The 113,008-nt window shown below is 63.7% G+C and carries 110 protein-coding genes and 4 tRNA genes (1 of these 114 cut by a window edge); 66 read left to right on the plus strand and 48 right to left on the minus strand.

All coding sequences use genetic code 11. The features are described 5' to 3' along the window. Positions 1-305 precede the first annotated feature (305 nt). From arsB to PVW27_RS01645, 8 genes are all read right to left on the minus strand, one after another. Complete coding sequence (arsB, locus tag PVW27_RS01610) at positions 306-1,334, minus strand: ACR3 family arsenite efflux transporter (protein WP_274554794.1); 1,029 nt, start codon at positions 1,332-1,334, stop codon at positions 306-308. A 225-nt stretch (positions 1,335-1,559) separates the two neighbouring features. Next, entirely contained in the window at positions 1,560-2,957 is a 1,398-nt protein-coding gene (locus PVW27_RS01615; RefSeq protein ID WP_274555075.1) for a M20 family metallopeptidase, read from the minus strand. 4 nt (positions 2,958-2,961) lie between these two features. Continuing rightward, positions 2,962-4,542 (minus strand): gamma-glutamyltransferase, encoded by a 1,581-nt coding sequence (locus tag PVW27_RS01620; RefSeq protein WP_274554795.1) that lies wholly within the window; start codon positions 4,540-4,542, stop codon positions 2,962-2,964. A 4-nt stretch (positions 4,543-4,546) separates the two neighbouring features. Further along, on the minus strand, positions 4,547-5,542 hold the full coding sequence (locus PVW27_RS01625) for an ABC transporter ATP-binding protein (protein ID WP_274554796.1): 996 nt from the start codon (positions 5,540-5,542) through the stop codon (positions 4,547-4,549). Then, positions 5,539-6,537, minus strand: a complete 999-nt coding sequence (locus PVW27_RS01630; RefSeq protein WP_274554797.1) for an ABC transporter ATP-binding protein — start codon at positions 6,535-6,537, stop codon at positions 5,539-5,541. Before PVW27_RS01630 ends, PVW27_RS01625 begins: the two co-directional genes overlap by 4 nt. Before the next feature lie 3 nt (positions 6,538-6,540). Further along, a complete protein-coding gene (locus tag PVW27_RS01635) occupies positions 6,541-7,443 on the minus strand; it encodes an ABC transporter permease (RefSeq protein ID WP_274554798.1) in 903 nt (300 codons plus the stop codon). 1 nt (position 7,444) lies between these two features. Next, positions 7,445-8,362 (minus strand): ABC transporter permease, encoded by a 918-nt coding sequence (locus PVW27_RS01640; protein ID WP_274554799.1) that lies wholly within the window; start codon positions 8,360-8,362, stop codon positions 7,445-7,447. A 114-nt stretch (positions 8,363-8,476) separates the two neighbouring features. Further along, positions 8,477-9,973 carry an ABC transporter substrate-binding protein gene (locus tag PVW27_RS01645; protein WP_274555076.1) on the minus strand — a complete coding sequence of 499 codons (1,497 nt, stop codon included), beginning with the start codon at positions 9,971-9,973 and terminating at the stop codon, positions 8,477-8,479. Positions 9,974-10,156: 183 nt separating this feature from the next. On the opposite strand from PVW27_RS01645, the gene PVW27_RS01650 reads away from it, so the two are divergent. The 3 genes from PVW27_RS01650 (at position 10,157) to PVW27_RS01660 (ending at position 13,194) form a co-directional block, all read left to right on the plus strand. Then, positions 10,157-10,939 carry an IclR family transcriptional regulator gene (locus PVW27_RS01650; RefSeq protein WP_274554800.1) on the plus strand — a complete coding sequence of 261 codons (783 nt, stop codon included), beginning with the start codon at positions 10,157-10,159 and terminating at the stop codon, positions 10,937-10,939. A gap of 145 nt (positions 10,940-11,084) precedes the next feature. Then, entirely contained in the window at positions 11,085-12,401 is a 1,317-nt protein-coding gene (locus tag PVW27_RS01655; protein ID WP_432762046.1) for a hypothetical protein, read from the plus strand. 4 nt (positions 12,402-12,405) lie between these two features. After that, a complete protein-coding gene (locus PVW27_RS01660) occupies positions 12,406-13,194 on the plus strand; it encodes an ATP-dependent Clp protease proteolytic subunit (RefSeq protein WP_274554802.1) in 789 nt (262 codons plus the stop codon). Positions 13,195-13,224: 30 nt separating this feature from the next. Here PVW27_RS01660 and PVW27_RS01665 read toward each other — a convergent pair. From PVW27_RS01665 to PVW27_RS01675, 3 genes are all read right to left on the minus strand, one after another. Continuing rightward, positions 13,225-13,300, minus strand: a tRNA-Gly gene (locus PVW27_RS01665). 3 nt (positions 13,301-13,303) lie between these two features. Continuing rightward, positions 13,304-13,379 (minus strand) — tRNA-Gln (locus PVW27_RS01670). A 153-nt stretch (positions 13,380-13,532) separates the two neighbouring features. Beyond that, positions 13,533-15,107 (minus strand): ABC transporter substrate-binding protein, encoded by a 1,575-nt coding sequence (locus tag PVW27_RS01675; RefSeq protein WP_274554803.1) that lies wholly within the window; start codon positions 15,105-15,107, stop codon positions 13,533-13,535. A gap of 204 nt (positions 15,108-15,311) precedes the next feature. Between PVW27_RS01675 and PVW27_RS01680 the strand changes: the two genes are divergently transcribed. Continuing rightward, positions 15,312-15,956, plus strand: coding sequence for a TetR/AcrR family transcriptional regulator (locus tag PVW27_RS01680; protein WP_274554804.1), 645 nt, complete (start codon positions 15,312-15,314; stop codon positions 15,954-15,956). 222 nt (positions 15,957-16,178) lie between these two features. Continuing rightward, on the plus strand, positions 16,179-16,631 hold the full coding sequence (locus PVW27_RS01685; protein ID WP_274554805.1) for a GNAT family N-acetyltransferase: 453 nt from the start codon (positions 16,179-16,181) through the stop codon (positions 16,629-16,631). Between the two features lie 33 nt (positions 16,632-16,664). On the opposite strand, the gene PVW27_RS01690 is transcribed toward PVW27_RS01685, so the two are convergent. Both PVW27_RS01690 and PVW27_RS01695 read right to left on the minus strand, forming a co-directional pair. Next, positions 16,665-17,840, minus strand: coding sequence for a sialidase family protein (locus tag PVW27_RS01690; protein WP_274554806.1), 1,176 nt, complete (start codon positions 17,838-17,840; stop codon positions 16,665-16,667). Between the two features lie 105 nt (positions 17,841-17,945). After that, positions 17,946-18,248 (minus strand): c-type cytochrome, encoded by a 303-nt coding sequence (locus tag PVW27_RS01695; RefSeq protein ID WP_274554807.1) that lies wholly within the window; start codon positions 18,246-18,248, stop codon positions 17,946-17,948. 156 nt (positions 18,249-18,404) lie between these two features. Here PVW27_RS01695 and PVW27_RS01700 point away from each other — a divergent pair, with 156 nt between their 5' ends. The 4 genes from PVW27_RS01700 (at position 18,405) to PVW27_RS01715 (ending at position 21,469) form a co-directional block, all read left to right on the plus strand. Next, the gene (locus PVW27_RS01700; RefSeq protein ID WP_274554808.1) at positions 18,405-19,205 is read left to right on the plus strand and encodes a DUF4394 domain-containing protein; all 801 of its coding nucleotides are present in this window, start codon (positions 18,405-18,407) and stop codon (positions 19,203-19,205) included. A 264-nt stretch (positions 19,206-19,469) separates the two neighbouring features. Next, positions 19,470-19,934 (plus strand): sigma-70 family RNA polymerase sigma factor, encoded by a 465-nt coding sequence (locus PVW27_RS01705; protein ID WP_432762049.1) that lies wholly within the window; start codon positions 19,470-19,472, stop codon positions 19,932-19,934. Then, entirely contained in the window at positions 19,931-20,659 is a 729-nt protein-coding gene (locus PVW27_RS01710) for an anti-sigma factor (RefSeq protein ID WP_274554810.1), read from the plus strand. Before PVW27_RS01705 ends, PVW27_RS01710 begins: the two co-directional genes overlap by 4 nt. Before the next feature lie 135 nt (positions 20,660-20,794). Continuing rightward, positions 20,795-21,469 carry a hypothetical protein gene (locus PVW27_RS01715; protein WP_274554811.1) on the plus strand — a complete coding sequence of 225 codons (675 nt, stop codon included), beginning with the start codon at positions 20,795-20,797 and terminating at the stop codon, positions 21,467-21,469. Positions 21,470-21,472: 3 nt separating this feature from the next. Here the strand turns inward: PVW27_RS01715 and PVW27_RS01720 are convergent, their stop codons facing one another. Genes PVW27_RS01720 through PVW27_RS01730 form a run of 3 tightly spaced genes read right to left on the minus strand, consistent with a single transcriptional unit; the run spans position 21,473 to position 23,795 of the window. Next, complete coding sequence (locus PVW27_RS01720) at positions 21,473-22,813, minus strand: sensor histidine kinase (RefSeq protein ID WP_274554812.1); 1,341 nt, start codon at positions 22,811-22,813, stop codon at positions 21,473-21,475. Continuing rightward, positions 22,810-23,475: a response regulator transcription factor gene (locus tag PVW27_RS01725; RefSeq protein ID WP_274554813.1), complete on the minus strand. Its 666-nt coding sequence runs from the start codon at positions 23,473-23,475 to the stop codon at positions 22,810-22,812. Before PVW27_RS01725 ends, PVW27_RS01720 begins: the two co-directional genes overlap by 4 nt. Then, on the minus strand, positions 23,475-23,795 hold the full coding sequence (locus tag PVW27_RS01730) for a PepSY domain-containing protein (protein ID WP_274554814.1): 321 nt from the start codon (positions 23,793-23,795) through the stop codon (positions 23,475-23,477). The genes PVW27_RS01725 and PVW27_RS01730 overlap by 1 nt, the downstream gene beginning before the upstream one ends. A gap of 135 nt (positions 23,796-23,930) precedes the next feature. Here PVW27_RS01730 and PVW27_RS01735 point away from each other — a divergent pair, with 135 nt between their 5' ends. Next, positions 23,931-24,230, plus strand: a complete 300-nt coding sequence (locus PVW27_RS01735) for a PepSY domain-containing protein (RefSeq protein ID WP_274554815.1) — start codon at positions 23,931-23,933, stop codon at positions 24,228-24,230. A 36-nt stretch (positions 24,231-24,266) separates the two neighbouring features. On the opposite strand, the gene PVW27_RS01740 is transcribed toward PVW27_RS01735, so the two are convergent. After that, a complete protein-coding gene (locus tag PVW27_RS01740; protein WP_274554816.1) occupies positions 24,267-25,157 on the minus strand; it encodes a LysR family transcriptional regulator in 891 nt (296 codons plus the stop codon). 110 nt (positions 25,158-25,267) lie between these two features. On the opposite strand from PVW27_RS01740, the gene amaB reads away from it, so the two are divergent. The 5 genes from amaB to PVW27_RS01765 all read left to right on the plus strand — a co-directional run bounded on the left by amaB (position 25,268) and on the right by PVW27_RS01765 (position 28,218). Further along, positions 25,268-26,770 (plus strand): L-piperidine-6-carboxylate dehydrogenase, encoded by a 1,503-nt coding sequence (gene amaB, locus PVW27_RS01745; RefSeq protein WP_274554817.1) that lies wholly within the window; start codon positions 25,268-25,270, stop codon positions 26,768-26,770. Between the two features lie 40 nt (positions 26,771-26,810). Next, entirely contained in the window at positions 26,811-27,116 is a 306-nt protein-coding gene (locus PVW27_RS01750; RefSeq protein ID WP_274554818.1) for a DUF6522 family protein, read from the plus strand. 88 nt (positions 27,117-27,204) lie between these two features. Continuing rightward, positions 27,205-27,549, plus strand: a complete 345-nt coding sequence (locus tag PVW27_RS01755) for a RidA family protein (protein WP_274554819.1) — start codon at positions 27,205-27,207, stop codon at positions 27,547-27,549. Positions 27,550-27,687: 138 nt separating this feature from the next. Further along, a complete protein-coding gene (locus PVW27_RS01760; protein WP_274554820.1) occupies positions 27,688-27,813 on the plus strand; it encodes a hypothetical protein in 126 nt (41 codons plus the stop codon). Positions 27,814-27,873: 60 nt separating this feature from the next. Beyond that, positions 27,874-28,218 (plus strand): TfoX/Sxy family protein, encoded by a 345-nt coding sequence (locus PVW27_RS01765; RefSeq protein WP_274554821.1) that lies wholly within the window; start codon positions 27,874-27,876, stop codon positions 28,216-28,218. Positions 28,219-28,274: 56 nt separating this feature from the next. Here the strand turns inward: PVW27_RS01765 and ndk are convergent, their stop codons facing one another. Then, positions 28,275-28,697, minus strand: a complete 423-nt coding sequence (ndk, locus tag PVW27_RS01770; protein WP_274554822.1) for a nucleoside-diphosphate kinase — start codon at positions 28,695-28,697, stop codon at positions 28,275-28,277. A gap of 136 nt (positions 28,698-28,833) precedes the next feature. Between ndk and PVW27_RS01775 the strand changes: the two genes are divergently transcribed. From PVW27_RS01775 to PVW27_RS01790, 4 genes are all read left to right on the plus strand, one after another. Continuing rightward, positions 28,834-30,681, plus strand: a complete 1,848-nt coding sequence (locus tag PVW27_RS01775) for an ABC-F family ATP-binding cassette domain-containing protein (protein ID WP_274554823.1) — start codon at positions 28,834-28,836, stop codon at positions 30,679-30,681. A gap of 423 nt (positions 30,682-31,104) precedes the next feature. Beyond that, positions 31,105-31,674, plus strand: a complete 570-nt coding sequence (locus PVW27_RS01780) for a hypothetical protein (RefSeq protein WP_274554824.1) — start codon at positions 31,105-31,107, stop codon at positions 31,672-31,674. A gap of 147 nt (positions 31,675-31,821) precedes the next feature. Beyond that, positions 31,822-32,436, plus strand: coding sequence for a MarC family protein (locus PVW27_RS01785; RefSeq protein WP_274554825.1), 615 nt, complete (start codon positions 31,822-31,824; stop codon positions 32,434-32,436). 51 nt (positions 32,437-32,487) lie between these two features. After that, positions 32,488-33,069, plus strand: coding sequence for a retropepsin-like aspartic protease family protein (locus PVW27_RS01790; RefSeq protein ID WP_274554826.1), 582 nt, complete (start codon positions 32,488-32,490; stop codon positions 33,067-33,069). 46 nt (positions 33,070-33,115) lie between these two features. Here PVW27_RS01790 and PVW27_RS01795 read toward each other — a convergent pair whose 3' ends face one another. Continuing rightward, positions 33,116-33,580, minus strand: a complete 465-nt coding sequence (locus tag PVW27_RS01795; protein WP_274554827.1) for a DNA polymerase III subunit chi — start codon at positions 33,578-33,580, stop codon at positions 33,116-33,118. A 13-nt stretch (positions 33,581-33,593) separates the two neighbouring features. After that, positions 33,594-35,078: a leucyl aminopeptidase gene (locus PVW27_RS01800; RefSeq protein ID WP_274554828.1), complete on the minus strand. Its 1,485-nt coding sequence runs from the start codon at positions 35,076-35,078 to the stop codon at positions 33,594-33,596. Positions 35,079-35,223: 145 nt separating this feature from the next. On the opposite strand from PVW27_RS01800, the gene lptF reads away from it, so the two are divergent. The 6 genes from lptF to rsmA are packed head-to-tail and all read left to right on the plus strand — an operon-like array spanning position 35,224 to position 42,720. After that, positions 35,224-36,363, plus strand: coding sequence for an LPS export ABC transporter permease LptF (lptF, locus tag PVW27_RS01805; protein WP_274554829.1), 1,140 nt, complete (start codon positions 35,224-35,226; stop codon positions 36,361-36,363). Next, positions 36,360-37,457, plus strand: coding sequence for an LPS export ABC transporter permease LptG (gene lptG, locus PVW27_RS01810; RefSeq protein WP_274555077.1), 1,098 nt, complete (start codon positions 36,360-36,362; stop codon positions 37,455-37,457). Before lptF ends, lptG begins: the two co-directional genes overlap by 4 nt. After that, positions 37,457-39,649, plus strand: coding sequence for an LPS-assembly protein LptD (locus PVW27_RS01815; protein WP_274554830.1), 2,193 nt, complete (start codon positions 37,457-37,459; stop codon positions 39,647-39,649). The genes lptG and PVW27_RS01815 overlap by 1 nt, the downstream gene beginning before the upstream one ends. Next, positions 39,646-40,881, plus strand: a complete 1,236-nt coding sequence (locus tag PVW27_RS01820) for a peptidylprolyl isomerase (RefSeq protein WP_274554831.1) — start codon at positions 39,646-39,648, stop codon at positions 40,879-40,881. The genes PVW27_RS01815 and PVW27_RS01820 overlap by 4 nt, the downstream gene beginning before the upstream one ends. Beyond that, the gene (gene pdxA / locus PVW27_RS01825) at positions 40,878-41,852 is read left to right on the plus strand and encodes a 4-hydroxythreonine-4-phosphate dehydrogenase PdxA (protein WP_274554832.1); all 975 of its coding nucleotides are present in this window, start codon (positions 40,878-40,880) and stop codon (positions 41,850-41,852) included. Before PVW27_RS01820 ends, pdxA begins: the two co-directional genes overlap by 4 nt. Before the next feature lie 22 nt (positions 41,853-41,874). Further along, a complete protein-coding gene (gene rsmA / locus PVW27_RS01830; RefSeq protein ID WP_274554833.1) occupies positions 41,875-42,720 on the plus strand; it encodes a 16S rRNA (adenine(1518)-N(6)/adenine(1519)-N(6))-dimethyltransferase RsmA in 846 nt (281 codons plus the stop codon). Positions 42,721-42,803: 83 nt separating this feature from the next. On the opposite strand, the gene PVW27_RS01835 is transcribed toward rsmA, so the two are convergent. From PVW27_RS01835 to PVW27_RS01860, 6 genes are all read right to left on the minus strand, one after another. Continuing rightward, positions 42,804-43,631: a DUF4167 domain-containing protein gene (locus tag PVW27_RS01835; RefSeq protein ID WP_274554834.1), complete on the minus strand. Its 828-nt coding sequence runs from the start codon at positions 43,629-43,631 to the stop codon at positions 42,804-42,806. A 197-nt stretch (positions 43,632-43,828) separates the two neighbouring features. After that, positions 43,829-44,701, minus strand: coding sequence for a peptide chain release factor N(5)-glutamine methyltransferase (prmC, locus tag PVW27_RS01840; RefSeq protein ID WP_274554835.1), 873 nt, complete (start codon positions 44,699-44,701; stop codon positions 43,829-43,831). Continuing rightward, on the minus strand, positions 44,698-45,747 hold the full coding sequence (prfA, locus tag PVW27_RS01845) for a peptide chain release factor 1 (protein ID WP_274554836.1): 1,050 nt from the start codon (positions 45,745-45,747) through the stop codon (positions 44,698-44,700). The genes prmC and prfA overlap by 4 nt, the downstream gene beginning before the upstream one ends. 43 nt (positions 45,748-45,790) lie before the next feature. Further along, positions 45,791-46,201: a DUF1499 domain-containing protein gene (locus PVW27_RS01850; RefSeq protein WP_274554837.1), complete on the minus strand. Its 411-nt coding sequence runs from the start codon at positions 46,199-46,201 to the stop codon at positions 45,791-45,793. 22 nt (positions 46,202-46,223) lie between these two features. Beyond that, complete coding sequence (gene speB, locus PVW27_RS01855) at positions 46,224-47,204, minus strand: agmatinase (protein WP_274554838.1); 981 nt, start codon at positions 47,202-47,204, stop codon at positions 46,224-46,226. 54 nt (positions 47,205-47,258) lie between these two features. Continuing rightward, a complete protein-coding gene (locus PVW27_RS01860) occupies positions 47,259-48,425 on the minus strand; it encodes a M20 aminoacylase family protein (RefSeq protein ID WP_274554839.1) in 1,167 nt (388 codons plus the stop codon). Positions 48,426-48,488: 63 nt separating this feature from the next. On the opposite strand from PVW27_RS01860, the gene mazG reads away from it, so the two are divergent. Further along, complete coding sequence (gene mazG, locus PVW27_RS01865) at positions 48,489-49,313, plus strand: nucleoside triphosphate pyrophosphohydrolase (RefSeq protein ID WP_274554840.1); 825 nt, start codon at positions 48,489-48,491, stop codon at positions 49,311-49,313. A 106-nt stretch (positions 49,314-49,419) separates the two neighbouring features. Further along, positions 49,420-50,433 carry a Fe(3+) ABC transporter substrate-binding protein gene (locus tag PVW27_RS01870; RefSeq protein WP_274554841.1) on the plus strand — a complete coding sequence of 338 codons (1,014 nt, stop codon included), beginning with the start codon at positions 49,420-49,422 and terminating at the stop codon, positions 50,431-50,433. Between the two features lie 81 nt (positions 50,434-50,514). Here the strand turns inward: PVW27_RS01870 and PVW27_RS01875 are convergent, their stop codons facing one another. Continuing rightward, positions 50,515-51,189, minus strand: coding sequence for a class I SAM-dependent methyltransferase (locus PVW27_RS01875; protein WP_274554842.1), 675 nt, complete (start codon positions 51,187-51,189; stop codon positions 50,515-50,517). Between the two features lie 555 nt (positions 51,190-51,744). On the opposite strand from PVW27_RS01875, the gene PVW27_RS01880 reads away from it, so the two are divergent. From PVW27_RS01880 to PVW27_RS01900, 5 genes are all read left to right on the plus strand, one after another. Beyond that, a complete protein-coding gene (locus PVW27_RS01880) occupies positions 51,745-52,554 on the plus strand; it encodes a LicD family protein (RefSeq protein WP_274554843.1) in 810 nt (269 codons plus the stop codon). Further along, the gene (gene tagD, locus PVW27_RS01885) at positions 52,547-53,002 is read left to right on the plus strand and encodes a glycerol-3-phosphate cytidylyltransferase (RefSeq protein ID WP_274554844.1); all 456 of its coding nucleotides are present in this window, start codon (positions 52,547-52,549) and stop codon (positions 53,000-53,002) included. Before PVW27_RS01880 ends, tagD begins: the two co-directional genes overlap by 8 nt. Positions 53,003-53,155: 153 nt before the next feature. Beyond that, a complete protein-coding gene (locus tag PVW27_RS01890; RefSeq protein ID WP_274554845.1) occupies positions 53,156-54,097 on the plus strand; it encodes a nucleoside hydrolase in 942 nt (313 codons plus the stop codon). Continuing rightward, positions 54,094-54,540: a GNAT family N-acetyltransferase gene (locus PVW27_RS01895; protein WP_274554846.1), complete on the plus strand. Its 447-nt coding sequence runs from the start codon at positions 54,094-54,096 to the stop codon at positions 54,538-54,540. Before PVW27_RS01890 ends, PVW27_RS01895 begins: the two co-directional genes overlap by 4 nt. A 29-nt stretch (positions 54,541-54,569) precedes the next feature. Then, positions 54,570-55,988, plus strand: a complete 1,419-nt coding sequence (locus PVW27_RS01900) for a protein adenylyltransferase SelO (RefSeq protein ID WP_274554847.1) — start codon at positions 54,570-54,572, stop codon at positions 55,986-55,988. A 6-nt stretch (positions 55,989-55,994) separates the two neighbouring features. Here PVW27_RS01900 and PVW27_RS01905 read toward each other — a convergent pair whose 3' ends face one another. Together PVW27_RS01905 and PVW27_RS01910 are read right to left on the minus strand one after the other, a co-directional pair. Beyond that, positions 55,995-56,885 carry a DMT family transporter gene (locus PVW27_RS01905; protein ID WP_274554848.1) on the minus strand — a complete coding sequence of 297 codons (891 nt, stop codon included), beginning with the start codon at positions 56,883-56,885 and terminating at the stop codon, positions 55,995-55,997. Between the two features lie 50 nt (positions 56,886-56,935). Further along, positions 56,936-57,577 carry a hypothetical protein gene (locus tag PVW27_RS01910; RefSeq protein ID WP_274554849.1) on the minus strand — a complete coding sequence of 214 codons (642 nt, stop codon included), beginning with the start codon at positions 57,575-57,577 and terminating at the stop codon, positions 56,936-56,938. Between the two features lie 39 nt (positions 57,578-57,616). Between PVW27_RS01910 and PVW27_RS01915 the strand changes: the two genes are divergently transcribed. After that, positions 57,617-58,330, plus strand: a complete 714-nt coding sequence (locus PVW27_RS01915) for an endonuclease/exonuclease/phosphatase family protein (protein ID WP_274554850.1) — start codon at positions 57,617-57,619, stop codon at positions 58,328-58,330. A gap of 63 nt (positions 58,331-58,393) precedes the next feature. Here PVW27_RS01915 and PVW27_RS01920 read toward each other — a convergent pair whose 3' ends face one another. Continuing rightward, positions 58,394-59,713: a DEAD/DEAH box helicase gene (locus PVW27_RS01920; RefSeq protein WP_274554851.1), complete on the minus strand. Its 1,320-nt coding sequence runs from the start codon at positions 59,711-59,713 to the stop codon at positions 58,394-58,396. Positions 59,714-60,085: 372 nt separating this feature from the next. On the opposite strand from PVW27_RS01920, the gene PVW27_RS01925 reads away from it, so the two are divergent. From PVW27_RS01925 to PVW27_RS01950, 6 genes are all read left to right on the plus strand, one after another. Then, entirely contained in the window at positions 60,086-60,511 is a 426-nt protein-coding gene (locus tag PVW27_RS01925) for a Fur family transcriptional regulator (protein WP_274554852.1), read from the plus strand. Between the two features lie 31 nt (positions 60,512-60,542). Next, positions 60,543-61,814: a Coenzyme F420 hydrogenase/dehydrogenase, beta subunit C-terminal domain gene (locus tag PVW27_RS01930; protein ID WP_274554853.1), complete on the plus strand. Its 1,272-nt coding sequence runs from the start codon at positions 60,543-60,545 to the stop codon at positions 61,812-61,814. Between the two features lie 61 nt (positions 61,815-61,875). After that, a complete protein-coding gene (locus PVW27_RS01935) occupies positions 61,876-62,751 on the plus strand; it encodes a DMT family transporter (RefSeq protein WP_274555078.1) in 876 nt (291 codons plus the stop codon). A gap of 175 nt (positions 62,752-62,926) precedes the next feature. Then, positions 62,927-64,201: a phosphopyruvate hydratase gene (gene eno, locus PVW27_RS01940; RefSeq protein WP_274554854.1), complete on the plus strand. Its 1,275-nt coding sequence runs from the start codon at positions 62,927-62,929 to the stop codon at positions 64,199-64,201. A 219-nt stretch (positions 64,202-64,420) separates the two neighbouring features. Then, positions 64,421-64,972, plus strand: coding sequence for a fasciclin domain-containing protein (locus PVW27_RS01945; RefSeq protein ID WP_274554855.1), 552 nt, complete (start codon positions 64,421-64,423; stop codon positions 64,970-64,972). Between the two features lie 134 nt (positions 64,973-65,106). Continuing rightward, entirely contained in the window at positions 65,107-65,265 is a 159-nt protein-coding gene (locus tag PVW27_RS01950) for a hypothetical protein (RefSeq protein WP_274554856.1), read from the plus strand. 26 nt (positions 65,266-65,291) lie between these two features. Here PVW27_RS01950 and pgi read toward each other — a convergent pair whose 3' ends face one another. The 4 genes from pgi to PVW27_RS01970 all read right to left on the minus strand — a co-directional run bounded on the left by pgi (position 65,292) and on the right by PVW27_RS01970 (position 70,258). Then, the gene (pgi, locus tag PVW27_RS01955; RefSeq protein ID WP_432762047.1) at positions 65,292-66,893 is read right to left on the minus strand and encodes a glucose-6-phosphate isomerase; all 1,602 of its coding nucleotides are present in this window, start codon (positions 66,891-66,893) and stop codon (positions 65,292-65,294) included. Beyond that, entirely contained in the window at positions 66,890-67,561 is a 672-nt protein-coding gene (pgl, locus tag PVW27_RS01960; RefSeq protein WP_274554857.1) for a 6-phosphogluconolactonase, read from the minus strand. Before pgl ends, pgi begins: the two co-directional genes overlap by 4 nt. Further along, a complete protein-coding gene (gene zwf / locus PVW27_RS01965; RefSeq protein ID WP_274554858.1) occupies positions 67,558-69,012 on the minus strand; it encodes a glucose-6-phosphate dehydrogenase in 1,455 nt (484 codons plus the stop codon). The genes pgl and zwf overlap by 4 nt, the downstream gene beginning before the upstream one ends. Positions 69,013-69,148: 136 nt before the next feature. After that, positions 69,149-70,258 carry an anhydro-N-acetylmuramic acid kinase gene (locus PVW27_RS01970; protein WP_274554859.1) on the minus strand — a complete coding sequence of 370 codons (1,110 nt, stop codon included), beginning with the start codon at positions 70,256-70,258 and terminating at the stop codon, positions 69,149-69,151. A 107-nt stretch (positions 70,259-70,365) separates the two neighbouring features. On the opposite strand from PVW27_RS01970, the gene tyrS reads away from it, so the two are divergent. Further along, positions 70,366-71,622: a tyrosine--tRNA ligase gene (gene tyrS, locus PVW27_RS01975; RefSeq protein ID WP_274554860.1), complete on the plus strand. Its 1,257-nt coding sequence runs from the start codon at positions 70,366-70,368 to the stop codon at positions 71,620-71,622. A 79-nt stretch (positions 71,623-71,701) separates the two neighbouring features. Here tyrS and aroB read toward each other — a convergent pair whose 3' ends face one another. Both aroB and PVW27_RS01985 read right to left on the minus strand, forming a co-directional pair. Then, positions 71,702-72,817 (minus strand): 3-dehydroquinate synthase, encoded by a 1,116-nt coding sequence (gene aroB / locus PVW27_RS01980; protein WP_274554861.1) that lies wholly within the window; start codon positions 72,815-72,817, stop codon positions 71,702-71,704. After that, entirely contained in the window at positions 72,817-73,362 is a 546-nt protein-coding gene (locus PVW27_RS01985; RefSeq protein ID WP_274554862.1) for a shikimate kinase, read from the minus strand. Before PVW27_RS01985 ends, aroB begins: the two co-directional genes overlap by 1 nt. A gap of 130 nt (positions 73,363-73,492) precedes the next feature. Between PVW27_RS01985 and PVW27_RS01990 the strand changes: the two genes are divergently transcribed. The 6 genes from PVW27_RS01990 (at position 73,493) to PVW27_RS02015 (ending at position 80,742) form a co-directional block, all read left to right on the plus strand. Next, positions 73,493-73,642 carry a hypothetical protein gene (locus PVW27_RS01990; protein ID WP_274554863.1) on the plus strand — a complete coding sequence of 50 codons (150 nt, stop codon included), beginning with the start codon at positions 73,493-73,495 and terminating at the stop codon, positions 73,640-73,642. Further along, positions 73,632-75,281 carry a hypothetical protein gene (locus tag PVW27_RS01995; protein ID WP_274554864.1) on the plus strand — a complete coding sequence of 550 codons (1,650 nt, stop codon included), beginning with the start codon at positions 73,632-73,634 and terminating at the stop codon, positions 75,279-75,281. Before PVW27_RS01990 ends, PVW27_RS01995 begins: the two co-directional genes overlap by 11 nt. Before the next feature lie 10 nt (positions 75,282-75,291). Beyond that, on the plus strand, positions 75,292-76,218 hold the full coding sequence (locus tag PVW27_RS02000) for a site-specific tyrosine recombinase XerD (RefSeq protein ID WP_274554865.1): 927 nt from the start codon (positions 75,292-75,294) through the stop codon (positions 76,216-76,218). An 82-nt stretch (positions 76,219-76,300) separates the two neighbouring features. After that, positions 76,301-77,602: an HlyC/CorC family transporter gene (locus PVW27_RS02005; protein ID WP_274554866.1), complete on the plus strand. Its 1,302-nt coding sequence runs from the start codon at positions 76,301-76,303 to the stop codon at positions 77,600-77,602. Between the two features lie 106 nt (positions 77,603-77,708). Continuing rightward, a complete protein-coding gene (locus tag PVW27_RS02010; protein WP_274554867.1) occupies positions 77,709-80,117 on the plus strand; it encodes a GcvT family protein in 2,409 nt (802 codons plus the stop codon). 4 nt (positions 80,118-80,121) lie between these two features. Then, on the plus strand, positions 80,122-80,742 hold the full coding sequence (locus PVW27_RS02015) for a nucleotidyltransferase family protein (RefSeq protein ID WP_274554868.1): 621 nt from the start codon (positions 80,122-80,124) through the stop codon (positions 80,740-80,742). 102 nt (positions 80,743-80,844) lie between these two features. Here the strand turns inward: PVW27_RS02015 and PVW27_RS02020 are convergent, their stop codons facing one another. Further along, positions 80,845-81,492, minus strand: coding sequence for a Hint domain-containing protein (locus PVW27_RS02020; RefSeq protein ID WP_274554869.1), 648 nt, complete (start codon positions 81,490-81,492; stop codon positions 80,845-80,847). 723 nt (positions 81,493-82,215) lie between these two features. Beyond that, a tRNA-Leu gene (locus PVW27_RS02025) sits at positions 82,216-82,299 on the minus strand. Positions 82,300-82,454: 155 nt separating this feature from the next. Between PVW27_RS02025 and PVW27_RS02030 the strand changes: the two genes are divergently transcribed. Further along, positions 82,455-83,033: a YqaA family protein gene (locus PVW27_RS02030; RefSeq protein WP_274554870.1), complete on the plus strand. Its 579-nt coding sequence runs from the start codon at positions 82,455-82,457 to the stop codon at positions 83,031-83,033. Between the two features lie 20 nt (positions 83,034-83,053). Next, positions 83,054-83,503 carry a disulfide bond formation protein B gene (locus PVW27_RS02035; protein ID WP_274555080.1) on the plus strand — a complete coding sequence of 150 codons (450 nt, stop codon included), beginning with the start codon at positions 83,054-83,056 and terminating at the stop codon, positions 83,501-83,503. 75 nt (positions 83,504-83,578) lie between these two features. Here the strand turns inward: PVW27_RS02035 and PVW27_RS02040 are convergent, their stop codons facing one another. Next, entirely contained in the window at positions 83,579-83,815 is a 237-nt protein-coding gene (locus PVW27_RS02040) for an EF-hand domain-containing protein (RefSeq protein WP_274554871.1), read from the minus strand. A 279-nt stretch (positions 83,816-84,094) separates the two neighbouring features. On the opposite strand from PVW27_RS02040, the gene PVW27_RS02045 reads away from it, so the two are divergent. Beyond that, positions 84,095-84,607 (plus strand): RNA polymerase sigma factor, encoded by a 513-nt coding sequence (locus tag PVW27_RS02045; RefSeq protein ID WP_274554872.1) that lies wholly within the window; start codon positions 84,095-84,097, stop codon positions 84,605-84,607. A 20-nt stretch (positions 84,608-84,627) separates the two neighbouring features. Here PVW27_RS02045 and PVW27_RS02050 read toward each other — a convergent pair whose 3' ends face one another. After that, the gene (locus PVW27_RS02050) at positions 84,628-85,056 is read right to left on the minus strand and encodes an Lrp/AsnC family transcriptional regulator (protein ID WP_274554873.1); all 429 of its coding nucleotides are present in this window, start codon (positions 85,054-85,056) and stop codon (positions 84,628-84,630) included. Between the two features lie 116 nt (positions 85,057-85,172). On the opposite strand from PVW27_RS02050, the gene rocF reads away from it, so the two are divergent. After that, complete coding sequence (gene rocF / locus PVW27_RS02055) at positions 85,173-86,102, plus strand: arginase (RefSeq protein ID WP_274554874.1); 930 nt, start codon at positions 85,173-85,175, stop codon at positions 86,100-86,102. A 48-nt stretch (positions 86,103-86,150) separates the two neighbouring features. Continuing rightward, a complete protein-coding gene (locus PVW27_RS02060) occupies positions 86,151-87,209 on the plus strand; it encodes an ornithine cyclodeaminase (protein WP_274554875.1) in 1,059 nt (352 codons plus the stop codon). A 217-nt stretch (positions 87,210-87,426) separates the two neighbouring features. Here the strand turns inward: PVW27_RS02060 and PVW27_RS02065 are convergent, their stop codons facing one another. Further along, on the minus strand, positions 87,427-91,104 hold the full coding sequence (locus PVW27_RS02065) for a vitamin B12-dependent ribonucleotide reductase (protein WP_274554876.1): 3,678 nt from the start codon (positions 91,102-91,104) through the stop codon (positions 87,427-87,429). A gap of 566 nt (positions 91,105-91,670) precedes the next feature. Here PVW27_RS02065 and PVW27_RS02070 point away from each other — a divergent pair. Further along, complete coding sequence (locus tag PVW27_RS02070) at positions 91,671-92,153, plus strand: hypothetical protein (RefSeq protein WP_274554877.1); 483 nt, start codon at positions 91,671-91,673, stop codon at positions 92,151-92,153. Between the two features lie 21 nt (positions 92,154-92,174). Here PVW27_RS02070 and PVW27_RS02075 read toward each other — a convergent pair. The 4 genes from PVW27_RS02075 to pdxH all read right to left on the minus strand — a co-directional run bounded on the left by PVW27_RS02075 (position 92,175) and on the right by pdxH (position 94,108). Further along, a tRNA-Pro gene (locus PVW27_RS02075) sits at positions 92,175-92,251 on the minus strand. A gap of 83 nt (positions 92,252-92,334) precedes the next feature. Next, positions 92,335-92,850, minus strand: coding sequence for a DUF192 domain-containing protein (locus tag PVW27_RS02080; protein WP_432762048.1), 516 nt, complete (start codon positions 92,848-92,850; stop codon positions 92,335-92,337). Beyond that, positions 92,847-93,383 (minus strand): cold-shock protein, encoded by a 537-nt coding sequence (locus PVW27_RS02085; RefSeq protein ID WP_274554878.1) that lies wholly within the window; start codon positions 93,381-93,383, stop codon positions 92,847-92,849. The genes PVW27_RS02080 and PVW27_RS02085 overlap by 4 nt, the downstream gene beginning before the upstream one ends. Positions 93,384-93,502: 119 nt before the next feature. After that, the gene (pdxH, locus tag PVW27_RS02090) at positions 93,503-94,108 is read right to left on the minus strand and encodes a pyridoxamine 5'-phosphate oxidase (RefSeq protein ID WP_274554879.1); all 606 of its coding nucleotides are present in this window, start codon (positions 94,106-94,108) and stop codon (positions 93,503-93,505) included. Positions 94,109-94,331: 223 nt separating this feature from the next. Here pdxH and fabI point away from each other — a divergent pair, with 223 nt between their 5' ends. The 6 genes from fabI to PVW27_RS02120 all read left to right on the plus strand — a co-directional run bounded on the left by fabI (position 94,332) and on the right by PVW27_RS02120 (position 100,992). Further along, a complete protein-coding gene (fabI, locus tag PVW27_RS02095; RefSeq protein ID WP_274554880.1) occupies positions 94,332-95,156 on the plus strand; it encodes an enoyl-ACP reductase FabI in 825 nt (274 codons plus the stop codon). A gap of 30 nt (positions 95,157-95,186) precedes the next feature. Beyond that, entirely contained in the window at positions 95,187-95,690 is a 504-nt protein-coding gene (gpt, locus tag PVW27_RS02100) for a xanthine phosphoribosyltransferase (protein ID WP_274554881.1), read from the plus strand. Between the two features lie 90 nt (positions 95,691-95,780). Beyond that, the gene (locus tag PVW27_RS02105; protein ID WP_274554882.1) at positions 95,781-96,956 is read left to right on the plus strand and encodes an aminotransferase; all 1,176 of its coding nucleotides are present in this window, start codon (positions 95,781-95,783) and stop codon (positions 96,954-96,956) included. Between the two features lie 91 nt (positions 96,957-97,047). Further along, positions 97,048-98,904, plus strand: a complete 1,857-nt coding sequence (locus PVW27_RS02110; protein ID WP_274554883.1) for a peptidylprolyl isomerase — start codon at positions 97,048-97,050, stop codon at positions 98,902-98,904. 11 nt (positions 98,905-98,915) lie between these two features. Continuing rightward, positions 98,916-100,424 (plus strand): anthranilate synthase component I, encoded by a 1,509-nt coding sequence (gene trpE, locus PVW27_RS02115; RefSeq protein WP_274554884.1) that lies wholly within the window; start codon positions 98,916-98,918, stop codon positions 100,422-100,424. 10 nt (positions 100,425-100,434) lie between these two features. Next, the gene (locus PVW27_RS02120; RefSeq protein ID WP_274554885.1) at positions 100,435-100,992 is read left to right on the plus strand and encodes an rRNA large subunit pseudouridine synthase E; all 558 of its coding nucleotides are present in this window, start codon (positions 100,435-100,437) and stop codon (positions 100,990-100,992) included. A 4-nt stretch (positions 100,993-100,996) separates the two neighbouring features. Here the strand turns inward: PVW27_RS02120 and PVW27_RS02125 are convergent, their stop codons facing one another. Continuing rightward, positions 100,997-102,610: a polysaccharide deacteylase family 2 protein gene (locus tag PVW27_RS02125; protein ID WP_274554886.1), complete on the minus strand. Its 1,614-nt coding sequence runs from the start codon at positions 102,608-102,610 to the stop codon at positions 100,997-100,999. 206 nt (positions 102,611-102,816) lie between these two features. On the opposite strand from PVW27_RS02125, the gene PVW27_RS02130 reads away from it, so the two are divergent. The 6 genes from PVW27_RS02130 to lexA all read left to right on the plus strand — a co-directional run bounded on the left by PVW27_RS02130 (position 102,817) and on the right by lexA (position 107,752). After that, positions 102,817-103,398: an anthranilate synthase component II gene (locus PVW27_RS02130; protein ID WP_274554887.1), complete on the plus strand. Its 582-nt coding sequence runs from the start codon at positions 102,817-102,819 to the stop codon at positions 103,396-103,398. Next, entirely contained in the window at positions 103,395-104,414 is a 1,020-nt protein-coding gene (gene trpD / locus PVW27_RS02135) for an anthranilate phosphoribosyltransferase (RefSeq protein ID WP_274554888.1), read from the plus strand. The genes PVW27_RS02130 and trpD overlap by 4 nt, the downstream gene beginning before the upstream one ends. Next, positions 104,414-105,226 carry an indole-3-glycerol phosphate synthase TrpC gene (gene trpC, locus PVW27_RS02140; protein ID WP_274554889.1) on the plus strand — a complete coding sequence of 271 codons (813 nt, stop codon included), beginning with the start codon at positions 104,414-104,416 and terminating at the stop codon, positions 105,224-105,226. Before trpD ends, trpC begins: the two co-directional genes overlap by 1 nt. Next, positions 105,226-105,708 (plus strand): cyclic pyranopterin monophosphate synthase MoaC, encoded by a 483-nt coding sequence (gene moaC / locus PVW27_RS02145; protein ID WP_274554890.1) that lies wholly within the window; start codon positions 105,226-105,228, stop codon positions 105,706-105,708. Before trpC ends, moaC begins: the two co-directional genes overlap by 1 nt. Then, a complete protein-coding gene (locus PVW27_RS02150) occupies positions 105,705-106,898 on the plus strand; it encodes a molybdopterin molybdotransferase MoeA (protein ID WP_274554891.1) in 1,194 nt (397 codons plus the stop codon). The genes moaC and PVW27_RS02150 overlap by 4 nt, the downstream gene beginning before the upstream one ends. Positions 106,899-107,026: 128 nt before the next feature. Next, positions 107,027-107,752 carry a transcriptional repressor LexA gene (gene lexA, locus PVW27_RS02155; protein WP_274554892.1) on the plus strand — a complete coding sequence of 242 codons (726 nt, stop codon included), beginning with the start codon at positions 107,027-107,029 and terminating at the stop codon, positions 107,750-107,752. 56 nt (positions 107,753-107,808) lie between these two features. On the opposite strand, the gene PVW27_RS02160 is transcribed toward lexA, so the two are convergent. Continuing rightward, positions 107,809-109,956: a ComEC/Rec2 family competence protein gene (locus tag PVW27_RS02160; RefSeq protein ID WP_274554893.1), complete on the minus strand. Its 2,148-nt coding sequence runs from the start codon at positions 109,954-109,956 to the stop codon at positions 107,809-107,811. Positions 109,957-110,003: 47 nt separating this feature from the next. Between PVW27_RS02160 and gltX the strand changes: the two genes are divergently transcribed. Then, complete coding sequence (gltX, locus tag PVW27_RS02165) at positions 110,004-111,407, plus strand: glutamate--tRNA ligase (protein WP_274554894.1); 1,404 nt, start codon at positions 110,004-110,006, stop codon at positions 111,405-111,407. An 82-nt stretch (positions 111,408-111,489) separates the two neighbouring features. After that, positions 111,490-112,785 carry a citrate synthase gene (locus PVW27_RS02170; protein ID WP_274554895.1) on the plus strand — a complete coding sequence of 432 codons (1,296 nt, stop codon included), beginning with the start codon at positions 111,490-111,492 and terminating at the stop codon, positions 112,783-112,785. Between the two features lie 98 nt (positions 112,786-112,883). Here PVW27_RS02170 and PVW27_RS02175 read toward each other — a convergent pair whose 3' ends face one another. Next, a protein-coding gene (locus tag PVW27_RS02175; RefSeq protein ID WP_274554896.1) for an enoyl-CoA hydratase-related protein crosses the window boundary here: on the minus strand, positions 112,884-113,008 show its end. It continues 652 nt past the right edge of the window; only the last 125 of its 777 coding nucleotides appear in the window; the start codon falls outside the window, past its right edge; the stop codon is at positions 112,884-112,886.

Raw genomic sequence — 113,008 nt, forward strand, 5'->3', positions numbered from 1 at the left:
GCCAGTCGCCGCGCCGCCTCCGCCGCACTCAACCCCGCCGGGTCCGAGTCCAGCGCCGACAGACAGGCATCGGCAGACTGGCTGTGCGGATCGGTCAGCAGCATCGGACTCCTTTCAGCGGGCCTTTTCCGGCATCACCGCCATGCGCCACAAGTCGCATCGGCAACCTTGAGGATATCTGCCCCGCGCCGCGCAACCGCGCGTTGATGTAAATCAAACCGGGCGCGAAAGACCCCCTGCCATCGCAGCGACGCGGCGTATCGCCGTAGCATGGCGCAAATTGCGGCACGCGGGCTCGGGGTGGATCACGCCGCCTCTGACGGAAACCGGCCACGCGTGCGATTGGCAAACCAGACCAGCGACAGCATCACCGGCACCTCGACCAGCACACCTACCACAGTGACCAGCGCGGCCCCCGAGTTCAGCCCGAACAAACCGATGGCCACGGCCACCGCCAGTTCAAAGAAGTTGGACGTGCCGATCAACGCACAAGGGGCGGCCACGTTATGCGGCACGCGCCAGCGCCAGGCCCAGGCATAGGCGATGGCAAAGATCCCATAGGACTGGATCAGGATCGGAGTCGCCAGCAGCAGGATCAGGAACGGCCGGTCCAGAATGACATTCCCCTGAAACCCGAACAGCAGCACGACCGTCAGCAGCAAACCCAGCACCGAGGCGGGCTTGATCCGCGCCGTGAACCCCGCGACGGCCGCCTCACCCCCCTGCCGCATCAGCCGCGCCCGCGTGATCGCCCCCGCCGTCAGGGGCAGCACCACATAGAGCACGACCGACAGCACCAGCGTTTCCCACGGCACCGACAGTTCGGTCACACCCAGCAGAAGCGCCACAATGGGCGCGAAGGCAAAAACCATGATCACATCGTTGAGCGAAACCTGCACCAGCGTGTAGTTCGGATCCCCCTTGGTCAGTTGCGACCAGACAAAGACCATCGCGGTGCAGGGGGCCGCCCCCAACAGGATCAACCCCGCGATATACTGACCGGCATCCGCAGGGTCGATCAGGTCGGCAAAAACGTGATTGAAGAACAGCACACCCAGTGCCGCCATTGTGAAGGGCTTGATCAGCCAGTTCACGACCACGGTGATGATCAACCCCTTCGGACGCTCGCCCACCCGCCCAAGCGCGGTGAAATCTACCGCAACCATCATCGGATAGACCATCGCCCAGATCAGCACCGCCACCACAAGATTGACCGAGGCATATTCAACTGCGGCCAAAGCCGCAAAAACCCCTGGCAACAGGGTGGCCAGCACGATTCCCGCGATGATGCACAGGAAAACCCAAAGCGTCAGAAAGCGTTCAAAAAGGGACATGATCAATCGCCCTGCTCGGCAAGACACAGCACTCCGCGCCTTGCGTGACCTCACGCAACCTTAGACCGCCCCGCAGCAGGCAGGTCAACTGGTCTCGCTGATCCGCACGGGAAGCAGGGCTTCGCACGCCAGCCGAGGAGCGACGCACAGTCAATGCATCGCGACTCTGCCACCGCCGGTGTGACGGCGCCACCACGCTGCGGGCCGCGCCGCCAGCACTCCGTCTCAGGCGGCGTTGCGCGCGGGTGTGCCGCCCTCGCCCAGATCCCAGAACAGCCCCGCCATCAGGCGCAGCGCGTCACGGCACACGGGTTTGAGCACATGTTCATTCGGCGCATGCTGCGAGCAGCCGCGATAGGAATGCGGCACCCAGACCGTGGGCAGACCCAGAATGTCGGTGAAACTGTCATTGGGCAGAGATCCCGCAAGATTGGGCAGGATATGGGGCGCGCGCCCGGCGCTGCGTGTCAGGCTGTCGGCCACGAAGGCCACCCAAGGGTGATCCGGGTCCAGCCGTGTCGCGCGGAAGAACCCGCGATCATGCGGTTCGATCTGCACCGCCTCGAACCCATGCGCGTCCAGATAGCGGCGCAGCGCGGGCAGGATATCCTCGGGATCGGTCCCCACGACATAGCGCAACTGGCAGGTGGCTCGCGCATGGGCCGAAATCGCATTCACCGGGGCCTCGGGCACACCGCTTTTCATCGCAAGGATCGCAAAGCTGTTCCAGCCATAGGCCCGCTCGGCCGGAGTCAGGCTTTCCTCGCCCCAATCGGTGTCGATGGCCGGCCCGTCCTCGGCATGGATCGGCAGCCCGTCCAGAGCCTTGCGCACCGCCGGGGTCAGGCTGTCGGGGCGCCATTCCGGGATGCGGATCTGGCCGCGCGCGTCAGTGATCGTGGCCAAGGCCTGTGTCAGGATCATCGCGGGGTCCGCCAGCAATCCGCCCCAGTTGCCCGAATGATGCGCCCCCTCGCGCAGATCGACGATCAGATCAAAGGTCACCCCCCCGCGCGATCCCATGAACATCGTCGGCACATCCGGTTGCAGACGCGGCCCGTCCGAGGCGATCAGCACATCAGCGGTCAACCTGTCCTTCTGCGCGGCAAAGAACTCGGGCAGACCCGGCGATCCCGTCTCTTCGCTCATCTCGATCACGATGCGCACGTTGAAGCCAAGCCTGCCACGCGTGGCCAGAACCGCCTCTAGTGCGGCGATATTGATCAGATGCTGGCATTTGTTGTCCGCCGTGCCGCGCCCATACAGACGATCCCCCTCCTCAACCAGCGTGAACGGATGCAGCCCCTCGCGCCATTGGTCGGTCTGGGCACGGATCACATCGCCGTGGCCATAGGTCAGGATCGTGGGCAGATCGTCCCCTTCATGCCGCTCGCCGATCAGCAGCGGGCCGCCGCGCGGGTCGGGATTGGCAAAGATCGTGCAGGCAAATCCCAACGCGACCAGACGAGGCTCCATCGCCTCGGTCAGATAGCGCATCAGTTCCACGGCCTGGTTCGGGTTCTGGCTTTCCGTCTGAAAGCCGACAAGACCGGCCAGATCCGACTGGAAGCTGCCCCCGTCGAAGTAAGAGGAGATGGTCTCGATCGCGGTGTCACGGGTCATGCTGTCAGCTTTCATGGGTCATATCTTCGGAAATGGCGTCGCCCCAGGGCGACATGATCTCGGTGCAGCCGGAGTTCAGCTTTCCGCGCCGCATCACACCCGCCGGGCAGGCAAAGGCATAGGGAAAGATCGTCCGTCTGGTCGTCGTCACCTTATGCGTCTGGCGCAACCTGTCCAGCACTTCGCGCGGCAGCGCGTCATCGGCGATCAGCTGATCCCCTGACACATCCATGCGCGGCTGGTGGAAACTGTCTGCCAGATCCATGCCGAAATCGGTCACGCAAGACGAGAGCTGCGCCACAGCCCCCATGATCTTGCGCCCGCCGGATGCCCCAAAAGCGAAACGCCGCTCACCCTGTTCGCCGATCACCGGGCAGACATTCATCAGACAACGCTTACCGGGTCCCAGCGAATTGGGACGTCCCTGCACCGGATCGAACCACATGATCCCGTTGTTCATCAGAAATCCGGTGCTGGGCGACACGACGCGCGATCCAAAGATCGACAGCAGCGTCTGTGTCTGCGCCACCATATTGCCCTGCCGGTCCACGACCGAGAAATGGGTGGTGCAGCCCGGCGCCTCAGGGCTTTCACCAGTATCGCCCATTGATTCCAGCCGCGCCGCATAGGCCGATTGCAACGCCCCTGCCATCGCAGCATAGCTGTCAGCGCCCGGCCTGTCTCCCATCCGCGCCTCGGCCAGATGGGCAAAGGTATCGCGGAAGGTCGGCCCTGCCGTCAGCCCCGGCACCACATGAAACCGCGCATCGCGATAGGCAAAGCTCAGCGGATCATGAAAGCGCGCCTGATAGCCGCGCAGATCATCAACTGTCAGGCAGCCGCCCTTGGCCTGCACATCCGCCGCCATCGCCGCGCCCAGATCACCGTCATAAAGCGCACGCGCCCCATGCCGCGCGATCTGGTCCAGACTGTCGGCCATGCGGGACTGGTCCAGCCGCTTGTCCGCAAGCGCCGTCCAGCCGCTGATCGTGGGCCATTGCCCATCCTCAAGGAACAGCGCCGCCGCATCCGCATCCTTGGCCAGTTCGCGTGTGCAGGACGCGATGACCAGCGCCGCGAACCAATCCACCAGCAGGCCTTGCCGCGCATGGTCGATCGCCGGAGACACAAGCTCGGCCCAAGGCATCCGGCCATAACGCGCATGGGCTTGACCCAACCCGTCCACGACCCCCGGCACCGCAATGGCCGTGGCACCCTGCACGTTGCGGTCACCCTCCACATGCTCCCATGGAAACAGATCACCCGCCGCGCCGCGCCCGCTCAGCGGATAGTCGGCCGGATCAAGCGCCGCAGGCGCGCGCATCCCGTGGTTCAGCGCCACCGCCTGCCCTTGCTCGGCGCGCCACAGCATCATGGCCCCGCCCCCGGCAGGCCCGCTCATCCAAGGCTCCAGCACGCCGATCACGAAAGACGTGGCGACAGCCGCATCCACGGCATCGCCACCCGCCGCAAGAACCTCGGCCCCCGCCAGCGCGGCCAGCCTGTGCTGCGCGGCGACAACGCCATGTTCGGTTTCGATGACCGTCTTGCGGGTCACCATGCTGCGTGACAGGTTCAACGACATCTGATCATTCCTGCGCATACATGGCGGTTTGCGGATCATGCAGGTGACAGGCCACATGACCTTCGGGCGTATCGATGGACCGGGGGAATGTCCTGCGGCACAGATCCGTGGCGCGCGGACAGCGCGGGTGGAAGTGGCAGCCCGGCGGTGGCGCGATCGGATTGGGATAGGCCATGCCAAGCTGCGTATCGGGCACGCCCAGACCCGGCTCGGGCGTCAGAACCGATTTCAGCAGGGCCTGCGTATAGGGATGACGCGGCGCGTCGAACAGACCCGCCACGCTGTTCTCCTCGACGATCCGGCCCAGATACATCACAGCCACCCTTGTCGCCAGATGCTCGACCACGGCAAGGTTGTGGCTGATGAACAGATAGGTCAGACCGAACTCGCGCCGCAGATCGCCCAGCAGGTTCAGAATCTGGCTCTGCACCGACACATCCAAAGCCGAGGTCGGCTCGTCGCAGATCACCACCTCGGGCTTCATGATCAGCGCGCGGGCAATCGCGACCCGCTGGCGCTGACCGCCCGACATCTGGCTGGGAAAGGTGTTCATCACCCGCGCGGGCAGTCCCACCACATCCAGAATCTCGCGCACCTGCTTGGTCCGGCTCGCCTCATCCCCGATCCCATGCACCCGCAAGGGCAGCGAGATGATGTCGTAAATGCTCTTGCGCGGGTTGAGCGAGGAATAGGGGTCCTGAAAGATCGGCTGAATCCGCCGCGCCAGCGCCAGCCGTCCCTGCGCCGAGATATCCTCGCCATCCACCAGCACCTGTCCCGCCGTCGGAGCCTCCAGTCCCAGCAGGATCTTGGCCAGCGTGGACTTGCCGCAACCGGATTCCCCCACCAGTCCCAGAACCTCGCCCCGGCCCAGTTGCAACGACACGTCATTGACGGCTGTCAGCGGCTTGACGCCACCGAACAGGCCCTGCTTGACGCGATAGGTCTTGGTGACGCCCGACAGTTCCAGAACCGGGCTTTGGGTCACGGTATCTTTCATGCCGTCAGCTCCTTCTCGTCATGGCGCTTTCCATCGGGGAAAATGCAGCGGAACGCATGATCTCCGTCCACGCGTTTCGGTATGGGGCCGCGACACTCCATCGTCGCATGCGGACAGCGCGTGCGGAACACGCAGCCCTCCACCGCGCCCACCAGAGACGGCACGATGCCCGGAATGGTGCCCAACTGGCTGCCCCGCGCGGTCTTGCCGGGCAAGGGAATGCAGCGCAACAAGCCCCGCGTATAGGGATGCGTGGGCGCGTTGAAGATCTCGCCCACCGGGCCGGTCTCGACCAGCTCGCCCGCATACATGACCGCCACCTTGTCCGCGACCCGCGCCACGACACCCAGATCGTGGGTGATCAGGATCATCGCCATGTTCATCTCGCGCCCTAGATCATGCAGCAACCGCAGGATCTGCGCCTGAATGGTCACATCCAGCGCCGTCGTCGGCTCATCCGCGATGATCAGTTCCGGCTCGCACATCAGCGCCATCGCGATCATCACCCGCTGCCGCAACCCGCCCGACAACTGATGCGGATATTGCGACAGCCGGCTTTCCGCCGCCGTGATCCCCACCTTTTCCAGCAGTTCAACCGCCCGCGCCCGCGCCGCGGCCCGCGTCACATTGCGGTGCAACAGCAACGCCTCGGCCAGTTGATCCCCGATCGTATAGGCCGGGTTCAGCGAGGTCATCGGCTCCTGAAAGATCATCGCCATCCGCGCCCCGCGCAGCGACCGCATCTTGCGGCTGTCCGCCGTGGTCAGTTCCGTCCCGTCAAAGGTCATGCGATCCGCGCTGCGCTTGATGCCCTTGCCCAGCAGCCCCATCAGCGCCAGCGAGGTCAGGGATTTCCCCGATCCGCTTTCACCCACGATGCACAGAGTCTCGCCCCGGTTCAGGTCGAAATCGATGCCGCGCACCGCATGCAGCGTGCCGCTGCCCGTGGGGATGTCCAGCGTCAGGTTGCGGACACTCAGAAGAGGTTCAGACATCGGTCAGCTCCGGTTCTCAGGGGCGGTGACATCGCGCAGACCGTCACCCATCAGGTTGATCGCCAGCACCAGCACGAACAGCACCGCGCCGGGGATCAGCACCAGCCATGGCTCGAACAGCATCATGTTCTTGCCCTCGGACACCATCAGACCCCAGCTTGGCGTCGGCGGCTGCACCCCCAGACCAAGGAAGGACAGCGCCGCCTCCAGCAGGATCGCATGGGCCATTTCCAGCGTGACCACCACGATCAGGTTGTTGGCGATGTTCGGCATGATCTCGGACAAAAGGATGCGCGGGGTCGAGGCGCCAATGACCTGCGCCGCCGCCACATATTCGCGCCGCCGCACTTGCATGGTGGACGCGCGCATGACGACCGCGAAACGATCCCACAGCAGCAGGCCCAGAACCACGATCACCACCTCCAGCGATCCGCCAAGGATCGCGACCACGGCCAGCGCCACCAGCACCACGGGCATGGCCAGCCGCACATTGATCAGGAATGTCACGACAGTATCGACCTTGCCGCCGAAATAGCCCGCAGCCACGCCCATCGCCGTGCCGATCACACCGGAAATCAACGCCGCCACCGCCCCGATCAGCAGCGACACCCGCGCGCCATAGATCAGCCGCGACAGATAATCCCGCCCCAGATGGTCAGTGCCCAATGGATGGTCCCACGAGCCCCCCATGAACACAGGCGGCTCCATCCGCGTCATCAGGCTTTGGGCATAGGGATCATGCGGAGCCAGCCACGGCGCGAAGATCGCAACCAGCGTCAGCAGCAGCAGAACCACCAGACCGATCAGCAGGCCCTGATGCCCAAAGACGCGCTTGCGCAGCATCTGCCCCGGCGTGGGGCCCGTGATCTCGTTTAGCAAACGGTCATGCGATGTCACATCAGCCATGTCAGCTGCTCCTCATGCGGGGATCAAGCCAGGCGTTCAGCACATCGGCCAGAAAGGTGAACACGATGTAGAACATCGAAAAGATCAGGATCAGCGCCTGCACGGTCGGCAGGTCGTTGCGCGCGATGCTCTCCCAGGCCAGATACCCGGCCCCGTGCAGCGCAAAGATCGACTCCACCACGATGGACCCGCCCAGCATGAAGCCCATCTGCACGGCGGCCAGACTGACCACCGGGATGATCGCATTGCGCAGCGCATGGCGGAACAGAACGCGCGTCTCGTTCGCGCCCTTGGCCCGCGCCGTGCGGATGTAGTCGGAGGACAGCACATCCAGCATCCCCGCCCGCGTCAGGCGCATGATGGCGGGCATCGCGTAATAGCCCAGCACGATGGTCGGCATCACGAAATGCCGCCATGTCCCGGTGCCCGATGGTGGCAACCAGCCCAGCTGGATGGCAAAGACCACGATCAGGATCAGACCGAACCAGAAGCTTGGCATCGCCTGCCCCGCGACCGAAATGAAAAGTGCGGCACGGTCAATCAGCGAATTGGGCCGGATCGCCGCCACCACACCCAGGGGCACGGCCGTCAGCAGCGCGAAACTGATCCCGCAGACACCCAGCAGCATCGTCACGCCCAGCCTGTCCGCAATCAGCGACGCCACCGGCAGCTTGAAGTAGTAGCTTTCGCCGAAATCACCCCGCAGGGCGGACCAAAGCCATTCGCCATATTGCACCAGCATGGGCCGGTCGAAGCCATAAAGCCTGCGCAGCGCCTCGATATCCTCGCCACTCGCGGTTTCCCCCGCAAGCGCCGCCGCCGGATCACCCGACAGGAACAGCAGGCTGAAGCTGATAAAAGACACGGTGAAGGCGACAAGGACAGCCAACCCAAGCCGTTTGAGTATGAAGTGAAGCACGGGATCAATCACCTTGGATTTGCGCAGCAGACCCTTGGCCGCTGCGTATGATCTTGGCCCAACGGTCCGGGCCAGTCAGAATGCGGGGGCGCACAGGCACCCCCGCAACAGGTCTCAGTTCCAGGTCATCGTGGTGAAGCGCAGCACCTCATCCGCCGTCGGCGTATAGGCCACCTCGTTGGTATAGACATAGTTGGTGTTGTACGAGAACATCGGCGCCCAATACGCTTCTTCCGTGATACGCTCGATCGCCTTGGCATAGTTCTCCTTGCGCACCTCGGGATCGGTCGAGCTGTCCGCGATGTCCAGATACCCAAGCGTTTCGTCGTCACGTGCATCATCCAGCGATCCGTGCTTGAAGAACTGGCTGACCATGGCCGAGGCGTCATTGACCGAGTAGCTGCCCCATGTCTGGAACGAGATCGGGGTCTCGCCCTTCATGTTCAGCTCGCGCAGGGCCGAATACTGCAACATCTTGAAGTTGGTCTGGATACCGACCGCATTCAGATAGCTCGAGATCGCCTCGGCATATTCACGGTCGCGATAGGCATAGAAATCGGTGGTGAACCCGTCCGGATAACCGGCCTCGGCCAGCAGGGCCTTGGCCTTTTCGGGATCATAGTCATAGGACACCGCCGCATCCACATCACAGCCGAACTGGCTGGGGAAACAGGGGGTCGAGATGACCTGCGACTTGCCCTTGAGCAGCGCCTCAACCAGTTCCTCGCGGTTGATCGCATGGTTGACCGCCTGACGCACACGGATATCCGTGAACGGTCCCTCGCCCGACCGCCCGGCGGCATCCATCGCCAGATAGCCCACGCGCATCGTGGATTCGTTGGCCACCGTGAACTGCCCCATCTGCTCCAGTTTCTCGGACTGGTCCGAAGGCACCTGCCAGATCATGTCAAGCGTGCCGCTGAACAGCTCCGCGATCTGGGTGTTCACGTCGGGAATGGTGCGGATATCCACCTTGCCGATGGTCGGCTGACCCTTGGGGCTGTCGTGATAGCCCTCATATTTCTCAAGCACGAAATGCTGACCGGGGGTGACATCCACGACCTTGTAGGGTCCCGTGCCCACCGGCTTCAGCCCCATCCCCTCGGGACCGGCCTCGGCATAATAGTCGCTGGGATAGATCGATACCGGACCGGACAGGAATTCGATGGCCGCGGGGAACTTCTCCTTCAGCATGATGCGGACGGTATAATCGTCCACCTTCTCGGCGGATTTCATCCAGTTCACGTTGCGCTGCGTTTTCACGCCATTCGCCTCGTCCGCGACATAGTTGACGGTAAAGACCACGTCATCGGCGGTGAAATCGGACCCGTCATGGAATTTGACGCCTTCGCGCAGCTTGAACTCGATGGTCGTGTCGTCGATCCACTCCCAGGCGGTGGCCAGATTGCCCTTGTATTCATTGGTGACCGGATCGCGATAGATCAGCCCGTCCCAGACGGCACGCTGAAGGACAACGCCCTCGCGGGACGAGTTGAAGTAGCTGTCAACATTCTCCAACTCCTTGGTAAAGGCCAGACGCAGCGTGTCATTCGCCTTGTCCGCCCATGCAGCGCCCGTCGCGGCTGCCAGAGCGATGCCTGCGACCGACATTTTCAAGACCGTTAGTTTCATTGCCAGCTCCCTGATGTCGCGGAGTGCGATCCGCTTTCCATTTGACGTCAAGCAAGTATCATAATATGATATTATGAATTGCTATTTAGTTATTAAATTCCGATTAACGCCGGGGCGTCAAGGCTCCGGGTAACGGTTTTGTGACGCGGCGGGGGCAAGCGATTGGAAAAGAAACAAAATACACTTTTCGTCGGGTCACTGGCCAAGGGGCTGCGGCTCCTGCGGGCCTTCGATGAAACCCATACCGAACTGTCTCTGACCGATCTGGCGCTGCGCACGAATCTGGACAAAAGCGCCGTCCAGAGGCTGGCCAACACCCTCCATGTCGAGGGAATGCTGGACAAGGACCCGGTCACGCGCCGCTTCCGCCCCTCGCATGCCTGGCTGGAACTGGCCTATGCCTATTACTGGTCCGATCAACTGGTCGGACAGGCCATCCCCAAACTGATCGACCTGTCGCAGGATCTGGGCGAAACGGTCAATCTGGCCGAACTTTCCGGCGACCACATCATCTATGTCAGCCGCCTGCCCTGCAAACGCACCTATTTCGCCGCGACCGTGATCGGCCGCCGCCTTCCCGCGCTCTCGACCTCCGGCGGACGCGCGATGATCGCCACCTTACCGCCAGAAGAGCGCGAAGCCGCCATCCGCACCTGGCCGCTCAAGGCGTTCACCTCACAGACGACCCTCGACCGCGACTCGATCCGCGACAGCATCAACATCGCTGTCGAAAAGGGATATGCGATCTCCTCCGGGCAGATGATCCTGTCCGAAATCGGCGTGGCCTGCCCGATCACGGGACCCAGCGGCCGCGCCTTCGCCGCCGTGCAATGCTCGGTCTCGGCCCATACCTGGACCCATGCCCGCGTCGAGGCGGAAATCCTGCCAAGGCTGCAAGACACCGCCAACGCCATCTCGCCCTCCTCGCAGGCCCATCGTCGCTGATCAAAGCAGCCCGCATCTCGGGCGGAACACAGCCGCATCACGGAAAACTTGTTTGTGCAGGCCCGCGTTTCCGGCAATCCTGCCCTGTGAAGCGCGGCCGCCCGGCCGTGCCGCCGGGCGGGCCAGTGCCGCGCGCCCCCGCAGGATGAGGTGTGATGTGAGTGAACGAACGCGCAAGTTGACAGCCAGCGAGGCCAAGGGCCTGCGCACCGCCAAAGAACTGGAAGGGCATCTGGCTTGGCTCGACACCTTCACCCCCGCTGCGCTGGGCGTTCTGGCCGTCGCCTCGGGCATCTATACCTATCTCGGCGTGTCCTCTCTGCTTGAAGACACGGGGGCCATGTCCTTCTTTGCGGCGGTCGCCTATTCCATCGCCGTCTCGGTCGGCATCTTCGTATTCTGGAGCTACATGCTGCGCCTGCTGCCCGCGATGCGCAGCGCCACGGGCTTCATCGGGCTCACGATCTCGACCTTCGTCGGCTCGCTGGCCATCATCGCGATGTCCAGTTGGCTGAACGCCGCCGCCCTTGCAGGGTCGGCCGCCGTCGAACAGCATCTGGAAAACACCGTGCGCGACTATCAGGCCGCACTGGAGCAATCCCACGAGATCGCCCTGTCCGGTCAGGCGCTGGCCCGCGAGGTGCAGCGCGCCCGCGAGGCGTTCGAGGCGCTGGCCGATCAGGAACGTTCGGGCGCCTTGTCCGGCACTGGTGGCGAAGGCGCGGTATTCAGGGTGTTGACGCAGAAAACCGAAGAACTGCGCAATCTGGAAGGCCAGATCGCCGAACAGCAACCCCTGATCTCGACCGCCTTTGCCGATGGCAATGCCATTCTGGGCCGCATGCGCGCCCTGACCGTGGCACCCGGCCCGGTCGAACAGCGCTCGGTCGCCTTTTCCGAGGAAAGCGTGCGTCTGGCCGGCGTCATCGCCAGTCTGAACCAGTATTCCGTCGCCCCCCTCGTCGCCCGCGCCGCCGAGGATCTGCCCGCCTCGGTCGTGCTGCCCGAACTCGACGGGCGCAGCGCTGCCATCCGCGAGGCACAGTCCTCAACCATCGGCTCGGTCCTGAACGCGCTGGATCAACGCAGCCTGACCCTGCGCCGCGCCGCCGACGAGGTGCTGGCCATCGACCCGCCGCAAGAGACCGCCTATAACCCGATCTCCAGCGCCGATGCCGTGATACGCTATGCGGGCAATTTCGTGCCCTCCTGGGCCGGGGCGATCGCCATCGACCTGCTTCCGGGCATTCTGGTTTTCGTGCTGGCCATCACGCAGGCCGCGATCCGCAACGGGCGCGACGGGCTCAGCATCGAGGAAACCCTGACGCTCGCCGATCTCAAGGCCGCGATCAACGCGATGAAGGATGTCGAAGCCTCGATGGGCGCCGCCGATGCCGAGATCCTGCGCCGCGCCATGCCGCAAGACCCGGACAGCGACGCCAGACTGAAAGCGGCAGAGTAACCCCGTGCTGGACCGGCTCGCCACACCCCGCATGACCATCGGCAAGGGTCTGAAATGGGCGCTCATCGCGCAGGCCGTTCTGGCCGCCTGTCTGGTCGTCGCGGATATCGACGCGCGCTGGTGGCCGCGCCTTGCGGATCAGCGCGACCTGCCCACAGGCCCCGCCTCACCCGGCGATCAGGTCCGCCATTACGATCCCGCCCGCCTGCAACCCGGTTTCACCGACCGCACAAACATGCCCGATATCGACATGCCCGACGACATGCCCACGCGGCTGGAATTCAGCATGATCCCGACGGACGCCGCCGACCAGACGCTGCTGATCCTCGGCATGATCAATGCGGGCGACGCGGATCGCTTCGCCGCGCATCTGGCCAGTCTCGAGACACCGCCCGCGACCATCGCGTTGAACAGCCCGGGCGGGATGGTCAGCGAAGCCCTCGCCATCGGCCGTCACCTGCGCGGGACAGAAGCGGATACCGTGATGCTGCCCGGCATGGTATGCCTGTCCTCCTGCCCCTACATCTTCGCCGCCGGCGAAACGCGACGCGCCTCACGCGACGCGGCCTTGGGCATGCATCAGCATTTCTACGACGCGCCGGGCTACATGCCCGCCTTTCTGGCGGTGGAAAGGGTCCAGCTGGGTCAGGGCCAGACCCTCGACTACCTGATCGAAATGGGCATAGATCCGGGCCTGATGCGCTATTCCCTGAACACACCGCCCACGGATATCTACCTGTTGGTGGAACAGGAATTGCTCGACACCCGTCTTGCGACCGAAATGATCGACTGACAGGCAAACCATCATGGACCGGGCTGGAATTGGAGCGGCGAACCGGCTTCGAACCGGCGACCTTCGGACTGGAAAACCGACGCGCTTCCACCTGAGCTATCGCCGCCCATGGTGCTCCCGGCAGGACGCGCCTGCCACAAACCGGGGTCAAATCCGGAAGCTCGATCCAATCAAGCGACAGGAGCGGGTGTCAGCCCCGTCCTCGTCCGCGATGTGAAAGCGTCATGGCCATCGTGGCACCCTGCATTGGATCACGCCTCCAAATGACGCTGTCACCGCATGCCCTGCAACAGGGTCCGCCGCGAGAACCGCCGCGAACCCTGCCCCAAGGCCGTGCCTCAGTTCACCGTCACCCAGCGCAGCATGAAGAAATTGTCCGGGCGCTGCACAAGGTCGATCCCGTCGCGCGCCGCCCATGCCAGCGGCTCGGTATAAAGCGGCACATAGGCCACCTCCTCCTGCAGGATCGCTGCCACCTCGTCCAGCATGGCTTGCCGCTTGTCCGCGTCCAACTCCTGCTGGATCAGCGGCAACAGCTCATCCACGCGCGCGTTGGAATAGCCGCCGAAATTCCATGTGCCCCGCGTGCCATCGGGCGTGGCCGCCAGAAAACGGATCGGATGTTCGGCATCAAAAGTGCCCGGCGACCAGCCCAGCAGGAACATGTCGTAATTCCCCTCGCGCAGCTCGGTCCAGTAGTTGCGCACCGGCATCGTCTCCAGCCGCGCATCCAGACCGGCCCGCTGCAACATGCCGGTGATCGCCTGACAGACCGCCTCATCGTTCAGATAGCGGTCATTCGTGCAGCGCAGCCCAAACGAAAAGCCCTCCCCATACCCGGCCTCCGCCATCAGGGCCTTGGCCGCCGCCTCGTCAAAGGCAGGCCGCGCCGCGTTTGCCTCGGAATAGCCCGACAATCCTGCCGGTTGCAGCTGGCTGGCAGGTTCCGCCATGCCGGACATGAGAACCGTGTTGATCGCGTCCACGTCGATCGCCTGCGCCACGGCGCGACGCACGCGCACGTCCTGAAACGGGTTCACCCCGGTCGTTTCCACGGAATAGGTCAGACTGTCCTTGCTGTGCCCAAATCCCAGCATGATGACCCGCGCCTCGATCCCCTCATAGGTCTGGATACCGTCCGTCTCACGCAGCCGCGCCACATCGCGGATCGGGATCGGCGACAGCATATCCACCTCGCCCGACAACAGCGCCGCCAGACCCGTCGCCGCATTCTCGATCGGATTGAACACCGCCTCGGTGATGTTGTGCTCCGCCTCGTCCCACCAGTCCGGATTCGGGACCAGCCGGATCTCGACCCCCGGATCACGCGCCGTCAGGATGAACGGGCCGGTCCCGTTCGTGTTGCGGGTGGTGAATTTCTCCTCGTCCCGCGCGGGCACTTCGGCCCCGTTCGCCTCTGTCCAGCCACGATCAAGGATCATCCAGTTGGCGATACTGTCGGGAAACAGCGGATTGGGGGCCGCGGTGATGAAATCGACGGTGAAATCATCCACCACCCGCACCTCGGTCACCGGGCTGAACCAGGATCGCACATCGGACTGCTCGGATTTGGCGCGTTCATAGGAGAACAGCACGTCATCGGCGGTGAAATCCTCGCCACCATGGAATGACACCCCCTCGCGCAGCGTGAACCGCCACCCCGCCTCGGCCCCGTCCAAAGGCTCCCATGCTGTCGCCAGAGACGGCACGATCGTCATGTCCTTGTCACGGCGCACCAGCCCTTCATAGACATTGTTCAGAAAGGACGTGACCGGCGCCACATTGGCCGCATGCGGGTCCATGGTCTGCGGATCGGTGGTGCTGGCCCAGCGGAACGTCTCGGCCTGCGCGGTGGCGGCAAATCCGATCGCGCAAAGCGCGGTCGCGGTCAGAAGTCTCGAGCGTGGAGTCATCTTGGGGGGCCTTTCCTTCAGGAGCCGGTGATCCGGGCTGATTTGCAGAATGATCATTCTGAAAATCATGCGAAGAAAACCGGCCCGACACAAGCCTGAATGTCCGCAAGCCTCCGGGGCGCAAGGCACGCAAGACATTTCATCATTTGAATGGATCGTCCCCAGCAGATAGACAGGGCCGCAGGTCCTCATCACGGTGACATCATGACCAGACCCGCGCCGGACAGCCCATCCCATTCCAGACCACGCGGTCGCCCCCGTATGGTGGCACCGCAGCAGGCGCTGGATGCGGCGGTGCAGGTGTTCTGGTCCGAAGGCTATGACGGCGCCTCGATCACCCGCCTCAGCCGCCGGATGCGCCTGCCCAAGGCCAGCCTCTATCAAGCCTATGGCGACAAGGAGGGGCTGTTTCTGGCCAGCATCGCCCGCTATGCCGAAACGCGCCTCGCCCCGCTTGCACAGACGCTCGGGCCACATGGCAGCCTCGCCGCCGATCTGCGCGCCTTCTTCGACGCGGCCACCAGACTGGCCACAGCGGACCCCGCCACGCCGGGCTGTCTCATCTCCTGCGTGCTGGCTGATGCCGCGGGCACCAACCCGCGCCTGCGCGTGGAACTGGCCGCCCGCTTCACGGCCCTCGAAACCCGCCTCCATCAAAGGCTTGTGGCCGGACAGGACGAACTGACCAGCCCCACAGATCCCGCGACACTGGCAGTGCTGCTGGCCTCGGTCGCGCGGGGCCTTATGCTGCGCGCGCGGGCCGGCGCGGATCACGCCACCCTGCAGGCCGTGGGGCGGGCTGCCGTCGATCTGCTCTGCCCACCGGACAAGCCGACAACAGCACGGTGATCCCCTCGCCCGGCACGCGGCCACATGGCACACGCACATCGTCCCCTTGACCTGACAGCATAGACCACCCCCGTTGACGCCTCGGACAACGGCGCATACCATCGCACCACCCCAAAGACGGAGAGTGATGCGCAGAGGTCCCGACTGATCCCGCAGGACGCGGCATGACCCGGCCCTGACAGGTGGCCGACCTTTTCGCATGATCACATCTTCGGAGGTCTCATGACAGACCACAGCATCATCATCCGTCCCTTCGACAAGGTCACAGACACAGACACTCTTGTCGAAATCTGGCTGCGCGCCTCGTTGCAGGCGCATGCCTTCCTTGGGCCGCAGCGCCTGCGCGCCCAACAACACCTGATCCGCGCGACCTACCTGCCTATGGCCCGGACATCGGTGGCCTGCCTTGGCACCGTGCCAATCGGGTTCATCAGTTTGCTGGATGAACACATCGGCGGGCTTTTCGTGGCCCCCGACATGCACAGGCACGGCATCGGGCGACGGCTCATCGCGCAGGCCAAGCAGCAGCACAAAAGGCTGTCGCTGGATGTCTATTCCGCCAACACGCAGGCCATGCGCTTCTACCGCGCGCTCGGCTTTCAGGAATCTGCGCGCCATCCCCACGACGCGCAGGGACTGCCATTCGAGACAGCCACGCTGCACTGGCAGGCCTGACCTGTCCCGCCCGTCATCTGTCCGCCCGGCCCGTCAGCCGGCCACCGCGCCCCGGCGGTCCAGCACCTCGACGGCCAGAATGGTGGGCAGGTGGCGGGCGATCTCGGCCCATGTGTCGCCCTCATCCGTGCTGGCAAAGACCGACCCGCTGTTGGTGCCGAAATACAGCCCCGCCGGATCGCGCTGATCCCCGGCCATGGCCTGCCGCAGCACCGTGAAGTAGCAGGACTCCTGCGGCAGCCCTGTCCGCAGATCCGCCCATGTCCGTCCGCCATCGCGCGACCGCCACACGGCCGCCGCCGCATCGGGCGGATAGCGCCCCGCCATGTCGCCGTTCAGCGGCAGCGTCCAGATCGTGTCCGGATCGCGCGGATGCACCCGGATCGGAAAGCCGAAGGTCGAGGGCAGCCCCGCCGTGATATCGTCCCAGCTCCGCCCCCCGTCCGCCGAGCGCCAGACACCGTGATGGTTCTGCTGATAAAGCACATCCTCGCCCCCCGGCGCGCGCATCATGTTGTGCACGCAATGTCCGGTCTCGCCCCCCTGTGGCGCGGCAGGATGGTCGTGATGGTGATGCGCCCCGGCATTGGACAGCCGGTTGCGCCGCTCCCAATTCTGCCCGCCATCCTCGCTGGCAAAGACCCCTGCCGCCGAAATCCCCACCCAGATCTTCTGGGGCGCCGCAGGATCGGTCACGATCGTATGCAGCACCAGCCCCGCCCCGCCGGGGGTCCAGCTCTCGGCCGAAGGGTGATCGGTCAGACCCTCCACCCTCTGCCAGCTTGCCCCGTGATCGCGGCTTTCCAGCAAGGCTGCCGGTTTCATCCCCGCATAGAGCCTGCCATGCGCATGGCACAGCGACCAGACCTGTTCAAAGCTGTCCCCGAATGGCACGGGCGCATCGTTCCAGCCGATCATCGCAGCGAAATCGGGATCCTGCGCGGCCCAATCGTCCATCTGGCCCTTGCTCAGCCTGACCAGCGCCCAGCTTTGCCCGCCATCCGCCGACCGCCAGATGCCGGCCCCCTGAAACGCGCCGCCGCCCCCGGCCCAGAGCATACCGCTTTCCGCATCGCCCACCACATGATTGATCGGCCATCCATCGCAACAAGGCCCGGTCACCCGCCAGCCGCTGCGATCACCATCGTCCCGGATCAGAAACGCCCCCTTCGTTGTCCCCACAAGGATCACGATGCCATCCGACGCCATAAGCCGCCCCTCCGCACAAGGATGGGGCAAAGACTATCACGGAATCCGGCCCGCACATAGCAGCCAGAGCGGATGTGGCGGCCCGCCGCCTTGGGGCATCCTCCGCTATCTCACCTGGATCGACTCCAGATACAGGATCAGCGCCGTCACCTGCTCGGCTTCCAGCACGAATTCGGGCATCTCATGGCTGACCATGATGCCTTCGGCCAGGGCTTCTTCCAGATATTCAACCGGATAAAGCCGCCCCAGAAAGCGAAACGGAATGGCCCGGGGATTGGGGCTGGCATCGTCCTGCGTGACGGCATGACAGCGGGCGCAGTTCTCCTTGACCAGTGCCTCGCCCGTCGCGACCGGATCGGCCGCCGCAGGCAGGGGCAGCAGCAACAGCGCAGCAAGGTATGGGCGCATGACGGATCTCCCTTGAGTACTCCACTCCATAACGCAGTCCGCAGCGTCCACGTCAAAAAAAATCGCGCCCCCTGCATCCAAAGCCGCATCCCACCGAGTCCTAGGGGTATGGAGGCTGCGGATAGGCCGCAGTCGACGCTTCGAAGGACTGAACACATGATCAAGACACTTCCCGCTTTGACCGTTGCCGCGCTGATGACCACCACCGCCGCTTTTGCCGATGACCACGGCGGCCTGATGGCGATCGGCCTGTCCGGAGACAAGACCCTGCACCAGATCGACGCCGCCACCGCCACGGTCAAAGCCTCGATGGAGGTCGAGGGCGTGACCAGACTGCTGGGCATCGACCTGCGCCCGGCCACCGGCCAGTTGATCGGCGTCACCGACACTTTCGACATCGTCGAGATCGACCCGATGACCGGCGCCGCCACCAAGATCTCCACCATGAACACCCCGCTGCCCGTCATGGGCGACGCGCCGGTGATCGTGGACTTCAACCCGATGGCCGACCGCCTGCGCTTCATGTCGGGCACCACGAACCACCGCGTCAACGTGGACACCGGCGAAGTCATCGTGGACGGATCACTGGCCTATGATTCCGCCGACATGCATGCGGGCGAAGAGCCGGCCATCGCCGCCGCCGCCTATATCAACTCCTTCGGCAAGCCCGACTCCACCGCGATGTTCAACATCGACAGCACCATCGTGGCGCTGATCCAGCAGACCTCGCCCAATGACGGCGTGCTGGCGGCCATCGGCAAGCTGGGGATCGACGGTTCCGACAGCTATGCCTTCGACGTCGCCACCGATGCGGATGGCAACAACACCGCATGGCTGGCAACTGCGGACAAGCTGCACACCGTCTCGCTGGAAGACGGCACCGTGCAGGAAAGCTGGGACCTGATGGAAACGGGTGGCGCGATGCTGCGCGACATCACCTTCATGACCGCAAAGTAACCGCCCCACCAAGACAGGCTGGTGCGGCGCAGTCCGCGCCAGCCTTCCCCGCCGCTCCGCCCCATGCGCGACACCGCCCATCGCGATCCGTTCTGCAACCCCGCGCAAGGTTGCGGTTTGACACCAAAGCCCAAGGCCACTAGCTCTGACAGGACTGCGGTGGCATCCGGATGCCGCGAAACAAGAGCGGACGATGTTGTGACGGATCATGCCACCTGGATCAAGGCCTGTGCGGCAGGTGACAAATCGGCGCTGCAAGCGCTGATGACCGCCGAAGGCGGGCGCATGTTCGGCGTCGCGCAGCGGATGTTGCGGCGGATCGACCTTGCCGAGGATGCAGTGCAGGATGCCTTCGTCCTGATCTGGAAGCGGTCCCATCAATTCGATCCCAGCCGCGGCAGTGCCAGAGGATGGGTCTATACAATTCTCCGCAACCGCTGTCTGACGATGCTGCGCAACGAGGACAGGGTGCAACCGATCGGGCCCGAGGCCATGGAATCCGCCATCAACGACCAGGACCTCGACACCGCCTTCGACAGGCTGGACCAGACCGACGACCTGCGCCGCTGTCTGGAACGGCTTGACCTGCAAACGCGGCGTGCGATCCTGTCATCCTATGTGCTGGGTCACAGCCATGGTGAAATCGCAGGCCGCATGGCCGCCCCTCTGGGCTCGGTCAAATCATGGGTCCGGCGCGGCCTGACCAAGCTGAGGGAGTGTTTGTCATGACCGACCGTTCCCTCGATCTGTTGATCGACGAAGTCGCCCTTGGCCTTGCCGACGACGCCGATATCGCGCGGCTGGACCGGATGGCGCAGGCCGATCCCGCCATCGCCGCCCGTCTGGATCAGGCCCGCCAGCGCCTGCTTGCGCTGGATGATACGGCCGATGCCCTGCCCCTGCCCGAGGGCTTCTGGACACGCCTCGAAGCACGGCTGGACGCGGAGGAGACGACCACCCCCCCCGCAGCGCCACAGCCCGCTCAACAGAACGTGGTGGAGCTGTCATCCATCCGCAACGCCATGCACCGCTGGCGTGCGACCGCCGTCGCGGGCATGGCCGCCGCGCTGATGCTGGGCGTCATGCTGGCATGGGTCGCGCTGTCCCGGCCCGAACCCGCCGTGATCGCCGTCCTGCTCAACGACGCGGGCGAGGCCATCGCTCTGGTCGAAGGCCTGCCCGACAACACGACCCGGATCACCCTGCTGGAGCGGCAGAACGTGGCGGCCGATCAGGTCATGCAGGTCTGGACCAAGCCCGAAGAGGATGGTCCCCCCGTCTCGCTGGGCCTGCTGTCCACCGGTCGCTCCAGCACGCTCACCATCGACGGCCTGCCCACACCGCGCCCGCAACAGCTCTATGAAATCACCTTCGAGCCCGCCGGCGGATCGCCCACGCAACTGCCCACCGGGCCAATCCTCGGAAAAGGTCTGGCCAAGGAACCCGTGACCTGACCCCGGCCCGGTCTTTCCGGCACCGCCCCTGTCCCCGCCAGAACGCCGCGCCGCGCGTTTTCCGATGTCCTGCGCCGCGTTCTGCTGTCACAAGGGGCAGCGCAGCCACCGCTGCCAGTGCAGGACCGGACCGGGATGACAGAACCGCAGGATCAGACAGGATGGGCCACCGGGCTGGCGCGCAGCCTTCTGCGGCTGGCCGTCGTGGCGTTGCTGGCCTATGCCATCCATCTGCTCATCGGCTGGGCGCAGATCGCGACCAAGGGGCTGGATGACGCAGCGGGGATGCGCCTTGCGCTGCTTCTGGCACTGCTCGCGGTCTATGCCCTGCTGATCGCCGTTCCGTTCGTGCCGGGTGTCGAAATCGGCCTGATGCTCATGGCGATCGAGGGCGGCTGGATCGCGCCTTTCGTCTATCTCGCGACACTCGCGGGTCTGATGCTGGCCTATCTGCTGGGCCGCCACCTGCCCATCCGCCGCCTGCGCGCAGCCCTGGCCGACCTGCGTCTGCACCGCGCCTGTGCCCTGATCGACCGGATGGACGGCCTCGACCAGACGCAACGGCTGGCCCTGCTGCAAAGCCGCCTGCCCGCGGCGATACGCGGCCCCGCCATCCGCCATCGCCATCTGGCTCTGGCCCTTCTGGTCAACCTGCCCGGCAATGCGCTGGTCGGGGGCGGCGGCGGCATCCTGATGCTCTCGGGGCTGAGCGGCCTCTTCTCCCTGCCATCCGTCCTGCTGACACTGGCGCTGGCCGTCGCGCCTGTGCCGCTGATCGTCTGGGCCTTCGACCTCGGCTGGCCGCTCTGACCGTCAGGCCAGCGGCAGAACCAATGTCGCCGACAGGCCCGGCCCGGCCTCTTCCAACTCCAGCACCCCGCCCGCCGCTTCCGCAATCTCGGCGGCGATAGCCAGCCCCAGCCCGGTGCCCGGCCCCGTCTCATCCGCCCGCACACCGCGCGCCATCATCGCCGCGCGCCGATCCGCAGGCAGACCCGGCCCGTCATCGCGCACCGTCACCCGCGCCTGCGCCCCCATGACGACGGCCCCCACCTCGACCCGTCCCGCCGCATGGCGCGCCGCATTCTCGGCCAGCGCGCCCAGGGCCTCGGACAGATCCGCCGCGTCGATCGCCAGCAGCAGATCGTCCGGCACATCGACCTGCCACGCCAGACGCTGCCCGCCGGGGGTGCGTTGCAACACCGCCACCACCGAACGCGCCACCGCCGCCGCCCCGGCACGGGCATTACGGCTGTGCAAGGCAATCCGCGTGCGCGCCAATTCCCGGTCCACATGGGCGCGCATGGTCACCACGACGACCTCGATCCCCTCGGCCGCCTGCGCCTGATCGGCCGCGCGCAACCGCGCCGCCTCACCCATCAGCGCCTGCAACGGGGTCTTGAGCCCATGCGCCAGATCCCCTGCCCGCCCCCGTGCACGCTCCACATCCGCCTCGCGCGCGGTCAGAAGCGCATCCAGCTCCGCCGCCAAAGGCTGCACCTCCTGCGGCCAGTCCCCGCCCATCCGCCGCCGCCGCCCGTCGCGCAGGGCCGAGACCTCGGCCCCGACCCGCCGCAGCGGCTTGAGGCCCAGCGTCACCTGCGCCCATTGCGCCGCGATCAGCACCATCCCCAGCACTGCCAGATAGGGAAACATGTCCCGCAGAAACGCCCGCCGCGCCGCGCCCAATTCGGCCGTGTCCAGCGCCACGGCTGCCCGCGCCCGGCCCGCGCCCAGCGATGCCGGCAGGGTCACATGCTGTTCCAGCACCAGAACCTCCGCCCCCTCCGGCCCGATCAGCAGATGGTTGTGCCGTGTCGCATCCGCCCCATCCTCCACCGGCAGGGCCAGTTCCACATCCCATAGCGAGCGTGACCGCAGCACGGCTCCATCCGCCGCGATCTGCCAGTAAAGCCCGCTATAGGGTTGCTCAAAGCGCGGATCGGCCGGGGGCAGAACCTGCGCCAGCGCGCCATCGACCCGCGCCAGCCCCGCCAGAACCCGGTCCAGTTGCACCGACAGATCCGCCAACGCGCGGCGCTCCACATGGGTGCCGAACAGATGGGCCAGTCCCAGCGCCGCCAGACCCAGCGCCAGCACCACGGCCACCGCTCCGGCCACCATCAGACGCCAGCGCAGCGACAGCGCGGTCACGGTGTCAGCCCCTCCAGCGCATAGCCGAAACCGCGACGGGTCTCGATCACCCCGGCCCCCAGTTTGCGCCTGAGCCGCGCAATCACCGCCTCCAGCGCATTGACCTCGCGCGCGTCATCGTCACCGTAAAGATGCTCCAGCAACTCGGTCGGCGCGATCACCCGGTCGCGGTGCAGCACCAGATAGGCCAGCAGCCGATATTCCTGCGCCGTCACCGCCACCGGCACCCCGCGCAAGGCCACCGTCATGCGGTTGGTATCCAGCGTCAGGGGGCCCGCCTCCTGCAAGGCACCGGCCCGTCCGGCGGACCGGCGCACCAGCGCGCGGGCCCGCGCCACCAACTCCTCCATCCGGAAGGGCTTGGGCAGGTAATCATCGGCCCCGGCCTCGATCCCCTCGACCCGCTCCTGCCATGACCCGCGCGCCGTCAGGATCAGGACGGGCGTCTCGCATCCCGCCGCGCGCCAGCGTTTCAGCACCGACAAGCCGTCCATCCCCGGAAGGCCCAGATCCAGAACGATCAGGTCATAGGCTTCCGTATCGCCCAGAAACCACGCCTCCTGCCCGTCCGCGCAGGTCTCGGTCCGGAAACCCGCCGCATCCAGCGCGGCGGCCAGATCAGCGGCGATCCGCGGATCATCCTCGACAGCCAGCGCCCGCATCAATCATCCTCATCGTCGAAATCGCGCTCGATGATCCGGCCCGAGGCCGCGTCGATCTCCAGCTCCAGCAAACGGCCATCCCGCGTCAGCAGGTCCAGCTCATAGACCCAGCGGCCATCGTCGCGGTCCAGATCGACCTCGATCACCCGCCCGTCACTGTCGGCCCTGGCAATGTCCAAAATCCGTGACAGCGGCAGGATCTCGCCCCGCTCCAGCGCCTTGCGCGCGCGGTCATGATCCTCCCGGTCCGCCAGCACGGGGGCTGCGGTCAGCGCCAGCACGGGCACCAGAAACAGGATCAGAGGGGTCAGGCGTCTCATGGGTCCATTCTCTATCCAATGCGACCTGACAGCAAGCTGACAGCACCCGTCAGGCCCATGTCAGGCGACTCGGCGGATAAGGGCCCCATCCACCGCGGCGCTCTTGCCGCATCCCACCCAGACAGGAGACTGACCATGACACGTATTCTTCCCCTTGCCGCTGCCCTGGCCCTGAGCGCGGGCCTTGTCACCGCCACGGCCCATGCCTCGGACAGCACCAGCCGCGCCTTCGGCACCATGCCGCCCCGCGCCGAATGGATGAAGGTTTCTGACCTTGTCCTCAAGTTCGAAGCCCAAGGCTACACCATCCACGAACTGGATACCGATGATGGTATCTACGAGATCGAAATGACCGATGCCAACGGCCTGCGGGTCGAGGCCTACCTGCACCCCGTCACCGGCGAGCCGCTCCAGCGTCAGCGCGACGACGACTGACCGACATGCAGGGTGACGCGGTCCAGCAGGGCCGCGTCACCCGGCCCGGCTGGCCGTGTCCAGCCAGTCGATCAGCGCCCGCAGCGCAGGCCCGACCGGGCGCATCTGCGGCCAGACCAGAAAATAGATCCCTTCGACGGCCGTGTACTCCGGCACCAAAGGCACCAGACGCCCGCGCGCGAATTCCGCCTGAGCCACACATTCCGGCAGCAAGGCCGCCCCGAACCCCAGCGCCGCCGCCTCGGCCAGCGGCGCGAACTGGTCGAACACCATCCCCCGCAGCGGTTGCGCCGCACAGCCCTGCCGCTCGAACCAGTCCTCCCAGCCCCCCGGACGGCTTTCCAGATGCAGCAGCGGCAACGCCCGGATCGCCGCGACCGCCATGAACCCGCCAGCGCACATCGCAGGGGCCGCAGCCGGAATCACCCGCTCCTGCGCCAGTTCCAGATAATCCACCCCCGGCCAGTCCCGCGCCCCGAAATGAATCGCCGCGTCAAAGCCTTCATGGTTGAAGTCAAAGGCCGCGACCCGCGTGCCCATATTCACGATCAGCCCCGGATGTGCATCGGCAAAGCCTTTCAGTCGCGGCGTCAGCCAATGCATCCCGAACGCGGGCAACACCGCCAGATTGAGACTGCTGCGCGCCCCGCCCGCGCGGATTCGCAACCCGGCCCGCGCCAGAGCCTGCAACGTCTCGCGCACCGCCCGCGCATAGTCGATCCCCGCAGGAGTCAGGGCCAACCCCTTGCCCTCGCGGATGAACAGGGTCACGCCCAACTGCTCCTCCAGCACCTTCAACTGCCGACTGACCGCGGAATGGGTCAGCGACAGGTCCTCGGCCGCCGCCGTGGCCGTGCCCAACCGCTCCACCGCCTCCAGCGCCAGTAACGAGGGGATCGAGGGCAAAAACCGTCTTGGCGCGATCATGTGCGTAAATCTCCAACCTGTTGACCAAATCATCACTTATCCTTGCGCTAGCAGAGCGATAGACTTGTGCAAACCGAAAACCACACGCGGCCCGCCGCCCGGAGAAGACCATGACACACACCGCCACGCTCACCGCCGCCGGGCTGCCCCCCGCCGCGCTCACCGGGGGCGACCTCAACGTCCGCTCGCCCATCGACGGGGCGACGCTGGCTGAACTGCCCCAAACCACCGCCGCCGACATGCCCGCCGTCATCGCCCGCGCGCAATCGGCCTTCGCCGCATGGCGCAATGTCCCCGCCCCCCGGCGCGGCGAACTCATCCGCCTCTGGGGCGAGGAGTTGCGCGCCGCCAAGGCCGAACTCGGCGCGCTGGTCACATTGGAAGTGGGCAAGATCACCTCCGAGGGGCTGGGCGAGGTGCAGGAGATGATCGACATCTGCGATTTCGCCGTCGGCCTCTCGCGCCAGCTTTACGGCCTGACCATCGCCTCCGAACGTCCCGGCCACCGCATGGCCGAGACATGGCACCCCATCGGTCCCGTGGGCATCATCAGCGCCTTCAACTTCCCCGTCGCGGTCTATAGCTGGAACGCGGCACTGGCCCTTGTCTGCGGCAATCCGGTGATCTGGAAACCCTCCGAGAAATCCCCCCTCACCGCCATGGCCACGCAACGCATCATGGAACGCGCGCTGGCCCGCTTCGGCGATGACGCGCCGGAGGGCCTGTGCCAACTGGTCATCGGCGGTGCCGATCTGGGCGCAGCCCTCGCCGCCGCGCCACAGGTGCCAGTCCTTTCCGCCACAGGCTCCACCCGCATGGGCGGCATCGTCGGCCCGCAAGTCCTGTCCCGCTGGGGCCGCCCCATTCTCGAACTGGGCGGCAACAACGCGATGATCGTGGCCCCCTCCGCAGATCTCGACATGGCCGTGCGCGCCATCGTCTTTGGCGCGGTCGGCACAGCGGGGCAACGCTGCACCTCGCTGCGCCGCCTGATCGTGCACCGTTCCATCCATGCCGATCTGGTGGACCGTCTGAAACGCGCCTATGCGACCCTGCCCATCGGCGACCCGCGCAAACCCGGCACGCTGATCGGCCCTCTGATCGACACGCCCGCCCGCGACCGGATGCTGGCGCAACTGGACAAGGCAAGGGCCGAGGGCGGCACCGTCATCGGCGGCGATGCCGTGACCAAGGACGTGCCCGCCGACGGGGCCTATGTCAGCCCGGCTCTGGTGATCATGCCCGCCCAGACCGACACCGTGCGCACCGAAACCTTCGCGCCGATCCTTTACGTGATGGACTATGACGATCTCGATCAGGCGATTGCGATGCAGAACGATGTGCCGCAGGGCCTCTCCTCCTGCATCTTCACACTGGACCTGCGCGAGGCGGAAACCTTCCTCTCCGCCGCAGGCTCGGATTGCGGCATCGCCAATGTGAATATCGGACCCTCCGGCGCGGAAATCGGCGGGGCCTTCGGCGGTGAAAAGGAAACCGGCGGCGGGCGCGAATCCGGCTCGGACGCATGGAAAGGCTACATGCGCCGCCAGACCAGCACGGTGAACTACTCCCGCCATCTGCCACTGGCGCAGGGCGTGCGCTTCGATCTCTGACAGGGCTTGCCCCCGGTGGGGTGCCTGCTAGTCTGATCTGATGGAACAACCGCAGACACCCCTTGATGCCACCGACCGCGTGGCCATCGGCCCCGATGGCTTCATCGTCCCCGCCGAAGTGCTGGGGGCCGCCTTCACCCTGCCCGCCGCCGATGTGCCCGTCCTGATGCGCGCAGGCACCATCACCAGCCGTCTGGAACAGGGGCAGGATGACGATGCGGGCACCTTCCGCCTCACCTTCTACCATGGCGCGCAGGCCCTGCGCCTGATCATCGACGCCGAAGGGCGCATCCTCAAACGCACCCGCTTTCCCGTGACGCGCAGGACTCCCCCCACCCCGGCCTGATCCGATGTCATCCGGCACCGCTTGCAGAACGCGCCCCGCATCGCTATCCGCAACCCATCCCATCCACGGCACCGCGAAAGGACAGCCCATGATCGAACGTATCGGAACCGGCCCGCGCATGAGCGCGATCGTCAAGCACAACGGCACCATCTATCTGGCCGGTCAGGTCGGCGAAGGGGCCACCGTCGCCGAACAGACCGCCGACTGCCTGCGGCAAGTGGACGACTTGCTGGCACAGGCCGGCAGCGACAAGACCCATATCCTGCAAACCATCATCTGGCTGTCCGATATGGCCGATTTCGCCGAGATGAACGCTGTCTGGGACGGCTGGGTCGCGCCGGGCCACACCCCCGCCCGCGCCACCGGCGAGGCGAAACTGGCCGCCCCCAAATACCGGGTCGAGATCATCGTGACTGCGGCGGAAAAGGCATAATCCCGCCGATAACACAACGGCCCGCACCGCTTTTGCTTGCGGCGCGGGCCGACGCTTCCTAGGTGACAGACAGGGACATTCCCCATCACCCCCGAGAACCGCGCAAAGCGGCCGGGATCACCGCAGGAGCAGACCACCATGGCCCAGGCAGCCAAACCGCAGACCCAATCCCCCAAACCGACCCCGACCCCCGCGACGCCCGTGACCGCCCAACAGGCAACACCGCGCCCCGGATCGGTCTATACCGACTTCGCCAGCATCTGACAGCGATGACCCTGCGCGCGCAGGCGTGACAGGTGCGGTCCGCACTGGCACAGTCGCGGCATGAGCACGCCTGTCACCACGATTCCGAATATCGGCCCCGCCTTCGCCCGCGATCTGGCGCGCGCTGGCATCAACTCGGCCGAGGACTTGCGCGCCCTTGGCCCCGACACCGCCTATGGCCGGATGATCGCCGCCGGGGTGCGCCCGCATTTCATCGGATATTACGTGCTGGTCATGGCCCTTCAGGGCCGCCCGTGGAACGACTGCAAAGGCGCGGAAAAAGCCGCCCTGCGGGTGCGGTTCGATGCGCTCAAATCCACCCATGACGACGCGGACCTGCGCCATCTGGAAGCCGTGCTCGACGCCATCGGCGTGGTCACGCCGGAACGGCTGGCGCGGCGCTGACAACAAAAAAGGGGCGCATCGCTGCGCCCCTTTCTCAACCGTCACAAGCTGAAAGATCAGCCCACCAGTTCCAGACCCGAGAAGAAATACGCGATCTCTTCCGCCGCCGTTTCCGGCGCGTCCGACCCGTGGACCGAGTTCTCGCCGATCGACAGCGCGAATTCCTTGCGGATCGTGCCCTCAGCCGCCTCGGCGGGGTTCGTCGCGCCCATCACTTCGCGGTTCTTCAGAACGGCGTTCTCGCCTTCCAGAACCTGCACGACGATCGGCTCGGACGCCATGAACTCGCACAGTTCGTCATAGAAGGGACGCTCCTTGTGCACCGCATAGAACACCCCGGCCTGCGCCTTGGTCAGGTGGATCCGCTTCTGCGCCACGATCCGCAGGCCAGCGGCCTCGAATTTGGCGTTGATGGCGCCGGTCAGGTTGCGCTTGGTGGCGTCGGGTTTGATGATCGAAAAGGTGCGCTGAATGGCCATGTCGTTGCTCTTTCTGTCTGCAAGGATGCCGGGCCCCATGCCCCGCACCCGATGAAATCGCCGCGCTCCTATCATGGCCCCCCACGCTTGAAAAGGCGTGATTGACCCCGCCCGCGGCTTCGGGCATGGGAGGCGCATGTTACGCATCACAGATCTGACCTTCAACATCGAAGGCCGCCCGCTCTTCGAGTCCGCCTCCGCCACCATCCCGACAGGCCATAAAGTCGGCCTGATCGGCCGCAATGGCGCGGGCAAGACGACGCTGTTCAAACTGATCCGGGGCGAATTGCCGTTGGAGGGGGGCACCATCACCCTGCCCGCCCGCGCCCGCATCGGTGGCGTCGCACAGGAGGTGCCCGGCAACGAGGTCTCGCTGCTGGACACCGTCCTTGCCGCGGATACCGAACGCGCCGCCCTGCTGGCCGAGGCGGAGACCGCCACCGATCCCGCCCGCATCTCCGAGGTGCAGACCCGCCTCGCCGATATCGACGCCTGGTCGGCCGAGGCGCGCGCCTCCTCCATCCTGCGCGGTCTGGGCTTCGACGCGTCCGAACAGCTCATGCCCTGCTCCGCCTTCTCGGGCGGCTGGCGGATGCGCGTGGCCCTCGCCGCCGTCCTCTTCGCGCAGCCCGACTACCTGCTGCTGGATGAGCCGACCAACTATCTCGACCTTGAAGGCGCGCTCTGGCTTGAGAACTACCTGATGAAATACCCCCACACGGTGCTCATCATCTCTCACGACCGCGAGCTTCTGAACCGCGCTGTCGGCTCCATCCTGCATCTGGAAGACCGCAAACTCACCTATTACTCCGGCAATTACGATCAATTCGCCCGCCAGCGCGCCGCCCAAAGGGCCATCCTGACCGCCGCCGCCAAGAAACAGGACGCCCGCCGCGCCCATCTGCAAAGCTTCGTCGACCGCTTCAAGGCCAAGGCCAGCAAGGCCAAACAGGCCCAGTCCCGCGTCAAGATGCTGGAAAAGATGGAAACCATCCGCGCGCCCGAAGATGCCGCCCGCACTGTCTTTTCCTTCCCCGAACCCGAGGAGCTTTCGCCTCCCATCATCTCGATCGAGAATGGCAGCACCGGCTATGGCGACACCGTCGTGCTGCGCAACCTCAACCTGCGCATCGATCAGGATGACCGCATCGCCCTGCTGGGCAAGAACGGTCAGGGCAAATCGACTTTGTCGAAACTCCTCTCGGGCCGCCTTGCCGCCATGGGCGGCAAGACCACGCAATCCACCAAGCTGCGCATCGGTTTTTTCGCGCAACATCAGGTGGATGAGCTGCGGGTCGAGGAAACACCCCTCCAGCACCTGCTGCGCGAACGCCCGGCGGAAGGTCAGGCCAAGCTGCGCGCCCGTCTCGCAGGTTTCGGCCTTGGCGCAGCACAAGCCGAAACCGAAGTGGGCCGCCTCTCGGGCGGGCAGAAAGCCCGCCTCTCGCTGCTCTTGGCGACCCTGCCCGCACCGCATCTTCTGATCCTCGACGAGCCGACCAACCACCTCGATATCGAAAGCCGCGAAGCGCTGGTCGAAGCCCTCACCGCCTATTCCGGCGCGGTGATCCTTGTCAGCCATGACATGCACCTTCTGTCCATGGTCGCGGATCGTTTGTGGCTGGTGCAGGACGGTACCGTGCGCCCCTATGAGGAAGACCTTGAAACCTATCGGAAGATGCTGCTGCAATCCGATACGCCCGCAAAGTCCAAGGACAAACCGCGCGAGGCCGCGCCCAAACCCAGCCGCGACCAGATCATGGCCCTGCGCGCCGAGGTCCGCAAATGCGAAGAGCGCGTGAACAAGCTCAACGAGATGGGCGACAAACTGGCCAAGAAACTGGCCGACCCCACCCTCTATGACGAGCGCAAGGACGAACTGGTCGTCTGGCAGAAGAAATACGCCGAACTCCGCGAAGCCCTCGACCGCGCCGAGGCCATGTGGATGACCGCGCTGGAGAAACTGGAGAAGGCCGAGGCGTAAGCCGGGCCTTCCTTTTTCACGCCTTTGAAACTAACCGTGCCGTCGCAGACCCGCGGGGTGGCGATCCGACCTCAGTTCGGGGCACTTTATCCCTGCCACATCTTTGAGCCTCAGTTCAGGCCACAACGGTCACAAAATCGCCGCCCCAGGGGGCGGGTCGGCGATCGCGCGGCGGCCTGCGGCCTTGATTCCGCGCGGGGGCGGGACGACTTGTATTCCATTTCGATTGGCACCTAACTACTTTCACCACACCTTGTTTACGAATCTGTTGAGGGACATGTGCGAGTATTAGTGGATAATTCAGTTCTCCATCACTCAGTTGAACATCAAAGTGCTTGGTTGGACATTGGTGTAGAACGCTGGGGTGGAAACAACGGGATCAATATAAATACAGGACGGCTAGCCAGTAGAAATATCCCAATCATGATCAAGGATACAAAAGGCGGCCAGCAGAGCAAATATATTGCGGCACTCGCACTTGCTCACATAAAGGGTGAATGGGAGGCTCACACCACTGACGCACTTGACCTAGAACGCCTAGAGCAGCCAAGCAATAAATTTTTAGGCATAGGCTATGCTTCATTTTCTTGGTTTGGAAAGATCAAGCGTGTTTCTAATAGTACTTTATCTGGATTTTCTTGCATTTTTCCAAGTGAACTAACACCAAATGAAAGATTCAGGGAGTTTCTAGCATCTCAAGCCGATTCCGAATACTTGGAAATTAGGAACCATCTCTTTGAAGTAAACAGATCTGACAAGTCAAACCAAGATGCATGGCATCTTTTCTGTGTTGGACTATTGAAACTCGATTATCTTTTAACTTGTGATACAGCACTCCTAGGTCAAATTAAGAGTATCCGGAATCAACAGTTTCGCAAAAGACTTCTCAAGACAGTTCTACTTCCTAAAAACTTATGTGAACTTATGGGCCTAGAAGGTGCCACAGAATCTGACTTTAGCTATTTGTTGAACTTTTTAGGCGGATGGCGTTGACAGAGGTTTTGCCGCCAATTCCGTTAAAATTTCCCTAACGCCGCCGCGTAACCTATTGAAATCCCTCAATCCAAAAAATGTCCCACGGTGGGACATCCCCCCAAAGCCCCCCTTGCCGCCTTGCGTCCCCACCCGCTAGGGTGCGGCATGGATACGACCTTTCTCATCAGTGCCTTCGTCACCCTCTTCGTGATCATCGACCCCATCGGTCTGGTGCCCCTTTTCGTGGCCCTGACCCAAGGCATGACCGCCCGCGAGCGCCGCGCCATCGGGCTGCGCGCCGTCCTCGTGGCGGCGCTGCTCCTGCTGCTCTTTGCAGCGGCGGGCGAGGCTGTGCTGGGCTTCGTCGGCATCTCCATGCCCGCCTTCCGGATCGCAGGCGGCATCCTTCTGTTCCTGACCGCCCTCGACATGCTCTTCGAGCGGCGTGCCAAGCGGCGGCAGGACCAGACCGAGGAGGACCGCCCCGACCCGTCCGTCTTCCCTCTTGCCATCCCCCTGATCGCGGGGCCCGGCGCCATCGCCACGATGATCCTGCTGGCCGGACAGCAACCCGGCCTTGCGGGTCTGGCCACCGTCACAGGCGTCATGCTGGCGGTGCTGGTGATCGTGATGGTCCTGTTCCTTAGCGCCTCCCTTTTCGAGCGCGCCCTGGGTCGCGTCGGCATCAACGTGGTGACCCGCCTGCTGGGCATGCTGCTGGCGGCCCTTTCGGTGCAATTCGTGCTGGACGGCCTGCGCGACTTCGGGTTTGCGGGCTGATTGTAGCGGGCCTCTGTACGCCTATATCTAATGCAACAAAGGGGGCGCGGCATGGACGGCACTGATCTGGGCAGGTTGACCTATCTGATTCTTCTGGGGTCCGTGATCGTGTTCTGGTTCTTCGTGCAGAACCGCCAATCGCTGGGCAAGACATTGCAGCAGGTCCTGATCTGGGGCCTTCTGTTCCTGGGTGTGATCGCCGCGTTCGGCCTGTGGTCCGATATCCGCCAGACCGTGCGTCCGACCCAGTCCGTGATCAGCGCGGATGGACGGATCGAACTGCCCCGCGCACCGGACGGGCATTATTACCTAACGGCCGAGGTGAACGGCGCGCCGATCCGGTTTCTGGTCGATACCGGGGCCACGGATATCTTTCTGAGCCGGGAGGACGCCATGGCGGCGGGCCTTGATCCCGCCAATCTGCCCTTCATCGGCACTGCCATGACCGCGAATGGAGAAGTCCGCACCGCCCCGGTCCGGCTGGACAGTATCCGCCTGGGCAGTCATGAGGATCGGGGCCTGCGCGCCTTTGTGAACGAAGGCGAGATGCGGGAAAGCCTGCTTGGCATGACCTATCTGCAACGCTTCTCATCGGTCGAGATCCGCCAGGGCGCGCTTATTCTGACGCGGTGACGCGCGCCTTTTCACAGTTCGGCAAAAACCCATGGCCAACGCGGCTTCAGGCGCTGCGTTCGGCCTTCATTTCCCATCGGCCCGATTCCTCGGACCAGTATTGCGCGGCGCAGCCTGCATCGGTCAGGGCCTTCCACTGAGCGCGCGCGATCTGCACGGCGGTAGGGTCGTTGCCGTCGAAGATCACGCAGACACGCTCCAGCCGTTGCACCTCATCGGCGCCGACCTCCGCCCCGTCCACGGTCATCAGGCAGGCGGGGTCATTCGCAGCCTCAGCGCCCGTCGTCAGCAGTACGGGCTGGGACGCATCATGCGCGCCACCCGCAAGACCGTGGGGCAGAAAGCCGTCAGACGCGCCCATCCAGAGCTGCCGGTCCAGCCAATCCATCCGGGCGGGATCGCGGCCGCGCACGGCCACACGCCAGCCCGCCTGCATGGCCCGGCCCAGAAGTTGCGGCAGGGTCACCTCAAGCGGGTTGCGGGTCAGGTGATAGAAATAGGCGGCCCCCATCTGCGTGGTCCCTTCAGCCCTCGAACCGGTCGGCCACCAGACGGTTCAACGCCATGACGCCCCAACCGCTGGCCCCCTTGGGGGCGTAGGGGGTGTCTTCCTTGACGCTGGCCACACCGGCGATGTCCAGATGGACCCATGGCGTTTCATCCTTGATGAATCGTTGCAGGAACTGGGCCGCCGTGATCGCGCCCGCATCGCGGCCACCCACGTTCTTCATGTCCGCGATGGCGGATTTCAGTTTGGCATCATAGGCCGCGCCCAAAGGCATGCGCCAGGCTCCTTCGCCCTCGGCCTCGGCAGCTTTGAGCACGGCATTGCACAGGGCATCGTCGTTCGAGAAGACGCCCGCTTTCTCATGCCCCAGACCGATGATGATCGCGCCGGTCAGTGTCGCCAGATCAACGATCCCGGCGGGCTTGAAGCGGTCCTGCGCATACCAGAGCACATCGGCCAGAACGAGGCGGCCTTCGGCATCGGTGTTGATCACCTCGATCGTGTCGCCCTTCATCGAGCGGACCACGTCACCGGGGCGGGTGGACCGGCCCGAGATCATGTTCTCGACCAGACCGACGAGGCCCACGACATTGGCCTTTGCGCCGCGCCGGGCCAGCGTGTGCATGACGCCAGCCACCACGCCCGCGCCGCCCATGTCCATGGTCATGTCTTCCATGCCGCCTGCGGGTTTCAGGCTGTAACCGCCGGTATCAAAGACCACGCCCTTGCCGACCAGCGCCAGCGGGGCAGCATCCTTGGCCCCGCCATTCCATTGCATCACAACGACTTTGGACGGGCTTTCGCTGCCGTGACCGACCGAGAGCAGACTGCCCATGCCGAGTTTTTCCAGATCGGACTCTTCCAGCACCTCGACCGTGACGCCCAGATCGCGCAGGGCCAGAAGCTGATCCGCGAATGTGGTCGTCGTGAGGATGTTTGCCGGCGCACTGATCAGGTCACGGGTCAGAAAGACACCCTCGATCGTGGCGCGCAGCGGCACCAGGGCGGCTTCGACCTCGTCAGGTTTGCTGACCATCAGGGTCACGTCGCCAGCGGCGGTCTCGTCCTTGCCGTTATCCTTTGGCGACTTCATCGCGTCATAGCTGTAGGCGCGCAGGGCCAGACCCAGACCCAGTTCGGCCGCATGGCGCTGTCCACCGGCCATGACGGTGACCGCCGCCTTGCCCTTGAGCTTGGCCAGCGCGACACCGGCCTTGCGCGCCTGCACCGCATCGGTGCGGCGCGGCAGACGGACCACGTCCACCGCCTCGACCTCCATCCCGGCGGGAAAGGCCAGTGTCATCGCCTCGGCCGGTTTCAGCTTGGCGAAACGGTCCGACGCCAGCAGTCGCGCCAGCGCCCCGCGCGTCAACCGGTTCACGCGCCGCGCGGCCACGTCCAGCGTATCGGGGCTGTCCACCAGAAGCGCGATGCGGCCCTGCAGCGTGGACAGCGCCTCGATATCGGTGGATGCGGCGTGGATACGGACGGGATCGGTCATCATATTCTCCTGATATGGGCTGTGACGCGGCGGATCGGAGCGACACCCTAGCGGTGGGTCGCCACCTTGACCAGATAGCAGTTTTACCCCCCCGCCACATCGGATAACCTTGTCACTGTCATGATGTGACACCCGGGGGAATGGAGTGGCGAGATTCGACAGATATCTGCTGTCGCAGATGATGGTCCTGTTCGGCTTTTTCGCGCTGATCCTGGTTTCGATCTACTGGATCAATCAGGCTGTGCGGCTGTTCGACAGGCTGGTCGGTGACGGCCAGTCCGCCATGGTGTTTGTCGAATTCTCGTTGCTGACCCTGCCCAATGTCATCCGTCTGGTTCTTCCGGTCGCGGCTTTTGCCGGGGCGGTCTATGTCACCAACAGGCTGAGCAGTGAAAGCGAGCTGGTGGTGATGCAGGCGACGGGATTCAGCCCGTGGCGGCTGGCACAGCCCGTCGCGGTCTATGGGGGGCTGGTGGCCGTGATGATGTCCGTGCTGACCCATGTGCTGGTGCCCGCCTCACTGGAAGAGATGAAGCAGCGCGAGGCGGAGTTGTCACAGAACGTCACCTCGAAGCTGCTGACCGAGGGCACGTTTCTACATCCTTCGGCAGGGATCACCTTCTATATCCGCGAGATCACACCCGAAGGCGCGCTGCGGGATGTCTATCTGTCGGATCGCAGCCGCCCCGAACGGGCGATGACCTATACCGCGACCGAGGCCTATCTGGTCAATGACGACAAGGGCACGCGGCTGGTGATGGTGGATGGTTTGTCGCAAAGCTATTTCCTGGACGGTCAGCGTCTGTTCACTACGCATTTTGCGGATTTTACATATGATATCAGCGGCTTGTTGGCCACGCCCGGCGCGCATAGCCGCGAGGTGCGACATGTGGGGACATGGGAACTGCTGCGTGCGCGGGATGCCATCATCGCCGAGACGGGTGCGACGCCGGGTCTGATCGCGGATGAGTTGCACGGGCGCTTCAACCAGCCGCTGATGGCGCTGGCGGCGGCGCTGATCGGGTTTTCCGCGCTGCTGGTGGGCGGGTTCTCGCGTTTTGGCGTGTGGAAACAGATCGTCGGTGCGCTGGTTCTGCTGGTGTTGGTGAAACTGGTCGAAGGCCTTGTGACGGACCCGGTGCGGGCCAATGCGGCGCTGTGGCCACTGGTCTATGCGCCGACCGCTGCGGGGCTTGCGATGGCGGGCGCCCTGCTTGGCTGGGCCGCGCGTCCGCGCAGGCGGTCATGGCGCAGGGCACAGCCCGCAAGGGAGATTGCGACGTGATCCTGCACCGCTATTTCGCGCGACGGTTTCTGGTGACCTTTCTGGGCATCCTGACGGTGTTTTTCCTGTTGCTGGCGCTGATCGACCTTGTCGAACAGCTGCGGCGGTTCTCGGCGGACGGGATCGGGTTCCGGCGGATTGCGCAGTTGACGCTGCTGAACATGCCCAAGGCCATCAGCGATATCCTTCCGCTGGTGATGATCCTGTCGACGATCACGCTTTTTCTGGGGCTGGCGCGCAGCAGCGAACTGGTGGTGACGCGCGCCTCGGGGCGGTCTGCGCTGGTGGCCCTGATCGCGCCGGTCATCGTGGCCTTTGCCATTGGCGCGCTGGCGGTGGCGATGCTGAATCCGATCGTGGCCGCCACGTCAAAACGCTATGCCAGCCTGTTCGAGAACTACCGCTTTGGCGTCACCGATGTTCTGTCGATCTCACGCGAGGGATTGTGGCTGCGGCAGGGCGATACATCAGGGCAGACGGTGATCCATGCGGAACGGGCCAATCCGGACGGTACCGTGTTCTATGACGTGACATTCCTCAGCTATGCGCCCGAAGGCGGTCCATTGCGCCGGATCGAGGCCCGCGAAGCGGTGCTGGCACCCGGCGCCTGGGAGGCGAAAGACGTCAAGGTCTGGCCGCTGGGACTGGACATGAACCCCGAGGCCATGGCCGAGACCCTCGACAGCCTTACGATCCCATCGGATCTGACACAGGAACGCATCCGCGACAGTTTCGGGCAGCCGGAGGCGATCTCGATCTGGGACCTGCCCGATTATGTGGCGCGGCTTGAGGAAGCCGGGTTTTCGGCGCGGCGGCATCTGGTGTGGTTCCAGATGGAAATGGCACGCCCGCTGTTTCTGACCGCAATGGTGCTGCTGGGGGCCGCCTTCACGATGCGCCATGTGCGCGCGGGCGGCACGGGTGTCGCGGTCCTGACGGCGGTGATGCTGGGATTTGCGCTGTTCTATATCCGGAACTTCGCGCAGATTCTGGGCGAGAACGGCCAGATCCCGATCCTGCTGGCGGCCTGGGCGCCGCCTGTGGCCTCGGTCCTGCTGGCCTTGGGCATTCTGCTGAACATGGAGGAGGCGTGATGCGGCGCGCGCCCCTGACACGGCGTCACCATCTGGCGCTGGGGTTTGCCGCCGTGCTTGGGCTGGGCCTTGCCCTGCCCCCGGCCGTGCCCCGCGCGCAGGAGAGCACCGCCGTGCCGGTGGCGGGTGCGCCGGCGCTGCTGGTGGCCGACAGCCTGCGGCTGGAGGGGCGTGACAGGCTGATCGCCGAGGGCAATGTCGAGGCGCTGTCGGGGCAGACCCGCCTCAAGGCGGCGCGGGTGATCTATGACCGCGAGACGGACCGGCTGACACTGGAAGGGCCGATCACCATCATCGAGGGCGAAAGGATCGTCGTGCTGGCCGATAGCGGCGATCTGGATGCCAGCCTTGAAAACGGCCTGTTGCGCGGGGCGCGGATGGTGCTGGACCAGCAGGTGCAGCTTGCGGCCAACCGGATCGACCGGATCGGGGGGCGATACACGCAGCTTTACAAGACCGCAGCCACCTCGTGCCGGGTCTGCGACGATGGTTCGCCACCGCTCTGGCAGATCCGGGCCAAGCGTGTGGTGCATGACCAGCAGGAAAAGCAGCTCTACTTCGACAATGCACAGATACGGGTGCTGGATGTGCCGATATTCTGGGTGCCGCGCCTGCGCCTGCCCGATCCGACACTGGACCGCGCCACCGGGTTCCTGATCCCGTCGCTGAAGCAGACATCCCGTCTGGGTCTTGGGGTCAAGATGCCCTATTTCGTGACCCTTGGGGATCACCGCGACCTGACCATCACACCTTATCTTTCGCCCGAAACCCGGACACTGGAGCTGCGCTATCGGCAGGCGTTCCGCACCGGGGATATCACCCTGAACGGTGCGATTTCCGACGACTCGCTGGGGCCGGACAGCCGCCGGGCCTATCTGTTCGGGACGGGTCAGTTCTCGTTGCCGCGCGATTTCCGGTTGACCTTCGACATCGAGATGACCAGCGATGACGCCTATCTGCTGGACTACGACTATTCCGAGAAGGACCGTCTGGACAGCGCCATCGCCGTCACCCGGACGCGGCGGGACGAATTCATTCAGGCCAGTCTGACCGGCTATCAGACCCTTCGCGCCAGTGAAAGCAATGCGACCCTGCCCACGATTATCGGCGATCTGACCTATGAGCGGCGTTTCGTGCCGGGTCTGCTGGGGGGCGAGTTGCGCATGGGGTTGCAGGCCAACTCGCGCTATCGTTCATCCGACGATCCGACAGACGGGATCGGCCGCGACGTGTCGCGGGTGTCGGCTGATCTGTTCTGGCACCGCAACTGGGGACTGGCTTACGGGGTGCAGGCCGAGGTCAAGGGAGGGGTCTCGGTAGACGGGTTCCGCATCCTGCAGGATGACAGTTTCGGCGGAGATCTGGCCGAGGTCGTGCCCCAGACCGCGCTGACCCTGCGCTGGCCCCTGATCAAGAGCACTGCCAGCGGGGCCACCCATCTGCTTGAGCCGGTCGCCATGCTGGGCTGGACCGGTGGCAGCCGCCGGGACCTGCCCAATGACGAAAGCACGCGGGTCGAGTTCGACGAGGGCAACCTTCTGACCCTGTCGCGCTTTCCGGCCCCGGACCGGCGCGAACGCGGTGTCGTCGCGGCCTATGGCCTCAACTGGATGCGGCAGGGTTCCGGCGGTTTGCAGACCAACCTGACCCTTGGTCAGGTCTGGCGCGCGGATCCGGATTTCGACTTCAGCAACAGCTCCGGCCTATCCGGCCAAAGCTCTGACCTGCTGGTGGCGGGGCAGATCAAGACTGCCGACGGGGTGTCGGTTTCGGCCCGCACGCTTTATGACGGCGGATTGTCGCTGTCCAAGGCCGAGGCGCGGCTGTTGTGGCAACAGCAGGATTTCGCCTTGGGCGCCGCCTATGTCTGGTTGGGCACGGATCTGGACGAGGACCGGCTGTCGACGCAGTCAGAATGGTCTGTGGATGGCACCTACCGCATTTCGCGACACTGGACGGGATCGGCGAACGTGCGGTATGACGTGGCCCGCGACAAGACCGCCGAGGCGGGCGTGGGACTGCGGTATCGGAACGAATGTATCGAGCTGAACCTTTCCCTCTCGCGCCGCTTCACCGCATCGGCTATCGTCGAGCCATCCACGGATTTCGGCTTTACGGTCGCCATCAGGGGATTTGGCGTCGGGGATACCGACAGAAGTTATACACGGACCTGCAGGAACGCGCCGACATGATACAGAAGACCCGCCCTGTCCTTTTCGCCCTTCTCGCGCTGTTGGGCGTGCTGGCCCAGCCACTGTCCACGCAGGCGCAGGGGTTGTTTGCGCCGGTGGCCACGGTCGATGATCAGGTGGTCACCCGCTACGAGGTCGAGCAGCGCATCGCCTTGCTGCGCGTGTTGCGGGCGCAGGGCAACCTTGAGGAACTGGCCCGCCAGCAATTGATAGAGGATCGCGTCAAGATGGCGGCGGCCCGCAGCGCCGGGATCGAGATCACCGACGAAGCGATCATGGAGGGGATGACCGAATTCGCCTCTCGCGCCGACCTGTCGCGTGAAGAGTTCCTGCGCGCACTGGGCGGGGCCGGTGTGGCCGAACAGACCTTCCGCGATTTCATCATCGCGGCCCTTGGCTGGCGTGATCTGGTGCGCGCCCGTTTCGTGCCGCGTGTCCGCATCACCGATGCGGATGTCGACAAGGCTCTGAGCGTGCTGACAGGTGGCAGCACGGTGCGCGTTCTTCTGTCCGAGATCATTCTGGCCGCCCCGCCGCAGCAGGCCGCGGCAGCGCAGGAATTGGCCGAGGATCTGAGTCAGATCACCTCGATCGACCAATTCTCGGCCGAGGCGCGCCGCGTGTCGGCAACGCAGACCCGCGAAAATGGCGGACGGCTGGACTGGATGCCGATCACCAACCTGCCGGAACAGCTTCGCCCGGTGATCCTTGGGCTGTCGGTCGGCGAGGTCACGCAACCGATCCCGCTTGACGGGGCCATCGCCCTGTTTCAGTTGCGCGGCATTCAGGAAACCGGCGTAAGCACGCCCGAATTCTCGGCCATCGACTATGCCGCCTATTACCTGGCCGGTGGCCGGACGGAGGCCAATCTGGCCGAAGCTGCGCGCATCCGGGCGTCGGTGGATACCTGCAACGATCTTTACGGTCTGGCCAAAGGGCAACCGCCCGAACTGCTGGAGCGCAACGCTGCTGCCCCGGCCGATCTGCCACGCGATATCGCGTTGGAACTGGCCAAGCTGGACCGGGGCGAGATCTCGGCCAACCTGACCCGGCCCGCTGCGGACGGGTCCGAGGCGCTGATGGTGCTGATGCTGTGCGGACGCACCGCTGCGGGGGCCGAGAATGCCTCGCGAGAGCAGATCACCGCGCAGTTGCGGAACCAGCGGCTTGAGGCCTATGCGCGCGGCTATCTTGCGCAGCTTGTCTCTGATGCGCGCATCGTCGAGCAATGAGCGCACCCATCGCGCTGAGTTGCGGTGAGCCGTCAGGGGTCGGACCGGAAATCGCGGCCAAGGCTTGGGCCGCGTTGCGTGACAGCTTGCCCTTTGTCTATATCGGGGATCCGCGCCACCTGCCTGCGGGCACCGCTGTCGCTGTGATTGAAGATATGGCGCAGGCGCGGGCCGTCAGTGCCACGGCTTTGCCGGTGCTACATCTGCCCTTTGCCACATTGGCGCGGCCCGGGAAGCCTGATCCCGCCAATGCCCAGGGTGTGATCGCGTCTATCGCCCGCGCGGTGGATCTGGTGCAAACGGGGGCGGCTCGGGCGCTGTGCACCGCGCCGATCCACAAGAAGGCGCTGAAGGTTGGTGCGGATTTCGCCTATCCGGGGCATACCGAATATCTGGCGGCTCTGGCCGGGGTTGACCGGGTGGTGATGATGCTGGCCTGCGAGGCGCTGCGCGTGGTTCCCGTCACGATCCATATCCCGCTGGCCGAGGTGCCCGAGGCCCTGACGGCGGCCTTGCTGACCGATACGATCCTGATCACCCATGCCGCCTTGCGCCGCGATTTCGGGCTGACCGCGCCACGCCTTGCCGTGGCTGGGCTGAATCCGCATGCCGGAGAAGGCGGCGCGATGGGACAGGAAGAGATCGAAATGATCATCCCCGTGCTGGAGGCGTTGCGCGCCGAGGGTCTGGATATCGCGGGGCCTCTGTCCGCTGACACGATGTTCCACCCGGCGGCGCGAGCCCGCTATGACGCGGCCATCTGCATGTATCACGATCAGGCGCTGATCCCGATCAAGACGCTGGATTTCGCAGGCGGGGTGAATGTCACGCTGGGGCTGCCGTTCATCCGCACCTCGCCGGATCATGGCACGGCCTTCGATATCGCAGGTCAGGGGATTGCCGATCCCTCATCGCTGATCGCGGCGCTGAAGATGGCGGATGTCATGGCCGGGGCGCGCGGTCCGTCATGAGTATTTGTGGAACGGTGAAGCCATGAGCGGGATCGACAATCTTCCGCCGTTGCGGCAGGTGATCGAAACCCATGAGATCGCCGCGAAAAAGGCCTTGGGGCAGAATTTCCTGCTGGATCTGAACCTGACCGCCAAGATCGCGCGGGCGGCGGGTGACCTGACGGGCTGCGATGTGCTGGAGGTGGGCCCCGGCCCCGGCGGGCTGACCCGTGGTCTGCTGGCGGAGGGCGCGCGGCATGTGCTGGCCATCGAGAAGGACCCGCGCTGCATTCCCGCGCTGGAGGAGATCGCCGCCGCCTATCCGGGCCGCCTGAGCGTGGTGCTGGGCGACGCGCTGGAGGTCGATCCGCTGGCGCATCTGACGCCGCCGATCCGGGTGGCCGCGAACCTACCCTATAACGTGGGCACGGAATTGCTGATCCGCTGGCTGACACCGCCCACATGGCCGCCCTTCTGGGACAGCCTGACCCTGATGTTCCAGCGCGAGGTGGCCGAGCGGATCGTGGCGCAGCCCGGTGGCAAGGCTTACGGGCGTCTGGCTTTGCTGGCACAATGGCGCTGCACCGCGCGGATCGTGATGAACCTGCCTCCCGAGGCGTTCACACCGCCGCCCAAGGTTTCCAGCGCCGTGGTGCATCTGACCGCCCTGCCCGTACCGCGCTATCCCGCCGATGCGCGTGTTCTGGAACAGGTGATCGCCACGGCCTTCAACCAAAGGCGCAAGATGATGCGCGCGGCCTGCAAGGGTCTGGTGCCGGATCTGGAGGATCATCTGATCGCCGCCGGGATCAAGCCCACCGAACGGGCCGAAACCGTGGGTCTGGAGCAGTTCTGCGCGTTGGCCCGGTCGGTCAAGGCCGCGCGCTGATCCTGCGACAGGAAACGCAAAAGGCGCGCCCTTTGCGGGGCGCGCCTTTGCTGTTTCGCCATCCCGGTCCGGGGACCGTTGCCTTATTCGGCGGCTTCCGGTGTTCCGGGCGTGTCATCCGTGCCCAGACTGGCCTCACGCGGTTTGCGCGGCGCGCGGGTGCGGGGCTTCGGCTTGGGCTTCTCGCTCGCCTCGGCCTGCTCGCGGGGTGCGGCCTCACGGGGTTCGGCGTCGCGGGGTTCTGACGGGGTGCGCGGTTGAGACTTGGCACGCGGCTCCGATTTGGGGCGCGGCGCGGGCTTGGCGGGCACGTCCTCGGACCGGCTTTCCGGTGTTTCGACCAGACCGCTGTCGCCGCCAAGGTCCAAGACGTCTGGCTGCGGGGTGTCGCGGCGCTGATCCGATCCGCGCTCACTCGCGTCATGATCCTGACGGGCTGGGCGTTCGCGATTCTGGTCGCGGTTGCCCTGCTCACGGTTGTCGCGATTGCCGCCGTCACGGTTGCCGTTGTCACGGGTCTGCTCGCGCGGTTGGTCGCGGCCCTGATCCCGGTTCTGATCGCGCTGCCCCTGCTGGCCTTGCTGACCCTGGCCCTGATCGCGTTCGGATTGACGGTCGCGGTTCTCGCGTTCCTGCTGTTCGCGCCGCTGGTCGATCTCGCGCTGGGCTTCGGCCAGAAGGCGCAGATAATGTTCGGCGTGCTGCTGGAAATTCTCCATCGCCACGCGGTCATTGCTCAACTGGGCGTCGCGGGCCAGTTGATTGTATTTGTCGATGATCTGCTGCGGCGTGCCGCGCACCTTGCCTTCGGGACCAGAGCTGTCGAACACACGGTTGATGATGTTCCCGACACTGCGGTTAGGGGCATTGTTGCGGCCCGACTTGCGCGACCTGGATTTGGATGATCTCATCTGTAGCAGTCCAGCCTTCGTCTTCTGGCTTCGTGCGACCCGTTTCACGCCTCTTGCGCTCTGACTTAATTCCGGATCCACGACATTTTTGGCTTGGCGTCGCGCGTGACCGCAAAGATGCGTCAAGCGGCGCGACATGACCTGAGTAAACATGACAGAGCGTCCAAGACAAGAGGAAAGCGGAAAGTTCTGCCGAATTATACGTAATTTCGTGTCATTTCAGCCAGATCGGCAAAGTCCCGCGCGCAGATGACGCGGTCGCGCCCTTCCAGATCCCGGATCAGGCGCAGATCGCGCCAGCCGGCGGCGCGAAAGATCGCTGTCACATCCGCGCCCTGTTGCCAGCCGATCTCGAGGATGACCCGGCCGTCTTTGGCCAGAAAGGCGGGGGCTTGCGCCGCTATGACGCGGTAAGGCTCCAGCCCGTCTCCTCCGGGGCTGAGAGCGATGGCCGGATCGTGCAGGTGCACTTCGGGTGAGAGATATGGCAGTTCGTCCGCCGCGATATAGGGGGGATTCGACAGGATCAGGTCGAATGACCCTGTCACAGCTGCAAACCAGTCAGACAGGATCAGCTCCAGCCGGTCGGCCACACCGATCGATTGCGCGTTGGCGCCTGCGACTGCCAGGGCCGGGGCGCTGAGATCGGTGGCCGTGCCGATGGCCTCAGCCCATTCGGCCAGCAAGGTCACGGCGATGGCGCCGCTGCCGGTGCCCAGATCCAGCAAGCGCGCTGGCGCGGGGCCATCAAGGGCAGCAGCGATCAGCGTTTCGGTGTCGGGGCGCGGGTCCAGCACATCGGGGGTCACGGTGAAGGTCCGGCCCCAGAACTGCCGCTGTCCAATGATCCGCGTCACGGGTTCACGGGCGATGCGGCGCGCCAGCGCTTGCTTAAGCGCGCCCTCGGCCTCGGACGGGAGCGGATCGGGACCCATCAGGATCAGCCGGCCCCGCGTCACACCCAGCACATGCGCCAGAAGATGGCGCGCATCGCTGCCCGCATCCGGGATACCGGCGGCAGACAAGGCTTGCATGGCCGCGCGCAGGGATTGATCGACGGTGCGGCTCATCCCTCCATCTCGGCCAGAAGGCCCGCCTGATGTTCGGCGATCAGGGCGTCGATGACCTCGTCCAGATCGCCTTGCATGATCTGGTCCAGCCGGTAGAGGGTCAGGTTGATCCGGTGGTCGGTCATGCGCCCCTGCGGGAAATTGTAGGTGCGGATCCGTTCGCTGCGATCGCCCGAGCCGACCTGACTTTTGCGGTCGGCGGCGCGGGCATTGGCGGCCTTCTGCCGCTCCATGTCGAACAGTCGGGCACGCAGCACGCCCATCGCGATCTCGCGGTTGCGGTGTTGGGATTTTTCAGAGCTGGTGACGACGATGCCGCTGGGAATATGCGTGATCCGCACAGCCGAATCTGTGGTGTTCACATGCTGGCCGCCTGCACCCGAGGACCGCATCGTGTCGATGCGGATATCGTTCGGGTCGACGGTGATATCCACCTCCTCGGCCTCGGGGAGGACGGCGACGGTCGCGGCAGAGGTATGGATGCGCCCACCGCTTTCGGTGGTGGGGACACGCTGGACACGGTGGACGCCGCTTTCGAACTTGAGTCGGGCAAAGACCCCCTCGCCGGCGATGCGGGCCACGACTTCTCGGATGCCGCCAAGTTCAGTCTCTTGCAGCTCGATGATCTGAAATGTCCATCCCCGCGCTTCCGCGTAGCGTTGATACATGCGCAACAGATCGCCGGCAAAGAGCGCCGCCTCGTCGCCTCCTGTGCCGGGGCGGATTTCGATCATCGCGGGGCGGGAGTCGGCCGCATCACGCGGGAGCAACGACAGTTGCAGCGCGCGCTCCACTTCGGGCAGACGCGCTCGCAGTTGCGGCAGTTCCTCCTCGGCAAGGCTGCGCATTTCGGGATCCGACAACAGCGCCTCGGCCTCGGCCAGATCGCGGCGCAGGGCCCGCCAGAGGTCGATCTGAGCCACGACGGGGCGCAATTCGGCATATTCCCGCCCCAGGGCAGCGATATCACCGCCACCTTGCGCCATTTTGGCCTCCAGAAACTGGAAACGCTGTGTGATCTGGTCAAGTTTGTCTGCGGAAATCATCCCGCTTCTCTTGCCGAAAGGCCCGGTCTGGTCAAGAGCGGGGTCATGTCTTCTCTGCTGCGAGTGCGGCAACCCATCCTTCGACCCGCGCGCGGTTGACGCCCATGTCGGACGAGCCAAACCGCAGACGCCCGTGGATGACGATCGCCCCTGGCCGGGCCTCGACCGTGGTGAAATCGGGAAACCCCCAGAGGCGCGAGCGGGTGATATAGGTCACCATGCCGCTTTCGGGACTGCCCGACAGAAGGGTCGTGCGCGGGGTGGCGCGGATGATGCGGTCCAGCCGGGCCATGTCGCCGGGAGAAGCCGGGACCGTGCGGATCGCGGCCCCCGCGAAATCGCGATTGCCCGCATCGCCGATGCTCACATGCCAGCGGGCCGGGTCCGACGGCGCAAGTCTGACCCAGAGGCCGAATCCTAGCACGGCCAGCAGGACCAGAGACAAAAGTTTCATCGCCTCACCCTTTCATCGTTCCTCAAATACTCACGTCATGCCCTTGACGCCGGGTCCAGCCCCAGAGGGCAATCAACTCCATCGCCACATGCGCCCCCGCGATGGCCGTGGCTCCGGTTGTGTCATAGGGGGGCGAAACTTCGACCACATCGCCGCCCACAAGATTGATCCCCGCCAGATCGCGCAGGATCGCCGCAGCCTGCCAGCTGTGCAGACCACCCCAGACCGGCGTGCCGGTGCCGGGGGCAAAGGCGGGGTCCAGCGCGTCGATGTCGAAGGTCAGGTAGACGGGGTTGTCGCCCACCACCTCGCGCACTTGCTTGGCCACGGCGGCGGGGCCGTCCTGATGCACGCGGCGGGCGTCGATATAGGGCATCCCCAGATAGTCGTCGCATTCGGTGCGGATGCCGATCTGGATCGACCGCGTGGGATCCACCACGCCCGATTCCACCGCCTTGTACATGAAGGTGCCGTGGTCGATCCGGCTCATGTCGTCATCGGCCCAAAGGTCGGAATGGGCATCGAACTGGATCACGGACAGAGGCCCGTATTTCTCGGCATAGGCTTGCAGGATGGGCAAAGTGCAATAGTGATCGCCGCCCAGCGTCACCGTCGCCGGTCCTGCGGTCAGAATGGTGCGCAGATGCTGTCGCAAGGCTTCGGGGAAATCGCTGACGCGGGCATAGTCGAAGGCAAGATCGCCGTAATCCACGATGCTGAACCGTTCCAACGGGTCATAGCCCCAGCCATAGGGCGGGTCATAGGGTTGCAGGCAGCTTGCCTCGCGGATGGCGCGGGGGCCGAAGCGTGTGCCGGGGCGATGGGTCACGGCCTGATCGAAAGGCACGCCAGTCACCACCAGATCAACACCGGTCAGGTCCTTTGTATAGCGGCGACGTAGAAAAGACGTGGCCCCGCCAAAGGCGTTCTCAAAGCTCAATCCGCGCAAGCTTTTGCGTGTAAAGGCTTGATCAACCAGTGTCTTTGCGTCTTCCAGCGCCATTGCATACTCCGTTGAAATGGTCTTCCGGCAAGGCCCCGGAGGGCGGCTGCCCGGTCAGCCCTTGAGTGCGGCCGCGCGTTCCACAAGCCGTGCGAAGAAGGATGCGCCTACGGGCGCTACCGCATCGTTGAAGTCATAGCCTGCCTGATGGAGGCCCGCACCTTCGCCCTGACCGAGGAACAGATAGGCACCGGGCCGCGCTTGCAGCATGTAGGCGAAATCCTCGGCCCCCATCTCGCGGCCGGCCTCGGCCACGACATTCGCGGCCCCGACGACATCGGCCGCGACCTCGGCGGCAAAGGCGGCGCGGGCGGGATCGTTGACAGTGGCGGGATACCAGACCTCGTAATCCAGTTCCGCCTCGACGCCGTAGCTGGCCGCCTGCCCCGCCACGATGGCTTTCATCCGGTCCATGACCATCGCCTGCACAGCCGTGTCGAAGGTGCGCACAGTGCCCCCGACGTAGGCGGTTTCAGGCACGATGTTCTCGGCGCTGCCGGTATGGATCTGGGTGACCGAGATCACCAGATCATCCAGTGCGTAATGGTTGCGGCTGCTGATCGTCTGGATCGCCTGCACGATGCCCACGGCTGCCACCACCGGGTCACGGGTCGCGTGCGGCATCGCACCATGCCCGCCCAAGCCCTTGATATGGATATGGAACGTATCCACAGCCGCCATGATCGGCCCCGGTGTGGTATAGAAACTGCCTTCCGCGAAACCGGGGGCGTTGTGGATGGCATAGACTTCGGTGATGCCGAAGCGGTCCATCACACCCTCCTCGACCATGACACCGCCGCCGCCGCCATTCTCTTCGGCGGGCTGAAAGATCAGCGCGACCTTGCCGGCGAAATTTCGCGTCTCGGCCAGATAGCGCGCCGCACCCAGCAGCATCGTGGTATGCCCGTCATGGCCGCAGGCATGCATCACGCCCGGCACTGTCGAGGCGTATTCCGCGCCCGTTTCCTCAGCAATCGGGAGGGCATCCATATCGGCGCGCAATCCGATGACCGGCCCCGGCCCTTGCCCTTCGATGATGGCGACAACGCCGGTCTTCGCGATGCCTTCGTGAATGTCGGTGATTCCGAACTCCTTCAGTCTTTCAACAACATAGGCGGCAGTCTTTACGCAATCGAAGCCCAGTTCCGGGTGTTGGTGGAGATGGCGCCGCCAGCCGGTCATGTCTTCGGCATATCCGGCTATCCGGTTGATCACGGCCATCTCTGGACTCCTTGGGCTGTTGCGGTCACCCTGCCACCAAACCCGAAAACCGGAGCCGCCGCAATGACCGATGACGCCCTGATCCATGACCCTGACGGCGGCTTGCCGCGTCTTTTGCGGATCATGCAGCGGTTGCGCGATCCGGTGACGGGCTGTCCATGGGATATCGAGCAGGATTTCGCGACCATCGCACCCTACACGATCGAGGAGGCTTATGAGGTGGCCGATGCCATCGAACGGCAGGACTGGCCGGAACTCGAGGGCGAGTTGGGCGACCTGCTGTTGCAGGTGGTCTATCATTCGCAGATGGCGGATGAGGCGGGACTGTTCAGCTTTGACAGCGTCACGCGACGGGTCTCGGACAAGATGGTGGCCCGGCATCCGCATGTGTTCGGGGATGAAAGTCGCGACAAATCCGCAGAGCAACAGACCGCCGACTGGGAGAAGATCAAAGCCTCGGAACGCGCAGGCAAGGCGCAGGTCGGGGTTCTGGACGGGGTGGCGGTGGGATTGCCCGCGTTGTTGCGTGCGGTGAAGTTGCAAAAGCGCGCGGCGCGGGTGGGATTCGACTGGCCGGATGTCGGCCAGGTGCTGGACAAGATCACCGAGGAAGCCCGCGAATTGACCGAGGCGCGCGCCACGCTGTCGCAGGATGAGATCACCGAGGAATTCGGTGATCTGCTGTTCGTGATGGCCAATCTGGCGCGGCATCTTGAGATTGATCCCGAAGCCGCCCTGCGTGCCGCCAATGCCAAGTTCATCCGCCGTTTTCAACATATAGAACAGCAACTTGCAAAGCGCGGCTCATCCCCGGCGCAATCCGATCTGACAGAGATGGACGCGCTGTGGAACGAGGCCAAGGCGCGGGACAAGATGGCCAAGAGTTAGGCGCCCCGCACCCGGCTTTTGTCCGACAATTTCATTCAGGTATTGACCCGACAAAAAAACTCGGGTTTAGAGGGGCTATCGCAACACCCGTTTTGACGAGGACACCATGACCCGACACCTGACCACCGCCCTGCTGAGCGCCACCGCGATCTCGCTGGCCCTGCCCGTTCTGGCCGAGGAGGTGAATGTCTATTCCTATCGCCAGCCCGAGTTGATCAAGCCGCTGACCGATGCGTTCACCGCCGAGACCGGAATCGATGTGAACGTGGCCTTTCTGGACAAGGGGATGGTCGAACGTCTGACCGCTGAAGGCGATCGCTCGCCCGCCGATCTGGTGCTGACTGTCGATATCTCGCGTCTGGCCGAGGTGGTCGAGGCCGGTCTGACCCAGCCGGTCGATAGCGAGGTTCTGCGCGCCAATGTGCCCGACATCTATCACGATCCCGAAGGACATTGGTGGGGTCTGACCACTCGCGCCCGCATCATCTATGCCTCGAAAGAGCGTGTGGCCGAGGGCGAAGTGACCACCTACGAGGATCTGACCGATCCCAAATGGAAGGGCCGCATCTGCACCCGTTCCGGCACCAACTCCTATACGCTGGGCCTGACATCGGCGGTGATCCATCACCATGGCGAGGAAGCCGCGAAAGAGTGGCTGGAAGGTCTGAAGGCCAATCTGGCGCGCAAGCCCGAAGGCAATGACCGCGCGCAGGTCCGTGCGATCTGGGCTGGTGAATGCGATATCAGCCTTGGCAACACATATTACATGGCGCAGATGCTGGCCGATCCCGAGCAGCAGGAATGGGCCAATTCCGTCAACATCGTCTTTCCGACCTTCGAGAATGGCGGCACCCATGTGAATATCTCGGGGGTGGCGATGACCAAGGCGGCCCCGAACCGCGAGAATGCGTTGAAGATGATGGAATTCCTGACCTCGCCCACCGCGCAGCAGATCTATGCCGAGGCGAATGCCGAATATCCGATCGCACCGGGAACCGAACCCGACGAACTGGTGAAAAGCTGGGGCACATTCACGGCGGATGACATCAATCTGATGGATCTGGCCAAGCTGCGGGGCGCCGCGCTGCGTCTGACCGAAACCGTCGATTTCGACGGCTGAACCTGTCGTCACCCGCGTACAGGGATGGGGCGGCCGCTGGGCCGCCCTTTTCGTTTTAATCTGTCAGATTGCCGGGATGCGCTACTGGATCTCGACCGCGACCTGCATGTCGGAAAAGGCGATATAGCGGTAGGTCAGCCGCTTCTTGGCGCAAACCTCTTGCCAGGCGCGGTGTTCGCCGAACCGCCAGTTCGGATAGCCGTAATATTCGTCAAACACGACGATGCTGCCCTTGACCAACCGCGGGGCAACCTGCTGCAGCACATAAAGACTGCTTTCATAGGTGTCGCAGTCGATGTGGCACAGGCGGATGTCGAACGTGTTCTTCTTCAGGAATGCGGGCAGGGTCTTGTCGAACCAGCCTTTGTGCAAGGTGACATTCTCTTTCACCTGCGGCAGTTTGCCTTCCAGATTGAAGGTGCCCTTGGGCAGGTGATAGCCGGTCCAATCCTCGGCCAGACCTTCGAAGCTGTCAAACCCGTGCAGGGTCTCGGTCTTGAAGATATCGGCGAAATGGTTGATCGAGCGCCCTTTGAAAACGCCAAACTCAAGGATCGCGCCGCCTTCGATCCGGGCGGATGATGCGGCGTAGTTCCACAACTCCTCGGTCGTGGCAAAGATCATGGCCGTTTTGATGTGCTGTTCAGCGTAAGAGGCGGAGTCCTCGATCGCCCGCTCCTTGAGCAGCTTGTAGACACTGAGCTTGTAGGGCGTGAAAACGCGTTTCAGGACATTGGCCAGACGACGATTATCCATGATGTCCTCTTTCACACTTTTCTCACTTCACACGCGAAACACGGCCATCTCGGCCTCTGCGCCATGCCTAGGGTCTGGGATGCGTCCGGTCAATCGGGATAGATGGCGCGGTCTGTTTTTCACAGTCCCGCCCTGCGGGATGCGCGACTCCGGTGCAACACCTAAGGCGCAAGACCCATCCAGTTACCACCAAGTCCGAATTATGTTTGGTGCCGCTGGGCCTTTTGCCGCATATTCAGCGAAAAAGAAGAGTTCGGGCAGTATGGTTCATCAGACAGAACGCGCCTTCGGGCCACCCAGGGCTGCGCAGTCAGGGTTGGTCGGCCATGTTCCGGCCGGCTGTCCGTTGCGCCGCGGCGCATTGAAGGACTGCGGTTGCATCCGCCCGACTGACAAGGATGACAGGTGTTGACACAGGCGATGGGCATGACATCTGCGCAGCAGGACACACGGGTCACGGTCTGTGCCGGTGAAATACGCCACATCCCGCAGGCCCAGTTGACTTTGCCGCGCGCAGGGTTCGTCGCAGCCCCCTACAACAAGGAACTGGAAGAGATGGCCGCCGATTTGGGCGACGCTTTCTCGGTCGACTATCTTGGGGCGTTCATCCCGCTGCCACTCGGGATTGGAGAGCGTTCACGACGCACGCAGAAGCCCTTTTACCGGCCAAATAGAAAGCGTCTGGCGTCCGGGCAAAAGAGCGCATTCGAAGCGTTTGCCGATGTGCCGCAGGCAGCAGAAAGCAGGGGCTATTCCCTTGAGGGCATCTATTTCCCGCAGAGCTTCCAGAACAAGGATCATGAAAATATCTGGGCTCATGTGCGCGCGACGCTGGACAAGGTCAAGGCGATGATAGGTCCTGTATTCCTGGATTCCGGCACCCTTCTGGGCGTGGTGCGGGACCAGAGCCTGATTGCCCATGACGATGATGTCGATCTTGCCGTTCTGATGCGGTCAGACAGTCAGGAAAGCGCTGCGCGCGACTGGCAGGATATCCGCCTGCGCCTGCAAGAGGCGGGGCTGTTGTCGGACAAGCAAGTCCCTAATCCGGGTGTCTACACGCTTCGATCCGGCGGCACCTGCGATATCAACCTCGTCCCGGCCTGGATCGCGGACGGCAAGTTGCATGTCTATCCCCACACCTGCGGCGACCTGCCCGGCGCGGCCTTGTTGCCGTTAGCGACATGCAAAGTCACAGGTCTGCCCATTCCGGCCCGGGCGGAAGAGGTTCTGGACGTCAACTATGGTGAGGGTTGGCGCGTGCCTGACCCCGGATTTTCATCTCCCTGGAGTCGCGCCAATCGCCGGTTCCGCAGTTTCATGGACGCTCTCGGCGGTAATCAAAAAGGTTCAGAGAATGAGTAACGAGACAACACGAACAGCTGGGCGCACGGTTCTGACCTATGGCACGTTCGATCTTTTCCATGTGGGGCATGTCCGTCTGCTGCGGCGGCTGGCCGATCTGGGCGACAGGCTGATCGTTGCCTGCTCGACCGACGAGTTCAATACGCTCAAGGGCAAAAGGACCGCGATCCCCTATGCGCACCGGGTCGAGGTTCTGGAAGCGTGTCAATATGTGGATCTGGTCATTCCCGAGACCGAGTGGGAACAGAAACCCAAGGATATCAAGACTTACAACGTCGATCTTTTCGCGATGGGTGATGACTGGGAAGGCAAGTTCGATGATCTGCGGCAGTATTGCGATGTGCTCTACCTGCCCCGGACCGAGAACATCTCGACCACGAAGCTGAAAGAGTTGATCCAGTCGATGCATCTGATCCTGCCGGACGCGGCACAGCAGAAAATCGGCTGAAACCCGCGTGCATCTGCAATCTGGCCGATGGCATCACCGTGATCTGTTTGCATGGTCGCGGTGCAGGTTCCATAGTGGCGTCGAACCGGGTCACAGGGCAAAGCCGACGGCCCGGTTGACATCAGGACAGGACACCGGGACCCCATACCGCTCATGAGCAAGCAGAAGATCATCATCGACACCGACCCCGGACAGGATGACGCCGTGGCGATCCTTCTGGCACTGGCCAGCCCTGACGAGATCGAGGTTCTGGGCATCACGGCCGTCGCGGGCAATGTGCCGCTGGCGCTGACGCAGCGCAATGCGCGGATGGTTTGTGAACTGGCGGGACGGCCGGATATCCGCGTCTTTGCCGGATGTGATCGGCCGCTGGGGCGCGATCTGGTGACGGCGGAACATGTGCATGGCAAAAGCGGGCTGGACGGCCCGGTGCTGCCCGATCCGGTGATGCCCCTGCAGGAACAGCATGCGGTCGATTTCATCATCGATACAGTGCGGGAACATGCGTCGGGCAGCGTGACGCTCTGCCCTCTCGGCCCGCTGACGAATGTCGCCATGGCGCTGGAGAAGGCACCTGATATCGCGCCCCGCATCCGCCAGATCGTGCTGATGGGGGGCGCCTATTTCGAAGTGGGCAACATCACCCCCTCGGCAGAGTTCAACATCTATGTCGATCCGCAGGCGGCCCGTATAGTCTTCCGGTCGGGTGTGCCTTTGGTCGTGATGCCGCTGGACGTGACGCACAAGGCGCTGGTCACGGCCGCGCGTAACGACGCCTTTCGCGCGATCGGCAGCCCTGTGGGGATTGCCGTGGCCCAGATGACCGAGTTTTTCGAGCGGTTCGACAAGGAGAAATACGGCTCTTTGGGCGCACCGCTGCACGATCCTTGCGTGACCGCGTGGCTGATCCGGCCTGATCTGTTCACGGGGCGGCATGTGAATGTCGAGATCGAGACGCAGTCGGAACTGACCATGGGCATGACCGTCGCCGATTGGTGGCGTGTCACCCGGCGCGCGCCCAATGCGCTGTTCATGGGTGATGTGGACGCGGACGGGTTTTTTGACCTGCTGACGGAAAGGCTGGCGCGGCTATGAGTTTGTTGCATCTGGCCACGGTCGAGGATCTGGAGCGTGTGGTGCCGCTGGTTGCGGCCTTTCATGCGGAAATGGGGTATGACACCGATACTGCCCATCACGAAGGGGCGGTGCTGCCGCTACTGGAAGGCTCGCCCCATGGGGCGATCTGGCTGGTTGGGCCGCGTCGCGCTCCGGTCGGCTATGTGGTGATCTCGTTCGGATGGTCGGTGGAATATGGCGGGCTGGACGGTGTGGTGGACGAAATTTTCGTGCGCCCGCCCGTGCGGGGCCGGGGCATGGGGTTCGAGGCGTTGAACGGCATTGCCAAGGCGCTGGGCTCCAGTGGAGTGCGTGCCTTGCATCTTGAGGTGGCCCGTGATGACGCGCGCGCCCAACGTTTCTACACCCGCGCGCGGTTTCATCCCCGCGATCATACGATGTTCATGTCGCGCGTGCTGTAACGCAGGCGCCCTGCCCCTATATGTGACCCATGACCCTGCATATCCCCTTTGACAACAGCTATGCCGCCTTGCCGCCGCGCTTCTATACGCGGCAGGTGGCGCAACCTGTCACCGCCCCGCGCCTTCTGGTCTTCAATCACGCGCTTGCCGCAGATCTTGGGATCACGCCCGGCGATCCGGACGAGATGGCGTCCGTGTTCGCGGGCAATGCCGTGCCCGATGGGGCGGCTCCTCTGGCGCAGGTCTATGCCGGGCATCAGTTCGGCGGCTTCTCTCCCCAGTTGGGGGATGGCCGCGCGTTGCTGCTGGGCGAGGTGGTGAATATCCACGGCCAGCGCCGGGATATTCAGCTCAAGGGATCGGGCCAGACACCCTATAGCCGGATGGGTGACGGGCGCGCGTGGTTGGGCCCGGTATTGCGGGAATATCTTCTGTCCGAGGCGATGCATGCCTTGGGCGTGCCCACGACCCGCGCGCTGGCCGCCGTGCTGACCGGCGAGAGGGTCTATCGCGAGGCCGCCTTGCCAGGTGCGGTGCTGACCCGGGTGGCCGCAAGCCATATCCGCGTCGGCACCTTCCAGTATTTCGCCGCGCGCCGCGATATTGATGCGTTGCAGGCGCTGTATGAGCATACCCGCACCAGGCATTATCCCGAGGCCGACAGCCCGGCCCAAATGCTGAAGGCTGTGATTGCCGCGCAGGCCAAGCTGGTGGCCAGATGGCTGTCCATCGGCTTCATTCACGGGGTGATGAACACCGACAACACGAGCCTGTCGGGAGAAACCATCGACTATGGCCCTGCGGCCTATATGGACAGCTATCACCCGGTAACGGTCTACAGCTCCATCGATGCGCATGGGCGCTATGCCTATGACAATCAGGCCAATGTGATCGTGTGGAACATGGCGCAACTGGCGACTGCCTTGGTGCCGCTGATGCCCGACACGGACGCGGCAATTGCCGCGTTCACCGCCGCCATCAACGCCATGCCCGCGCAGATCGAGGCCGACCGGCTGACGGCGTTCCGGCCCAAGCTGGGGCTGACGGGGGACGATCCTGCGGATGCGGCGCTGATCGCTGATCTGTTGGCACTGATGCAGGCGGGTCAGGCCGATTTCACCAACACATTCCGCGCGTTGGCCCATGGCAATGCCCGCGATCAGTTCACGGACCGCGCCGCCTATGATGTCTGGCATGCGCGATGGCAGGACAGGTTGCACGGGGAATCGGGGGTCGAGGCACGGATGCTGTCCGCGAACCCTGCCTATATCCCGCGTAATCACCGTGTCGAGGAGATGATCAAGGCTGCCGTTGCGGGCGATATGGCGCCGTTCGAACGTCTGCTTCGCGTACTGTCCGATCCGTTCACCGACCAGCCGGGCGCCGAGGATCTGACGCGTCCGCCCCTCAGCCACGAGGTGGTGGCGCAGACTTTCTGCGGAACCTGAGGCGTCTCAGGCCGGGATGCGCGGGCGGCGGTTGATCAGCACGATTCCCGCCGCAACCAGCACCAATCCGATCAGGACGCCGGGGCCGATCTCTTCCGACAGGATCAGCCAGCCGAGACCCACGGCCAGAACCGGGGTGAGGAAAGAGAAACTGGCCACACCCGAGGCCGGATAGCGCTTGAGCAGGAAGAACCAGAACAGAAAGCCAAAGCTGGCGACGGCCACGATCTGATAGGTCAGACCCAGAATATGCGAGATATCCAGATCGCGCAGAAAGGGGCCGAAAAGCGGGGCAGCGATCATCAGCAATACGGCACTGACCGAAAGTTGCCAGAACAGCTGCATCTCGGGCACGACGCGCTGCACAGGCGTCAGGCGCACCACCAAGGCGATACCTGTCCAGCCGAATGCCGCGCCGAGGGCGGCCAGATCGCCCTGCCATGACGCCTCGCCGCTGCTACGCTGGCCCAGAACGATGGCCACCCCGGTCATGGCCATCACAAGGCCGATGATGCGCCGTTGCGTCAACCGCTCGCCCGGCAGCAGGAAATGGGCAGAGACCGACAGGAGCACCGGCATCGAGTAGAGCAGGATCGAGGCCCGCGCGACAGTGGTGTGGTCCAGCGCCCAGAAAAGGCAAAGAAATTCAGCGGCAAACAAAGCCCCCAGCAGGAAGCCCGGCCAAAGCGTGTCGCGCGCAAAATCGAAGCGCACGCCGCGCAGCCGCATCCAGAGCAGCAGCACCAGCAGCGCCCCGGCCGAGCGCAGTGCCGCCATGAAGACGGGTTGAAACCCGCCATTGCCCAGCTTGATCACCACCTGATTGAAGGCCATGGCCGCCGCGAAACCGATCAGCGCCACCGCCCCGATGGCGTCTATCCTGTCCTTGCGTTCCATGGCGCGAGTGGAGGGGAATTCGCGGGGATCGTCAAGTCGGCAATGGGCGATCAGCGGCGGTTTCGGTGACGGCGGAAAAAGCGCGGGTTGCGTCGCACGAAATCGTCGATCAGGCCCATCAGCCCGCCCTTGGCTCGACCCTTGAGATAGGCATATCCGGTCCCTGCCCCGATCAGCGCGCCGATGAAGTCCATGATCAGGTCCCACATCGTGTCCATCAGGCCGGATTTCTGCATGTTCAGACCAAAGATCTGATCCATGCCGAATTCGAAGATCTCCCACATGGCGCCGATGGCCAGCGCAAAGCAGAAGGCGAAGAACGCCACCGCGATGGGGGGCGCGGCATAGCGGTCGCCCTGAAACATCATGAAAACCAGCACAAAGCCGATCAGGCCGAAGCCGATCGCGCTGCCGCCATGCATGATCAGATCCCACCACCAGAACCGATTGTAGAAATCATAGACCTCGCCCAGAAAGAGAGTGCCGCCGATAAAGACAACGATGGCGGCGATGAAGGAGGGCGGCACCATGATCTCGGCCCAGCGGGCGGCGAAGACCGGCGTGAGCGACAACAGCAGGGTTGCCAATGACACGAAGGCCAGCGGCCAGTTGCGCTGCACCAGTGCATCGAGCATGAACAGCGCCAGCAAAAGCCAGATGATCTTGGCCAGCCATGTCTGATCGCCAAACACCCTGTTACGCTCCCGTCAATTCATGACTATATGCCTTCCATGTCCGCATCCCGTCTGAGAATTGCAAGCTATAACCTGCAAAAATGTGTAGGCCTTGACCTGCGCCGCCGCCCTGACCGCAGCCTCAAGGTGATCGAGGGGCTTGGGGCGGATGTGGTCGTGCTGCAGGAGGCGGACAAACGCCTGCCCCCGCGTCCAGCCGCCCTGCCCCATGGCATGATCGAGGATGACGGCTGGCAGATCGTGCCGGTGGGCACAGGCGGGCACCGACCCGGCGGGTCACTTGGATGGCATGGCAATGCCATGCTGATCCGGCCCGAGGTCCGGATTCTGGCGACCGCACATCTGGACCTGCCGGGACTGGAGCCACGCGGGGCGATCCGGGTCGATCTGGACACGCGCATCGGTCCTGTCAGGGTGATCGGGCTGCATCTGGGGCTGATCCGGCGGTATCGGTTGTTGCAGGTCGCAGCGATCATGCGCTGCCTGAGGGAATTGCCGCATCTGCCAACGGTTATGGCCGGGGATTTCAACGAATGGGGATCGGTCATGCCGCTGGACACGATGGCGCAGGGCCTGCGCTTCTTGCCCGGAAGCCCCAGTTTTCCGGCTGCTCGTCCCGTGGCCCGGCTGGATCGTTTCGCGCTGTCTGATGATCTGACCGCGCTGGAGCAAGGGGCCTATCTGGGCAATCCGGCGCGCGTCGCCTCGGATCATTTGCCGGTCTGGGCGGATATCGCCGCGACGCGTTGATCCTGCATCCGTGATGCGACCAAAAGAAGAAAGGCACCCCGAAGGGTGCCTTTGTCGTTTGTCTTAGGCCGCTTGGCTGGCGGCAGAACCGCTCTTGCCACCGCCCGACCGACGCCGCCGGCGCTGTTGGGTGGTGCCGGGCTTTGCACCGCCTTCGCTGGCGCGTGCGCCACCGCCACGCGGACCACCGCCCTTGTTGCCGCCGCGACCGCGACCGCCGCCGGATTTCGGCGCGTCAGGCGCATCGAGGGCTTCCCACGGACGTCCCGACGCGATGGGGATCGAGATCTTCATCACTTTCTGGATGTCACGCAGTTCGCTCATCTCATCCGGTGCGCAGAAGGCGATGGCCGCGCCATCCTTGCCCGCCCGCGCGGTCCGGCCGATCCGGTGGACATAGTTTTCAGGCACATTGGGCAGTTCGTAGTTGTACACATGTTTCACGTCCGGGATGTCCAGACCACGCGCTGCCACATCGGTGGCCACCAGCACGCGGATCTTGCCCGCCTTGAACGCCTCGATCGCGCGGTCGCGCTGACCCTGGCTTTTGTTGCCGTGGATGGAGCCAGCCGCGAAGCCCGCCTTTTCCAGCGTCTTCATCAGCTTTTCGCAGCCATGCTTGGTGCGACCGAAAACCAGCGCCAGTTCGTCGCGGTGCTTGTCCAGCAGCTCGATCAGCAGGTTGGTCTTTTCCGCCTTGGCGATGAAATGGACCAGCTGCGTGACCTTGTCGGCCACCTTGCCAGCGGGGCTGACCTCGACCCGCATCGGGTTTTCGAGATAAGCACTGGCGATTTCGCTCATCTGCTTGTTCATCGTGGCCGAGAACAGCATCGTCTGGCGCTGCTTGGGTAGCAGGCCCGCGATCTTGCGCAGGGCGTGGATGAAGCCCAGATCCAGCATCTGATCGGCCTCGTCCAGCACCAGAAAGCGGGTCGAGTCCAGACGCACGGCGCGGCGGTCCAGCAGGTCCAGCAGACGGCCCGGTGTAGCCACGAGGATATCCGTGCCCCGGATCAGACGCCCGGCCTGCGCCGAGATCGACTGCCCGCCCACGACAAGGTTCACCTTCATCGGCGTTCCCTTGACGAAACCGGCCAGAGTGTCCGCGATCTGTTTGGCCAGTTCACGGGTCGGCGCGAGGATCAGCCCGTGGACATGTTTTTCCATCGGGCGTTTGGGATCGGCCATCAGTTGCGCCACCAGAGGCAGGCCAAAGGCCGCCGTCTTGCCGGTGCCGGTCTGGGCCAGACCCATCACATCCTTGCCGTCCAGCGCATGCGGGATGGCCCGGCTCTGGATCGGGGTGGGTTCGGTGATCCCGGTCTCGGCCAGGCGTTTCACCAGAATGGCCGGAAGGCCCATCATTTCAAATTCGTTCAACGTCATTTCCTTCACAGGCATGCGGACGCGCCGCTATGCCGATGGTTGATGTCCCGTCAGGGGACACCCGTGGTTGCACACTGGTCATGACCGACGGACGACATGTCCGATCAGCCGCCAGAGCGCTGATCCCCACGCGTGATCTTGGGAAAAACAACCGCTGCCCTGTTCCGCCCTTCGCGCCTGTCCCGTCAGGGTGGCGCATGGGTCTTGCTTCTTCTGCTCACGCGGCAGAGGGCATCGCTTGGGATGCACATGCGCTTTCACAGGCCGGAAGTCAACCCTTGGGTCGGAGTCGCGGCGAAACGGGGTGGAACTGCGGCGCGGCTGCCGCTAAACCCGGACGGATTGGAATTCACGCGGAACAGGCCCATGGCTGACACGATCATTTCCCGCTGCGAGGCCAAGGGGCTGCGCATGACCGACCAGCGTCGGACCATCGCGACAGTTCTGGAAGGCTCGGACGACCATCCCGACGTCGAGGAGCTTTATGCCCGCGCCTCGGCCATTGATCCGCGCATTTCGATTGCCACGATCTACCGCACCGTCAAACTGTTCGAGGAGGCGGGGATTCTGGACAAGCTGGAGTTCGGGGATGGCCGTGCCCGCTATGAGGATGGCGCGCGCGAGCATCACGACCATCTGATCGACATGCAGACCGGAGAAGTGATCGAGTTCTGCGACCCCGAGATCGAGGCGCTTCAGGAAAAGATCGCGCGGCGGCTGGGTTATACGCTGAAAGGCCACAAACTCGAGCTTTATGGCGTGCCGTTGAAGCCGCGTGCGGAAAAGACCTGACGGCACCGAAAACCTGCGCTAGGTCTGAGGCATGACCCGTGACGCGCCCTTTTCCTCTGGCCTTGAGGCCCCCGTTCTGACGGGGGCGGCCCGCCCCGGCCTTTGCACCGATTGCGGTGTGTCGCGCATGGGGGACGGGCGCGCCTGCGGGCGGGCCTGTCAGTTCATTCAACCCGACTATCCCGGCCTTGAACGTGCGGCGCACGGGCGCGAGACGGACCCCACGCGCGGCGAGGAAGGGTTCTTCGGCGTGACCTCCCGTATGATGCGCGCGCGGCTGGACCCGCCCGCGCAGGGCGCGCAATGGACGGGCATCACCACGGCGCTGGCGGCGGAATTGCTGCGCGATGGCACAGTGGATGCGGTGCTGACCATGGCCCCCGACCCGGACGACCGCTGGAAACCCATGCCCGTCATCGTGACCGAACCCGAGGCGCTGGCGCAATGTCGCGGCATGCGGATGGGCTATGCGCCCCTGCTGGCCTTGCTGGAACCGGCCCGTGCGGCGGGGCATCTGCGGCTGGCGATCATCGGTATTCCCTGTCAGGTCTATGCCCTGCGCGCGCTGGAAGCCGAACTGGGGTTCGAACGGCTGTATGTCATAGGCACCCCCTGCTCGGACAATACCACGACCGAGAATTTCCACAGCTTTCTGAAGCTTCTGGACGCCAGGCCCGAAACCATCAGCTATCTGGAGTTCCGTGCGGACTACCATGTGGAGCTGCGCTTTGACGATGGTCGCAAGGCGCGGATGATCCCTTTCCTGCAATTGCCGATCTCTCAGTTGCCCGATGACTTCTTTCCGATGACCTGCAAGACCTGCGTCGACTACACCAACCGTCTGGCCGATATCACCGTGGGCTATATGGGCGGGGATGGCGATCAATGGATCATCAGTCGCAACGCACGCGGCGACGAGATGCTGTCCGCTTTGGGTGATCGCCTGACCATCCTGCCCCTGACCGACAAGGGCAAGCGCGCGGGGGCTGTCAAAGGGTTCATGGAGAATACCGCCCGCGCCGCAGGCGGCATGCCGCTGCGCCGTATGCCCGACTGGCTTCGCCCCATCGTGTCCTTCCTGCAGCCGCGCATCGGCCCGCGCGGCGTCGAATTCGCCCGCACGCGGGTCGAGATGAAGGCGATCGAGACTGTCCTGCACCTGCGCCGGGCCCATCCGGCGCGGCTCAAGAACATGGTGCCCGCCCATGTCTGGCGTCTGGTCGCCCCTTACGGTCTGCGCCCGGACCCGGGCGAGAGGCGCGCGGAACCACCGCCCCTTGCACCTTCCACGCCGCAGGACTAATCCGGGTGCTGACCCCTGCCGCGCCTGCGCGCGCGGCCTTCCCGATCACAGGCCGGACATGATGGAAAACCTGCGCGGCGCGCTTCTGATGACCGCAGCCATGCTTGGCTTCGCCATCGAGGACATGTTCATCAAGATGCTTTCGGCAACGGTGCCGCTGGGGATGGTGTTGATCATGCTGGGCGCGGGCGGGGCTGTGGTCTTTGCCACCCTTGCGCTGTTGCGCGGCGATGCGCTGTTTTCGCGCGATCTGCTGGCGCGCTCGGTGCTGATCCGGAATACAGGAGAGTTGATCGGCACCATCGGATTTGTCAGCGCCATCGTGCTGACGCCGCTGTCGTCGGCCTCGGCCATTCTGCAGGCCACGCCGCTGGTGGTCACGCTGGGAGCAGCGCTGTTTCTGGGCGAGCAGGTCGGTTGGCGTCGCTGGAGCGCGATCCTTGTGGGGTTTGCAGGGGTTCTGCTGATCATCCGGCCGGGCCTTGCGGCGTTCGAGCCGTTGTCGCTTCTGGCGCTTCTGGGTGTGTTCGGACTGGCGGTGCGCGATCTGGCGACACGTGCCGTGCCCCGCGCGATCTCGTCGATGCAGTTGTCTACCTATGCCTTCGCCACGCTGGTGCCGGCCGGTCTGGGGATGCTGACCTTCACCGGGCAAGGTCTGCGGATGCTGACACCTCTGGAAGGCGCGCTGATGGCGGCGGCTCTGGGCTTTGGCGTTCTGGCCTATTACGCGATCGTGGCGGCGATGCGGATGGGGGATGTGGCGGTGATCACGCCGTTCCGCTATTCGCGACTGGTCTTTGCCTTGGGGTTCGGCGTCCTGTTCTTCGGCGAGCGTCCGGACGCGATGACGCTTGCGGGATCTGCGCTGATCGTGGCCTCGGGGATCTATACCTTTTGGCGTGAAGCGCGACTGCAGCGCGGGCCCCGGCACTGATCCAAGCCGCCATGCGGCGCGCAAGCCGATGAATCCGGCCCTTGCGGCAAGATTGTTGACGGCAAAGGCGAAAACCTTGCGGGGTTAGCGCAATCCTGTGCGCTGGCCCCTTTTCCTTGGCCGCCGCGCCCTCTAAAAGCCCCCCAACGCATCGCCATAGCCCAAGGAACTGACCATGAGCACGATCATCGACATCCACGCCCGCGAAATCCTCGACAGCCGGGGCAACCCCACGGTTGAGGTCGATGTGATCCTGGAAGATGGCACGATGGGGCGCGCGGCTGTGCCATCGGGTGCATCCACAGGCGCGCATGAGGCGGTCGAGCGGCGGGATGGCGACAAGACCCGCTACATGGGCAAGGGCGTGCTGGAAGCCTGCGCCGCCGTCAATGGCGAGATCGCCGAGACGCTTCTTGGCATGGACGCCACAGAGCAGGTGGCCATCGACCTGAGCATGATCGAGTTGGACGGCACGCCCAACAAGGCGCGTCTGGGGGCGAATGCGATCCTTGGTGTCAGCCTTGCCGTGGCCAAGGCGGCGGCGGATTTCACCACCCAGCCGCTGTATCGTTACATCGGCGGCACATCCGCCCGCGTACTGCCCGTGCCGATGATGAACATCATCAACGGGGGCGAGCATGCCGACAATCCGATCGACATTCAGGAATTCATGATCATGCCGGTTGCCGCCACTTCGATCCGCGAAGCGGTGCGCATGGGTGCCGAAGTTTTCCACACGCTGAAGAAAGAGCTGTCCGCAGCGGGTCTGGCCACCGGCGTCGGCGATGAGGGCGGATTTGCCCCCAACCTGTCCAGCACGCGCGAGGCGTTGGATTTCATCCTGAAATCCATCGAAAAGGCGGGCTATACACCCGGCGAGGATATCCATCTGGCGCTTGACTGCGCCGCGACCGAGTATTTCAAGGATGGCAAATACGTCCTGTCGGGCGAGGGCAAGACCCTGAGCAGCGACCAGAACGTCGATTATCTGGCCGCCCTGTGCGCCGATTACCCGATCATCTCGATCGAGGATGGCTGTGCCGAGGATGATTGGGATGGCTGGCGCGCGCTGACCGAACGTCTGGGCGCGAAGGTGCAACTGGTGGGGGATGACCTGTTCGTGACCAACCCCGCCCGCCTTCAGATGGGCATTGATCGCGGCTGCGGCAATGCGATGCTGGTCAAGGTGAACCAGATCGGCACCCTGACCGAAACCCTGCGCGCGGTGGATATGGCGCATCGCGCCCGCATGACCAATGTGATGTCGCATCGTTCGGGCGAGACCGAGGATGCCACCATCGCCGATCTGGCCGTGGCCACGAATTGCGGACAGATCAAGACCGGCTCGCTGGCCCGTTCCGACCGGTTGGCGAAATACAACCAGTTGATCCGGATCGAGGAATCGCTGGCCGATACCGCCATTTATGCAGGCCGCTCAATCCTGCGCTAAGCGCGAAGCGATGCCAGCCTCCAAAGCGGCCCCGACTGTGGGCCGCTTTTTCACATCCCGTTTCTTCTTGCTGCAAGTATCCTCGCCGAAGGCATGCGACCGCGCGGCCGGACGGCGCATCTGAAAAAATGCATGCTGCGTGAAACTAATTTTCCCTCCCCGCCGTGACTGACACATGCCCCACCTGAATGGGGCGCAGCTCAAATGGGAGAGAGACCGATGAACAGCACGATCAAGGCCCTGCTACTGGCCACAAGCCTGACCACCGCCTCGGCCGCCATGGCCGCCAATCCGCAGGTCGGTGGCGCGGATATGTTCGAGACCCGCAACATCGTCGAGAATGCCGTCAATTCCGCTGACCACACCACGCTGGTCGCCGCAGTGCAGGCCGCCGAACTGGTCGAGACGCTGCAAGGCCCCGGCCCTTTCACCGTTTTCGCGCCGGTCAATGATGCCTTCGCCGCCCTGCCTGCGGGCACGGTCGAGACCCTGCTCAAGCCCGAGAACAAGGCCATGTTGCAGAAGGTGCTGACCGCCCATGTGGTGGCTGGCAACATGTCCACGGCCCAGATCGCGGCGCGGGCGCGGGCCAGCGCGGACGGATTTTATCATTTCAATGCCGTATCCGGCGATGCGCTATCGGCTCAGGTGCGTGGGCGCAATCTTTACATCTACGACGAAAGCGGCAGCGCGGCGCGGGTCACGATCTCGGATGTGGTCCAGTCCAATGGCGTGATCCATGTGGTCAACACGGTGCTTGTGCCCAAGTGACGACAGGACAGGTCGCCTGATCCTGATGTCATGAAGGCAAGGACCGGGTGGCCTCAGGCGGGGGCGGAGTCTTGTGGCAGCAAGAACCGTCCCCGTTCAATCACGATTTCCGTTCCATTCCGAGGAAGAGTGCGATGCGCCCCCGTTCCGATCTGGAAACACCGCCCACGCGCCCGGCCACAGGCGATCACAAACCGGGGCCGCGTCGGGGTATAAGGTTGCAGGAAGGGCTGGTCCTTGCGCTGCTGGGCGTGATGATGGCCTGCGCCTGGGCCATCACATTGACGGGCTGAGAATACGCGACCGATTGGATCTTGGCCTATCGACCGGTCAGGAAACCGATCAGTGCGCGGGTCGAGCCGTCCTTGGTGGCCGTATCGCCCCCCTCCAGCAGTGGTTGCAGCGCCGTGGCCAGTTCCTTGCCCAGTTCCACCCCCCATTGATCGAAACTGTTGATCCCAAGGATCACGCCTTCGACAAAGACACGGTGTTCATACAGCGCCACGATCTGCCCCAGACGGCGGGGTGTCAGCCTGTCATAGGCCAGCGTGACCGAGGGCCTGTTGCCCGGAAAGACCCGGTGCCGCGCCTGTCGCTCCAATTCGGCCCCGGTCAACCCCTTGGCCGTCATGATGGCGCGAGCTTCATCCAGCGACCGCCCTGTCATCAAGGCCTCGGACTGGGCAAGGCAATTGGCGATCAGCAGGCGGTGCTGGTGCGCCAGATCAGGCTCATGCCCTTGGGCGGCGATCAGGAATTCACAGGGGATGACATCGGTGCCCTGATGGATCAGCTGGTAAAAGGCGTGTTGTCCATTGGTGCCCGGCTCGCCCCAGACGACAGGTCCCGAGGGACGGGACAGGTCGCTGCCATCCATGGAAACGCGCTTGCCATTGCTCTCCATCTCGAGTTGCTGGAGATAGGCCGGAAGGCGCGACAGGCGCTGATCATAGGGCAGCACGGCCCGCGTGGCATGGCCCTGCACCTGACGGTGCCAGATGCCGGTCAACGCCAGAAGGACGGGCAGATTCGCGTCAAGCGGCGCTTTGCGGAAATGCGCATCCATCGCTGCCGCCCCGCCAAGCATCTGGCGAAAATGCTCAGGCCCGACAGCAAGCATCAGCGACAGCCCAATCGGCCCCCACACGGAATAACGTCCGCCCACCCAATCTTCGAAACCGAAGACGCGGTCGGAGCCGATGCCGAAGGCGGCGGCCTTGTCTGCCGCTGTGGACAGGGCCACGAACTGCGCGCCGGGTTCTGCAACGCTGGCCGCCATCCATTCGCGCGCCGTGGCAGCGTTTGTCATCGTCTCGATCGTGGTGAAGGTCTTGGAGGCCACGATGACCAGCGTCCGTGCCGGGTCCAGACCCTTGAGCGTATCCGCGATATGCGCCCCGTCCACGTTCGACACGAAATGACAGCGCGGGCCGTCGTGATAAGGGGCCAGCGCCAGCGTGGCCATAGCGGGGCCAAGGTCGGACCCGCCTATCCCGATATTGACCACATCGGAGATGCGACCGCCCTGCCCCGTGATGCGGCCTGCACGGATGGAGTCGGCAAATGCCTCCATCCTTGCGCGGGTCGCGCGGATACCGGGCAACACGTCCTGTCCATCGACGCGGATGACTGCATCATCCGGCGCACGCAGGGCCGTGTGCAGAACGGCGCGGCCCTCGGTTTCGTTGATCTTCGCACCGGAGAACATCGCGTCGCGCCATGTCTCGACATCCGCCGCGCGCGCGAGATCCAGCAAGCCAGCCCGGATATCGTCGTCGATCCCGGTCTTGGAGTAGTCGAACAGCAGCCCGTCAACCTGGGCGGAAAACCGGGCTGCGCGGTCCGGATCCGCCGCAAAAAGGGACAGGATCCGTGGGGGTGTCATGGCCGCAAGGCGGCTCCAGCAGTCATCCATCGTCATGCGGCCCAATGCACCTCTGCCTCATTCAGGATCGCGGCCACTGGCGCCTCTTCCGGCGGCAGGGTCAGCGCGCGTTCAAGCGCGGTGCGTTTTTCATCGCCGGTGATGACAAGATGCAGGCTCATGGCATCGCAGATCACGCGTGCGCTCAGGCTGACGCGCGTGCAGGCCAGACCTGCGGCGCGCATCGACACCAGGATCGGCGCAGCCGGGTCAAGTGCGAGGCGCAGGTTGTCGCCACGGGGAAAGAGGCTGGCCGTGTGCATGTCGGTCCCCATGCCCAGAAGGGCAACCGACACCGGCAGAAGGGGCTCGATCCGGGTTTCGACCTCGGACAGGCTATCTTCCGGGTCGTCCCCTCCCGCATAGAAGGGATGAAAGGTCGCCGCCCCAGCCCGTCCCGTCAACAGCCGCGCGCGCACCAGCCCGGCGTTGGACCGAGGGTCATCCTGCGGCACCCAGCGTTCATCGCTGAGCATGACATCGACGCGGGACCAGTCCAGATCGGCATCGCAAAGCGCATCGAAGATCGGCCCCGGCGTCGTGCCGCCCGGCACGACCAGCGTGGCGCGATCCTCGTGCATCAGGGCGGCGGTCAGCTTGCCCGCCAGCACATTGGCCAGATTGATGGCCAGCATCTCGGCATCGGCATATTCGTGCATATTCATGTCCGGATCTCCCTCCAGCGGCGACCGTCACGGTGCATCAGGGCCAGCGCCTCTTCGGGGCCGGCGCTGCCTGAATCATACAGTATGGGCTCGGTCCCGCCCGCGTCCCATGCCGCAATGATCGGGTCGGTCCAGGCCCAGGCGGCCTCGACCTCGTCGCCGCGCATGAAAAGGGTCTGATTGCCTCGGATCACATCCATGATCAGCCGCTCGTAAGCATCGGGCACATCCTCGGCGTCCGGTCCCAGCGCCTCGGTGAACGTCATGTCCAGTGGCACATCAATCAAACGCATCCCCCCCGGCCCCGGTTCCTTGATCGTCACATCAAGGTCGATGCCTTCATTGGGTTGCAGCCGGATGGTCAGGATATTGCGGTGCCGCCCCGCCTCGGCCCCGAAGATGGAATGCGGCGCTTCCTTGAACACGACCGCGATTTCCGAGGTGCGCGCACGCAGGCGTTTGCCAGTGCGCAGATAGAAGGGCGTGCCCGCCCATCGCCAATTGCTGATATGCGCCTTGAGGGCGACGAAGCTTTCGGTGGTTGAGGCTTGGTTGTCCACATGATCGCGATACCCCGGCTTGTCGCCATCGGCGCGGTATTGGCCACGCACGATCTGCGCGGGGGCTACGGGATCTAGGGCGCGGATAACCTTGAGCTTTTCGTCCCGCACGGCGGCGGGATCGAACTTGGCGGGGGGTTCCATCGCGATCAGGCACAAAAGCTGCATCAGATGGTTCTGGACCATGTCGCGCATGGCCCCCGCGCGATCGTAGTAATCGCCACGCCCGCCGACGCCCACGGTCTCGGCCACGGTGATCTGAATATGATCGACATACTGGCTGTTCCACAATGGTTCGAACAGCATGTTGCCGAAGCGGATCGCCATCAGGTTCTGGACGGTTTCCTTGCCCAGATAATGGTCGATCCGGTAGATCTGTGTTTCGTCGAAATGCTGCGCCAGCGTACGGTTCAGATCGCGAGCCGTTTCAAGATCGCGGCCAAAGGGTTTTTCAACCACGATCCTTGCCCCCGCATCCGCCATGCCGTGACGGTGCAGACGCTCTGCCAAGGGGCCGAAAAGCGCCGGTCCGACAGAAAAGTAATAGGCCTTGATCCGGTCGCGCGACATCAGGCCGGCGAGACGGTCCCAGCCTTCATCGCCCATCGCGTCCAGTGTGACGTAATGCAGATCGTCGAGAAAGGCGCTGCGTTGCGCAGGGCTATGGGTATGGGGAGTGTCGAACTCATCAAGGGCGGCGGCCACGAAGTCACGATAGGCCGCGTCCGACATGTCGGCGCGCGCGGCCCCGATCAGCCGGGTGCCCGGTTGCATCTGCCCCGCGCAATAGCGCCGGAACAGCGCCGGCAGGATCTTGCGCCGCGCCAGATCGCCGGTGCCGCCGAAGATGACCAGATCGAAAGGATCGACCGGAATGACCCGTGATGCCATCAGAACAGCCCTTGTGGTTCAACAGGTTGCGCGCGGTTCGCAGGAGGTTGCGCCCGTTGCGTGTCGCGCGGGACTTTATCACGCTTGGGCACGGGCACAATGGCCGCAAACCGCAAGCGGCAAAAAAATGTTAGCGCTAACGTATGCCCTGAAGTACGCCGCTGAGGATGCCACCACCGACCGCCGCGCGCACACCAGTCGTCGCAGGGCCGGAGGTGGGCAGACCGCGTGCGACGCGCACGGCCAGATAGGCGAAGGCCTGCGCCTCGAGCATGTCACCGTCCAGTCCGACGGATTCGACCGGATCCACGGAACAGTCCAGACCTGCGCGCAGCATCTGCATCATGACAGGGTTGTGCCGTCCGCCACCTGTGACAAGCAGGCGCTGGGGCGGTGCAGGGCAATGTTCCATCCCGCGCATCACGGCGGCGGCGGCCATGGCGGTCATCGTGGCGGCCGCATCGGCATCGTCCAGTTCGCGCACCAGGTCCAGCATGTCGGCAAAGGCGTCTCGGTCCAGCGACTTGGGCGGCATCTTGAGGAAATAGGGCTCGTCCAGAAACAGCTCCAGCGCGCCATCGGCGACCGTGCCTTTGGCCGCCAACTGCCCCCCCTTGTCATAGGACAGGCCAAGCCGCCTGTGCACAAGGTCGTTGATCGGCGCATTAGCAGGCCCGGTGTCGAAAGCCAGCAACGCGCCCTCTTCCTCGGGCTTTGCACGCGACGGGTCGATCCATGTCAGATTGCCCACGCCGCCAAGGTTCAGAAAGGCCAGCGGTTCGGTGGCTCCGATCCATTTGGCGCAGGCAAAGTGGAAGAATGGCGCCAGCGGCGCGCCCTGCCCGCCAAGTCGCACATCGGCCGAGCGGAAATCCCAGACCACGGGCCTGCCCAGCCGTTCCGCCAGGGCTGCACCATCGCCCAGTTGATGCGAGCCACGTCCCCCCGGATCATGGGCCAGAGTCTGGCCATGAAAACCCACCAGTTCGACATCGTCGAATTGCGACAAGACCGCGTGATGCGCATCTTCGACCAGTGTCTGCGCCTCCTCCAAGCCCGGATCGCCGGGCCATTTTCCAAGGGCGGCGCGCAGCACGTCCTGCTCGGCATCCGTATAGGCGCGATAGGCGGTAGGGCCGAAGGCGCGGATCGCGATACCATCCGTTTCCACAACGGCGGCATCGACCCCGTCCAGCGAGGTGCCCGACATCGCGCCCAGAGCGCGGATCACCCTTGCCTCTTTCATCCCGTCAAACCCCTGCTCTGCTGGCCTGTCCCGGCCCCCGAATTGCGGTTTGCATGCCCCGCTTTGCACTCTATACATGCCGCGCAAACCACCAAGGGACAAGAGAGATGACCTACCGCCCGAAATCGGAATTCCTGCGCATCATCATGGAGCGTGGATTTCTGGCCGATTGCACCGACCTTCAGGGTCTGGACGATGCGCTGATCGCGGGGGTGGTTCCGGCCTATATCGGTTATGACGCCACGGCGAAATCGCTGCATGTAGGGCATCTGCTGAACATCATGCTGCTGCGCTGGTTGCAGAAGACGGGGCACAAACCCGTGACCCTGATGGGCGGCGGCACGACCAAGGTGGGTGATCCCAGCTTCCGTTCGGACGAACGACCGATGCTGAGCGCGGCACAGATCGACGACAATATCGCAGGCATGGGACAGGTGTTCGGGCGCTATCTTGCCTATGGCGAGGGCGTCACCGACGCGATCATGCTGAACAATGCCGAATGGCTGGACGGGTTGAATTACCTTGAGTTCCTGCGCGACATCGGGCGACATTTCTCGATCAACCGGATGCTGAGCTTTGACAGCGTGAAGTCGCGGCTGAATGATCCGGACAAGTCGCTGTCGTTCCTTGAATTCAACTACATGATCCTGCAAGCCTATGATTTCATGGAGCTGAACCGCCGTTACGGCGTGCGCTTGCAGATGGGCGGATCGGATCAATGGGGCAATATCGTCAACGGCATTGACCTGACACGGCGGGTGATTGACACACAGGTGTTTGGCCTGACCACCCCGTTGCTCACCACCAGCGACGGGCGCAAGATGGGCAAATCGGCGGGGGGCGCGATCTGGCTGAATGCGGATATGCTCTCGCCCTATAACTTCTGGCAGTTCTGGCGGAATACGACCGATGCGGACACGGGGCGCTTTCTGAAGCTTTATACCGATCTGCCGGTCGCGGAATGCGAGCGGTTGGGCGCGCTGCAGGGGGCAGAGATCAATGCCGCCAAGATCATCCTTGCCAATGAGGTGACCAGCCTGCTGCACGGTGCCGAAGCGGCCGCAGCAGCCGAGGCCACGGCGCGTGAGGTCTTTGAAAAGGGCGGTATGGGCGATGACCTGCCCACGCTCGAGGTGACGGCGGCGGAAGTGGGCGACGGGATTTCCATCGTGCAACTGATTGTACGCAGCGGTTTGGCGGCATCAGGCAAAGAGGCGAAACGCCTGATCGCCGAGGGTGGCGCCAAGCTGGACGATGCCGATGTGACCGATGCGGGCCTGTTGCTGGATGCAGACCGTCTGGCTGGCACGATCAAGCTGAGCGCAGGCAAAAAGCGCCATGCCTTGGTGCGGATCGTGGGCTGAAGCGTGGCGAGGGGGGCTGTCTGCCCCCTTTGTCCCTGCGGGACACCCCCCGAGGATATTTGCCGCAAGAAGAAGCGGCTCAGCGGCGGCTGGCCAGAGCGTCGCTCAGCAGTTTGTGGAGCACCTCGCGCGGCACGTCGCGGGTAATGAAGGCCTGCCCGATCCCGCGCGCAAGGATGAAGGTCAGCTTGCCATCCGAGACCTTCTTGTCCTGCGCCATGAGCGCGATCAGCGCGTCCGCATCCGGCAAATCTCCTTCTATGTCAGAGAGATCGGCCTTCATCTTCATGTCACGCAGATGGGCGCGCAGACGGCTGGGATCTTCCTGTGGGCACAGGCCGAGGCGGGCCGACAGGTCAAAGGCCAGCGCGCAGCCGATGGCGACGCCTTCGCCGTGCAGCAACCTGTCGGAATAGCCGGTGGCAGCTTCGAGCGCATGGCAGAAGGTGTGGCCAAGGTTCAGAAGGGCGCGGTCGCCCTCTTCGGTTTCATCCCTGGCGACGATCTCGGCCTTCATCTGGACCGACCGGGTCACGGCATGGATCCGCACCTGCATGTCGCCTGTCGCAGCGCGTGAAGCGTTTTCTTCAAGCCATTGGTAAAATTCATAATCTCCCAATAACCCGTATTTCACCACTTCGCCGTAGCCCGCCAGAAAATCACGTTCCGTGAGCGTTCCCAAAACGGCGGTATCCGCCAGCACGAGGCTGGGTTGGTGGAAAGCGCCGATCAGGTTCTTGCCATGGGTCGAGTTGATTCCGGTCTTGCCCCCGACGGAACTGTCGACCTGTGCCAGAAGGCTGGTGGGCAATTGCACGAACCGCACACCACGGCGCAGGATGGCCGCCGCAAAGCCCACCAGATCCCCGATCACACCACCGCCGAAAGCGATGACCAGATCCTTGCGCTCGATCTTCTGTTCCAGCAGCCACTCGACGCATCGGGTCAGATGCGGCCAGCTTTTCGTGCCCTCGCCCGGAGGCAGGCTCAACGCGACCATCGCGATACCAGAGGCGGCGAGGCCGGCGCGCAGGGTTTCGAGATGCAGCGCGGCCACATTGTCGTCAGTGATGACGGCCACGCGGGGGCGGCGCAGCAAAGGGGCGATCAGCCTGCCCGACTGCGTCAGCAGATCGGGGCCGATATGTACATCATAGGCGCGGTCTCCCAGCGGCACATGGACGATTTCGGACATCATTCACCTTCCAGAACATCGGGACGCGTCAGCAGCGCCTGGATCACCTGCTCGGCTGTCTCTTCGATCGAGTAGCGCGGCAAAACCTTGACCCGCAGGTCGGCCAGCGCATAGACGGGCACCCGCGCCTCGTACAGTCCGCGCAGGGTGCCCAAAGGATCGGGCGTGCGCAAGAGTGGACGGCTGTCCTTGTGCCGCACGCGTTGCCACAAAAGCGGAAGATCCGCATCCAGCCAGACCGCCACGCCACGCGACGAAATGGCCTCGCGGTTGCGTTCGGCCATATAGGCCCCGCCACCCGTCGAGAGAATCCCGCAGCGGCTGTCCAGCAGGCGTTCGATCACCTGGGATTCCTTGAGGCGGAAGAATGGCTCGCCGTCGCGGGCGAATATCTCGGGGATGGTGCGGGCCGCGGCGCGTTCGATTTCGGCGTCCGAATCGAGGAACGGCACTTTCAGACGGGCTGCCAAAGCCTTGCCCACAGCCGTTTTTCCTGCCCCCATCATCCCCACAAGGACCACGGTCTTCTTCAGTTTGCCGCCCATCACACGCCTGTTTCGGCCAAGTTGTGCCGTTTTTCACCCAATCACGATTGAATGACGTGATATTGCGCAAAATGCCAGTTATAACTTGGTCAAAACAGGACCGCGCAGGCAGGCGGACAGGCAGGACATCATGGGACGCATTCTGAAATATTTGTTCTATCTCGTTATTTTGGGAGCTTTTGGTATTGTCGTCTATGCCTATGTCGGCCCCCATCTGGGCGAGGATTTTTCCCGCCCCCAGCAGGAGATCCGCCAAAAGGTCACGCTGGATGCCGAATAGAGCGGCACCAATCGGTGTCTGGTCCCCCGCCGCGCTGAGCGCGTTCTTGTCCGCCGTGCTTTGGCCCGCCCTCTCCCTCGGACAGGGGGATGTCGCACAGACCCCCGCCGCGCAACAGGAGATCATCACGCAGCCCGTGGCACAGCCCCTCTCCGCCATTGACTGGCTGAGCGATGACAGATTGCCGCCCGATCCCCGCCTGCTGACCCCCGGCGCGCCGCTGGCCGGCCCCTTGCCGCTGGCAGAGCCGCCGGTCAGCAATACGGTGGTCACGCCGGATGTGACCGTGACGCCGCTGGACAGTGCCGGGCTGGATGCCGTCGGGCTGCTGCCCGCCTCGGTCACAGGGTTGCCGCTGAGCCTGTGGCAGGGCAGCCGCACGCTGGATCTGGTGACTCTGATCGACCAGCCCGCGCGGATGGGTTTGCCCGCGATGCAGGCCTTGCTCTATACGCTGTTGCTGGCCGAGGCGGATGCGCCGCTGGACGCGGGACGTGACAGTCGCTTGCTGCAAGCACGGATCGACGCGCTGATGCGCTTGGGCGCGGTGGAACCGGCGCAGGCGCTGCTGGAACGGGCGGGTCCCGAGACACCGGCGCTATTCGGGCGATGGTTCGATGCGACGCTTCTGACGGGGGCCGAGGATACGGCCTGTGCCGCCCTGATGCGCGCGCCGCATCTGTCGCCATCCTATGGCGCGCAGGTGTTCTGCACGGCGCGCCGGGGAAACTGGGCGGATGCGATGCTGACGCTGGACACGGCCCGCGCGCTGGAGGCCATGCCGGAAACGGAAGGCGATCTGCTGGCACGGTTCATGGATCCCGAATTGTTCGAGGACTTGCCTCTGCCCCGCGCACCTGTGCGGCCCAGTCCACTTGTATTCCGCCTGTATGAGGCGCTGGGAGAGCCCTTGCCCACAGCGCCGCTGCCGCGCGCCTTCGCCGTGGCCGATCTGCGCGATACCGCCGGATGGCGCGCCCAGATCGAGGCGGCAGAGCGTCTGGCCAGTTCCGGGGCTTTGGCGGCCAATCGCCTGCTGGGCATCTATTCCGAACGCAAGCCTGCCGCGTCGGGCGGGGTTTGGGACCGGGTCGCCGCCGTGCAGCGGTTTGACGAAGCGATCCGATCGGGCGATCCCGAGGCGGTTGCGGCAAGCCTGCCACGCGTCTGGTCCGCCATGCAGACCGCCGATCTGGGAGTGGCCTTTGCCAGTCTTTACAGTCCCGCACTGCTGCGCCTTGCGTTGAACGGACAGGCCGGGGATCTGGCCTATGGAATTGCGCTCTTGGGCCCGGATTACGAAGCTGCGGCACAGGCGGAAGGGGATGCCCATCCCGACATGGCTTTTGTCACGGCGCTGGCACAGGGTCAGGTCGACCGGATGGCCGCCGCGGATCCGGTGCAGGCCGCGATCTTGCAGGGGTTCACCGCTGGCGGTGCTCCGGCGGAAATGGCTGCCCTGTTATCCGAGCGGCGTCTGGGCGAGGCGATCCTGCGGACGATCCAGATGATCCAGCGGGCCGCACAAGGCGATACCGGCGGGCTGGCCGACGGAATTGCGACCCTGCGCGCTGTGGGGCTGGAGGACACGGCGCGCGGTGCGGCGTTGCAACTGATCCTGATGGACCACAGGGGATGAGGGTATCAGGATGACCGAAAGCGCGCGCTGGATATCGGCCTTTCTGGAGGCACAGGCGGCAGAATTGGGGGCGGCAACCAATACGTTGCTGGCCTATGGCCGCGATCTCAAGGATTTTGCCGACTGGCTGGAGGGGCGACGCGATTTCCCCCGCGCCACGCGCGACGATGTCGAGGCCTATCTGATCCATTGCGATGCGCAAGGGCTGGCGAAATCCACCCGCGCGCGGCGTCTGTCGGCGATAAAGCAGCTTTACCGCTTTGCTTTCGAGGAAGGCTGGCGGACGGACAATCCGGCCATCCAGATCAGCGGACCGGGGCGGGATCAACGGTTGCCCAAGGTTCTGAGCGTCAACGAGGTTGACCGCCTGTTGCAGGCCGCCCGCGCATTGGGCCGCAACCGGGAGGATCGGGTCCGCAATACCTGTCTGATGGAATTGCTTTATGCCACCGGGATGCGGGTCAGCGAATTGGTCTCGTTGCCGGTGTCGGCGGCGCGGGGCGATCCTCGCATGCTGTTGATCATGGGCAAGGGCGGCAAAGAGCGCATGGTGCCGCTGTCGCCGCCCGCACGCGCCGCGATGAGCCTTTGGTTGGACCTGCGCGACAGCGGGCAGGACGCGTTGCGCGCCAAGGGCAAGCCTGCGTCGAAGTTCCTGTTTCCATCAAGCGGGCGACTGGGCCATCTGACGCGGCACCGGTTCTATCTGCTGATCAAGGACATCGCCGTTCAGGCGGGCATTTCACCGGCCAAGGTGACACCGCATACGCTGCGCCATGCCTTTGCCACCCATCTTCTGGCCAATGGCGCCGACCTGCGCGCGATCCAGACACTTCTGGGCCATGCCGATGTGGCGACCACCGAAATCTACACCCATGTGCTGGACGAGCGATTGACCGCTCTGGTGATGGACCATCACCCACTGGCGCGGGACTGAACGCGCGGTTTCGGCAGCGAGCCTCTTGATTGACAGCCCCTGTCCCCGCATAACGCGATGAGTTTTTGAAGGACGTTTGCGAATGGATACCTCGGTTTTGGATGCGGCGTTTTGGGTGACGGCCGGCGGGATCGGTCTGCTTCTGGTGATGTCCGCCTTCTTTTCGGGGAGTGAGACGGCACTGACCGCCGCATCGCGGGGGAAGTTGCGCGCCCAGGCGGACAAGGGATCCAAAGGGGCGGAACGGGCGCTCAAGATCACCGAGGATAACGAACGGCTTATCGGTTCGGTCCTGCTGGGCAACAATCTGGTCAATATCCTTGCGACATCGCTGGCCACCGCGCTGCTGACGCGCCTGTTTGGCGAAAGCGGCGTGGCGGTGGCCACGCTGGTCATGACTGCCACGGTCCTGATCTTTGCCGAGGTGCTGCCCAAGACCTATGCGATCACCAATGCGGAAAGCGCCGCGGCCATGGTCTCGGGTCCGATCCAGATCGTGGTCAAGGTTTTCGCGCCGGTCGTCAGTGCCGTGCGCCTGCTGGTGCGGGGCGTATTGCGCCTGTTCGGCGTCAAGACCGATCCGGACAGCCATATCCTTGCCGTGCGCGACGAAATCGCGGGCGCGTTGACGCTGGGCCAATCCGAAGGCGTGGTCCAGAAAGAGGATCGTGACCGGATCCTTGGCGCGCTGGATCTGGGCGAGCGCACGGTCGAGGAGATCATGCTTCACCGCAGTCAGATCCAGATGCTGGATGCCGAGACCGATCCCGAGGACCTGCTGCGCCAGTTGCTGGACAGTCCGCATACGCGTCTGCCGGTCTATCAGGGCGATCACGACAACATCGTCGGTGTGGTCCATGCCAAGGATCTGCTGCGCGCGATGCACAAGATGATGTTCGGCCCCTCGCCCTCGCCTACCGGCCTCAAGGATTTCAAGATCCTTGACGTGGTGCGACCGCCCTATTTCATTCCCGACACCACCACGCTGGACGATCAGATGCGCCAGTTCCTGCGGCGGCGCACGCATTTCGCGCTGGTGGTAGATGAATATGGCAGCCTGGAAGGGTTGATCACGCTGGAGGATATCCTTGAGGAGATCGTGGGAGAGATCACCGACGAGTTCGACACCGCCGCCGAACATGCCGTGCAGCGCCTGAAGGACGGTCATTTCACCGTGGACGGTGCGATGACGATCCGCGACCTGAACCGGGCGATGGACTGGAACCTGCCCGATGACGAAGCCAATACAGTGGCCGGTCTGGTGATCTATGAGGCGCAGATGATCCCGAGCGTGGGTCAGGTGTTCAGTTTCCATGGCTTCCGTTTCGAGGTCACCGGGCGCAAGGCGAACCGCATCACCAAGCTGAAGATCCGCCCTTTGTGATGCCGCCGCAGGTGACGTAGGTTTTGCGACAAAGAATGTCGTGATCCTGCTTGCCCTTTTGACCATCCCGGCAAACTCTGGCGGAATACCAGCGAGGGATGCTTTCATGAAGACCACTACCAGAGTAGCCGTGATCGGCGGCGGCGTTGTCGGCTGTTCGGTGTTGTATCACCTGACCAAGCTGGGCTGGTCCGACGTGATGTTGATCGAACGCTCGGAACTGACAAGCGGCAGCACATGGCACGCGGCGGGCGGGTTTCACACGCTGAACGGCGACACCAACATGGCCGCGCTTCAGGGTTATACGATCCGTCTCTATAAAGAGCTTGAAGCGATCACGGGCATGTCCTGTGGCTTGCATCACGTGGGTGGCATCACGCTGGCGGATAACCGCGAGCGGTTCGACATGCTGGTCGCGGAACGGGCCAAGCACCGCTACATGGGGCTGGAAACCGAGATCGTCAGTCCGGAAGAGATTGCAAAAATCGCGCCGATCACCAATCTGGACGGGATCGTGGGCGGGCTTTACGATCCTTTGGACGGGCATCTGGACCCGTCGGGCACAACCCATGCCTATGCGCGCGCCGCCAAGATGGGCGGCGCCACGATCGAGACGCATTGCAAGGTGATCGCCACCACGCAGCGCAGCGATGGCACATGGGATGTTGTCACCGAAAAAGGCACGGTGCATGCCGAGCATGTGGTGAACGCAGGCGGGCTTTGGGCGCGCGAAGTGGGGGCGATGGCGGGCGTCTATTTCCCGCTGCACCCGATGGAGCATCAATATATCGTCACCGATGACCTGCCCGAGATCTATGAGCGCGATACCGAGCATCCGCATGTGATGGACCCCGCAGGCGAAAGCTATCTGCGGCAGGAAGGACGCGGGCTGTGTATCGGCTTCTACGAGCAGCCTTGCCGCCCCTGGGCTGTCGATGGCACGCCGTGGACGTTCGGGCACGAACTGCTGCCCGACAATCTCGACAAGATCGAGGACAGCATCGCCTTTGCCTATCGCCGCTTTCCCATTCTCGAACGCGCGGGCGTCAAGACCGTGATCCACGGACCCTTTACCTTTGCGCCGGATGGCAATCCGCTGGTCGGCCCCGTGCCGGGGATGCGCAATTACTGGTCAGCCTGCGCCGTGATGGCAGGGTTCTCGCAAGGTGGTGGCGTGGGCTTGATGCTGGCGCAATGGATGATCGAAGGAGAGACAGAGCGCGACACCTTCGCCATGGATTGCGCGCGCTTCGGAAATTGGACCACGCCGGGCTTCACCCGCCCCAAGGTGATCGAGAATTACCAGAAACGCTTCTCGATCAGCTATCCGAACGAGGAATTGCCGGCGGCGCGGCCGTTCCGCACGACGCCGATGTATGACATCTTCGACAAGATGGGTGCGGTCTGGGGCGCGCAATACGGGCTTGAGGTGGTGAACTACTTCGCCCAGGGCGACGAGCCACGGTTCGAGACACCCAGTTTCCGCCGCTCCAACGCGTTCGACGCCACTGCGCGCGAGGTCAAGGCCGTGCGTGAGGGCGTGGGCATCAACGAGGTGCAGAATTTCGGCAAGTATCTGGTGACGGGCGCGGGTGCACGCGCATGGCTGGACCGGATCATGGCGGGGCGTATTCCCCAGCCGGGACGGCTGAGCCTGACGCCGATGCTGTCGCCCAAGGGACGGCTGATCGGGGATTTCACGGTGTCCTGTCTTGCCGAGGATCGGTTCCAACTGACCGCCAGTTATGGCGCGCAGGCCTATCACACGCGCTGGTTCGCACAAAACGCGGATGAGGGCGTGACGGTCGAGAATATCAGCGACCGTCTGACCGGCTTCCAGATCGCTGGCCCCAAAGCGCGCGAGGTGTTGGCCGCCTGCACGCGCACGGACATCAGCGACATGGCCTTCATGGATGTGCGGCACATGACCGTCGGCATGGCCGATTGCACCGTGCAGCGCGTCAGCTATACCGGTGATCTGGGCTATGAGATCTACTGCGATCCGATGGTTCAGCGCGCTCTTTGGGCCGTGCTGTGGGAGGAAGGGCAGAAACATGGCATGAAGCCTTTCGGCATGCGCGCGATGATGAGCTTGCGGCTGGACAAGTTCTTCGGCAGTTGGCTCAATGAGTTTTCGCCCGATTACACCGCAGCGGAAACCGGGCTGGACCGTTTCATCTCGTTCAAGAAAAACGTCGATTTCATCGGGCGCAAGGCGGCCGAACGTGAGCGGGAACTGGGCGCGAAGCGCAAGCTTTGTGCCTTTGAGGTCGATGCGCTGGATGCCGATGTGGTGGCCTATGAGCCAATCTGGCTGGATGGCAAGGTGCAGGGGTTCTGCACCTCGGGCGGATATGCGCATCATGCGGGCAAGTCCATCGCCTTGGGTTTCGTGCCATCGGACCGCGCATTTGCGGGGCTGGAAGTCGAGATCGAGATCATGGGCCAGATGCGCCCTGCCCGCCTGATCACCACACCGCTGTTCGATGCGGATGGGGCGAGGATGCGGGGCTGAGACTGTGACTGATTGCGCCGTCCTGATCCTGGCTGCTGGTTCCTCCTCGCGGATGCGGGGGGGAGACAAGCTTCTGGAGCAGGTCGCGGGCAAGCCCTTGTTGCGGGTGATGCTGGAGCGGGCTGTCGCCGCCGCCACAGGGCCGGTTCTGTGCACCTTGCCCGGCCCAGATCATCCGCGCCGCACCTGTCTGGGGGGGCTGGATGTCACGCCGGTGATGGTCACCGATCCGTCAGAAGGCATGGGCGCGTCGATCCGGGCTGGCGTCGCGGCCTTGCCAGAGGGGGTCAGCGCGGTCATGATCCTGCCCGCCGATCTGCCTGATCTGACCACGGATGATCTGGGCCGGATGATGATCGCTTGGCATGATACCCCTGATGCGATCCTGCGCGCGGTGGATTGCGACGGCCAGCAGGGACATCCGGTCATTTTTCCCGCTGCGCTTTTCCCTGACCTGCTGCGATGCCGGGGCGACACGGGCGCGCGGGACCTGTTGCGGGCCCATGCTGCGCAGATGGTTACTGTCGCCCTGCCCGACCGGCATGCCACGACAGATCTGGACACACCCGAGGCCTGGGCCCAATGGCGGGCGCAACGGTGCCAGACCGGCAGGCCCGAAGACTGATCGACTTCGGGCCTGTATTGTTCGGAGAAGGACCAGCCCCCTGTCCCTTCTCCGTCATGCCGACACCGCCTAGCGGCGGTTGCGACAGCTGCAACTTTTGTCTTACCGCGTCAAAGGGAAGCTTTCCTGTACCGTTTGTCCGATAGGGGCATAAGGCTCGCTCCTCTTTCGCTGCCGCGATTGCAGTTCCGGGAACAGTTCGAAAAGTTCGGCGCGCTGGGCATTTCCAATACCTTTCAGCCTGTGATCCGCGGGCTGAAAGCTTTCCGTCCAGCATCCGTTGGACAAAACCACTTCATGGCGATCGAAGATGAGATGGATATAGGTGATGCCGGTCAAAGGGGCCTCGGACACGCCAGAGACGCCGATCAGATGTTTCGCCGCGACCAATCCCTCGGGCGCGTCGAAATGAAGCGCGGATTTCGCGCGATTGACCAGAAGCCGGTGATTGGGACTGACCTGCATGTCACGCTCGGGCAGCCGGTCCCCCAAGGCGCCCTGCCGGATCAGGATCGGGCGCAGATGCGGCGCGCGGTGCAGATCGGCAGCGGTCAGGGTTCTGTTGCCGACCCAGCGAATGGTCTGGATACCGTTGTCGCGGGTGATGACCCTGTCGCCGACGCGCAGTTCTTCGATCAGGCGTTCGCCGCGCGGCGTCGCAATCGCGATCCCGGGCGTGAAGCAGGTCGCCGCCGAGGTGACGTCCGCATCTCCGATTCCCCGCCTGCGAGACCTGTCACTGTTCATCATCACGCGCTCCACTGCACTGGCCGGACTTGATTTCGTCCATGGGCTTCACATCAGTCGCCCGCGCCGAAAGGCGGCGCGCTTGACCAACACCATTGTCGCGTCAAGGGATGCACATCTGGAACAGCGCGACCACAGTCGAAAGACAAGGGCGGGACACAGCCATCAAGGTGGTCAAGCCCGGCAAACAGACCGGTTCTGCGGATTACCTTTGCGCCCCAAACGGACACACTCAGTACAAGGACCACCGGCGTGGCCTACACATTGATACCCTCAGCAGGTATGCCATCTGGATAGCGCAGGCGGGGCGTTGCGGGAACATGCGTTCTCCGCGAAAACGCCAGATTGCTGCCACATTCGGGCAACGTCGGCAAAAGAAGGACTGCAAACTGTTTTTCTTTTTTCGACAATGCCAGCCTAGAACGTCGGGCGGAACAGGCGATATCATCTGCTTTTGTTGGTAAAATTCGACAATGGCTGCAAAAGGCGGGCAGCAGACGTTTCGAAATATGAGACAATCGGGTCGCGAAGCTGCGCAATCAAAGATGGCCGTTTCGTGACCTTCGCATCTGCCTGCGTTGTTCATGCAAAGGCGTCAATCTCGTTCAAGAAAGATGATTAACGCCACGCCGCAGTTGCTTGGCTCGGCGGCACTATTCGAATCGCACCTATGCCGAGGTGCCGTTTGACAGCATCCGACGGGTTATTCGCTTTCCGAGGAGAATTTGGTGCGGGTGGTCGGACTCGAACCGACACACCGTGAGGTAAGGGTGTTTGAGACCCTCGCGTCTACCATTCCGCCACACCCGCACAGGCTGCTTCGCCGCGAATGATCTACCGCCCAGACCGCGCTGCGTCCAGTCGAAAACCGAGGTCCAAGGCCAGTTTGCCCGAGTTTTCGCTTTCCGCGCTATGACCCTCTCGCTAAACACCGTCTTCAGGCAGAGCAGGCAAAGGCGGCGGGCATGATACGATCCCTTTATGACTGGACGCTGCGACAGGCGGAACATCCGCGTGCGCTTTGGGTGCTGGCCTTTGTCGCCTTCATCGAATCTTCTGTCTTTCCGATCCCGCCTGACGTGCTGATGATCCCCATGATCCTGGCCCGGCCAAACCGGGCGTGGCTGATTGCCGGGGTGGCACTTGTGGCCTCGGTGCTTGGGGGGATGCTGGGCTATGTGATCGGCGCCTTCTTCTATGACACGCTGGGCCAACCGATCCTTCAGGCACTTGGCAAGGATGATGCGATGGCGGCCTTCAACACGCGGTTCAACGATCTGGGCTTCTGGCCCGTACTGATCGCGGGTGTGACGCCCTTCCCCTACAAGGTCATCACCATCATGTCCGGCTGGACGGGGCTGCCGCTGGGTCTGTTCATCGTCACGTCCATCATCGCACGCGGCCTGCGGTTCTTCATCGTGGCGGCGCTTCTGTGGAAGTTCGGCGCACCTATTCGTGATTTCATCGAGAAGCGTCTGGGCTTGCTGTTCACATTGTTCGTCATCATGCTTGTTGCCGGATTCTATGGAGTGCGTTTCCTGTGAGATTGACCGCCCGCCACTGGATGATCCTTGCCGCAGCCGGATCGGCGGCCCTGATGATCGGGGCCCTGGCGTTCCAGCACATCGGGGGCATGGCCCCCTGCAAGCTGTGCATCTGGCAGCGCTGGCCGCATGTGGTGGCGATCGGAATCGGCGCTTTGGCCGCATTGGCCATCCTGCCCGCGCGGGTGCTGGCCGGTCTGGGGGCGTTGGCGGCTCTGGCCACGGCCGGGATCGGGCTCTATCACACCGGCGTCGAGCGCAAATGGTGGGAGGGTCCCGCGTCCTGCAGCGGTGCCGGCGTTGCGGATCAATCCGCGCAGGACCTTTTCGCGCAGATCATGGCCGCCCCATTGGTGCGCTGCGACGAGGTGCCGTGGGAGATGTTTGGCCTGTCCATGGCAAGCTGGAATACGCTCGTCTCCTTGGGCTTGGTGGGCCTTTGGCTGATGGCATGGCGCGCGGCGCGCTGAACACGCCAACCTGACCAATAGGCAAGGGGTGCCGCACCCCGTGGCACGGCACCCATTCCCGGGCTATGGGAGCATTCAGCCCTCGGCAGGGATCATTCCACCATCGACGCCAGCCGCATATTCATCGGCATCCAGTGCCCCGTCGCCATTGATATCAAGGGCTGCGAAATCCTCGGCTGTGATGTCAGCATGGACCGCCTGCAACTCCTCGAGTGTCACCTGTCCGTCAGCATCCGTATCGGTGGATTCCATCGCTGCCAGCGGCAGGCTGAGGCTCATCAGGGCGGTCAGGGTCATCAATGTCTTTTTCATCGTGTTTCTCCTTGTCAGAGTGTGATGAAAGCGCCTGGTTTGGCTGCCTTCCCCCTTCAAGAGCGGCAATCGGGACATCGCGTCCCCTCGCATCCGGGGAAAATCGCAACAATGGCCAGAAACCGGAATTTGCGCCAAGGACCGCCGATCGCGACTCCGCAAACCGGCGCGCCCCTGCCCAAAAAGCCCCGTCCTGCCATGTCGGCGGAAAGCCGTATCTGGAACCCGGCGTGAAGGCTGCGCAATCATCTGGGACATCACCGGCAAAGGAAATGCCCCATGTCCAAGTCACCCCGTCTTCAACCGGATCAGGATCTGCTGGCGCTGCTGCCGCTGTTGACCCGCGTCGCGCGTCATATGGCGCCGGATGCCGATGCGGCGCGTGATCTGGTGCAGGATACGGTTCTCAGCCTGCATCAGCGTTTGCAGGACGGCCCCGGGATCGAGGCATTGCGCCCCTATGCATTGGCAGTGCTGCGCAACGCGGCGCGGCGCGCGCGGGGGCAGCCAGCATCGACATCCGAATTGACCGAAAGCTGTGCAGTCATCGCGCCCGACGCCCTTGCCCGGCTGGCCTGTGCGGATCTGGACCGTGCCATTGCCGGGTTGCCGCAGGATCAGGCCGAGCTGATGCGCATGGTACGTGCCGGACATGACAGCCCGGCGGAACTGGCGCGACTGACAGGCCTGCCACCGGGCACAGTGATGTCGCGTCTGTCACGGGCACGGCGGCGGCTACGGGTCCAGATGGACATGGCCGACGGCGAAAGTGCCGCCAGCCTGTGTGATTGACGAGGATTCAGGCGGTTATCCTAGCGCCCCGATTTGCGCGTGGACAGCAGCAGGTTCGTCTCGGAACTGACCACACCGTCAAAGCGTCGGATGGTGGCCAGAGCGCGGTCCAGATCCTCAAGCGTTGCGGTGCCGATCTCGACGATCATGTCCCAGCGTCCATTGGTGCTGTGTACCGTCCGCACCTCGGGCAGGCTGGTCAACTGGCGCAGGATGCGATCCGCCCCACGCCCCTCGACCGCGATCATCATCAGCCCGCGCACAGGGTCTTGGGCCACATCGGCCTTGAGCACGACAGAAAAGCCCACGATATCGCCCTGCCGTTGCAACCGTTCGATCCGCGTCCGCACCGTGGTGCGCGACACCCCCAACTGATCGGACAAGGCCGAGAGAGAGGCGCGCGCGTCATGACGCAGGGCGCCGATCAAGGCAAGGTCGGTTTCATCCATTTTGTCGCATCCCGCATCCGTTTTGGCAGATCATGGCCCATATTGACCAATCTGCTGGCTTCAATCCATCCCCCAATGGCAGGATACAAGGATCATCCACCGCCAAGGAGGCCTCCATGACCCCGCAAGACATCATCCTGATCGGCTGCCCCGTGGACAGTGGCAAGCGCAGCCGTGGTTGCCTGATGGGCCCGGACGCCTATCGCACCGCCGGACTGGCCGAAGCGATGACCGATCTGGGACACCGTGTGACGGATATGGGCAACCTCGCGCCCGCCTCTGTCACGGCGCCCAAGGACGCGCTGGCGCATCTGCATGCGCTGGCGGAAACGATCGGCTGGACCCGCAGCATCGCCCAGGCCGCCGAGGCCGCCATGGCGCGCGGCTTGCCCATCTTCATGGGCGGCGATCATAGCCTGTCGCTGGGAAGTGTGGCAGGTGTGGCAACCCATGCGGCGGCGCAAGGACGGCCGCAATTCGTGCTCTGGCTTGATGCGCATAGCGACTATCACACGCCGCAAAGCAGCAGTTCGGGCCATCTGCACGGCACGCCCCTGGCCTATGTGACGGGGCGCGACGGGTTCGACGGCTTCCCTGCCCTGTCCGCACCGATCCCGCAGGAGAATATCTGCATCATCGGGTTGCGCTCGGTCGATCCAGCAGAGCGCGTGGCGCTTGAGGATAGTGACATCTACCGCCACGACATGCGCGAGATCGACGAGACAGGGATCGCCCGCCCCTTGGGCGTCTTTCTCGACCGGGTTGCCGCAGCCGGTGGCGCACTGCATGTCTCGCTGGATGTGGATTTCATCGACCCTGCCGCCGCGCCCGGCGTGGTGACCACCGTGCCCGGCGGGGCCACCGTGCGCGAGGCCCATCTGGTGATGGAGATGCTGCATGACACCGGCCTCATGACCTCGCTCGATCTGGTCGAGTTAAATCCCTTTCTCGATGACCGGGGCCGCACGGCGCAACTGATGGTCGATCTGGCCGCCTCGGCTCTGGGACGGCGCGTGTTCGACCGGCAAACCCGTGCCTATGGCTGATCACCCTTTCCCTGTTCCGCAACCGCTCACTCTCACAGGACTCACTCCATGCTGACCCCTTCTGCCAAGGCGCTGGTGCCTTTCGTCTCTGTCGATCACATGATGGGGCTGGTACATCACATCGGCCTGCCCCGCGTTCTGCGCGAACTGGCGGATTGCATCGAGGATGACTTCCGCCGCTGGCCGCATTTCGACAAGACGCCGCGCGTGGCCAGCCATTCGGATGTCGGGGTAATCGAGTTGATGCCCACATCTGATGGGGAACTTTACGGGTTCAAATACGTGAACGGCCATCCCGGCAATATGCGGTCCGGGCTGCAAACCGTCACGGCTTTCGGAATGCTGGCGCGGGTGGACAATGGATATCCGGTGCTGTTGTCGGAAATGACCCTGCTGACGGCGATCCGCACGGCGGCCACCTCGGCGATGGCCGCGCGGCATCTGGCCCCAAAGGGTGCCACGACCATGGCGATGATCGGCAATGGCGCGCAGTCAGAGTTCCAGTGCGTCGCAATGCAGGCCATCTGCGGGATCAGCCATATCCGGCTTTACGACATCGACCCCGTCGCGACGGCCAAGGCCGCGCGCAATCTGGCTGGTTCGGGTTTGCAGATCACCGCATGCTCCAGCCCGGAAGAGGCGATCCTCGGCGCGCAGATCATCACGACCAGTACCGCCGACAAGCAATACGCCACGATCCTGACCGACAACATGGTGGGCGCGGGCGTGCATATCAACGCGATCGGCGGGGACTGCCCCGGCAAGACGGAACTGCATCCCGATATCCTGCGTCGATCCTCGATCTTTGTGGAATATCCCGAACAGACCCGGATCGAGGGCGAGATACAGCAACTCGCCCCGGACCATCCTGTGACAGAGCTTTGGGAGGTCATCACGGGCAAGGCGGCAGGCCGTACAGAGTCCCGCCAGATCACGCTTTTCGACAGCGTTGGCTTTGCGATCGAGGATTTCAGTGCCCTGCGCTACATCCGTGACCGTATAGTCGGCACGCCCTACTTCAAGCCGCTTGATCTGCTGGCCGACCCTGACGACCCGCGCGATCTGTTCGGGATGCTGGCACGGGCCACCCCTTCCGACGTCACCTGAGCTTTGCCGCACATTCGCTTGATACAAAAAGAAAAAGGAGGGATGCACGCATCCCTCCAGTTTCACGGATCAGGCTCAATCTGTTGACCGCTCGGTACGTCTCGCCTGCGTCCCGATCCGCGCGGGGCAAGCGCACCTGCCCCGGATATCGCAGGTTTCCATCGGGAAATCCCACAACGTATAAGCGACGGGCGCCGTAAAGCGCCCGTCAATCCTCTTAGCTGCACCCGCTTGTCGCGCCGCAGGTGTTGCACTTCATGCAGGTGCCGTTGCGCACCAGCGTGTAGTTGCCGCAATCGCCGCAGGCCTCGCCTTCATAGCCCTGCATCTTGGCTTTGGTGCGGGCATCCATCGTGACGGTGCCGCTGGCCATTGCCGTGGTCGTGGTCACGCTGGCCGAGGCACGGAAGCTGGCTTCGGGGACGAGCGTCTGCAGCGCCGAAACAGGATCGGTGCCGGTCCGCATCAGCTCGTTCATGCCGTTCTGGCCACCTTGAAAGACCACCAGTTCCTGCGGGAGACGCTTGCGCAGATAACCGGTCGAGCTGATCTGCTTGAGCACCTCAAGGCTGCGCGAGGCTGCGTTTTCCGAGATTTCCGAGACGTTGGATACGCCCTCTTCCTCGCCCCGGCCCAGATCGTCGAAGCTGGCGCCCTGCGGCTTCACATGGGCCAGATCGGTGCGGTCCAGATAGGACACGGCCAGTTCGCGGAAGATGTAATCAAGGATCGAGGTCGCATTCTTGATCGAGTCATTGCCCTGCACCAGACCGGCCGGTTCGAACTTGGTGAAGGTGAAGGCATCCACGAACTCCTCCAGAGGCACGCCATACTGAAGACCCACGGACACGGCGATGGCGAAGTTGTTCATCATCGCGCGGAAGCCCGCACCTTCCTTGTGCATGTCGATGAAGATCTCGCCCAGCTGACCATCGGCATATTCACCGGTGCGCAGATAGACCTTGTGACCGCCAACGATGGCCTTCTGGGTGTACCCCTTGCGCCGCTCGGGCAGCTTTTCGCGGCCACGGGCGATTTCCTTGATGATGATCTTCTCGACGATCTTCTCGGCGATGACGGCCGCCTTTTCCTGCGCCGAACCGGTTTCGAGGATTTCCAGCGCCTCGTCATCATCCTCGACCAGCGCAGATGCCAACGGCTGGCTGAGCTTCGAGCCGTCACGATACAGCGCGTTGGCCTTGACCCCCAGTTTCCAGCTCAACTCATAGGCTTTCTGGCAATCGGTGATCGTCGCATCGTTGGGCATGTTGATCGTCTTGGAGATCGCGCCCGAGATGAAGCTTTGCGCCGCAGCCATCATGTAGATGTGGCTGTTCACACTCAGATACCGCTTGCCCTTCTTGCCGCAGGGGTTGGCGCAATCGAAGATGTGGTAGTGCTTGGGGTCCAGATGCGGCGCGCCCTCAAGGGTCATGGTGCCGCAGACATGGTCGTTCGCCGCTTCCACATCGGCCTTGCTGTAGCCCAGATGGCGCAGCAGATCGAAGGTCGGATCGTTCAGCTTCTCGGCCGGGATACCCAGCACGTTCTGGCAGAACTCGGTTCCCAGCGTCCACTGGTTGAAGACGAAGCGGATGTCGAAGGCCGATCCCAGCGCGCTTTCCACCTTTTCGATCTCGCGTGGGCCAAAGCCGTGTCCGATCAGGCTGGTGGTGTTGATGCCGGGCGCGTTGCCGATGCTGCCGTGACCGACGGCATAGGACACGATCTCTTCGATCTGGGCCGAACCATAGCCCAGCTTTTCGAGGGCGGCTGGCACCGAGTGGTTGATGATCTTGAAATAGCCGCCTCCGGCCAGTTTCTTGAACTTCACCAGCGCAAAGTCTGGCTCGATCCCCGTGGTGTCGCAATCCATCACCAGACCGATGGTGCCTGTGGGCGCGATCACCGAGACCTGAGCGTTGCGGTAGCCGTGCTTTTCTCCCAGACGCAGCGCCTCGTCCCAAGAGGACATGGCCAGATCGACCAGTCGGGGATCGGGGCAGTTGGCGTGATCCAGCGGCACCGGCTTGGTGGCCAGAGCCTCGTAGCCATCGGTGGCGCCGTAAGCGGCGTTGCGATGGTTGCGGATGACGCGCAGCATGTGCGTGCTGTTGCGCTTGTAGCCGTCAAAGGCCCCCAGCTCGCCCGCCATCTCGGCGGAGGTTGCGTAGGACACGCCGGTCATGATCGCGGTCAGTGCAGCACACATGGCGCGCCCCTCGTCGCTGTCATAGCCCAGACCCATGTTCATCAGGAGGCCGCCGATATTGGCATAGCCCAGCCCCAGCGTGCGGAACTCATAGGACAGCTGCGCGATCTCCTTGGAGGGGAACTGCGCCATCATCACGCTGATCTCCAGCGTCACGGTCCACAGCCGTGTGGCATGCATGTAGTCTTCAACCTGGAACTGGCCGTCCTTGTAGAAGGTCAGCAGGTTCATGGATGCCAGATTGCAGGCCGTGTCATCCAGGAACATGTATTCCGAGCAGGGGTTCGACCCACGGATCGCGCCATCTTCCGGGCAGGTGTGCCAGTCATTGACCGTGTCATGGTACTGGATGCCTGGATCGGCGCAGGCCCATGCGGCGTGACCGATATCTTCCCACAGATCTCGTGCCTTGATCGTCTTCGCGACCGATCCGTCGGTGCGGCGGATCAGTTCCCAATCGGCGTCATTCTCGACGGCTTTCAGGAAAGCATCGGTGACACGGACCGAGTTGTTCGAGTTCTGGCCCGACACCGATGCATAAGCCTCGGAATCCCAGTCGGTGTCATAGGTCGGGAATTCGATCGACCCATAACCCTGCTTGGCGTAGTCCAGCACACGCTTGACATAGGTTTCCGGGATCATGACCTTCTTCGCGCTGCGGATCGCGTCCTTCAGCTGCGGGTTCTTGGACGGATCAACGGAGTCTTCCGAGCTGCCGTCCCATGCCTTGATCGCGGCGAAGATGGCGTTCAGCTTCTGCTCGTGCATCTTGGAGCCGGCAACGATGCTGGCAACCTTCTGCTCCTCTTTCACCTTCCAGTTGATGTATTCCTGAATATCGGGGTGGTCGGCATCGACGATCACCATCTTGGCCGCGCGGCGCGTGGTGCCGCCCGACTTGATCGCGCCAGCGGCACGATCACCGATTTTCAGAAAGCCCATAAGGCCTGAGGATTTGCCGCCACCCGACAGCCGCTCGCCATCGGCGCGGAGCGACGAGAAGTTGGTGCCGGTGCCGGAGCCGTATTTGAACAGACGCGCCTCGCGGACCCACAGGTCCATGATGCCGCCATCGCCCACCAGATCGTCCTTGACCGACTGAATGAAGCAGGCATGCGGCTGCGGATGCTCATAGGCGCTGGTGGATTTGGTCAGCTCTTTGGTCTGGTAATCCACATAGTAATGCCCCTGCGACGGGCCATCGATGCCATAGGCCCAGTGCAGGCCGGTGTTGAACCACTGCGGGCTGTTGGGTGCGGCGCGCTGGGTGGCCAGCATGAAACGCATTTCGTCGAAATAGGCGCGGGCATCTTCCTCGGTGGTGAAATAACCACCCTTCCAGCCCCAATAGGCCCAGGCCCCCGCCAGACGGTCGAACACCTGCTTGGACGAAGTTTCGCCCGTCTTTTCGGTCTTGTCCGAGGCAGGCACCGAGCGCCACAGGAATTCGGGCACGCCCTCTTCGGGCACCTTCTTCAGTTTGACCGGAATGCCGGCCTTGCGGAAATACTTCTGCGCTATGACGTCAGAGGCCACCTGCGACCAGCTGGAAGGCACTTCGACCTCGTCCAGACGGAAAACGACCGTGCCATCGGGGTTGCGGATCTCGGATGCAGTCTTGACGAAATCGAGCTCCGCATATGCGTCCTGCCCGGCTTTCGTGAATTTTCTCTCGATTTTCATGACTTGCCTCATCTCATAGCTTTAAATTTCCGATCCCGCGTCATTGCGCGACACCGTCGGACCGAAACATGAAGGACAAGGCTACCCTGTGGCTTGCCTCATCAATGAGGCAGTCCATCCTGCGGATCAGTTTGGCGGCCTCCACATTGCGTGAGCCACCTCTGCCCGATCTGGTTTTTGTTTGTCCCTCGCCGCGGCCCTTATACTCAACACAACATCTAGTGGGTCGCTCTCTCGGCTTACACAATCTGACGTATGAAGGGCGGCATCGTCAACTTAAGATTTTACCCAACTGACAAGAAAATACGCTTGACCCAGATTTTAAGCGAGTCGCGCCGCAGTCGTGTGACGCGCGGTATTTCGGCGGCACTGGGGACAGCTTTGTGGATATGAGATCAAAGCCGTTGATTTCGGCCCTCTTACTCCCCATTTCTCAGAAGTTGGCTTCAGTCTGGCATTGTTGCACCCCAAGGTGCGCGCATCCGGGCAAATCGCCGGATGATGCGGAAAGGACACGGGGCAACCACCACATGTTGATGGCAGATCGATTCTCTCGGCCCGACTCAGTGACTTCCGCATCGCGTGATCGTTTCCAGATCATGTGCCTGATCGCACCGCTGATCCTGATACTGGCGGGCTGCGCACCGGCCCCGCCACCGCCCGCCCCAGCGGCTGGCCCCCTGCCGGAAGTCGTCGCACGGTTCGAAACCCCGCCTGCCCGTCTGGTCACCGCATTGGAGCAGCTGTGCACAACGCCAGCCCAGCGGATCACGCGCCCCGCCGCGGGTGTGATCGAATGCCGGATGCTGCTGGGGCCCGAGGCCACGGCAGGTGCGATCCTGCGCTATGACGGCACGGTCGAGCGTTTGCCGGAAAGCGTGGTGCGGTTACGGGTGACAGAAGATGCGCAAGGATACCTGCTGGCCAGCGCCGCCTATCTGGAGGTGCCAAGGGCGGCGGGTGATGTGTTGCGCGTCGTCTTTCCCGATCCCGCGATGGACCGCAGAATGGCCCGCGTGCTCGAAAATCTCGGCGGCACGCTGCAATGAAATTTGCGTCTCTGGTGAAGATGGTCGGGGCGGAGAGATTCGAACTCCCGACCCTCTGTTCCCAAAACAGATGCGCTACCAGACTGCGCTACGCCCCGGACCGACCCCGCATCTAAACTGCCCGCGCGGGTTTGAAAAGCCCTTAACGCGGGCGAAGGACAATGCCCGTGCGGTTTTTTCCTCAGCAGGGCCAGGCGGCTGTTGCGGCGGCAAAGGCGGGATGGCGCATCTGGCTGCCGACGGTGATTCCCATCGCCCGTGCCAGACCGCCGTTGATCTCGAGAACGGTCAAAACACCGCTGCCGCCATCAATCGTCGTCTCGTCACCGGGGATCGCCTCGTGATGCACATGGCGCACCACCCCAGCCTCATCCGTGAAGATCATGTCGAGCGGGATCAGCGTATTGCGCATCCAGAAAGTCGCCCGCTGCGGGCGATCATAGATAAACAGCATCCCCGTGCTGCGGGGCATGGATTCGCGGAACATCAGTCCCTGACTGCGGGTCTGCGGCGTATCGGCCAGTTCGACGGAAAACCGCGCCTGCCCCCAGTCGCCACGCAGCAACACCGTATCCGCACGGCAGACGGGTTCCGCCTTTTCCTGCATCGGAGCAGAGGTTTGTGCCTGCGCCCCGATCTGACCCGCGCCGCCGATCAGCCCGAGAAGGCCAAGAACCAGCAGCGCGCGCCGGATCATGCCAAGCGCGCCTTGACCGCCGCTTCCCAAGCACAGACCTCGGTCGCCATGCGTCCGCGTTTGCCCTCGATCACCCGCAGGCATACAGCCTCGCCAGGTTGAAGATCCGCCAGACCCGAGCGCCGCAGCACTTCGATATGGATGAAAACGTCCTCGTGGCGCCCAAAGACATTCGCGAACCCGAACCCCTTGGCCTTGTCGAACCATTTCACCCGCGAGGGTTCAAGCGGTGCGTTGCGCATCACTTCGGGGTCGATTTCCTCGAAATCCGCCAACATCGCCGCGTCGCTTCCGGCGGGCGGCTCGATATGGAACACTTCGACCGCCTGAACACCACGCGCGGTATCCTGAACGTCGATCTCGATCCTGGCCCCGTCGGCAACGGAACTCTGTCCGAAGTTCCGAAGCACATTGGCATGCAGCAAAATGTCAGGGCCACCTTCGTCGGCGACTACAAACCCAAAGCCCTTTACAGGGTCAAACCACTTAACCGATCCAGACACTCTGCGGGTCGATGTCACATCATGTGTCACTTGAGCACCCACATCCGGTTTTTACTTTTCTCACAACGTTCATGACGCAAGTGTGTAGTATTGTTCAAGCCAAAAAAAACCAAGCATTCTTGGTGCCTGCCATTCACGCGACGTGAATGTCATGGGTTTAACCGTTCGATTTTCCAAGCATCTGCAGGGGATTCGCGGCGCCAGACGAAGCGGTCATGCAACCTGAACGCCCCGTCCGCCCAGAATTCGATTTCGACAGGATCTATCCGGTAGCCGCCCCAATAAGGTGGACGATCCGGATTTGGCCCCTTCAGCGCCGTGATCTTGGCCACTTCGGCCAGCAGCGAAGCACGAGACCCCAAGGGACGCGACTGCCGTGACGCCCAAGCGCCCAGTCTGCTTTTCAGGGACCGCGAGCGATAGTATTCATCCGCCTTCGGCCCGTCTTCCTTGCTGACCAGCCCACGGACACGGATCTGGCGGTGCAGCGATTTCCAGTGCATCACGAAGGCGGCCTTCCCGGCCCCATCCAGTTCCCTCGCCTTGGCGCTTTCATAGTTGGTGTAGAACACAAAAGCCGCAGGCTCGATTTCCTTGAGCAAGACCATGCGCGCATTGGGCAGGCCGTCGGCATCGACGGTCGACAGCGCTATGGCGTTGGGGTCGTTGACTTCGCTCTGCTCTGCCTCGGCAAGCCAGCGCCGGGCGATGTCGAAAGGATCGTCACCGGCAAAGATACCCTCACGGTCACTCATCATCTGTGCCTTTTTCAACCATGCGTTCCACACTTATACCTTACTGTCGGGCTGTCCATCTTGATGTAACGTCACAAACGGCCAAAAGGTTTCACCGCGCGGAAGATTTTTTTGGACACTGCGGGCGCCGGACTTTGCGGCCGGGGGTCCGCACCTGCCCTTGATGCGTCAGTTGCAATCCCCTAAAGGGATTGAAGCAATCACCTTGGGCAGGAATTCCGCAATGTCAAACACACTTATGGCCGGCAAGCGCGGTCTTATCATGGGGCTTGCCAATGACAAGTCGATCGCATGGGGCATCGCCAAGGCCTGTGCGGATGCAGGGGCCGAGATGGCCTTCAGCTATATGGGCGAGGCGTTCCGCAAACGCGTGGCTCCTCTGGCCGAAAGCATCGGTGTCACCACACTGATTGATTGTGACGTGTCCGACATGGACTCGGTCGATGCCGCCTTCGCCGAGATCGAAAAGACCTGGGGCAAGCTGGATTTCCTGGTCCATGCCATCGGCTTTTCCGACAAGAACGAATTGCGCGGGCGCTATGTCGATACCAGCCGCGACAACTTTCTGATGACCCTCGATGTCAGCTGCTACAGCTTCACCGCCGTGATGCAGCGCGCCGAAAAGCTGATGAAGAATGGCGGCAGCGCCCTGACCCTGACCTATTATGGCGCCGAACAGGTCATGCCCCATTACAATGTGATGGGTGTGGCCAAGGCCGCGCTGGAGGCTTCGGTGAAATATCTGGCCGAGGATCTGGGCAAGGACGGCATCCGGGTGAATGCGATCAGCGCCGGCCCGATCAAGACGCTGGCCGCCAGCGGCATCGGCGATTTCCGCTATATCCTGAAATGGAACGAGCTGAACTCGCCCCTGCGCCGCAATGTAACGATCGAGGATGTGGGCAAATCCGCGCTCTATCTGCTGTCCGATCTGGGATCGGGTGTTACGGGCGAGAATCTGCATGTGGATGCAGGCTACCATGTCGTCGGCATGAAGGCCGTGGACGCCCCCGATATCGACGCCGTGACCGGGCGCAAGGACGCCTGACCCGCCAGCCTCAGCACAAGGACAGATGCCATGACCGACCGCCTGCCCCACGAAAAAGGTTTTCACATCAGCTGGGACCAGATCCATCGCGACAGCCGCGCTCTGGCCTGGCGGTTGCAGGGCTATGGGCCCGACAACGGCGCATGGCGCGCAGTCGTGGCCATCACCCGCGGCGGCATGGCGCCCGCGATGATCGTCAGCCGCGAACTGGATATTCGCGTGGTGGATACGATCTCGATCAAGTCCTATGACCACCAGAGCCAGTCCGAGGCCAAGGTGCTGAAAGCGCCCGACGCAGACCTGATGGGGGACGGCACCGGTATCCTTATCGTCGATGATCTGGTGGACAGCGGCAAAACGCTTGAGGTCGTGCGCCGCATGTACCCCAATGCCCATTTTGCTACTGTCTATGCCAAGCCCAAGGGCCGCCCGCAGGTGGATACCTTCATCACCGAAGTCAGCCAGGACACCTGGATCTTCTTCCCCTGGGACATGGCGTTGCAATATGTCGAACCCTATCGCGGCCGCGACTGATCGGCGGGGTCCGCACGCCCTGCTGTTTCTTCTTGCTCCAAATATCCATTCCCGCGTCCTCCACCCGCGCGGCGCTCAAGGAAGGCTCCCATGACCCAGACCCGCACCGCCGCGACATTCGCCCCCCCGGTGATGGAGGCGCGGCGCTGGCTGGACGGGGTCAGCTTCCCGGCGGATCGCCCGCTGATCAATGTCAGCCAGGCCGCTCCGGTCGAGTTGCCACCGCTGGCCATGCGCGAGGCGATCGCCGATGCCGCGATCAATACCGCGCAGGCGCATCTTTACGGCCCCGTTCTTGGCAGCCCCGAATTGCGCGCCGAGGTCGCAGCCCGCACAGCCCGCCTTTACGGCGGCATCGTAGAACCGGCACAGGTCGCCATCACCTCGGGCTGCAATCAGGCCTTCAACGCGGCGATCATGGCCCTCACCACCGAAGGGGATGAGGTTATCCTGCCAACCCCTTGGTATTTTAATCATAAAATGTGGCTCGACATGGCTGGTGTCACCGCTGTGCCGCTGCCGACAGGGGCGGATATGCTGCCCGACCCCGATCACGCGGCCGCCCTGATCACCCCGCGCACCCGCGCGATCACACTGGTCAGCCCGAACAACCCCGCCGGCGTCGAATATCCTGCCAGTCTGATCCGCGCCTTTGCCGATCTGGCCCGCCGCCACGGCATCGCATTGATCGTGGACGAGACCTATCGCGATTTCCATTCGATCAGCGGGCCTGCCCATGATCTTTTCACCGATGCCGCGTGGGACGATACGCTGATCCAGCTCTATTCCTTCTCCAAGGCCTACCGCCTGACCGGGCACCGCGTGGGCGCCATGCTGTCCAGCCCAGCCCGTCTGGCCGAGGTCGAGAAGTTCCTTGATACAGTCACCATCTGCCCCAACCAGTTGGGCCAGATCGCGGCGCTTTGGGGCATGCGGCATCTGGACCAATGGCTCGCGGGCGAGCGGGACGAGATCCTGTCGCGCCGCGCAGCGATCGAGGCGGGCTTTCCGCGTCTGGCCGCGCAGGGCTGGGCCTTGCGCGGTGTGGGTGCCTATTTCGCCTATGTCGCGCATCCTTTCGACCTGCCCTCGGACCGGCTGGCCCAGCATATGGTCAAGGCGGCAGGTGTGTTGGCCCTGCCCGGCACGATGTTTGTGCCCGAAGGCGATCCCAGCGGCGCACGGCATCTGCGGATTGCCTTTGCCAATGTGGATGCGGCTGGCATCGGCACGCTGTTCGACCGGCTGGCGGATCTGCGGGTGTGACCCGCCATCGGCGGGGCCGATCCGGCCTTGCCCCGCGCGGATGCAGCGCGTAGACAGTTTCAACTCGAAAACACCCGGAAAGAGGCGATTTATGGCACGTGGCGGTATCACGAAATTTCTGGTCTGGACCCTGCTTGGCCTGCTGATTGTCGGGCTTGCCGGATTTGGCGCGACAAACCTGTCGGGGGCGGCACGTTCGATCGGGTCGGTAGGCGATCAGGAGATCAATATCGACGAATATGCCCGCGCCCTGCAGGAGGAGATCCGCGCCATCGAGGCGCAGACCCGTCAGCCGCTGAGCTTTGCCGAGGCACAGGCCTTCGGACTGGACCGCAACGTGCTGGCCCGTCTGGTGACGGCTGCGGCACTGGACAATGAGGCCGCGCGCCTGGGAATTTCGGTTGGTGACGAAGTTGTAGCGGATCAGATCCTTCAGATCCCCGCATTCCAGTCGATCAATGGCGAATTCGACCGCGAGGCCTATCGCTTTGCCCTGCAACAGGCCGGATTGAACGAAAGCCGGTTCGAGGATCAACTCCGCCGTGAGACCGCGCGCAGCCTGCTGCAAGGTGCCATGGTGCAAAGCGCCGTGATGCCGCAGACCTATGTGGATACGCTGATCGCCTTTGCGTGGGAACGGCGCGCGTTCTCTTGGGCCACGCTGGATGCAAGTCAGCTTGAGGCCCCTGTGGGGGCACCGACCGAAGAGCAGCTGCTTGCCTGGTACGAGGCCAATCCCGAGGTGTTCACGACACCGGCCGCCAAGCGGATCACCCTGGCCGCGCTGACCCCCGACATGATCCTTGACCAGGTCACCATCGACGACACGGCCTTGCGGGCCGAATATGACGCCCGTGCGACTGATTACAACACGCCGGAGCGACGGCTGGTCGAGCGTCTGGCCTTTGCCAATGACGCAGCGGCCGAAGCGGCGATCGCGGCCCTGACAGCGGGTGAGACCGATTTCGAAACGCTGGTGCAGGATCGCGGCCTGACGCTGGCCGATGTGGATCTGGGCGATGTGCCGCTGGCTGATCTGGGTGCCGCCGGCGAGGCTGTCTTTGCCGCCGAAGTGGGCGCCGTGGTCGGGCCATTCCCCAGTTCGCTGGGACCGGCACTGTTCCGGGTGAACGGTGTTCTGGGCGCGCAGAACATCACCTTCGAGGAGGTGCGCGACGATCTGGCCGCTGAACTGGCCCCCGACCGCGCCCGCCGCGTAATCGAGGCACAGGCCAGCGGGATCGACGACATGCTGGCCGGTGGTGCCACACTGGAGGAACTGGCCGCCGATACGGATATGCAGATGCAGACCCTCGACTGGTCGGAAGAGGTGGATGCGGGCATCGCCGCCTATCCCGCTTTCCGCCGTGCGGCGGCCGCCTTGGACGCCGATGATTATCCCACGCTGATCGAACTGGACGATGGTGGTGTATTCGCCATGCGTCTGGAGGAAGAACTGGAACCGCGCCTTCTCCCGCTGGAGGACATGCGCGAAGTGGCCGTGGCCGGATGGCAGGCGGACGAGACCTTGCGCCTGCTGCGCACCCGCGCCGAGGCTGTCGTGGCCGGCTATGCCACGACCGGCGATCTGGCCGCCGAGGGCCTGACCGTGACCGAAGAGCGCAACATCACCCGCGATCAGTTCATCCCCGGCACGGCCCCCGGTTTCCTGAACCGCGTGTTCCAGATGGCACCCGGCGATCTGGCCGTGATCGACGGCCCGGCCGAGGGTGCTGGCCCCACCGTCCTGATCGTGCGGATGGACGAGGTCCTGCCCGCAGATGAGACCGATCCGGGTGTGACGGCGCTGCGCGACCGTCTGTCCGAAAGCGGCCGCGCCGGTCTGGCACAGGATCTGTTTCAGGCTTATGTCGGGCAGTTGCAGACGCAGGCAGGCGTGCAACTGGATCAGGCCGCGATCAATGCGGTGCATACCAACTTCCAGTAAGGATCGCTTCCGTGGAACTGACACCTGATTTCCAGACCTTCGCCCGCGCCTATGATGCGGGGCAGAATCAGGTCGTCTATGCCCGGCTCGCCGCCGATCTGGATACGCCCGTTTCCTTGATGCTCAAGCTGTCGGGCGCGGCCAAGGACGCGTTCATGCTGGAATCCGTGACAGGCGGCGAAGTGCGTGGGCGCTATTCGATCATCGGGATGAAACCCGATCTGGTCTGGCAGTGCCACGGCACATCCAGCCGTCTGAACCGTCACGCGCGTTTCGATCCCGACGCCTTTGCCGATCAGACGGGTGATCCACTGGCCAATCTGCGCGAACTGATCGCGGAAAGCCGGATCGACCTGCCCGAGGGTCTGCCCGCCGCCAGTGCGGGCCTCTTCGGTTATCTTGGCTATGACATGATCCGGCTGGTCGAGAACCTGCCCGATGTGAATCCGGATCCGCTGGGCCTACCCGACGCGATGATGTTGCGCCCCACCGTGGTGGCGGTTCTGGACGGGGTCAAAGGCGATGTGACAGTCGTCTCGCCCGCATGGGTCAGTGACGGGCAATCGGCGCGGGCCGCCTATGCGCAGGCGGCCGAGCGGGTGATGGACGCGCTGCGCGATCTGGACCGCGCCCTGCCACAAGCCACGCGCGAGATGGGCGATGCGCGCGATGTGGCACCGCCGGTCTCGAATTTCTCGCATGCCGCCTATCTGGCGGCTGTGGAGAAGGCCAAGGATTATATCCGCGCTGGCGACATCTTTCAGGTCGTCCCTTCGCAGCGCTGGACTCAGGATTTTCCGCTCCCGCCCTTCACGCTCTATCGGTCGCTGCGGCGCACGAATCCTTCGCCCTTCATGTTCTATTTCAACTTCGGTGGCTTTCAGGTCATCGGAGCCAGCCCTGAAATCTTGGTGCGTGTCTTTGGCCGCGAGGTGACGATCCGTCCCATAGCGGGCACGCGCCCGCGCGGGGCCACGCCCGAACAGGACCGCGCCTATGAGGCCGAGTTGCTGGCCGACAAGAAGGAACTTGCCGAGCATCTGATGCTGCTGGATCTGGGCCGCAACGATGTGGGCCGGGTCGCCAAAATCGGCACCGTGCGCCCGACCGAACAATTCATCATCGAGCGATACAGCCACGTCATGCATATCGTGTCGAACGTGGTGGGCGAACTGGCCGAGGATCAGGACGCGCTCAGCGCCTTTTTTGCAGGCATGCCCGCAGGCACCGTGTCCGGCGCGCCCAAGGTGCGCGCCATGCAGATCATTGATGAGCTTGAGCCTGAAAAGCGCGGGATCTATGGCGGCGGTGTCGGCTATTTCAGCGCGGGCGGCGACATGGACATGTGCATCGCCCTGCGCACCGCTATCGTCAAGGACCAGAAGCTATACATTCAGGCGGGCGGTGGCGTGGTCTATGACAGCGACCCCGAATCCGAGTATCAGGAGACGGTCCACAAATCGAACGCGATCCGGCGTGCTGCCGCCGATGCGGCGCGCTTCTCGGGCGGCAATGGTTGAGGCGGGGTAAATGCCCCGGCTGATCTTGTTCAACAAACCTTTCGACGTCTTGTCGCAATTCACCGACAAAGGCAGCGCGGACAGTCCACGCGCAACCCTGTCGCAGTTCATCGACATTCCCGGCGTCTACCCCGCAGGACGGTTGGACCGCGACAGCGAAGGGCTGCTGCTGTTGACCGATGACGGGCGTTTGCAGGCGCGCATCAGCGATCCGCGACACAAGATGGACAAGACCTATCTGGCGCAGGTTGAGGGCCTGCCCGATGCGGCGGCCCTTCAGGCGCTGCGCGCTGGCGTGACACTGAACGATGGACCGACCCGCCCCGCCAAGGTGCGCAAAGTGCCGGAACCCGACTGGCTCTGGCCACGCATTCCGCCGGTGCGGTTTCGCAAGACCGTGCCGGACAGTTGGATCGAACTGACGATTTCAGAGGGTCGCAACAGGCAGGTGCGGCGCATGACCGCCCATGTGGGGCATCCCACCTTGCGGCTGATCCGTTTGCGCGTCGGCGTGTGGTCGCTCGGAGATCTGCCCCCCGGCCAGTGGTGCGAGGCTCCCCTGCCCTGACCGGTCAGTCTGCCGGATCAAGCACCGCCGACACAGGGGCCAGCGCGACACGTTGCGCCCGATCCTGCAATCCCCACAGCAGCAGCGCCGAGATCGTGTCCGGGCGCAGACGGCCCATCATGATCACGCCCTCACCATCTGTGGCTTGCAACCCTCCGGCTTGCTGACCGGCTTTGAACGCGCCCTGATCAAGGAACCGCCGGATGGCGGCTGCATCCTGACCGGCCCCATCGAAATCGCGGAAGACCGTAGCCGATGGCACGCCATCGCGCGCGGCTTGACGTTGAGCGGTGTTCAGCCCGTTGGGCAGCATGACCAGACCATAGCCGCGCTGACCCAGGATCGCGGATACCTGCTCGGACACCGTTCGGCTGGTCTGAAACCCGGTCGCATCGCCCTCCAGCACGGCCACCGCATCGGGAACAGCCGCAAGCGACACCTCCATCGCCACTTCGGCATCTTGTGGTGTGGAATCAGGGGCAAGGTCCACCAATGCCATGACCTCGAATCCCGCCGCGCGGTAACTGGCGGATGCTTCGGCGGCGTCGGGGCGCGCGGCGTCAACGGCAAAGGTCAGCGGATAGGGAAAGTCGCGCAACGCCTCGACCCCGATGACGGTATCGCCCCGGTCGATCAGGACGATGGCCAGAGGGGGACGACCCTCGGGATCCTCAAATCGCAGCGCATTGCGCCGCAGGGGGATATCGTTCTCGGCGGACAGGGTTTCGCTGTTGCCGCCGCTACCCGGTGCGGGGCGATCAATCAGCGATGTGGCAGGTGTTCCGATGGCTGGACGCACCAGTGGCGCGGTTTCCTGCACGGCCACAGGCGCATCGGGTGCGGCCTGTTCGGGCGTGACCGCCGGCGGTGCCGGCTCGATCACCGGCAAGGGCTGGCGGCGCGGCATCGGTTGAGGCTGGGGCATGGGCGCAAGCGCAGCCATCCCGGTTTCTTCTTCTGCCGGGCTTGGACGGTCGGGCGTGGCTTGATCAACCGCGGCTTGTGCCTGATCGGGTTGCGCCGGGTCGGTCGAGATGGCGGGCGCTGTCGCTTCGGCGCGCGAAGCGGGCGCCGTAGGCTCGGCTGGCGTTGCGCTGCGTGGTGTGCTGCCAGCCACTGACGGCGTGATCGCGGGGGCATCGCCCGCATCGGGCGGTGCGGACAGGCTGCCGCCGCCCTGATCCGCCTGCGGTTGCGCGGCAGGATCGCGCCCGAGAATCGACAAAGGCGGATTGGCGGGAGCGGTGGCGCTGTCCAGCGTCGGTGCGGTGGCGATCTGCGGCGCGGCATCGCCTTGAGGAAGGACGGCCTGCCCGTCTTCGCGCGCCGCATTGAACACACTGCCTGCGGGCACATCCACCTCTGCTGTCGTGGGCGGCGTGGCGGTGTCAGGCGCGCTGTCCACGTTTGTCCCGTCAACGGACGCAGATGCGGGTGGCGCCGAAGGTGCCGGAGCCGCCTCGGGCGCGGCTTTGTCCTGTGGGAGCGCGGCTGTTTGCTCTGACGGCAATGATCTATCCGCCGTGTCTGGCAAACCCGACAGGATCGACAAGGCCGACAGGCCGATCACAGACACGGCCCCACCCACAAGACTTCCGCGTATGAACCCTTTTGCCATCGTCCTGCCCTTTCTCTGCCTGCGGCCTCGTCACGGGCCTTCCTGCGTCCGGTGCGACCAAGACTTGATTGCGTTGCGCAACCAGACGACCTGACCTTTGCGCCCGCATTCTCGGTCACGCCCCTTGACGCTCCGGCGCAAGCCTGAACAAGTATACCGCGACCAAGGTGCGGGCCTCCAGCCCCCAAACGGAAAAGATAGGCCAGATGCTGCTGCTCATCGATAACTACGACAGTTTCACCTATAATCTGGTGCATTATCTGGGCGATCTGGGCGCGAATGTCACCGTGCGCCGCAATGATGCGCTGGATGTGCAGGCTGCGATGGCGATGAATCCGGCCGGGATCATCCTGTCACCGGGCCCCTGCGATCCGGATCAGGCGGGCATCTGTCTGGCCTTGACCGCCGCTGCGGCAGAAACACGGACACCGCTTCTGGGCGTCTGTCTGGGGCATCAGACCATCGGTCAGGCGTTCGGTGGCAAGGTGGTGCGCTGCCACGAGATCGTGCACGGCAAGATGGGCGTCATGCATCATGCGGGCCAAGGACTTTTCGCGGGTCTGCCCAATCCGTTCGAGGCGACCCGCTATCATTCACTGGTCGTGGAGCGCGAGAGCCTGCCCGATTGCCTTGAGGTGACGGCATGGCTGGAGGATGGGACGATCATGGGCCTGCAGCATCGTGAGCTGCCCATTCACGGTGTGCAGTTCCACCCGGAATCGATCGCCTCGCAACATGGGCACGAGATGTTGCAGAATTTCCTGAACGTGATGAAGGTTCCGGCATGAGTGATGCGCTGAAACCGTTGATCGGCCTTGCCGCCGAGCGTGCCCTGACCCGGGTCGAGGCCGAAACCGCCTTTGGCATCCTGTTCGCGGGTGAAGCAACACCCAGCCAGATCGGCGGCCTGCTGATGGCCCTGCGGACAAGGGGCGAAACGGTGGATGAATATGCCGCCGCCGCTGCGGTCATGCGTTCAAAGTGCCACGCGGTGCGCGCGCCCAAGGGTGCGATGGATATCGTGGGCACGGGCGGCGACGGGATGGGGACATTGAACATCTCGACCGCTGCGGCGTTTGTTGTCGCAGGGGCCGGCGTGACCGTGGCCAAGCATGGCAACCGCAATCTCAGCTCCAAATCAGGTGCAGCAGATGCGCTGACGCAGCTTGGCATTCAGGTGATGATCGGCCCGCAAATTGTTGAAAAAGCAATAAATGCCTGTGGCATCGCGTTCATGATGGCGCCGATGCATCATCCGGCCATGGCCCATGTCGGGCCCACGCGGACCGAACTTGGCACGCGGACGATCTTCAATATTCTCGGCCCCCTGACCAACCCCGCCGGGGTCAAGCGGCAATTGACCGGGGCCTATCGGCGCGATCTGATCCGCCCCATGGCCGAGGTGCTGGGACAGCTTGGGTCAGAGCGCGCCTGGCTCGTGCATGGCTCTGACGGCACAGATGAAATGACCATCACCGGCGTCAGTTGGGTGGCCGCGCTGGAAGAGGATGGCACCATCCGCGAGATCGAGCTGCACCCCGAGGATTTCGGTCTGCCCGTCCATCCGTTCGAGGATATCATCGGCGGCACGCCATCCGAGAATGCCGCAGCGCTGCGTGCCCTGCTGGAGGGAGCGCCGGGGGCGTATCGTGATGCGGTGCTCCTGAATGCGGCGGCGGCTTTGGTGGTAGCCGGTCAGGCCCCGGATCTGCGCGAGGGCGTGGCCCGCGCGCGGGAAAGTATCGACAGCGGGGCCGCAACTGAAAAGCTCGCCGCCCTTGCCAAACTGACATCGGAGACATGATGACCGACACGATTCTGGACCGCATCAAGACCTACAAGCTGGAAGAGGTCGCGGCTGACAAGGCCGAGCGGCCACTGTCCGAGGTCGAGGCTGCGGCGCATGCCGCCCCGCCAGTGCGCGGCTTTGCGGATGCGCTGCATGCGGCCAGCCGCACCGCATACGGCCTGATCGCCGAGATCAAGAAAGCCAGCCCCTCGAAAGGTCTGATCCGCGCGGATTTCGACCCCGCGGCCCTGGCCGAAGCCTATGCCGCCGGGGGGGCCGCCTGCCTGTCGGTGCTGACGGATACCCCCAGTTTTCAGGGGGCCAAGGACTATCTGGTGCAGGCCCGCGCCGCCTGCGAGTTGCCGGTGCTGCGCAAGGATTTCATGTATGACCCCTATCAGGTCGCCGAAGCACGGGCCTTGGGGGCGGATTGCATCCTGATCATCATGGCCTCGGTCGAGGATTCTCTGGCGCAGGAACTGGAAGATGCCGCAGCCCATTGGGGTATGGACGCGCTGATCGAGGTGCATGACGAGACCGAACTGGAACGCGCCTCGCTCTTGAAGTCGCGACTGATCGGCATCAACAATCGCAATCTCAACACATTCGAAACCTCACTGGACACGACGCGGCGATTGTCGAAGCAGGTGCCGGTCGACCGGATCATGGTCTGCGAAAGCGGGCTGTCCACACCCGCCGATCTGGCCGACATGGCGATGTATGGCGCGCGCTGCTTCCTGATCGGCGAAAGCCTGATGCGGCAAGACGATGTGGAACTGGCAACACGGACCTTGCTGGCCAATCCACTAAGTCCCGGTGGCATGTGATGGCGCAGAAGGGCCTGAGCCATTTCGATGCGCAGGGTCAGGCACATATGGTGGATGTGTCCGACAAGGCCGTGACCTCGCGGGTAGCCGTCGCCGCGGGCTGGATCAGGATGGCGCGTGAAACATTTGATATCATTGGAGAAGGCCGCGCGAAGAAGGGCGATGTTCTGGGGATTGCGCGGCTGGCCGGCATTATGGGCGCCAAGAAGACAGCCGATCTGATCCCGCTCTGCCACCCTCTGCCGATCACGAAAGTCGCAGTGGAACTGACGCTTGATCCCGACCTTCCCGGCGTGCAGATCACGGCAACCGTCAAGACCACCGGCCAGACCGGCGTGGAAATGGAGGCACTGACCGCTGTCAGCACGGCCGCCCTGACCGTCTATGACATGGCCAAGGCTGTGGACAAGGCGATGGAGATTGGCGGCATCCATGTGACCTTGAAGGATGGCGGCAAGTCAGGAAGGTATGAGGCGGAATGATCTCGGTCGCCGAAGCCCAAAAATTGTGCCTTGCCTTGGTGCGGCCATTGACGGCGGAACAGATACCGCTGGCGCAGGCGGCAGGGCGGGTCCTCGCGGCAGATGTGCTGGCAGGGCGGGCGCAACCACCCTTTGCGGCCTCGGCCATGGATGGTTACGCGCTGCGGGATGCGGATTGTCGGCCCGGCGCGATCTTACAGGTCGTGGGCGAAGCAGCGGCAGGCCATGCTTGGGGCGGCCGGATCGGCGCTGGCGAGGCGCTGCGCATCTTTACCGGCGCGCCCGTGCCCGACGGCGCGGAACGCGTCGTCATTCAGGAGGATGTGACCCGCGCTGCCGACCGCATCACACTTGGCGACAGATTGGACACCGGCACGAACATCCGCCCGCAAGGCGCTGATTTTCCAGCCAATCATGTTCTGAGCGCCTCCCGAAGGCTTGGCCCGTCAGAACTGGCCCTGCTGGCTGCCATGAATGCGGGCCATGTGCCTGTCACGCGCAAGCCCGAGGTGGCGATCATCGCCACAGGCGATGAGTTGGTCATGCCCGGAGAGGACCCGCGCCCGGATCAGATCATCGCGTCGAACCTTTTCGCCTTGAAGGCGATGATCGAGGCCACAGGTGGGCATGTCCGCCTGTTGCCCATTGCCCGCGACAGCGAAGCCTCGCTCGTGACCGTCTACGAGATGGCGATGGGGGCAGATCTGATTGTCACCATCGGTGGCGCCTCGGTCGGGGACCACGATCTGGTGGCGCAGGTCGCGGCGCGGTTCGGGCTGGAACAGAGTTTCTACAAGATTGCCATGCGCCCCGGAAAGCCCCTGATTGCAGGGGCCTTCGGCGATGGCACACCCTATCTGGGCCTGCCCGGCAACCCGGTATCGGCCATCGTCTGCGGGCATCTGTTCCTGCTGCCGATGCTGCGGGCAATGCTGGGCCTGCGCGAGGTGTTGCCGCCTGTCCTGCGCGCCCGTCTGACCGCCGGGATCGAGGGCAATGGTCCGCGCGCCCATTACATGCGGGCACATCTCTCTGACAGCCCAGACGGGCGGGAGGTCACGGCCTTCGACCGTCAGGACAGTTCCCTGCTGACGGTGCTGTCCGAGGCGAATGCCCTATTGTTGCGCCCTGCCAATGACGGACCCCGCGCGGCCGGTGACAGTGTCGAGGTTCTGCCGCTGTCGCACTGACCGCGTGACAGGGCGCTGAGAGGACTGTTGACACAAAACGGGAACAATGGCAGAACAAACGGGAATTTTCCTGTTCTGCACGGTTTGGTCCATTTCCGCCCCGTGCCCGATCCAGAGGGAGCGACCCGATGCTGACCAAGAAACAACTCGATCTTCTGGATTTCATCCAGACGCGGCTGCAACGCGATGGCGTACCCCCCTCGTTTGACGAGATGAAGGAAGCGCTTGATCTGCGGTCCAAGTCGGGCATCCACCGGTTGATCACCGCACTTGAGGAGCGGGGTTTCATCCGTCGTCTGGCGCATCGTGCCCGCGCGATCGAAATTGTGAAACTGCCCGATGCGCTGGCTGACAAGCATGCGGCCCGCCCCGCCTCATCCACCGCCAGCGGTTTTGCACCCCGCGTGATTGACGGCGACCGCCCTGACAGCCCGCCCCCCGCCCGCGCCATGCCCGTTCAGGTGATCGAGGCGATGGAACTGCCCGTGATGGGTCGCATCGCCGCCGGTGTCCCGATCGAGGCGATCAGCCATGTCTCTCATTCCGTGACCGTGCCCAATTCGATGATAAGCGGACGAGGCGATCACTATGCGCTTGAAGTCCGCGGCGATTCCATGATCGAGGCCGGGATCAATGACGGCGATGTCGTGGTCATCCGCGAGACATCCACGGCCGACAATGGCGATATCGTCGTCGCATTGGTCGAGGATCAGGAAGCGACGCTGAAAAGGTTCATGCGGCGCGGCAACACCATCGCGCTGGAAGCAGCGAACCCCGCCTATGAAACACGCGTCTATGCCGATCACATGGTCAAGGTGCAGGGTCGTCTGGTCGGGTTGATCCGCACCTATTGATCCGGGTTTGCAAGGCAAGCGTTTGGCAAGGGGCATGCACAAGGCATGCCCTTTTGTCATGGCGCGGCGCGCAGTTGCGCAAGCCGGTGCGGCATGACCGGGGCAAGCGCTGTCTCAGGCAAAGGCGCGTTGCCCACAGGGCGGGACCAGCGCCGTCTGCCATCTTCGGTCGGTCGGGGCCGCAGCCCCTGCCCCTCTGACCAGAAGGCCAAGGGGCCCGTGCGCGCCAGCAGGGTCTGGTCGATCACGCGACACCCGGCGGGCGGATCAGGCACTCTTGCGGCCACCACGACCAGATCAGCCGTCAGGCAAACCTCACGCAGCCGGGCAAGGCCGGTCTTACCGCTCAACGCGGCCACGTGGATACCGGCCAGCGTGATCTCGCGCGCGTGGCGTGGCCCCGCGAACCCTGCGCGGGCGGCGGCGGTCGTCGGGCTGACAAGGTCGCCGTCATTCTCAAGCCATGACCGGGCCGCGAAACCTGCGCCGCGATCCAATGACAGGATGCGACCGTTAGGCCCTGTGACCCCGATCAGATTGCCATCCCGCGAGATGAGCAAAGACGGGCGCGTCGTATCCGACCATAGCCAGAGCGCGAGGACCACAGGGACCAGCCCCGCCAATCGGGCCTTGCCTTGCCAGAGGATGACCCAAAGCATCCCCAGCGTGATCACCGGCAGCGCGGCAGGTGGCGGCGCTTTGATGCCGGTCACTGCGCCCTCCATTCCGGCGACCAGGTGGGCCACGGTCAGGATCCAGGCAGAGCCCGTCTCCATCACCCACAGCGGGAGATCCGCCAGACCCAAGGGGGCCAGCAAGGCCGCCATCGCCCCTGCCGGCATGACCACCGCCCCCATGACCGGGACAGTCAGAAGATTGGCCAACAGACCGTAATCCGCAAAGCGATTGAAACTCGCCGCGGCATATGGCCCAGAGGCAAGCCCACCGATGACCGAGGATAGAACCAACGTCACCAGCGGCACCACCCACCGCGGCATCCGCCCCGGCTCCATCCGGCTTTGCATGGCGGCAAAGCCCGCGATCAGGGCGGTGGTCGCGGCAAAGGACATCTGAAACCCCGGTGCCAGCAGGCTTTCCGGCTTCCACAGGATCAGAATGATCCCCGCCAGCGCGACCGAGCGCAGGGTCAGCGCCTGCCGGTCCAGCAGCACCGCCCCCAATATGACCGTCACCATGATGAAGGCCCGTTCCGTCGCCACGTTCGACCCGGACAGGAGAAGGTAGAAGAACGCCACGCCCAGCGACACAAGCGCCGCCAGTTTCTTGGCGCTGACCCGCAAGGCAAGCGGCGGGATCAAGGCCACGCCATAGCGGATCAATGCGAAAACAAAGGCGATCAGAAAGGCAAGGTTCATCCCCGAGATGGCCAACAGATGCGCCAATCCCGAATCCCTGAGCGCGGCCGCTGTCTCCTGCGAGATGGCGGAGCGGTCGCCGGTCATGGCACCGGTGGCAAAGGCCCCAGCCTCGGATGGCATGGCCTGCAGCATTGCTGCGGCCAGATAGCTGCGCATCCGGTCCACGATCTGCGTTCCGGGTTCGGGGGGCTGCCAGAGCAGGACCGGTGTTCGGGTATAGCCGACCGCCCCAAGTTGCTCGAACCACGCCATGCGGCGAAAGTCGAATCCGCCCGGTTCGACCGGGCCGTCGGGCGCCGACAGATGCGCTGTCAGGATCACGGTCTGCCCGGCTTTCGGGTCGTGATAGGACTGCTCGCCATGCAGCGAAATCCGCACCCGCTCAGGTGTGCGGTCCGGTGCTGTCCGTTCCAGCACCACGCGGTCCAGCGTCAGACGGATGACGTCGCTTTGCGACCTGTCGATCCAGACGATCCGCCCTTGCACCGGACCGTAATAGCGGAAGTCCAGCATCGGCGAGGCGACCATATATCCGCGCAGTCCCGCCGCCAGTGTGCCAAGGGCGAGACAGGCCAGCACCGCCGCCACCGGATACAGCGCCTGTGGAGCGGTCAGACGGAGGATGACGCCCAGGGCAAGTCCGGTTGCCGCAAGGGAATAGACCATCGGCCCCGGTTCATCAGGCAGCAGGAACCACAGCCCCGCCCCCATGCCGACAAGGACCGCGCACCACGGGAAGAGATGCCCGCGCTGCCCTTCCATCATGGCGTCGATCAGATGCAGGATCCGCAACTCTTGCCCCTTGCCCCCCGCATCGCTAGACATGCGGCAAGGCTACACCTGCCCTGGTTACCGAAAGGTTAAACGCGCCCATGTCCTCGCCTGTTGTCACCCGTTTTGCGCCTTCTCCCACCGGCTATCTGCATATCGGCGGGGCGCGGACGGCCTTGTTCAACTGGCTTTACGCAAGGGCCCGCGGCGGGAAATTCCTGCTCAGGATCGAGGATACCGACCGCGAGCGGTCCACCCCCGAGGCGACGGCCGCGATCCTCAAGGGGTTGAAATGGCTGGGTCTGGATCATGATGGCGAAGCGATCAGCCAGTTCGCCCGTGCCGCGCGCCATGCGGACATCGCGCGCCAGTTGCTGGATGAGGGGCGCGCCTACAAGTGCTTTGCCACGCAGGACGAGATCGAGACTTTCCGCGAGGCGGCACGCGAGGCAGGGCAATCGACACTCTACCGCAGCCCGTGGCGGGATGCCGACCCCGCCACCCATCCCGACGGCGTGCCATATGTGATCCGCATCAAGGCCCCGCTTGAGGGAGAGACCGTGATCGAGGATCAGGTGCAGGGCCGCGTCGTGATCCGCAACGATCAGTTGGACGACATGGTTCTGCTACGCGGGGACGGCACGCCTGTCTATATGCTGGCCGTGGTGGTGGACGATCACGACATGGGTGTGACCCATGTGATCCGGGGCGACGACCATCTGAACAATGCCGCACGCCAGATGATGATCTATCACGCCATGGGATGGACCGTGCCGGTCTGGGCGCATATCCCGCTGATCCATGGCCCCGATGGCAAGAAATTGTCCAAGCGGCATGGCGCGCTGGGTGTCGAGGAATATCAGGCGCTTGGCTATCCTGCTGCGGGTATGCGCAACTATCTGACACGTCTGGGCTGGAGCCATGGAGATGACGAGTTCTTCACCGATGCCCAAGCGCTGGCATGGTTCGATCTGGCGGGAATCGGCAAGTCACCGGCCCGGCTGGATTTCAAGAAACTTGAAAACATCTGCGGTCAGCATATCGCTGCGACCCCCGATGCCGCGCTGCTGCATGAGCTGATGGATTTCATGGTCGCAACGGGACAGCCCGCCCTGGCCTCCCACAAGAAAGCCATGCTTTACGCCGCCATGCCACATCTGAAAGAACGGGCGAAGACTTTCTTCGAACTTCTTGAAAAGGCTGAGTTCATCCTTGCCGATCGCCCGATCGTGGCGGATGAGAAAGCGGCGGTGCATCTCAACGATGTATCCCGTGGTATACTGAGAGAATTGACGCCGCATTTGCAAAATGCTAGCTGGACCCGGGGCGATCTTGAACACGTCCTGAACGAATTCGCACAGACGCAGGGAATGACTTTCGGCAAGCTGGCTGGCCCCATGCGGGCGGCCCTCGCAGGGCGCAGCGCTACGCCGAGTGTGTTCGACATGATGTTGGTGCTGGGCCGCGAGGAGAGCCTTGCCCGCCTGACAGATGCCGCCGCCTGAGATCGGTTCATCCTTTCTTCAGGCGTTCAGAATAGAAAGGCGGTCCCGATCTGCGGGCATCGCCAGTGAGGAAGGGACGAAAATGACGACACCCAGCAAGACAGCGACGCTCAGCTTCGATGGCAAGAGTTTCGAATTGCCCATGTACACTCCGACGGCGGGTCCCGAAGTGCTGGACATCCGCAAGCTTTACGCACAGGCGGGTGTGTTCACCTATGATCCCGGCTATACCTCGACCGCAAGCTGCGACAGCACCATCACCTATATCGACGGGGATGAGGGCATTCTGCTGCATCGTGGGTATCCGATTGACCAGCTGGCCTCCAAGTCGCATTTCCTCGAAGTCTGCTACCTGCTGCTTTACGGTGAGCTGCCTTCTTCCGCGCAGCTTGAGGATTTCGAGACGCGGGTGACGCGCCACACGATGATCCACGAGCAGATGCACAACTTCTTCCGCGGTTTCCGCCGCGACGCACATCCAATGGCCACCATGGTGGGGGTTGTCGGTGCGATGTCCGCTTTCTATCACGACTCGCTTGATGTGAGCGATCCCTGGCAGCGCGAAGTGGCCTCGATCCGTCTGATCGCCAAGATGCCGACGATTGCGGCGATGGCGTATAAATACTCCATCGGCCAGCCTTTCGTCTATCCGCGCAACGATCTGGATTACGCGGCGAACTTCCTGCACATGTGCTTCTCGGTGCCGGCCGAAACCTATCACGTGAACCCGATCGTCAGCCGCGCGATGGACCGCATCCTGACGCTGCATGCCGATCACGAGCAGAACGCGTCGACCTCGACCGTGCGTCTGGCCTCGTCCTCGGGGGCGAACCCCTTTGCCTGCATCGCCGCAGGCATCGCCTGCCTCTGGGGCCCCGCGCATGGCGGCGCGAACCAGGCTTGCCTTGAAATGCTGCGCGAGATCGGGACCGTGGACCGCATTCCCGAGTTCATCGCCCGCGCCAAGGACAAGAACGATCCCTTCCGCCTGATGGGCTTTGGCCACCGCGTATACAAGAACACCGATCCGCGCGCCAAAGTGCTAAAGCAGTCGGCGGATGAGGTGCTGGAACTGCTGGGCGTTCATGACAACCCGCTGTTGCAGGTTGCCAAGGAGCTGGAGCATGTTGCTCTGAATGATCCCTATTTCATCGAGAAGAAGCTGTTCCCGAACGTAGATTTCTACTCGGGCATCATTCTTGAGGCGATGGGTTTCCCCACTTCGATGTTCACGCCCATCTTCGCGCTGTCGCGCACGGTGGGCTGGGTCAGCCAGTGGAAAGAGATGATCGCCGATCCGCAGATGAAGATCGGCCGTCCGCGTCAGCTCTATATGGGTGAAACCGCACGTGATTACGTCGATATCGAAAACCGCTAAGGATTTCGGACCAGACTAAAGAAACGGCGCCCAAAGGGCGCCGTTTTGCGTTTCATCAAATGTCTCGAAAATGTCGTCTGCCTGCGGGATCAGAAGCCTTAGCGCCCCTCGAAACTGGCGGGGCGCTTTTCAAGAAAGGCCAAGACGCCCTCCTTGAAGTCGCGGGTCTTGCCGCAGGTGCCCTGAAAGCGGCCTTCCAGCGCCAGCTGATCCTCAAGGCTGT

Origin of the sequence: Seohaeicola sp. 4SK31, from assembly GCF_028802875.1 — a bacterium.
Classification (GTDB): Bacteria; Pseudomonadota; Alphaproteobacteria; order Rhodobacterales; family Rhodobacteraceae; genus Seohaeicola.

Coding starts and splice junctions, on each gene's coding strand:
- PVW27_RS01795 (WP_274554827.1), bottom strand. CDS start 33,580: ATGGGGGCCGCCTATTTCTATCACCTGACCCGCAACCCGCTTGAGGTG.
- speB (WP_274554838.1), bottom strand. CDS start 47,204: ATGGCGCTGGAAGACGCAAAGACACTGGTTGATCAAGCCTTTACACGC.
- lexA (WP_274554892.1), top strand. CDS start 107,027: ATGCTGACCAAGAAACAACTCGATCTTCTGGATTTCATCCAGACGCGG.
- PVW27_RS01930 (WP_274554853.1), top strand. CDS start 60,543: ATGACCCGTGACGCGCCCTTTTCCTCTGGCCTTGAGGCCCCCGTTCTG.
- moaC (WP_274554890.1), top strand. CDS start 105,226: ATGGCGCAGAAGGGCCTGAGCCATTTCGATGCGCAGGGTCAGGCACAT.
- PVW27_RS01630 (WP_274554797.1), bottom strand. CDS start 6,537: ATGTCTGAACCTCTTCTGAGTGTCCGCAACCTGACGCTGGACATCCCC.
- amaB (WP_274554817.1), top strand. CDS start 25,268: ATGACACACACCGCCACGCTCACCGCCGCCGGGCTGCCCCCCGCCGCG.
- zwf (WP_274554858.1), bottom strand. CDS start 69,012: ATGGCATCACGGGTCATTCCGGTCGATCCTTTCGATCTGGTCATCTTC.
- PVW27_RS01990 (WP_274554863.1), top strand. CDS start 73,493: ATGGGACGCATTCTGAAATATTTGTTCTATCTCGTTATTTTGGGAGCT.
- PVW27_RS01710 (WP_274554810.1), top strand. CDS start 19,931: ATGACCGACCGTTCCCTCGATCTGTTGATCGACGAAGTCGCCCTTGGC.
- PVW27_RS02010 (WP_274554867.1), top strand. CDS start 77,709: ATGAAGACCACTACCAGAGTAGCCGTGATCGGCGGCGGCGTTGTCGGC.
- ndk (WP_274554822.1), bottom strand. CDS start 28,697: ATGGCCATTCAGCGCACCTTTTCGATCATCAAACCCGACGCCACCAAG.
- rsmA (WP_274554833.1), top strand. CDS start 41,875: ATGAGCGGGATCGACAATCTTCCGCCGTTGCGGCAGGTGATCGAAACC.
- PVW27_RS01705 (WP_432762049.1), top strand. CDS start 19,470: ATGACCGCCGAAGGCGGGCGCATGTTCGGCGTCGCGCAGCGGATGTTG.
- tyrS (WP_274554860.1), top strand. CDS start 70,366: ATGACCTACCGCCCGAAATCGGAATTCCTGCGCATCATCATGGAGCGT.
- aroB (WP_274554861.1), bottom strand. CDS start 72,817: ATGTCCGAAATCGTCCATGTGCCGCTGGGAGACCGCGCCTATGATGTA.
- PVW27_RS02000 (WP_274554865.1), top strand. CDS start 75,292: ATGACCGAAAGCGCGCGCTGGATATCGGCCTTTCTGGAGGCACAGGCG.
- pgi (WP_432762047.1), bottom strand. CDS start 66,893: ATGACGATGGATGACTGCTGGAGCCGCCTTGCGGCCATGACACCCCCA.
- PVW27_RS01680 (WP_274554804.1), top strand. CDS start 15,312: ATGACCAGACCCGCGCCGGACAGCCCATCCCATTCCAGACCACGCGGT.
- PVW27_RS02030 (WP_274554870.1), top strand. CDS start 82,455: ATGATACGATCCCTTTATGACTGGACGCTGCGACAGGCGGAACATCCG.
- PVW27_RS01635 (WP_274554798.1), bottom strand. CDS start 7,443: ATGGCTGATGTGACATCGCATGACCGTTTGCTAAACGAGATCACGGGC.
- PVW27_RS02065 (WP_274554876.1), bottom strand. CDS start 91,104: ATGAAAATCGAGAGAAAATTCACGAAAGCCGGGCAGGACGCATATGCG.
- PVW27_RS01730 (WP_274554814.1), bottom strand. CDS start 23,795: ATGAGACGCCTGACCCCTCTGATCCTGTTTCTGGTGCCCGTGCTGGCG.
- PVW27_RS02160 (WP_274554893.1), bottom strand. CDS start 109,956: ATGTCTAGCGATGCGGGGGGCAAGGGGCAAGAGTTGCGGATCCTGCAT.
- PVW27_RS02120 (WP_274554885.1), top strand. CDS start 100,435: ATGCCCCGGCTGATCTTGTTCAACAAACCTTTCGACGTCTTGTCGCAA.
- PVW27_RS02150 (WP_274554891.1), top strand. CDS start 105,705: ATGATCTCGGTCGCCGAAGCCCAAAAATTGTGCCTTGCCTTGGTGCGG.
- PVW27_RS01905 (WP_274554848.1), bottom strand. CDS start 56,885: ATGGAACGCAAGGACAGGATAGACGCCATCGGGGCGGTGGCGCTGATC.
- pdxH (WP_274554879.1), bottom strand. CDS start 94,108: ATGAGTGACCGTGAGGGTATCTTTGCCGGTGACGATCCTTTCGACATC.
- PVW27_RS01760 (WP_274554820.1), top strand. CDS start 27,688: ATGGCCCAGGCAGCCAAACCGCAGACCCAATCCCCCAAACCGACCCCG.
- PVW27_RS01655 (WP_432762046.1), top strand. CDS start 11,085: ATGAGGTGTGATGTGAGTGAACGAACGCGCAAGTTGACAGCCAGCGAG.
- PVW27_RS02060 (WP_274554875.1), top strand. CDS start 86,151: ATGCTGACCCCTTCTGCCAAGGCGCTGGTGCCTTTCGTCTCTGTCGAT.
- PVW27_RS02020 (WP_274554869.1), bottom strand. CDS start 81,492: ATGATGAACAGTGACAGGTCTCGCAGGCGGGGAATCGGAGATGCGGAC.
- PVW27_RS02130 (WP_274554887.1), top strand. CDS start 102,817: ATGCTGCTGCTCATCGATAACTACGACAGTTTCACCTATAATCTGGTG.
- PVW27_RS01900 (WP_274554847.1), top strand. CDS start 54,570: ATGACCCTGCATATCCCCTTTGACAACAGCTATGCCGCCTTGCCGCCG.
- PVW27_RS01645 (WP_274555076.1), bottom strand. CDS start 9,973: ATGTCGGTCGCAGGCATCGCTCTGGCAGCCGCGACGGGCGCTGCATGG.
- PVW27_RS02040 (WP_274554871.1), bottom strand. CDS start 83,815: ATGAAAAAGACATTGATGACCCTGACCGCCCTGATGAGCCTCAGCCTG.
- rocF (WP_274554874.1), top strand. CDS start 85,173: ATGACCCCGCAAGACATCATCCTGATCGGCTGCCCCGTGGACAGTGGC.
- PVW27_RS01860 (WP_274554839.1), bottom strand. CDS start 48,425: ATGGCCGTGATCAACCGGATAGCCGGATATGCCGAAGACATGACCGGC.
- prmC (WP_274554835.1), bottom strand. CDS start 44,701: ATGAGCCGCACCGTCGATCAATCCCTGCGCGCGGCCATGCAAGCCTTG.
- PVW27_RS01995 (WP_274554864.1), top strand. CDS start 73,632: ATGCCGAATAGAGCGGCACCAATCGGTGTCTGGTCCCCCGCCGCGCTG.
- PVW27_RS01690 (WP_274554806.1), bottom strand. CDS start 17,840: ATGGCGTCGGATGGCATCGTGATCCTTGTGGGGACAACGAAGGGGGCG.
- PVW27_RS01790 (WP_274554826.1), top strand. CDS start 32,488: ATGGACGGCACTGATCTGGGCAGGTTGACCTATCTGATTCTTCTGGGG.
- PVW27_RS01890 (WP_274554845.1), top strand. CDS start 53,156: ATGAGCAAGCAGAAGATCATCATCGACACCGACCCCGGACAGGATGAC.
- fabI (WP_274554880.1), top strand. CDS start 94,332: ATGTCAAACACACTTATGGCCGGCAAGCGCGGTCTTATCATGGGGCTT.
- PVW27_RS01735 (WP_274554815.1), top strand. CDS start 23,931: ATGACACGTATTCTTCCCCTTGCCGCTGCCCTGGCCCTGAGCGCGGGC.
- PVW27_RS01800 (WP_274554828.1), bottom strand. CDS start 35,078: ATGACCGATCCCGTCCGTATCCACGCCGCATCCACCGATATCGAGGCG.
- PVW27_RS01895 (WP_274554846.1), top strand. CDS start 54,094: ATGAGTTTGTTGCATCTGGCCACGGTCGAGGATCTGGAGCGTGTGGTG.
- PVW27_RS01875 (WP_274554842.1), bottom strand. CDS start 51,189: ATGGATAATCGTCGTCTGGCCAATGTCCTGAAACGCGTTTTCACGCCC.
- PVW27_RS01950 (WP_274554856.1), top strand. CDS start 65,107: ATGCGCCCCCGTTCCGATCTGGAAACACCGCCCACGCGCCCGGCCACA.
- PVW27_RS01945 (WP_274554855.1), top strand. CDS start 64,421: ATGAACAGCACGATCAAGGCCCTGCTACTGGCCACAAGCCTGACCACC.
- eno (WP_274554854.1), top strand. CDS start 62,927: ATGAGCACGATCATCGACATCCACGCCCGCGAAATCCTCGACAGCCGG.
- arsB (WP_274554794.1), bottom strand. CDS start 1,334: ATGTCCCTTTTTGAACGCTTTCTGACGCTTTGGGTTTTCCTGTGCATC.
- PVW27_RS01985 (WP_274554862.1), bottom strand. CDS start 73,362: ATGGGCGGCAAACTGAAGAAGACCGTGGTCCTTGTGGGGATGATGGGG.
- PVW27_RS01815 (WP_274554830.1), top strand. CDS start 37,457: ATGCGGCGCGCGCCCCTGACACGGCGTCACCATCTGGCGCTGGGGTTT.
- PVW27_RS01685 (WP_274554805.1), top strand. CDS start 16,179: ATGACAGACCACAGCATCATCATCCGTCCCTTCGACAAGGTCACAGAC.
- PVW27_RS01755 (WP_274554819.1), top strand. CDS start 27,205: ATGATCGAACGTATCGGAACCGGCCCGCGCATGAGCGCGATCGTCAAG.
- gltX (WP_274554894.1), top strand. CDS start 110,004: ATGTCCTCGCCTGTTGTCACCCGTTTTGCGCCTTCTCCCACCGGCTAT.
- pgl (WP_274554857.1), bottom strand. CDS start 67,561: ATGAATATGCACGAATATGCCGATGCCGAGATGCTGGCCATCAATCTG.
- PVW27_RS01715 (WP_274554811.1), top strand. CDS start 20,795: ATGACAGAACCGCAGGATCAGACAGGATGGGCCACCGGGCTGGCGCGC.
- PVW27_RS01880 (WP_274554843.1), top strand. CDS start 51,745: ATGGCCGCCGATTTGGGCGACGCTTTCTCGGTCGACTATCTTGGGGCG.
- PVW27_RS01925 (WP_274554852.1), top strand. CDS start 60,086: ATGGCTGACACGATCATTTCCCGCTGCGAGGCCAAGGGGCTGCGCATG.
- PVW27_RS01765 (WP_274554821.1), top strand. CDS start 27,874: ATGAGCACGCCTGTCACCACGATTCCGAATATCGGCCCCGCCTTCGCC.
- PVW27_RS01775 (WP_274554823.1), top strand. CDS start 28,834: ATGTTACGCATCACAGATCTGACCTTCAACATCGAAGGCCGCCCGCTC.
- PVW27_RS01780 (WP_274554824.1), top strand. CDS start 31,105: ATGATCAAGGATACAAAAGGCGGCCAGCAGAGCAAATATATTGCGGCA.
- PVW27_RS01970 (WP_274554859.1), bottom strand. CDS start 70,258: ATGAAAGAGGCAAGGGTGATCCGCGCTCTGGGCGCGATGTCGGGCACC.
- prfA (WP_274554836.1), bottom strand. CDS start 45,747: ATGATTTCCGCAGACAAACTTGACCAGATCACACAGCGTTTCCAGTTT.
- PVW27_RS01695 (WP_274554807.1), bottom strand. CDS start 18,248: ATGCGCCCATACCTTGCTGCGCTGTTGCTGCTGCCCCTGCCTGCGGCG.
- PVW27_RS01620 (WP_274554795.1), bottom strand. CDS start 4,542: ATGTCGTTGAACCTGTCACGCAGCATGGTGACCCGCAAGACGGTCATC.
- PVW27_RS02110 (WP_274554883.1), top strand. CDS start 97,048: ATGGCACGTGGCGGTATCACGAAATTTCTGGTCTGGACCCTGCTTGGC.
- PVW27_RS02125 (WP_274554886.1), bottom strand. CDS start 102,610: ATGGCAAAAGGGTTCATACGCGGAAGTCTTGTGGGTGGGGCCGTGTCT.
- tagD (WP_274554844.1), top strand. CDS start 52,547: ATGAGTAACGAGACAACACGAACAGCTGGGCGCACGGTTCTGACCTAT.
- PVW27_RS01725 (WP_274554813.1), bottom strand. CDS start 23,475: ATGCGGGCGCTGGCTGTCGAGGATGATCCGCGGATCGCCGCTGATCTG.
- trpC (WP_274554889.1), top strand. CDS start 104,414: ATGACCGACACGATTCTGGACCGCATCAAGACCTACAAGCTGGAAGAG.
- PVW27_RS01935 (WP_274555078.1), top strand. CDS start 61,876: ATGGAAAACCTGCGCGGCGCGCTTCTGATGACCGCAGCCATGCTTGGC.
- PVW27_RS01740 (WP_274554816.1), bottom strand. CDS start 25,157: ATGATCGCGCCAAGACGGTTTTTGCCCTCGATCCCCTCGTTACTGGCG.
- PVW27_RS01625 (WP_274554796.1), bottom strand. CDS start 5,542: ATGAAAGATACCGTGACCCAAAGCCCGGTTCTGGAACTGTCGGGCGTC.
- PVW27_RS02105 (WP_274554882.1), top strand. CDS start 95,781: ATGACCCAGACCCGCACCGCCGCGACATTCGCCCCCCCGGTGATGGAG.
- PVW27_RS02045 (WP_274554872.1), top strand. CDS start 84,095: ATGTCCAAGTCACCCCGTCTTCAACCGGATCAGGATCTGCTGGCGCTG.
- PVW27_RS01750 (WP_274554818.1), top strand. CDS start 26,811: ATGGAACAACCGCAGACACCCCTTGATGCCACCGACCGCGTGGCCATC.
- pdxA (WP_274554832.1), top strand. CDS start 40,878: ATGAGCGCACCCATCGCGCTGAGTTGCGGTGAGCCGTCAGGGGTCGGA.
- trpD (WP_274554888.1), top strand. CDS start 103,395: ATGAGTGATGCGCTGAAACCGTTGATCGGCCTTGCCGCCGAGCGTGCC.
- PVW27_RS01675 (WP_274554803.1), bottom strand. CDS start 15,107: ATGACTCCACGCTCGAGACTTCTGACCGCGACCGCGCTTTGCGCGATC.
- PVW27_RS01615 (WP_274555075.1), bottom strand. CDS start 2,957: ATGACCCGTGACACCGCGATCGAGACCATCTCCTCTTACTTCGACGGG.
- PVW27_RS01700 (WP_274554808.1), top strand. CDS start 18,405: ATGATCAAGACACTTCCCGCTTTGACCGTTGCCGCGCTGATGACCACC.
- PVW27_RS02050 (WP_274554873.1), bottom strand. CDS start 85,056: ATGGATGAAACCGACCTTGCCTTGATCGGCGCCCTGCGTCATGACGCG.
- PVW27_RS01820 (WP_274554831.1), top strand. CDS start 39,646: ATGATACAGAAGACCCGCCCTGTCCTTTTCGCCCTTCTCGCGCTGTTG.
- PVW27_RS01835 (WP_274554834.1), bottom strand. CDS start 43,631: ATGAGATCATCCAAATCCAGGTCGCGCAAGTCGGGCCGCAACAATGCC.
- gpt (WP_274554881.1), top strand. CDS start 95,187: ATGACCGACCGCCTGCCCCACGAAAAAGGTTTTCACATCAGCTGGGAC.
- PVW27_RS02080 (WP_432762048.1), bottom strand. CDS start 92,850: ATGATCCGGCGCGCGCTGCTGGTTCTTGGCCTTCTCGGGCTGATCGGC.
- mazG (WP_274554840.1), top strand. CDS start 48,489: ATGACCGATGACGCCCTGATCCATGACCCTGACGGCGGCTTGCCGCGT.
- PVW27_RS02035 (WP_274555080.1), top strand. CDS start 83,054: ATGATCCTTGCCGCAGCCGGATCGGCGGCCCTGATGATCGGGGCCCTG.
- PVW27_RS02005 (WP_274554866.1), top strand. CDS start 76,301: ATGGATACCTCGGTTTTGGATGCGGCGTTTTGGGTGACGGCCGGCGGG.
- PVW27_RS01785 (WP_274554825.1), top strand. CDS start 31,822: ATGGATACGACCTTTCTCATCAGTGCCTTCGTCACCCTCTTCGTGATC.
- PVW27_RS01850 (WP_274554837.1), bottom strand. CDS start 46,201: ATGAAACTTTTGTCTCTGGTCCTGCTGGCCGTGCTAGGATTCGGCCTC.
- PVW27_RS01915 (WP_274554850.1), top strand. CDS start 57,617: ATGTCCGCATCCCGTCTGAGAATTGCAAGCTATAACCTGCAAAAATGT.
- PVW27_RS01870 (WP_274554841.1), top strand. CDS start 49,420: ATGACCCGACACCTGACCACCGCCCTGCTGAGCGCCACCGCGATCTCG.
- PVW27_RS02170 (WP_274554895.1), top strand. CDS start 111,490: ATGACGACACCCAGCAAGACAGCGACGCTCAGCTTCGATGGCAAGAGT.